Below are 95,217 nucleotides of genomic sequence, written 5' to 3'. Positions count from 1 at the left end.
AATGCACCATCAAACCCTGGGATCAAACATCTAGTGTGGACGATTGTGAGCCCGGCCCTGCGCGCGGCCGCGATCAGGCGGTTCACAGTGGGCAGGATCGCCCGCAGCGGCGAGGGGTCATACCCCTTCCGGGCGAAATAGCCCGTCGTCGACAGGAAATCCTGCTGCAGGTCGATGACGACGAGTGCTGTGTTTTGCGGCACCAGCCTGCCGTCATAGGGGTAGTCGAAGGGTGTTGCCTTGATCATCCGGGACTCCTTGCCGCCCGATCACTCTAGCGAGTTCGCATCGATGCGGCGACACCGGATGCCCGGCATCGTGCAGCTTGGGACAGATATCGCCGGGCCACCGCGCCGTAGCGTTTCAGGGTTTTACGGCACATTCCCAAGATTGTTGAGTGTTGCAGTCATCTTCAATGTTGACTAGAAAGATCATGTTTTTTAGCACACGGGGCACCTGCCTGCCGTAGCCAGGATTGGAAAGCGCCGGCCGCGCTGCAGAAATGCCATGACCAGGGCCGCTGTGAGAGCAAGGAAGAAGCTCGTGTCGAGACATGGTTTGTTGGCGGCGTTTGTCGCATCGGTGATGCTGGCGGCGGCCGGCGCGATGGCCCAGGAGCAACCGGCCAGCGCTACTCCAGCAGTCGGGGCACCTGCCGCGCCGGCTCAAACTGCCGGCGGCTGCCGCACCAGCGTCGCCGGCGCCCGCGCTGCCGGCCGGGGCGGCACCTGCGGGGACGATGGAGCTTAACCTGCCGCACGACCTTTCGCCTTGGGGCATGTTCATCGCCGCCGACATTATCGTGAAGGCAGTGATGATCGGATTGGCCTTCGCGTCGCTGGTCACCTGGACGATATGGCTGGCCAAATCACTGGAGATTTTCGGCGGCAAGCTGCGCGTCCGCCGTGCTGTCCGCGCGATCGGCGATGCCGCGACGTTGAAGCAGGCGAGCCATGCGCTCGACCGCAGTGGCGGCCCCGGCGCGCTCCTAGTCCGGGCCGCGGAGGAAGAGACCGCGCTTTCGGCCGGCGCGCTCGACCACGTCGGCGGGGACGGGCTGAAGGAACGGGTTACCTCGCGCCTGTCGCGCATCGAGGCGGCGGCGTCGCGGCGCATGTCGCGCGGCACCGGCCTGCTGGCGACGATCGGTTCCACCGCGCCTTTCGTCGGCCTGTTCGGCACCGTCTGGGGCATCATGAACGCCTTCATCGGCATTTCGCAGGCGCAGACCACCAATCTCGCCGTGGTCGCGCCAGGTATCGCCGAGGCGCTGCTGGCCACCGCGATGGGTCTGGTCGCGGCAATTCCGGCGGTGGTGGTCTATAACGTCTTTGCCCGCTCGATAGCCGGCTACCGGCAGATCCTGGCCGACGCCTCGGCGGGCGTCGAAAGGCTGGTCAGCCGCGACCTCGATTTCCGCGCCGTCGCGCCCGCGACAGCGCTGGCGGCCGAGTAGCGGAGCAAGACCATGGGTAGCAGAATCCGACAGACCATGGATGACGATCTCGAGGAGAGCCACGAGATCAACGTCACCCCCTTCATCGATGTCATCCTGGTGCTCCTGATCATCTTCATGGTCGCCGCGCCGCTGGCGACGGTGGATGTCGATGTCGACCTGCCGGGCTCGACGGCGACGCCGGCGCCGCGCCCCGAGACCCCGCTTTTCCTGACATTGAAGGATGATCTCACGCTCGCGATCGGCAATGACACCGTGCCGCGCCCGGCTTTTGCCGCCACGCTCGACAGCCGCACCAAGGGCGACAAGCAGATGCGGATCTTCCTGCGCGCCGACAAGGCGGTCGCCTATGGCGACCTGATGGAGGCGATGAACCTGCTGCGCGGCGCCGGCTACCTGAAGGTCGCCCTGGTCGGCCTGGAGGCCGCTCCCACCGGTGATGCCGCCGCACCGGTGCCAGGCGCAGCGGCCGCCCCATGACACGATCGGCCGCCTCGCCCACGGTGGCGCTGTCATGCTTCGGCTGGCGCGACCTTGTCCTGTGGGCATGTGCGGCCGTGCTGATGCTTGGTGCGCATGTCGCGGTCGCTTATGCCGTGCAGAATTTCAGTTCAGTCGAACCCTCGGATGGCGGACCGCCGCCGGCTCCGGTGATCGAAATGGCGCCTATGATGGTGACGCCGGCGGTGCCCGAACAGGCCGCGATGCTCGATGCGGCCATTTCCGACCAGACCGAGCCGGTGGAAGAGAGCGAGAAGACCGCCGAGGCCGAGCCCGACAAGGTGATCGAGCAAGCGGAACCTGCTGCCGAGCCGGAGACGGCGCCGCCGGACGGGCCCACGGAGATGATGAAGACCGAACCGGACGACCAGCCACCGCTGGAGGAGGTCGTCCCCGATATTGTCGAGGCCGTCGCGCCGGAGGTTGTCGTTCCGCTGCCGCAGGCAAGGCCGACGGAGCGGCGCAAGGAAAAGAAACCGACCGAAGCCATGGTCAAAAAACCTGTCGACAATCCCAAACCAAAGCCGAGGAAGGAAGAGGCGGTACCACTGAAGACGGTAAGTGCGGCGAGCGCCGAGGCCAGGCCCGCCGCCAAGGCAGCGGCGCCGAGATCCGTGGCGGGGTTTTCGGGTGTCAGCCCGGCCAAATGGGAATCGCGGCTGACGGCGTGGATCAACCGGCACAAGCGCTACCCGAGCGCCGCGAAATCGCGGCGCGCGCAGGGCAATGTGAACGTGACTTTCACCATGGACCCGTCCGGCCGGATCCTGTCGGCCCGGGTCGTCCGTTCGTCCGGCGACGCCGAACTAGACCGTGCCGCGCTCGCGGTGCTGCAGGGCGCCACCGTGCCGGCGCCGCCGCCGGAACTCGGCTCGCGCGTCAGCCGCACGGCGCCATTCGTGTTCAGTTTGCGGGACTACAGCATGTCGCGGCGAATAGGATTCGCCCGACCTGCTGTAAGCTTCTGATGTTATGCAGGTCGTTATCCCGGAACCGAGGACACTTCCGGGCGACATGCATTAGCAGCCGCCCATCGCGCTACGCTGTTCTTGGCTGAGCGTGGTTGTCTTTCGCGTGTGCCTTGGGGTGCATCGGGTTGCCGCTGAGCTGCGCATGTCTGGCGGGCCTTGCGCCGCGCAAGACATCGAAGGCCTCGGCATAGGCCATGCCGAGCAGATAGGAGATCATGGGAAAACGGCTTGCTTCCGCCATCTGCACCAGCTCGTTGGTCATCGTCGCGATATATTGCAGACTATCGAGCTCTGACTGACGTAGTGACTGATTTGACACGTGCTGCTCCTGTCATCGGATGGAACTCAGGAATGCGTATTGGCTACACTGACATGTCGAGTCGGCCAATTGGTCGGCCGAGCCGCTGAATGCGGGCCAAGTTCGGACCCGCGAGAACAAAGGTAAGGTCCGGAGAGTTAATTCTTTGTTAAAATTGTAGTAAATCAAATATGATCTAAAATATCTTTCTCGGCTGTAAAGTCTAAAAAATCGATTTTACTCAGATACGGAGTAGGCAATCGCCGGCATACGCTCTTTCGGGATATCCTTGTTCTTATTTAGCGTAAGCAGGCGGCTAATCCAGCCCGTCTCGGGCGAGGCTGACGACGAGCTGATCGATGCTGGGATCATCGAGCCTGACGACATGCGCCATGCGGATCGCATGCCTGGGCCGGATATTGGACATGTCCTGCCGCATGATGACCGACACGAATGCCGGCCCGGCTTCGGTCAGAAGCATGGCCTTGCCGGTCAGCACCGGTTCGGAGATAGGCGCCCACTGTACCGAGATCAGCGATGGCTCGCCCATCTGGCGGCGGTTGACGCCGCTGAAATAGATCCAGTTGAGGCGCGAGATCGCCACGCCATAGTGATTGCCGCGCGCCCGCCCCCAAGTCGAGCCGCGGCGCTCCGACCATCCTGTGACCCGGCGGAACGTCACCAATTCGGCCTCGCGACGCACGAAGGTCACCGACCGCATCAGGAGGTCGGAGCGGGTCGGGATCGAAAAATAGGTGAAATATGTGCCGCCCGCGATCGATGGGGCGGGCGGGCGGATCATCTGGGTGAACAGGCTTTCGGAAATCGGCGGCAGGCCGGGAGCCGTGGGTTCAGGCGTGCCGGGATCCCGGTACAGTTCGGCTTCGTCGATGCGGAAGTAGTCGCAGATCAGCTTGGCGGTGGCCTTGTTGGGAACGGTCTGCCCCTGCAGGTAACGCTCGAACTGCGTGCGGTTGATGCCCAACTCGCGGCATACCGCGCTGACGGAAGCATGGTCCTTGCAGAGCCGCCTGAGATTTGCAGCAAGATTCTCGCGAATGGACACGTCTTTGCTTTCGCAGGCGAATTCTTCATTTCGACTCGGAATCCATATAGCGCCTTCGGTCGCCCCCGCCGAAACGCCTTGTCACAACACACAGAAAAAACTGATTTGAGAACGCCAGTCTAATGGGACGGCTCGCAAAAAAAATAGCGTCGATCGGACAGCGGTCATCGCCATAAGTCCAATTGACAACCATTTCGCCTGGAAACGGCGAAATCGCATCTGGCCATTTTTGGGGGTATCGACGCCGTGTGACGCATCGCGCGTATCGGATGACGCTTGGGCGTTACCGCGCGGGAAAGGCTGACAATCGATTATTCCGCTGGTGGAGCTGAGGAGGATCGAACTCCTGACCTCGTCATTGCGAACGACGCGCTCTCCCAGCTGAGCTACAGCCCCGTCCAGCGGATGGCGCATTTATCGGGCGACGCGGTTTCCTGTCAAGGCGGCGCTTCACCGAAAACCCGACCGTCGGTCGCGTGGCGGAACCCTGCCCTTGCCGGTTTGGCGCGTAATGGCTACATGTCGGCAACAATCGGAGACCGGCATGCTCGCCCTCATTCAAACCATCGTCATGGCGCTCGACCTCTATTGGTGGGTCATCATCGCCTCGGCGATCTTTTCCTGGCTCTATGCCTTCAATGTCGTCAACTCGCGCAACCAGTTCGTGGGCAGCATCGGCAACATGCTCTACCGGCTGACCGAGCCGGCGCTGCGGCCGATCCGCCGCTTCATGCCCGACCTTGGCGGCATCGACATCTCGCCGATCATCCTGCTGCTGATCCTGTTCTTCCTCAGGCAGTTCATTCTCACCACGATCGCGCCGCTGCTGCTGGCCTGACGGTCGCATGAGCGCGCCGCATCGCATTCGCGAGAACGGCGTCGATCTGTTCGTGCGGCTGACGCCGAAGTCTTCCGTGGACCGGCTCGAAGGCGTCGAAACATCGGCGGACGGACGAAGTCATGTGAAGGCGCGGGTCCGCGCCGTGCCGGAAAACGGCGCCGCCAACCAAGCGCTGGAGAAGCTGGTCGCCAAGGCGCTGGGCGCGCCGGCATCGGCCGTTTCGGTCGTTGCCGGCGGCACGGCCCGGCTCAAGACATTGCGCATTGTGGGTGATCCGGAGGCGCTGGCAAGAAGTGTCGAAGCGCTCTGCGGTCAATCATCTACCTGAAGTTCAATCGCCCAGCGGCAAACGCGGATCGTCGACCTTCAATGTGTTCACGCTCTGCTTGATGCGGCGCAGGTTCTCCAGCACCTTCGGGCCGCGCGTCTCGGCGACCGATGTCACGATCATGTCGACGATCGCCAGCAGAGCGTAGCGCGACGATGTCGGCTTGTAGATATTGCCGTCCTCGAGCGGCTGCAGGTGGATGACCGTATCGGCCGCCTTGGCCAGTGCGGAGTCGGGCGCGGTGACGGCCACCGTGGCGGCGCCATATTGCTGGGCGACCTGCACCGCCTCGATGACCGACCGCGCATAGCCTGAGACCGAGAAGGCGACCACGGTGGTGTCTGGCGTGGCAACGGCGGCATACATCCGCTGCAGCTGCCCGTCGATCTGCGCCAGAACCGGCAGGCCGAGCCTGAACAGCCGGTTCTGCATTTCGGTCGCCATCATCGAGGAAATGCCACCCGAACCGATGCACAGCACATTGCCCGATGCCGCGAGGCGCGCGGCGACGTCGACCAGCGTCGTCATGTCGAGATTCTCGCTGGCACGCTGGATAGCTGTAACAGCCGCTTCGGTGATGGCCGACGCAATGCGCTGCTCGCGGGCGTCGCGGCTCAGCGGCTCCGGCGACAGGTACTGGCCACCGATGGCGATGGCCTGCGCCAGGTGGAACTTGAAGTCGCGCAGGCCCTCGCAGCCGAGATTGCGGCAGAAACGGGTGACCGTCGGCTCACTGACGCCGACGCGCGCGGCGATCTCGGAGATCGCGGCCTTGGAGGCGAAGTCGAGATCGGACAGGACGAGGCTTGCCAGCCGGCGATCCGACTTGGTGCCGTCCTGAGACATCAGCTGCAGCCGCGTAATGATGTCGGCCGGCGTCTTCATATCGGAGTTTCCGTCGTCATCTCAGCGGCAGACCCGTCGCCGTGTCGAACAGATGGATGTTGCCGGGGTCGACCGAGACCGGCAGCAGGTCGCCAGGCCGGACCGGCACCCGGTCGCGGAACACGGCGCGCACCGTATCGGCGCCGATGGCGCCGTAGACATGGGTTTCGGAACCGGTCGGCTCGACGACGTCAACCTTGAGCGCCATGGCGTCGGCGGCTTCACCGATGATGAAATGCTCGGGCCGGATGCCGGCCTCAACCGCGCTGCCTGCCGGCACCGGTTTGCCGGCGAGCGCAAGCCGTCCACCGCCGACCGACTCGAACCAGGTCTGATCGGGCGTCGTCTTGAGCGCCCCGGACACAAAGCTCATCGACGGCGAGCCGAGGAAGCCGGCGACGAACTTGTTGGCCGGCCTGTCATAGAGTTCCAACGGCGCCCCGACCTGCTGGATCCTGCCACGGTCCATCACCACGATGCGGTCGGCCATGGTCATGGCCTCGATCTGGTCGTGGGTGACGTAGACGATGGTCGACTTCAGCCGCTGGTGCAGCGCCTTGATTTCGGTGCGCATCTGCACGCGCAGCTGTGCATCGAGGTTGCTGAGCGGCTCGTCGAACAGGAACACCGAGGGTTCGCGCACGATGGCGCGACCCATGGCGACCCGCTGGCGCTGGCCGCCTGAGAGCTGGCGGGGATAACGGTCGAGATAGGAGAACAGGTTGAGGACGCCGGAGGCCTTCTTGACCTTCTGGTCGATGGCGGTGCGGTTCTCGCCCCGGATCTTCGGGCCGAAGCCGATATTGTCCGAAGCCTTCAGGTGCGGGAACAGCGCATAGGACTGGAACACCATGGCGATGTTGCGTTGCTGCGGCGGCAGGTCGTTGGCGCGCGTGCCGCCGATCAGGAGATCGCCGGAGCTGATGGTCTCCAGCCCCGCCAGCATACGCAGCAAGGTCGACTTGCCGCAGCCGGACGGGCCGACCAGCACCACGAACTCGCCGCTCTTGATGTCGAGGCTGATGTCCTCGAGAATCTTGTGCTGGCCGAAGGATTTCGACAGGTTGCGAAACTCGACGTCGGTCATGGTCACGCTCCCAATATGTCGTCGATGAACGGCAGGCAGCCGGCGGTCAATCCCGCATCCACGGGCATCACCACGCCTGTTACGCCCGACGCCCGGTCGGAAGCAAGGAAAGCCACCGCTTCGGCCACTTCCGAGGCGTTGACGATGCGGCCGAGCGGATAGAGCCGCCTGAGCTTGCCGATTATGTCAGGGTTCTTGGCGAGGCGATGGTCCCAGGCGGCGGTGCGGATCGATCCGGGGCAGACCACATTGGCGCGCACGCCGCTGCGGCCAAGCTCGACGGCGATCGATTTGGCATAGGCGTTGATGCCGGCCTTGGCGGCGGCATAGGCGGGGTTGCCGAAATGCGCGATGGCGTTGACGGAGGATATGAAGACGATGCTGCCCGAACCGCGCGCGGCCATCGCCTTGGCGATGGGATCGGCGAAAATCATCACACCGGTCAGGTTGAGGCCGAGCTCATGCTCGATCCTGTCCGCCGTCAACGCATCAAGCGTCTCGGCTCGCGTCCAGCCGGCATTGTTGATCAGGATGTCGGGGACGCCGTCCTTTTCGAGCACGGCGGCGATCGCGGCTTCGACCGAAGCCCGATCGAGAAGATCGAAGACATGGCGCGAGGCAAGGTGCGGGCTCGCCAGCGCCTCCTCGGACTGGTCGCAGCCGACCACCCGCGCGCCCCTGCCGGCCAGCAGTGCGACGATCGCCGAGCCAAGGCCGCCACCGGCGCCGGTGACAACGATGGTCCTGCCTTCGAATTCGGCTCTCGAAACCACGGCGCTTACTCCTCCCGCAGGTCAGGCAGATGCCGACAGGCTAAAGAATGGAATGTAATTAAGCAACATCATAATCCGCTTGCATGCGGCAAATTCATCGATAATGTAGGAAAGTCACATAAATCTTGTGTCAGCACCGGCACGGGGAGCGCGAATGCGCGAAACAAATGGGAGAGATCGGATGAACCTTGCGAAATGGACTGCCGGCCTGATGGCCGGAATGGGCATGCTGGCCTTCGCAGCGCAGGCAGAGGCCGGCGAAGTGCGGGTTACCGTTGCCGAATACAGCGCCAAGACCGGCCCCTACTTCGAGCAGGTCAAGAAAGAGTTCGAGGCGAAGAATCCTGGCATCACCGTCAAGTTCGAGGTTGTGCCGTGGGATGTGCTCTTGCAGAAACTGACCACCGACATCACCGCCGGTACCAATGCGGATCTCTCCATCATCGGTACGCGCTGGCTGATCGACTTTGTCCAGCAGGATGTGGCCGAGCCGCTCGACGGCTACATCACGCCCGAATTCAAGGGCCGCTTCATCGACACCTTCCTGTCGCCCTCGATCATGGGCGGCAAGACCTATGGCCTGCCGATCGCCGCTTCGGCACGCGCCATGTATTACAACAAGGAACTGTTCGAGAAGGCCGGCATCGCCAAGCCGCCGGCAACCTGGACCGAACTGCAGGAGGATGCGCGCAAGATCAAGGCGCAGGGTGCCTTCGGTTTCGGCCTGCAGGGCAAGGAGATCGAGACCGACGTCTATTACTACTACGCGATGTGGTCGCAGGGCACCGAGATCCTCAACAAGGACGGTACGTCGGGCCTGAGCACGCCGGGCGCGCTCGAAGCCGCCAAGCTCTACAAGTCGATGATCGACGAGGGGCTGACGGAGCCCGGCGTCACCTCCAACAACCGCGAGGACGTGCAGAACCTGTTCAAGCAGGGCAAGGTCGGCATGATGATCACGGCGCCCTTCCTCTCCAACCAGATCAAGGACGAGGCGCCGAGCCTGAAATACGGCGTGGCCGCCATTCCAGCCGGTCCGACCGGCGCGCGCGGCACGTATGGCGTCACCGACTCCATGATCATGTTCAAGAACTCCAAGAACAAGGACGAGGCCTGGAAGCTGATGGACTTCCTGTTCACCACGGAGCAGCGCGCCAAATTCACGCAAGGCGAAGGCTTCCTGCCGGTGAACAAGGAAGAGGCCAAGATGGATTATTACGTCAACAACGCCGATCTGGCCGCCTTTACCGCACTGCTGCCGGACGCCCGTTTCGCGCCGGTCATCCCGGGCTGGGAAGAAGTCGCCCAGATCACCTCGGATGCCATGCAGAAGATCTATCTCGGCGGCGACCCCGAGGCAGGCTTGAAGGACGCGGCGGCCAAGGCCAATGCGGTGCTGAAGAAATAGGGCGTATCTCCCTGCGCCCGTGGCGCGCCCCCGACTCAGGCGGGGCGCGCCACACTTTTGGAAGAAGTATGCAGCGGTGCCTGCGATAAATGGCGAAGACCGACAAGGCACATCGGGACAAGATCGTCGACGTCGCGCCGCCCCTCATTGCCCTGCCGGGCATTTCTCCCCGTATAGGGACGGGGAGAAAGAGGCTGGCCCCAACCTCGGCGCCCTTCTTGGACGCTGGTGATTGGCGAAGGCGGTGACGAAAGCGCCCCTCTCCCCGTCACTATACGGGGAGAGGATGCCGGCAGGCAGGTGAGGGGCAGCGCAGACCGCGTGTAAGGAATTCAAGGCCACCCAAGCCCACAGCAATTACGGTACAAACCAGCCGATGCAAAATCGCTTCTTGCCCTATCTCCTGACCTTGCCCAGCCTGTTCCTGGCAGCGGTGGTCATCTTCTGGCCGGTCTGGGACCTGCTCCAGATTTCGACGCATGACGTCAATCGCTTCGGCCAGCTGCGCGAGTTCAGCGGTCTCGCCAATTTCGCCGCGCTAACCGCCGATCCCGACTTCGTCGCCGCCCTTTGGCGCACGGGGCTGTGGACGGTGCTGGTGGTCGGCGGCGCGCTGCTGGTCTCGATTCCGGTGGCGATGATCCTCAACACCGACTTCTATGGCCGCGGCCTTGCCCGTGTCATCATCATGCTGCCCTGGGCGGTGTCGCTGACCATGACGGCGGTGGTCTGGCGATGGGCGCTGAGCGGCGAAAGCGGCATGCTGAATTCGGCGCTGATCGGGCTTGGCCTGATCGACCATAACATCCAGTGGCTGGCACAGGCCGGTACCGCATTTCCGATGCAGGTGCTGATCGGCATATTGGTGACGGTGCCGTTCACCACGACGATCTTCCTCGGCGGCCTGTCGTCGATCCCCGACGATCTCTACGAGGCGGCCGCACTGGAAGGGGCGACGCCGCTGCAGCAGTTCCGCGAGATCACCTTTCCGCTCCTGAAACCCTTCATCAACATCGCCATCGTGCTCAACACCATCTACGTCTTCAATTCGTTCCCGATCATTTGGGTGATGACGCAGGGCGGGCCCGCCAATTCGACCGACATCCTGGTCACCCACCTCTACAAGCTGGCCTTCCGCATCGGCAAACTCGGCGAGGCCTCGGCGGTGTCGCTGGTGATGTTCGCCATATTGCTGATCTTCACCATGATCTACGTGCGCCTCGCCATGCGGGAGCAGCGCGCATGACAAATGGATTTACGACCGGCAAGCTGAAGCGCACCGTCATCGCCTGGCTGCTGCTGGCGCCTTTGATCGTGGTGACGATCTTCCCCTTCGCGGTGATGTTCCTGACCGCGGTGAAGCCTCGGACCGAAGTGCTGACACCCACCTGGTGGCCGAGCGAGTTCCACTGGTCGAATTTTTCCGACATGTGGGTGGCGACTGGCTTCGGCCAGGCGCTGGTCAATTCGCTCTACGTCTCGGTGATCGCTACCGTCGGCGCCATCTTGATCTCGGTGCCGGCGGCTTACGCGATGTCGCGCTTCCGCTTTGCCGGCTACGGCGCCTTCCGCCAGTTCCTGCTGATCTCGCAGATGATCTCGCCGATCGTGCTGGTGCTCGGCCTGTTCCGGCTGATGGCCGCCTGGGGGTTGGTCGAATCGACCACCGCGCTCGGCTTCATCTACATGGCCTTCAACGTCGCTTTCACGGTCTGGATGCTGCAGAGCTATTTCGACACCATTCCGCGCGACCTCGAGGAGGCTGCCTGGATGGAAGGCGCCGGGCGCTGGCTGACCTTGCGAAAAGTGTTCCTGCCGCTCTGCCTGCCGGCGATCGCGGTGACGGCGATCTTCACCTTCATCAACGCCTGGAACGAGTTCGTCGTGGCGCTGACCATGCTGCGCAGCCAGGAAAGCTACACGCTGCCGATCCAGGTGTTCTCGCTGGTCGCCGGCCGTTACACGATCGAATGGCATCATGTCATGGCGGCGACGCTGCTGGCGACGCTGCCCGTGGCGATCCTGTTCATATGGCTGCAGCGCTATCTCGTCAGGGGGCTGGCGCTCGGGGCGGTCAAATAGCATCCCAGCAATTCCAGGAAAAGTGCGCAGCGGTTTTCCGCCCGGAATTGCGAAAAACAAGAAGTCCACGGAGCTTTCATGCGCATCTTCACCGCGTCGCTGGCGACGGAAACCAACACCTTCTCGCCGGTGCCGACAGACCGGGCCTCGTTCGAGATGGCGTTCTACGCCGCGCCGGGCAAGCATCCGGAGACACCGACCCTGTGCTCCTCGCCGATCGTGGCGCTGCGCCGGCGCGCGGCCACGGAAGGCCTGACCGTGATCGAGGGTACCGCGACCTGGGCCGAGCCGGGCGGCCTCGTGCAGCGGCAGACCTATGAGGCGCTGCGCGACGAAATCCTCGATCAACTGAAGGCCGCCGTGCCGGTCGACGCCGTCATGCTTGGCCTGCATGGCGCCATGGTGGCGCAGGGCTATGACGACTGCGAGGGCGATCTGCTGGAGCGCGTGCGCGGCATCGTCGGACCTGACGTCGTGATTGCCTGCGAGTTCGATCCGCACAGCCATCTGACGCCGAAGCGCGTGGCGGCATCCGACATCATGGCCTATTTCCTCGAATTCCCGCACACCGATTTCTATGAGCGCGGCGAGCACGTTGTCGAACTGGGGCTTGCCGCCGCGCGCGGCGAGATCAAACCCGTCATCTCGACGTTCGACTGCCGCATGATCCAGGTGCTGCCGACCAGTCGCGAGCCGATGCGTTCCTTCGTCGACCGCATCAAGGCGCTGCACGGCAAGGACGGCGTGTTGTCGGTTTCGGTCATCCACGGCTTCATGGCCGCCGACGTGCCGGAAATGGGCACGCGCATCCTGGTCGTCACCGACAATGACAAGGCCAAGGGCGATGCGCTGGCGGAGCGGCTGGGACGCGAGCTCTATGCCATGCGCGAAACGACGGCGATGACCATGCTGAGTGCGACCGACGGCATCGAGAGGGCGCTCGCGGTGCGTGCGCAGCGCAAGGACAAGCCGGTGGTCATCGCCGATATCTGGGACAATCCCGGTGGCGGGGTGCCGGGCGACGGCACCATCGTGCTGCGCGAACTCCTGGCGCGCGGCATCACAAGCGTTGGCGTGGCGACGATCTGGGATCCGATAGCGGTGACCTTCTGCCAAGCGGCCGGCGAGGGCGCGGTCATCGACCTGCGCTTCGGCGGCAAGGCGGGGCCGCAGGCGGGCGAGCCGATCGACGCGCGCGTCACCGTGCTGAAGGCTGTCGGCGAAGGATGGCAGAGTTTCGGGCCGAGCCGCGTGACATTGGGACCGTCAGCGGTGGTGCGCATCGAAGGCACCGAAGTCGACGTGATCCTGAACACCAATCGCACGCAGACCTTCGAACCGGATATCTTTTCCAACGTCGGCGTCGATCCGCTGTCGAAAGACATTTTGCTGATCAAGTCGACAAACCACTTCTACGCCGGCTTCGAACCGATCGCCGCCGAGATCATCTATGTCGCGGCGCCGAGTTCGTATCCCAGCAATCCGGCGGCGACGAATTACACGAAGCTGACGCGGCCGATGTGGCCACGGGTGGCTGATCCGTGGGCGGTGTAGAGTTCTCCCTTCTCCCAAGGGGAGGAGGGGCGCTACACCAACCCTCTTTTCACCATCATCGCTTCCGGCGACGGCATCTTGCCGCGAAACGCCGTGTAGAGCTCTTCGGGGTCCTTCGAGCCGCCTGCGGCGTAGATGTTCTTCCTCAGCCGTTCGGCCAGCGCCGGGTTGAAGGGATCGCCTGTCTCCTCGAAGGCGGCGAAGGCGTCGGCGTCGAGCACTTCCGACCACATATAGGAATAATAGCCGGCTGAATAACCGTCGCCGGAGAAGACATGACCGAAATGCGGGGTGCGGTGGCGCATGGCGATGGTGTCGGGCATGTCGAGCTTTTCCAGTGTCTCGGCCTCGTATCGAAGCGGCTCTTCCGGCGCGTCCGGCCGCGCATGGTAAGCCATGTCGATCAAGGCAGAGGCGGTGAATTCGACGGTGGCGAAGCCGGCGCCGAAGGTGCGCGCGGCCAGCATCTTGTCGAGCAGCGCCTTCGGCATCGGCTGGCCGGTCTTGACATGCAGCGCATGCTTTTCCAGCACCGCCGGCACCGTTAGCCAGTGCTCGTAAAGCTGCGAGGGCAATTCGACGAAGTCGCGGCTGACCGAGGTTCCGGCGACCGACGGCCAGGTGACGTCGGTCAGCATGCCGTGCAGCGCATGGCCGAATTCGTGGAACAGCGTCTTCGCCTCGTCGACCGACAGCAGCGCCGGCTCGCCGGCCGGCGGCTTGGCGAAGTTCATGATGTTGTAGATCACTGGCTGCGAGCCATGGCCGAGACGATAGCCGGACTTCAGCGCGCTCATCCAGGCGCCGGAGCGTTTTGAAGGCCGCGCGAAATAGTCGGCCAGGAACAGGCCGCGCTCGCTGCCGTCGGCGTTCTTCACCACGAAGACACGCGCGTCCGGGTGCCAGGCCGCAATGCCTTTCTTCTCTGCGAACGTGATGCCGAACAGGCGCGTTGCCACGTCGAAACAGGCATCGATGATGCGGTCGAGCTGCAGATAGGGTTTCAACTCCGCCTCATCGAAAGCAAATTTTTCGGTGCGCAGTTTCTCCTGGTAGAAGCGCCAGTCCCAGGCGGCGAATTTCTCGTTGCTGCCGGCCTCGGCGGCCAGGCGCTCCAACTCCCTCTGGTCGGCGGCCGCTTTTTCCAGCGCCTTTTCCCAGACCGGATCGAGCAGCGCATGCACCGCCTTCGGCGTCTTGGCCATGGTGTCGTCGAGCTTGAGCGCGGCGAAGGAGGCGTAGCCGAGCAGCTTCGCCTTTTCGGCGCGCAGCTTCAGCATGTCGCGCACCACGGTCGTGTTGTCGGACGCACCGCCATTCTGGCCGCGCATGGTGAAGGCGCGGAAGGCGATCTCGCGCAGGTCGCGGCGTTCGGAGAACGTCGTGAACGGCTCATAGATCGAGCGGGACAAGGTGACGGCGTAGCGGCCCTTCTGGCCGCGCATCTCGGCGGCCTCGGCCATCGAGCTTTTCACGAACTCCGGCAGGCCGACGAGGTCGGCCTCGTCGAGAAACAGCGACCAGTCGCGTTCGTCGGCCAGCACGTTCTGGCCGAAAGTCGTCCCGAGCGACGACAGCTCCTCGTTGATTTTGGCCAACCGCTTCTTGCCGTCGGCGTCGAGCTTGGCGCCGGAGCGGACGAAGCCCTTCCAGGTCTTCTCCAGGACGCGCAGCGTCTCGGGATCGAGCTTCAGTGCCTCGCGGCGCTGGTAGAGATCGTCGATGCGGGCAAACAGCTTCTCGTTCATCGAGATCGCCGAGAAGTGCCTCGACATCTTCGGTGAAATGTCGCGCTCCAGCGCCTGGATCGTCTCGTTGGTGTAGGCGCCGGCGCGGCACCAGAAGATCGAGGAGACGTGATCGAGCGCCTCGCCCCCCAGTTCCAGAGCGGCAAGCGTGTTCTCGATGGTCGGCGCATCCTTGTTGGTGGCGATCGCGTCGATTTCGGCTTCATGCGCCTCCAACGCGGCGTCGAAGACGGGTGAGAAATCACCGTCGCCAATATGGGCAAAATCGGGCAGGCCGAGCGGTCCTCGCCACGCGGTCAACGGATGGGCGGCGAGGTCGACGGCGTTCGTGGAGGGCATGGAGGGTCTTTCGCTGGCGTCGGGAAGGAGGGTGGTCACCGATGTAGGGCGCGATCGGCGGGCCCGCAATATGGCAGTTGGCCGGTCCGCCTCAGTAGCCCTCGCAGTTTTCGGCGATCGCGGCCTGCGAGCTGGCGGTGATGCGGTTGCCGTTCACCGCGAAGGTTTCCTGCATCAGCATGTCATTGTTGGGGAAATCGTAGCAGGCGATCACCGTGGTGACGCCGCCTTCGCTCTTCTCGATGCGATGCCGGATAGCAGCCCCGGCAACCGCACCTTTCCATTCGCCGAGCGAAGCGATGAATTCCTGCTTGCCCTGAACGACGCCGAGGTCATCGAGCTTGATGCGGGCGTCGTCGGCAAGCAGGTCCGCCAGCTCGGTGCGATCGGCGACCAGCAGCGCCGAATACCAGCGGCTGATGATGGCGCGATCATCGGCTCGGGCGGCAACAATCGCCATAAGCAGCGCGGCGGCCGTGAAAACGACCGACCGGGCGTTCGTCAGCTGGCGCGCCGCCCCGCTCATTCCAGCACCGGCCGCTCGAAATCGCCGGTTTCCTTGTTCATCACCCAGAGCTCGCCGGTCGAGATGTCGAACCATGCTCCATGCAGTGACAGCCGCCCCTTGCCCTCGAGGATCGAGACGCAGGGAAAGGTCCTGAGATTGGCGAGGGAGTAGCGGATCGAGATGCGCTCCAGTGCAGTCTGGCGCTCTGTCGCCGTCATGAAGGTGCTGGCCGATACCGTCTCGGCGGCGGGCGCGATCAGGCTCATCCACTTGCCGATGAAGTCGCCGGGAGACAGCGGCGCGGCGTTGGTGTCGAGCGCGGCGCGGATGCCGCCGCAGCGGCCGTGGCCCATGACGACGATGTTCTTGACCTTGAGGCTCTGCACGGCGAATTCGAGCGCGGCCGAGGTCGAATGGAACTCGCCGTCCGGCTCGTAAGGCGGCACCAGATTGCCGACATTGCGCAGCACGAAGAGCTCGCCGGGGCCGGCGTCGAAGATCGCCTCGGGCGCGGATCGCGAGTCGCAACAGGCGACGATCATGGTCTCCGGCGCCTGGCCTTCACGGGCGAGCTCGCGATAGCGGCCGCTCTCAGTGAGGTAGCGGCCGTTCATGAAATTGCGGTAGCCGGCGAGGAGGTGGTCGGGAAGATGAGGCATGGGCGGCTAAGGCCTTTCCGGGTTGGAGGCGGCAGCTCGTTGCGGTCGAGGAAGGCTCTAACGGTAAAAACCCGCTACAAGCAATGCAGAATTGCGGGGGCTGGCCACAAATGCCATGCGCCAAAGCGTGACGCCCGCCGACATTGTCACGCCCAGATGGCGACCGGTATGCCAAAACCGTCAGCGAGCGGCGGGTTGGGAAACGGTTTTGCTTCACCGCCGGCGATGCGGCCGGCGATCAGCGCCATTACGGCCGCATCGAGGAAATCGTCGGCGGCCGCGCCACGCGGCGGCGGCTGGTCGAGGAAGTCCATGTCATAGCCGTGCCGGCAAAGCAGCGCCTTGCGCTCAGCCATACCGGCCGGATTGACACTGCCCTTGATCTTCTTCGGGAACAGCATGGCCCGGTCGCCGTTCAGGCGGCAGAAGGCGACTTCCGGATGCGATTCGAAGACACGGCCGCGCAGCTCGGGCCGCGCGATCAGCAACTCGTCGATTTCACGGATCTTTGAAAAGATGCCGAAGGCCTGGATGGAAACGCCGCGCGGAGGGTCCGATGTGGTCTTGGCCACGTTGCTTGCCCTGAGATGTGCCGCGTACCAGGCTTCGATCGTGGTGAAGCCGCTGGTGTCGGCATAGAGCGCGGCGCGCGACGGGATCGAAAAGACGCTGGACTGGCGCGCACCGAGCAGCGGCCGCACCAGCGCTTCCGGCCCGCGCCCACCTTTGCTGGAAAATTCGGGCAGGCCGATCGGCATGTCGACGGCGACAACCGCATGGTCTGGGATCGCCGCCAGCAGGGCAGCGAAGGTGGGGAAGACATTGACCGAAGGTGCGGCGTCCGGGTTACGAGGTGTCGAACCGGGTTCGCGCAGCACGGCGATCCAGCCGGCCTTGCAGCCATCGGCGCCGACGAGCACGACTTTGGCCGGGGTCACGCCCTGCGGTCCCGCCCCGGATGCGTGAGGTGGCGAAGCTGGACCATGGCCATCGGGTGCGACAGGCTTTGCGCATCGGTTTCAAGCTGCAATTCGTCGCCGCCACGTTTTGCCGTGCGCGCCAGGATCTCGTAGACCGCCGCCGTCGTCGACTGCAGCGCCTTGATCGCTGGCTGGCCGGACAGGATGCGCGCCAGGTAGACGGCCGCCGTCAGGTCGCCCAAGCCGTTCGGCGGCCTGTCGATCAGGCGGTGCTCGGCGAGCAGCGCCTGGGTGCCGTCGAGCAGCAGATTGCCGGTGCCGCCGGTCATCATGGACGGTGCCGAGGTGACCAGCATGGTCGACGGTCCAGCATGGAGGGCGGCTGAGATCACCGATTTCAAATCGGGGAGCGGCGCACCGGCCATCCATTCCAGCTCATAGCGGTTGGGGGTAGCGATGTCGGCGATCGGCATGAGCCGGTCGCGCATGACTGCGGCTGTGGGCTCGGGCACATAAAGGCCACCGGAATCACCCATCACCGGATCGCAGATATAGACGGCGTCAGGCGTCCTGACCTTGACCGCGGCGACCAGCGAGGCGACCGCCTCGGCCTGGCCGGCCTCGCCGAGGTAGCCGGAGAGCACGGCGCCGACTTCACCGAGCCATGGCGCCCGCTCCAGATCGGCCATCAGCGCCTTGAACTGGTCGAGCGGCGGCACGATGCGGGTCGCCCGCCCATGACCGGGATGCCAGGGCAGGATGACGGTGGGCACGGCCCAGACCGGAAAGCCCAGTGTCTCCAGCGCAAAGACTGCGGCGCGGTTGCCGACGGAGCCACGGGCGACATGGCTGGAAATGACGATGACCGCGCGCGGCGCGTCGGTTTTTTCGGCGCTCATTGTTTCTTGATTCCTAGCTGCCCCGGGTGAGGAAAAGCACGAGCCAGACCATCAGGCCCAGCGCCAGAAGCAGGCCGAGTATCCTGCCAACGCGCGTGCCCCAGACCTCGATCGGGTCCGTGCGGTCGGCATCGGCCGCCGAGACATGGTCGCGGATGCCCTTTGTCGTCCGTGCCACGAAAGAGTTGCCGGCCGGATCGGTCTCCTGCGCGACGCGCTGGAGGATACGGCGCGATTCACTGTCACTGTCTTGGCGTTGCGCCATGATGATGTCCCGTTCTGATCGAACCTTATCGCGTTCGCGGGGCCAATCACAGGGCCTTGCGCGGCGCGATCCATGCCGAGCCTGCTGCAGAGGTCGAGGCCGTTTTCTTGCGCGCCGATTGTGGTAATGCTTCGCCTGCAACTTCTATCGGGGGACCCCTTATGCTTGCCCAGCGCCTTGCTCGACCATCGACATTCCGCACGCTGCCCGCCTTCCTGATGATGGCAATCTTGCTGCCGCTGCTTGCCGGCTGCGGGTACAACACCATCCCGACGGCGGAAGAGAACGCCAGGGCGGCATGGAGCGAGGTGCTGAACCAATACCAAAGGCGCGCCGACCTCATTCCCAATCTGGTCGAGACGGTCAAAGGCTATGCCTCGCATGAAAAGGATACGCTCGACGCTGTTGTCCAAGCGCGCGCCAAGGCGACGCAGATCACGGTCACGCCGGAAACGCTGAAGGACCCGGAAGCCCTCAAGAAGTTCCAGGATGCGCAGGCCGGGCTGACCAGCGCGCTGTCGCGGCTGATCGCGGTGTCGGAGGCCTATCCCGACCTCAAGGCCAACCAGAATTTCCTGGCGCTGCAGGCGCAGCTCGAAGGCACGGAGAACCGCATCGCAGTGGCGCGTCGCGACTACATCCAGGCCGTCAGGGACTACAATCTGACCCTGAAGACCTTCCCGTCGGTGCTGTGGGCGACCTTCTGGTTCCGCGGCAACGAGCCCTTCGCCAACTTCACCGTCGACGAAGACAAGATGCAGCCGCCGAAGGTCGATTTCGGCACGAAGCAGGGTGGGTGATAACCGGAGTCCGGCGTGGCAATCCTGCAGGCCGATGAGGGGCAAACTATCGTGCGTCGTGTAGCTGTACTGCTCTTTATCCTTGTGCTGCCGCTTGCGGCCCTCGCCGCCGATCTCCCCGTTCTAACCGGCCGGGTCGTCGACAATGCCGGCATCATCGACGCCGGAACCAAGGCCGCGCTGACACAGAAGCTGGCGGACTTTGAGACCAAAGGTTCCGACCAGATCGTCGTCGCCACCATACCCAGCCTCGACGGCGAGGAGATCGAGCCCTACGCCAACCGTCTGTTCCGCTTCTGGAAGCTTGGCCAGGCCAAGGAAAACAACGGTGTCCTGCTCCTCGTCGCGCCGAACGACCGCAAGATGCGCATCGAGGTTGGCTATGGCCTCGAAGGCACGCTGACCGACCTGCACACCAAGCTGATCATCGAGAACGACATGGTGCCGGCCTTCCGTGCCGGCGATTTCTCCGGCGGCATCAACAAGGCCGTCGACGACATGATCATGGTGCTGAACGGCAATCCGGAGGAACTGGAGGCGCGCGGCAAGCGCAACGAACAGGCGCCGTTCAATTCCGACGACCTGTTCTTTGCCATCTTCATCGGCATCTGGGCGGTCATTTTCTTCGGCAGCATCGCGGCCTCGGTCCTGCCGCCGATCTTCGGCCAGAAGCTCGGACCCGGACGCTATCGCTGGCTCGGCATGACCTTCGAGCCCGGACGACGGTCGTCCGGTGGGTGGTCGTCGGGTGGCGGCTGGTCGTCCGGCGGGGGTGGGTCTTCAGGCGGCGGAGGCTTCTCCGGCGGCGGCGGCTCGTCCGGCGGTGGCGGCTCTTCAGGAAGCTGGTGAGACAGGATCATGGCAACACGACCGATCAGCCCGCAGGATCATGAGCGCATCGCCGCTTCGATCCAGGCCGCCGAAGCGCAAACCGACGGCGAGATCTATTGCGTCGTGGCGCGTGCCAGCGACGGCTATTTCGCCCCCGCCGCCCTGATGGCGACGCTCGGCATGCTGATCGTCAGCCTTGCCGTCGCCTATGGGCTGGAGGCTTGGTGGCTTACTATCCGCCTGCCGCATTTCGTCATCGCTGAGTTGCTGGCGCTGGCCTGCGTGCTTGCCCTGCTGTGGACGCTGCCCGGCCTGCGTATCCATATGGTGCCACGCCGGCTGCGCTATCAGGCCGCACACGCCAATGCGATCAAGCAGTTCCTCGCCCGCAACGTTCACCGCACCAGGGCGCGCACCGGCGTGTTGATATTCGTCTCGATCGAAGAGCGCTATGCCGAGGTGGTCGCCGATTCGGGCATCGACGCCAAGGTCGGCCAGCATGTCTGGGATGGAGTGGTGCGCGATCTCACCGCGCATGCCGGCGACGACCGGCTCGCCGACGGCTTCGTCAAGGCGATCGAGCAGGTAGGGGCGGTTCTGGCCGAGCATTTCCCGCTCACGCAAGGCGACACCAACGAGCTGGACGACCATCTGGTCGAGATCTGAAAAGCTCGCCCGCAACCGCTGCTCAGCCGGACTCCTGACAGGCTTTGCCGGATGTCACCAGCGTCATGATCGTCTGTGCGAAAGCGGACCATCGGCTGCCCGGACTCTTGCAATCGGGCAATGCGGGTTTATGGTTAACCAATCATGAATACGCTCACGATCGACATTCGGAAGGCTGACCCGCGCGATGCCGGCGCCATTGCCGAGGTGCACCTGGAAGCCTGGCGCGGCGCCTATTCCGGCATCATTCCGCACCGCACGCTGACGTCGATGATCAACCGCCGTGGCGCCGACTGGTGGGCGAATGCGATTCGTCGCGCCGCCACCGTCCTGGTGGTCGAGATCGGCGGCACGATCGCCGGCTATGCGACGATCGGCAAGAACCGCGCCAAGGAACTCAAGCAGCAGGGCGAGATCTATGAATTGTACCTGCGCCCTGAATATCAAGGTATCGGGCTCGGCAGGCGGCTGTTTTCGGCGGCCAGGGCACGTCTCGCCGACCACGGGCTGAAAGGCATGGTGGTGTGGGCGCTGGAAGACAACCAGAACGCACTCGCCTTCTATGCCGGGGCCGGCGGCCGCGACATTGCCGAAGGCGTCGAGATCTTCGAGCAGAAGGCGCTGAAGAAGGTCGCCTTCGTCTGGGAGTGACCGCCGGGGGATGATCGCGGAAGGCGACGTCCCCACTCACGCAAAATCACGACGCTGAAACATGTTGTGCCGATGATTGAACGCATCGAACGCCATCGCGTCTCGCCGGATGCATGTAAGCACCATTCGCCGCATTGCACCATTTTGCGCCGCCCGCTATCTCCTGCCAATCGAGAGAGGGACAAAAGCCATGCGCATCGAAGCCATAGCCACCGGAAAGAATCCGCCTGAGGACGTCAACGTCATCATCGAGGTGCCGATCGGCGGTGAGCCGATCAAATACGAGATGGACAAGGAGGCCGGCACGCTGTTCGTCGACCGCTTCCTGCACACGTCGATGCGCTACCCCGGCAATTACGGCTTCGTGCCGCACACTCTGTCGGGCGATGGTGACCCGATCGACGTGCTGGTCTGCAACACGCGCGCTTTGGTGCCGGGCTGCGTCATCAATGTGCGGCCGATCGGCGTGCTGATCATGGAAGACAACGCCGGCCAGGACGAGAAGATCATCGCGGTGCCGTCACCGAAGCTGACGCTGCGCTACGAAAACGTCACCGAATACACGCAGCTGCCTGACATCACGCGCCAGCAGGTGCAGCACTTCTTCGAGCACTACAAGGATCTCGAACCCGGCAAATGGGTCAAGATCGAAGGCTGGCACGATTCCAAATACGCCAAGAAGATGATCATGGACGCGGTCGATCGGGCGAAGGCGAGCAAGTAGCTCGAACGGTCAGTTATCGACCCGGCCGAAAGCCGGCACGTTGCCGATCGTTACGCGCTTGTCCTTGCCGCAGGCGAAGCCTTTCGCCTTCTCATCGGCGATCTTGCGGGCCTGCTCGTTGGCTTGGGGATTACCTGTGGCCAGCACCAGGCCGACGGTGCAGCCGTCGCGGGCGTCCATCTGGGCGACCTTGGCGACGAGCAGCACCTCGGCCGACTTGTTCTCATCCTCGGCGTTGCTGATCGTGCGGCGGTGGATGACCGCGAAGGGCACGGCCTTGTCGCCGGTGGTTTCGATGCGCCATTCGACCTTGGCCGCGGACGAATTGAAGCCCGAGAAACTTTCCCAGGCGGACGTCATGTCGCCGCCGGGCGGAAAACCGTAGAACAGCGATTCGCGGGCGTCGTCATATCCGACCAGCACGGGATAGCCGCGATAGCCGGAGCAGGCGAGGTCGGCCCAATCGCCGTCTCCCTGCTCGGCGTGCGCGTAGGTCACGCAATCCTTCTTCCAGTCGAGGTCGGTGTAGGCGCTGGATATTTCGCCGGCTTGTGCCGCCTGGCAAAGGCCGGCGAAGGTGAGCGGGATCAACAGGCTGCGCACCGCGGAGATCTCCGTTGGAGGTCGTCCCAGCGTATCGCCAATCGCTATTTCTTCAAGCTCGCTTCGATCAGCAGGTCGGCGTTGCGGGCGACCGACTGCGCGGGTCCGCCGAGGCCGAAAAGCTGGCCGCTGATATAGGCGCCTTCGATGAGCAGCAGCAGCCCGTCGCCCAGCGTGTCGGCGTCTTGTGCGCCCATCGCAACCGCCATGGCGCGCAGGCGGCGGCGTAATTCCTGCTTGTTGGCCTCGCTGACGACGCGGGCCGGATGGCTGTGGTCGGGATATTCGACCGCCGCATTTGTCATGCCGCAGCCGCGATAGTCCGCCACTTGCGTTCGCTTGCCGATGCGGGTCAGGAAAGCCTTGACCTGCGCGCGCGGGTCGCCGGGATTGGCGGCAATGGCCTCATCGAAACGCTCCCAGTATTCAAGATCGTATTGCCTGAGGTAGGAGGCGGCCAGTTCGTCCTTGGAGGGAAAGCTGCGATAGAGGCTCGGCTTGGTGACGCCGGCGCGCTTGACGATCTCGTCGACGCCGATCGCCCTGATACCTCGCCGGTAGAACAGGTCGTAGGCTGCGTCGAGGATCTTCTTGGCGGCCTTGGGCGGTGCCGATGCATGGCCATCGTTGATAATCAGTTCAATATTTTTGTCGGTTGGCATCATGGGACTCGATTGACAATGTTACCGATCGGTACGTATACATGCTCCCACCTTGCAACGTACCGGTCAGTAACATGATAGCTCAATCCCGTCCATTTGGCCAGCGCTACGCTTTCGTCGTGGTTGGCGTCATCTTCCTCTGCCTGCTGATCGCGGCCGGCCTGCGCTCCGCGCCTTCCGTCATGATGCTGCCGCTGGAAAACAGTTTCGGCTGGCGGCGCGACACCATCTCGCTGGCCGCCGGCGTCGGCATCCTGCTCTATGGGCTGACCGGTCCGTTTGCAGCAGCGCTGATGGAGCGCATCGGGCTGCGCCGCACGCTGCTTGCATCGCTGGTGATCATGTCCGGCTCGACCGCGCTCAGCCTGCTGATGACCAAGCCTTGGCATCTGTTCATCACCTGGGGCGTTTTTTCCGGCATCGGATCCGGCGCCGTCGCCAGTGTGCTCGGCGCCACGATCGTCAATCGCTGGTTCAAGACCAATCGCGGCCTTGTCATGGGGCTGATGTCGGCCTCCAGCGCCACCGGTATGCTGGTGTTTCTGCCGCTGATCGCCTCGCTTGCCCAGGCTGGCGGCTGGCAGCCTGTTGTCATCGCCGTCGCGATCGCCACCGCGGCGTTGATCCCTCTGGTCTGGCTGCTGGTGCCGGAGCGTCCGGCCTCGATCGGCATGGTGCGCTATGGCGCCGAGGCGGATGACGTCCCGCCGGTGTCGCCGGCCTCGCAAGGCAATTTCCTGGCGCATACGCTCAACACGCTGCGCCGCGCCGCCGGCACGCGAGTGTTCTGGTACCTGTTCGCCACCTTCTTCGTCTGCGGCTTCACCACCAACGGGCTGGTCGGCACGCATTTGATCGCGTTCTGCGGCGACATGGGCATCGGCGAGGTGCAGGCGGCCGGCCTGTTGTCGATGATGGGCATTTTCGACCTGATCGGCACGACGCTGTCGGGATGGCTCACCGACCGTTTCGACCCGCGCAAGCTGCTCGGCGTCTATTACGCGGTACGCGGCCTGTCGCTGATCTACCTGCCCTATTCCGGGTTCTCGGCGACCAGCCTGATCATCTTCGCCGTGCTCTACGGCCTCGACTGGATCGCCACCGTGCCGCCGACGCTGCGGCTCGCCAACGAAGCCTTTGGCGACCGCAGCGGGCCGATTGTGTTCGGCTGGATCGTCGCCGGCCACCAGGTGGGCGCTGCCACCGCCGCAGCCTTCGGCGGCACCATGCGCGAATTGCAGGGCAATTATGAACTAGCGTTCCTGATTGCCGGCATGACGGCAATCGCCGCCGCCTGTATTTCGCTCCTGATCAACACCAGCCGTCCGGCCTTCGATCCCGAACCGCAACCAGCATAGGGCGGCGATCTCCCGCGAGTGGGGAGATCGGCAGCTTCGCGGACGGCGCGAACTGTCAGTCGGGATAGCAGACCATTGGAATGTGGGGCCAAACCGCCGTGTCGCAGTTGGCGCTGGCTTGCCTTTGCTTGAAGGCGGCGCTGACCGGTCCGGTCACCACCGGATCCACGCCGTCGGGCGCGTCGGCAAAGGCCTGCTGCGCGGAAGGCGCATTGTCGGGCAGGACGGGTCGCGCTTCCTTCAGCGTCGCGGCCGATTGCGCTGCGTTGGCCGCCAGCAGCATCGCAAAGGCGGCGGACGCAATAAACGGCCAAAATCGGTTGAGTTTGTCGGTCATGACGTTCGAACTACCCGGACCCTCAAAGGTTCCCGCCTTGGTTAACAAAATCATTTCACACGCAGATGCTTAAGATTTGATGAGTATTTGGTGTCGCGCGTCCCCTTTCGCAACTGCGAAAAACCCTGTATGAGCCGCGCAACCGAAAGAGGCAGCGCCTTTGGCCTGCTGCCTGCAACGCTTCCGAGACCAGAATCATGAACCTCCGTAATATCGCGATCATCGCGCACGTCGACCATGGAAAGACCACCCTGGTCGACCAGCTTTTGAAGCAATCCGGCTCCTTCCGTGACAACCAGCGCGTCGCCGAGCGCGCCATGGATTCCAACGATCTCGAAAAGGAACGCGGCATCACGATCCTGGCCAAGGCGACCTCGGTCGACTGGAAGGACACCCGCATCAACATCGTCGACACCCCCGGCCACGCCGATTTCGGTGGTGAGGTCGAGCGCATCCTGTCGATGGTGGATTCGGCCATCGTGCTGGTCGACGCCGCCGAAGGCCCGATGCCGCAGACCAAGTTCGTCGTCGGCAAGGCGCTCAAGGTCGGCCTGAAGCCGATCGTCGTCATCAACAAGATCGACCGTCCCGACGCGCGCCATGTCGAGGTGGTCAACGAGGTGTTCGACCTGTTCGCCGCGCTCGACGCCACCGACGAGCAGCTCGACTTCCCGATCCTCTATGGTTCGGGTCGCGACGGCTGGGTGTCGGAAAATCCGGAGGGCCCCAAGGACCAGCAGCTTGCACCGCTGTTCGACCTCGTCATCAAGCATGTGCCGGCGCCGACCGTCCACCCCGGCCCGTTCCGCATGATCGGCACCATCCTGGAAGCCAACCCGTTCCTCGGCCGCATCATCACCGGCCGCATCGAGAGCGGCACGCTGAAGTCCAACCAAGCGGTCAAGGTGTTGCACAATGACGGCACCCAGATCGAAACCGGCCGCATCTCCAAGATCCTCGCTTTCCGTGGCCTCGAGCGCCAGCCGATCGAAGAGGCGCAGGCGGGTGACATCGTCGCCATTGCCGGCCTGTCCAAGGGCACCGTCGCCGACACGTTCTGCGACCTTGCGGTGACCGAGCCGCTGCATGCGCAGCCGATCGACCCGCCGACCGTGACCATGTCCTTCCTCGTCAACGACAGCCCCCTTGCCGGCACCGAAGGCGACAAGGTGACCAGCCGCGTCATCCGCGACCGGTTGCTTCGGGAAGCCGAAGGCAATGTCGCGCTCAAGATCGAGGAATCGCCCGACAAGGATTCGTTCTTCGTCTCCGGGCGTGGCGAATTGCAGCTCGCCGTGCTGATCGAGACCATGCGCCGCGAAGGGTTCGAAATTGCCGTCTCGCGTCCGCGCGTCGTCATGCAGAAGGGCGAGAACGGCGAATTGCTGGAGCCGGTCGAGGAAGTCGTCATCGACGTCGACGAGGAGCATGCCGGCGTCGTCGTGCAGAAGATGTCGGAGCGCAAGGCCGAGATGGTCGAGCTGCGCCCGTCTGGCGGCAATCGCCAGCGCATCGTCTTCCATGCGCCGACGCGCGGCCTGATCGGCTACCAGTCGGAACTGTTGACCGACACGCGCGGCACCGCCGTGATGAACCGGCTGTTCCATGCCTATGAGCCCTACAAGGGCGAATTGCCCGGCCGCACCAACGGCGTGCTGATCTCCAACGAGCAGGGCGAGTCGGTCGCCTACGCCATGTGGAACCTGGAAGACCGCGGCCCGATGGTCATCGATCCGGGCGTCAAGGTCTATCAGGGCATGATCATCGGCATCCACAGCCGGGACAACGACCTCGAAGTGAACGTGCTGAAGGGCAAGAAGCTGACCAACATCCGTGCCGCCGGCAAGGATGAGGCGGTCAAGCTCACTCCGCCGATCCGCATGACGCTGGAGCGCGCGCTGGCCTGGATCCAGGACGACGAGCTGGTCGAGGTAACGCCGAAGACCATTCGCCTGCGCAAGCTCTATCTCGACCCCAACGAGCGCAAGCGTTTCGAAAAGTCGTCCAAGGCGGTCGGCGCGGCGTAAGGTTTTCTCTTCCAAGAGTTGAGAGGGCGGAGCACCTGTGCTCCGCCCTCTTTCGTTCACCCGCCGGCAGCCGAGATGACGGCATGCCTGTCGGCCTCACCGGCCAGATCAATGCGGATGGTCGTCCCGTCCCGGGCAGGCTTGCGCAGGCCTCTTGCCCCGTCCGGGTCGATGACCAGCAGTCGCCGCTCCTCCAGCGCCTGAAGCCGCGATCGCGAGATGCGGAGTTCGTTGGCGAGCAAGCGGTCGAGCCTGAGCGATGTCGGCATTTCGAGCCCAAGCCTGAGTTCCAGCGCCGTCGCGCCTTCCGTTCCGTCTCTGACCACCTGCTTTTGCACGACGACATCGGAGAACTCCTCGACACGACCAACCCGGCTGCGCAGCGCAACGACATCGAAGGCGTGGCGCCGCGCGAGTGCCGGATCGTTGCTCTCGAGGGCCCCAAGCAGCGCCGGCTCGATCTCCCTGCGGTTGCAGCGCTCGAAAATGCCGAAATTCCAGGAATTGTCGCAGTCGACGCAACGATAGATCAGCCACACGTCGATGCGTTTGCCGTTGGCGTTGACGCGGAATTTGCCGCTGCAGCGATAGGCTTTCACGAAGCCGCAGCGATTGCAGTTGATCAGGGGGCGTGATGCGATTTCAGGCGCGATCGTCCAGTGGATGCGCAGGGCCGAAGACATGCCGGTAAGTCCTTCCCGTCGGGAAGCTCATCCGGTCGGCGATGTCGAGATGCCCGTGCGGGCGCGGCGTGGCGGGTGGCTGCGGAGATTGTGAAGTCAGGTGTCGCTGGCGGAAAGCGCGCGACCACGGTTCAGCAGTGCCAAACCGGTCTCGAACCGCCGCCCAGAGGAACACATGAAAAAGGAGACAGGCACTGCTGATGCGGCGCCATGCAGGTGTGTCGGGGGAGTTGACGAGACCGGCGGTTACTGAGGCAAAGTGAAGCTCGAAATTGTTTCGCGGCGGCCCTTCTAGCGGCGCGGCGCCGGACCGGCAAGCGTCTTTTCGCCGGCGCCACCGAAGCTCGACCGCTTGCGCTAGTGTCAGGCTTCAAAGATTGTCAGACAGGATCCGCCATGCATCTCACCTCGCTCCTGATCTTCGCCGCTGCCTTGTTCGTGGCCGCCGGTTCGCCCGGCCCGTCGGTTGCGGCGCTCGTCGCGCGCGTCATCTCGAAGGGATTTCGCGATGTGTTTCCGTTCCTGCTTGCCATGTGGATCGGCGAAGGCATCTGGCTTTCGCTGGCGGTGTTTGGGCTAGCCATGGTGGCGCATACCTTCCATCTCGCTTTCGTCATCGTGAAATGGGTTGGCGTCGCCTATCTCGCCTATCTCGCCTGGAAAATGTGGACGGCGCCTGTCGACGCCAGGGAGGGTGAGATGCCGCGGGAAGATTCGGCCGGCAAGCTGTTCTTCGCCGGCATGGCCGTCACGCTCGGCAATCCCAAAATCATGATGTTCTACCTAGCACTGTTGCCGACCATCATCGACCTCGCTTCGGTCAGTTTCGTCGGCTGGGTCGAACTGACGGCGACCATGGCGGTGGTGCTGATCGCCATCGATCTCACCTGGGTGCTCGCCGCCTCGCAGGCGCGCAAGCTCCTCAGGAGCAAGCGCGCCATGAAGATAGCCAACCGGGTTAGTGCCACGACGATGGCCGGTGCCGCGGCAGCCATCGCGGCGCGGTCTTGAGGCGACCCGTCAGCCCATCATATTGATGATGGGTGCGATCTCGACGTTGCAGTTTGGCATGGCCAGCATCGGGCAGCCCTTGGCCTTCTCGGCTGCATCGTCGATATCCCTGGCTTCGATGATCGAGTAGCCGCCGGTTGGGTTGCTGCCGCCGTTGTTCTCTATCTTGCCACTGGGCATTACGGTCTTCGACATGCCGACCGGATTGCCCGGGTCGACAACAGCCGAACCGAGCTTTCCAAACCAGTCTGTCCAGGCGTCGGTCATCGCCTTTCGCTCGGCGTCGCTCGTCGGCATCTTGCCGGAGCCGTGATAGACGTAGAGAAACTTCGCCATGTTCTCCTCCCTTGATGAGCGGCATCGAACCGGCATGCGGTCATGCCGCATGCTGATCATCGGACCAAACCGGCAAACAAGCAACGAGAATGAGCGATATCTAATGTAGGGCTGGCCTCCTGCCGAGCCTCACCGTGCCATGGCGTGGTATTCGTCGTTCGGCCGCATGTCGATCGCGGCCGCGACACGGTTCGACATATTGAAGAAGGCAGCGGTCGAGGCGATGTCCCAGATGTCGCGGTCGTTGAAGCCGGCCTGGCGCAATGCGGCGCGGTCTGCCTCGACGATCCTTGCCGGCTCTTCGGTCAGCTTGACGGCAAATTCGAGCATTGCCGTTTGCTTCGGGGAAAGATCGGCAGCGCGGAAATTCATCACCATCATCTCGCCAAGCACGGGATCGCCCGAGAGCTGGCGCACCGCGGCACCATGCGCGGTCAGGCAGTAGTAGCAGTGGTTGATCGAGGAGACGGCGACCGCGATCATCTCGCGTTCCAGCTTCGAGAGGCCGGACTCGCCCAGCATCAAATCATTGTACATGTCGGTGAAGGCGCGCAGCTTCTTGTCGTCGAAGGCATAGGCCCTGAGCACGTTGGGGACGAGGCCGAGCTTTTCCTCGCATTTGGCGAAATAGGCTTTTGTCGGCTCGCTCAGCTCTCCGGAGGCCAGGTCAAGCGCGGTGATTTTGCCGGTCATCGATCATTTCTCCTCGTCAGGCGATGCCTTGCCCCGAATTCCGATAATTCTTGGCAAGCCGTCAAACCTTTGTCGCCAAACGGCGGTCATCTGCTACCATAGTCGCAAAAGCATACGACGGGAGGGAAGAAGCGTCATGGCCAGCGTGAAATCCGCAGCTAAGTCGAAGAAGAAGGCAACAGCGGCGAAGGCGGAGGACAGACCGGCCAGACTTGCCGACTACCTGCTCGCCCGCGCGCCGGCGGAGGATATCGCCGCCTATGACGTGGCCGACCTCGAACGCGCCGCCGATCTTGCCGGCCACGCGGTCGCCGGCCACAAAAAGGGTGAGTGCGTCGTCTCCGTCGAAGCCGATTCGGGCGTGGTTCGCGAAGGCCGCCCGGTGACCGTCATCACGGTCGTCAACGACAACATGCCGTTCCTGTTCGATTCCATCCTCGGCGAAGTCACCGAGACATCAGGCGAGCCGATGCTGGTCACCCATCCTGTCATCACCGTGCGCCATGGCAAAGGCGGGGTTGAAGAGATCCTCGGCGACGGCAATTTCGCCAAGGACGACGGCAGCCACGACCGGCTGAGCGTGATCCATGTCCATATCCCGCGGCTGACGCCAGAACAGGCAAATGCCTTGGCCGAGCGGCTGCGCAAGATGCTTGGCCAGGTCCATGCGGCGGTCAACGACTGGCGGCCGATGCTGGCCCGGCTCGACCAGGCCATCTCCGAATTCCGCTATTCGGCGGTTCCGCTCGACAAGAAGAGCGTCGCCGAGGCCATCGCCTTCCTGGAGTGGCTGCGTGACGACAATTTCACCTTCCTCGGCATGCGTGAATTCAAGTACACCGGCGGCGAGGAAAGCGGCAATCTGGAGCGGGCCGAGAAGCCGGGCCTCGGCATCCTATCCGACCCCGATGTGCTGGTGCTCAGGCGCGGCACCGAGGCGGTGACGACAACGCCTGAAATCCGCGCCTTCCTGCACGGACCGGAGCCGCTGATCGTCACCAAGGCCAATGCCAAGTCGCTGGTGCACCGGCGCATCTATCTCGACTATATCGGCGTCAAGACCTACACCAACAAGGGCACGTTGGCGGGCGAACTGCGCATCGTCGGCCTTTTCACTTCGACCGCCTACACGAGCTCGGTGATGAAGATCCCCTATCTCAGGTCCAAGGCCGAAACCATCATCGCCAAGTCTGGCTTCGACCGGCACGATCATTCCGGCAAGGCGCTAATCAATGTGCTGGAAAGCTATCCGCGCGACGAATTGTTCCAGGTGCCGGTACCGATCCTGCGCAAACATGCCGCGGCCATTCTCGGCCTGATCGAGCGGCCACGCGTGCGGGCGCTGGTGCGCGCCGACCAGTTCGACCGCTTCGTCTCGATCCTCGTCTTCGTGCCGCGCGACCGCTACGACAGCGTCGTGCGAGAGAAGATCGGCACCTATCTGAAAACCGTGTTCGAGGGCCGGCTGTCGGCCTACTACCCGGCCTTCCCCGAAGGCGGGCTGGCGCGCGTGCATTTCATCATCGGCCGCTCCGGCGGCAAGACGCCGAAGGTCGAGCAGGCGACGATCGAGGCGGCGATCCGCGATATCGTGCGCACCTGGGAAGATGCGCTTGCCGATGCGGCCGAAGCCAGCGGCAGCGACCCGGCGTTGAAAGCGATCGCCGCGCGGCTGCCGGAGAGCTACCGGGACACGTTCAGCGCGGCGGTGGCGCTGGCCGATGCCGGACGCATCGCCAAGATCAGCGCCGGCAATCCGATCGCCATCGACTACTACCGCCATGCCGAGCAGAAGCCGCAGCAGGCGGCGCTGAAGATCTATCACCACGGCAGCCCGGTGGCGTTGTCGCGGCGCGTTCCGGTGCTGGAGAACATCGGCTTCCGCGTCATCAGCGAGCGCACCTTCGAGGTCGGCGACGACCAGTCGGGCCTGGCCTTCATCCACGACATGGAACTGGAGAACAGCTACGGCAAGCCGATCGACCACGCCGATGGCGGGGCGCTGTTCGAGGACGCGTTCCTGTCGGTGTGGCGCGGCGACGTCGACAATGACGGTTATAACGGCCTCGCCCAGACGGCCGGCCTGTGGTCGGGCGAGATCACCATCCTGCGCGCCTATGGCCGCTATCTGCAGCAGGTCGGCATTCCGCAAAGCCAGGATTTCATCGCCGCGGCGCTCAACCGCTATCCCGAGATCGCGCGCGGCCTGCATGACCTGTTCATCGCCCGGCTCGGCCCGACGGCCGAAACCGAAGGCGTGGTGGCGGCCAAGCACCTCAAGGCCAAGATCAAGGATGCGCTGGAAGATGTGCCCAACATCGACGACGACACCATCATCCGCCGCTACCTCAATCTGATCGAAGCCTCGCTGCGCACCAATCATTTCGTTTCCGATACGAAAGAGAAAGGCCAGTCGCTGGCGATCAAGCTCGAATCGCAGGCAGTCGAAGGGCTGCCGGCGCCACGGCCATGGCGGGAAATCTTCGTCTACGGTTCGGAGGTCGAAGGCCTTCATCTGCGCTTCGGCCCGGTCGCGCGTGGCGGCCTGCGCTGGTCGGACCGCGCCCAGGATTACCGAACCGAAGTGCTCGGCCTGGTCAAGGCGCAGCAGGTCAAGAACGCCGTCATCGTGCCGGTCGGCGCCAAGGGCGGCTTCTATCCCAAGAAGCTGCCGATGAGCGCCGGACGCGACGCCATCTTCGAGGCCGGCACGTCTGCCTACAAGAACTTCGTCTCCAGCCTGCTGTCGATCACGGACAATATCGGGCTGGACGGCGTCATCCCGCCGGCGGGTGTCGTGCGCCGCGACCAGGACGATCCCTATTTCGTCGTCGCCGCCGATAAGGGCACGGCGACTTTCTCCGATACTGCCAACGCGATCTCGGAGAAGCACGGCTTCTGGCTCGACGATGCCTTCGCCAGCGGCGGTTCGGCCGGCTATGACCATAAGAAGATGGGCATCACCGCCAAGGGCGCCTGGGAAGCGGTCAAGCGGCATTTCCGTGAGATGAACCGCGATATCCAGACCTCGCCTTTCTCCGTCGTCGGCGTCGGCGACATGTCGGGCGACGTGTTCGGCAACGGCATGCTGTTATCGCCGAAAACGCGGTTGATCGCGGCCTTCGACCATCGCGATATCTTCATCGACCCGGATCCTGACATGGCGGCCTCCATGGCCGAGCGCGAACGCATGTTCGCGTTGCCGCGGTCAAGCTGGCAGGACTATGACAAGAGCAAGCTGTCGGAAGGCGGCGTCATCGTCTCGCGCAGCCAGAAGTCGATCACCTTAACGGCGGCCGCTGCGGCCGCGATCGGCCTTGCCAAGACGACCGCCACGCCGGTCGAGATCATGACCGCCATCCTCAAGGCGCCGGTCGATCTCCTGTGGTTCGGCGGCATCGGGACCTATCTCAGGGCATCGACCGAAACCAATGCCGAGGTCGGCGACCGCGCCAACGATGCCATCCGCATCACAGCGCTCGACGTGCGCGCCAAGGTGATCGGCGAGGGTGCCAATCTCGGCGTCACGCAGCGGGCGCGCATCGAGTTCGGCATGAATGGCGGCCGCTGCAATTCCGACGCCATCGACAATTCGGGCGGCGTCAACTGCTCCGACGTGGAGGTCAACATCAAGATCGCGCTGGCATCCGCGATGCGCAAGGGATCGTTGACGCGTCCGGCGCGCAACAAGCTGCTGGCCGAGATGACCGACGAGGTCGGCAGCCTGGTGCTGTCCAACAACTACCAGCAGACGCTGGCGCTTTCGATCGCCCGCAAGCGCGGCCTCGCCGACATCGCGCATCAAAGCCGCTTCATGACGGCGCTGGAGGCGCGTGGCCTGCTCGATCGCATGGTCGAGACACTGCCGTCGCCGGCAGCCCTTGCCGAACGCGAGGCGCGCGGCGAGCCGCTGACCCGGGCCGAACTCGGGGTGCTGCTCGCCTATGCCAAGATCGTGCTGTTTTCCGACATCGTCGCCAGCGACGTGCCGGACGATGCGCATTTCGACCGCGACCTGATGGGTTATTTCCCGGACCGGATGGCGAAGAAATACGCTTCGGAGATCCACAGTCATAGGCTGCGCCGCGAGATCATTGCTCGTGTCGTCGCCAACGATCTGGTCAATCGCGGCGGCCCGTCCTTCGTCAACCGGCTGCAGGAAGCAACGGGGCGCACCGCCGCCGACGTGGTGCGCACCTTCGCCGTGGTGCGCGACGGCTTTGCGCTGCCGGCGCTCTATCGCGAGATCGACGCGCTCGACAACCAGATCGACGGCCAGGTGCAACTCGATCTCTATCAGATGGTGAGCCGGCTCATCTATATGAGCAGCGGCTGGTATCTGAAGAACGATGCCGGCACGGCACCGCTCGGCCATCGCATCGCCGAACTGCAGGATGCGCGCAAGGCGCTGGAGCCCAAGCTGGTATCGCTGCTACCGGCCTTTTCGCGCGAGCGGATCGAGGAGAAGCGGCACGGTCTGTTCAAGGCGGGCGCCCCCGAAAAGCTGGCCGAGCAGCTGGCGATGAGCGAGGTGGCGGAGCTCATCCCCGACATCGCGCTGACGGCGCGCACGGCGGGCGCCGATATCGTTGCGACCGCCAAGGCGTTCTTCGCGGTCAGCGACGCCTTCCGCATTCCGCGCGTCGAGGATGCCGCGCGTTCGATCACGCCTTCCGACTACTATGATCAGCTCGCTCTGTCCCGCGCCACCGACACGATCGGCGCTGCGCGGCGCGGCATCGCGGTCGCTGCGCTCACCGGCCATGCCAAGGCGGCCGATCCGGTGGCGGCCTGGTTGGAAGCCGGCGGCGAGCGGGTGGCGCGCATCCGCGATCGGCTGCAGGCGCTGACCGAAGGCGGCGACATCACCGTGTCGCGGCTGTCGGTGGCATCAGGGCTGATGAGCGATCTGACGGGGATGTGAAGCGGGTCATCTCCAAGGTTTGGCGCTGCCCCTCATCCGCCTGCCGCCACCTTCTCCCCGTATAGTGACGGGGAGAAAGGAACTGAGCGCAAGGCAGGCGCCAATTCTGTTACGTCGACATTCGCGAAATCCTCCGCGACGCGTCTTTCTCCCGTCACTATACAGGGAGAAATGTCCGATAGGACAATGAGGCGCGGCGCGGCGCTTGTCATTTGCATGAGCATCGGAAACATGCAGACATGGCGCCCGAACGGGCGGAGCGGATGCCAAGGGAATCATCATGGCGGTAGAGACAATGCAGCGGGCGTCCGGGCGCGGCATCTGGGGGTGGATGTTCTTCGACTGGGCGGCGCAGCCGTTCTTCACGGTCGTCACCACCTTCATCTTCGGACCCTATTTCGTTTCGCGCATGGCGGGCGATCCGACCACCGGCCAGGCCGTCTGGGGCTATGGCATCGCCGCTGCCGGGCTGGTCATCGCCGTGCTGTCGCCAATTCTTGGCTCGATTGCCGATCAGACCGGACCGCGCAAACCCTGGATCGCCTTCTTCGCGGCGATCAAGATCACCAGTCTGACCCTGCTGTGGTTCGCCGCACCGGGCTCGAATCTGTTCCTGATCGTCGCGCTGTTTTCCATGGCGTCGGTAGCGGCGGAGTTCTCGACGGTGTTCAACGACTCCATGATGCCGCGGCTGGTGCCGAAGAGCGAGATCGGCCGCATCTCAAACATGGCATGGGGGCTCGGCTATCTCGGCGGCATGATCGCGCTGATCTTCGTCGTCACCTGCCTGGCCGGCTCGCCGGAGACCGGCAAGACGATCATCGGCATCACCCCGTTGTTCGGCCTTGATCCGCAGCTGGGCGAGGATGCCCGCGCCACCGGACCGCTGTCGGCCGGCTGGTATTTCCTCTTCATCCTGCCGATGTTCTTCTTCACGCCCGACGCCATCAAGGGCATCCCGATCGGGCCGGCGGTGCGCGAAGGCCTTTCGGAACTGAAATCGACGCTGGCCGAGGTGCGCAAGCGCGGCGGCATCTTCCGCTTCCTCGTCGCCCGCATGATCTACCAGGATGGCGTCAATGCGCTGCTGGCGCTGGGCGGCACGTTCGCGGCCGGCATGTTCCACTGGTCGATCACCGAGATCGGCATGTTCGGCATTATCCTCAACATCGTCGCCATTTTCGGCTGCTGGATCGCGGCGCGGCTCGACACCGCGCTCGGCTCCAAGGCGGTGGTGATGATTTCGCTGGTCATGCTGTCGATCGCCACCATCGGCGTCATCTCGACTGGGCCCGGCTTCACGCTGCTCGGCCTGATCCAGCTTTCCACCACCGATTCCGGCGGCCTGTTCGGCACGGCGGCTGAGAAGGCCTACATCATGTATGGCCTGCTGATCGGTCTGGCTTTCGGGCCGGTGCAGGCCTCGTCGCGCTCCTACATGGCGCGCAGCGTGACCGCAGCCGAATCCGGCCGCTATTTCGGCATCTATGCGCTGGCAGGGCGGGCAACCAGTTTCCTGGCGCCGTTCATGGTGGCGACGATTACCGCCACCAGCGGCTCGGCCCGGCTCGGCATGGCGGCGATTATTTTGTTCCTGGCCATCGGCATGGCGATTTTGGTGAGGACGCCCTATCCGGCGGACCGGCCGGTGGAGTAGCAGCGCCGCTTCCTTCTTCTACAAGAGGAGAAGGAAGTGGCGCTCAATGCCGGAAATGCCGCACGCCTGTGAACACCATGGCGATGCCATGTTCATCTGCGGCGGCGATGACGTCGTCGTCGCGCATCGAGCCGCCCGGCTGGATCACGGCGGTGGCACCGGCTTCGATGGCCGACAGCAGGCCGTCGGCGAAGGGGAAGAACGCGTCGGAAGCGACAACCGAGCCTTTGGTCAGCGGCTCGGCCAGTCCAGCCGCCTCCGCGGCGTCGAGCGCCTTGCGCGCTGCGATGCGTGAGGAATCGACCCGGCTCATCTGGCCGGCGCCGATGCCGACCGTGGCGCCGTCCTTGGCATAGACGATGGCGTTCGACTTGACGTGCTTGGCGACGCGGAAGGCAAATTTGAGGTCGGCCATTTCGGCCGGCGTCGGGGCGCGCTTCGTCACCACCTTCAGTTCGAGGTCGTCGACCACGGCATTGTCGCGGCCCTGGACGAGAAGGCCTCCGGCGACGGACTTGACCGCGGTACCGGCCGCGCGCGGATCGGGCAGGCCGCTGGTGACCAGCAGGCGCAAATTCTTCTTGGCGGCTATGATTGCCGCGGCCTCGTCGGTGACGTCCGGCGCGATGATCACCTCGGTGAAGGTTTTCACGATTTCCTCGGCCGCCTCGGCGTCGAGGGTGCGGTTCATGGCGACAATGCCGCCGAAGGCCGAGACCGGGTCGCAGGCGAGCGCCTTGGCGTAGGCCGCCTTCAGCGACGTGCCTTCGGCGACGCCGCACGGATTGGCATGCTTGATGATAGCGACTGCGGCAGAGCGGTTCGGATCGAACTCGCCGGCCAGTTCGAAGGCGGCATCGGTGTCGTTGATGTTGTTGTAGGATAGCTGCTTGCCTTGCAGCTGCCGCGCCGTGGCGACGCCGGGCCGCTTGTCGCCATTGACGTAGAAGCCGGCGCCCTGATGCGGGTTTTCGCCGTAGCGCATCACCTCGGCAAGCCTGCCGCCGAAGGCGCGCCAGGTCGGGTGCTCGATCTCCAGCGCCTCGGCGAACCAGCCCGAGATCGCCGCGTCGTAGGTGGCGGTACGGGCGAAGGCCTTGGCCGCCAGCTTCTTGCGGAAATCCAGCGACAGCGAGCCGATGTTCATCTCCAGCGCGTTGAGCACCGCGGCGTAGTCGCCGGGATCGGTGACGATGGCCACATAGGCATGGTTCTTGGCCGAGGCGCGGATCATCGCCGGGCCGCCAATGTCGATGTTCTCGACGACCGACGCGTAGTCGGCGCCGGAGCGGCGGACTTCCTCGAACGGATAGAGGTTGGAGACCACCAGATCGATAGGCTCGATGCCGTATTTGCGCATCGCCAATGCATGCTCGGGGTCGTCGCGCACGCCAAGCAGCGCGCCATGCACGGACGGGTGCAGCGTCTTGACGCGGCCATCCATGATCTCGGGAAAGCCGGTGAGTTCGGAGACATCGCGCACCGCCATGCCGGCTTTGGCGATTGCTTTTGCCGTGCCGCCGGTGGAGACCAGCTCGACGCCGGCCGCGGCCAATGCCCTGGCAAAGTCGATCAGTCCGGTCTTGTCGAAAACGGACAGCAGCGCGCGGCGGACCGGAACGAGGTCGGGGGCGAGAATGTTCTTGGCAGGAACGACCATGGGCTGGCGGCCTTTCAAGTCTGGAGGAGCAGGCCCGCGCCGTAGCACATGACATCAGGAAATCAAACCGCAAGGTCGGCGCTGGAAGACAGGGTCAGTTGTTTTCGGGATAACCGGCGATCGTTGTCCGCGTCAGCTGCCAGTGGACTTCGGCAATTTCGGACGCCTTGAAGGCGAGGACGATCTGGCGGCTGCGGCGCGGACCGCCCAGACCGGCGAAATAGATCGATTCCTCCACCTCGGGCATGACTTCGCCTGAGGTGAACACCCAGGTGTCGGCCTGATCGGCGGTCAGGACCAGACGCTCCTGTTCGTCCTGCAGCAGATTGATGTCCGGATGGACGTGAAAGCGCACGGTGATGAAATCGCGGCCGTTGTTGCGGATCGCGGCATTGCCGGGCCGCAGGAACCGGTCCCGGCCCGCCAGCACATTGCCGTCCGCGGAGAGCTTCAGCTCACGCTCGTGCAGGAAGCCGAAACGCTGCAGATAGCCGTCATGACGGGCGATGAAGCCGTGGACGCCTTTCTGGTCGATGCGTTTGCACTGCACTTGCTGCGGCCCACCGATCAACGGCGAACCCAACTGGTCGTTGACCCGCAGCGAGTGGGTGAAACGCGCCGAAGACGTGTCGTTGATGGTGGCCGTCGAATGCGCGGCGGTGGCGCGGGCCAGCGGCCGGAACTCGGCGGCGCCGTAGGTGTCGATGCCGGCATTGACGATGTAGTGCTGGCGGCCCGACGACAGTTCGAAGGCGAGGCAGCCGGCATGCGCTGCATTGGACACGTCGACCGGCGGCGGCAGGCCGGTATCGGCGATGACGGTGGTGCCGCCCATCGCCAGCCGCTCATAGCCCGAATGCGGCGCATGCAGCAGCGGCGAGCCCGCGGTGTCGTCATGGCGCAGGATGGTGGCTATGCGGTCGTGGATGGTGGCGCCCATGCCGTTGAAGCGGGCGAGGCTGCCATCCTGATGCCGGAAGAAGCGCAACGCCGGCAGCATGCGGTCGATGGCGCCGATCAGCGCCTGCGGCGGCGCTTCGGCCTGGTTGGCATAGGTCTGGCGCAGCGGCAGGAGGTCGGCGAGGATTTCCAGCACCGTCATTGGATTGCGCGAGACATGACCGCCGTCGGCAAGAATCTGGCGATTGAGTTCGTCTGCGAGGTTGCGCGTGGCGCCGCGCAACGCCGAGGCCGGCGCCGGCAGGGACAGTGCGGCGAAGGCCAGCGCGATGCGGGCGCGCAGCCGGTCCTTGCCGTCGGGCATTTCGCGCGCCATCGACCTGAGATAGCGGATCTGCATGGCCAGCGATTTCAGGAAGGCGCGATAGAAGGGGAACTCGGCACCCTGCAGCACGACGGAAGAATGCTGCAGCCAGGCGATGATGCGTTTGGCCGTCGTACCTGGCTCCCAGGCAATGCCCGAAATATGGTTGCCATGCATGGCGATCCAGTCGGAGACGAGCGCGCGGGCGTTTGCGGCGGCAAGCTCCGTGCCGGCGGCACGCATATGGCGCAGCCAGCGAAAGCCATGCAGCGTCTTCTGCCACCCGTGATTGGGGACATTGATCTGGAAGGGCGACTTGCCGCCGGTCTCGACCAGGTGCCCCGACAGGGGATAGCGGCCGTAATAGATCTCGAGTGCGATCTGCGGATCGGCGAGGCGCAGGTCCGGCGGCGCGATCAGGACACGTTCGGGCGTGCGTCCGGAATAGCGCCAACGATAGATCGGGCCGGCACGCAGGCGCCGGCGCGTCTTGCGCCAGAACTCCTTCGCGACCAGCGTCCACAGACGCGTCGTGTTGCTGGCAGCCAGTGCCAAAACCCCTCCTGATCGTCCTCTACCCCAAGCACAAGCTTATATGATTCAAGAACTTATGCGAAGGCGGATTCCATAGGACGGAGCAGGGTCCCCTGCTTTCGGACAGGGTCCTTCCCAAAAAATCTGCAAATCCGGGTGGTTAGGCCGAGGTTCGACGCATCCGCGCGGCGAAGAAGCCGTCCAGACCGGAGCGCTCCGGGGCGCCGAGGTCAAGATCGGCGGGTGTGGTGCGCAGCGTGCCTTGCGGCGTCAGGAACGAATCGATGCCGGCGATCTCGCCCTGCCGCAGCGGATCGTCAATGACCGCAGCCGTGTTCTCGAGAAAGGAACGATGCAGTTCTTCGCCCTCGATCGGATCGAGCGAACAATTGGAAAAGACGATCCGGCCGCCGGGCCTGACCAGCGTAACGGCGCGGGTAAGCAGCCTGCGTTGCAGGTCGGCAAGTTTTTCGACGTCCGCTGCCGTCTTGGTCCACGGCACGTCCGGATGCCGGCGCACCGTACCGGTCGAGGAGCACGGCGCATCGAGCAGCACGGCGTCGAACAATTCGCTGGGCTCGAATTTGAGCAAGTCGGCCTGCACGATTTCGGCGGAGAGGCCAAGGCGGTCGAGATTCTGCGCCAGCCGCACTAGGCGGTTCTTCGAGGTGTCTACCGCTGTAACCTTGGCGCCAGCGACAATGAGCTGCGCGGTCTTGCCGCCGGGCGCGGCGCAGAGATCGGCGACGCGCAATCCGCTGACATCGCCGAACAGCCGGGCGGGAAGGCTGGCGGCCGCATCCTGGACCCACCATGCGCCCTCCGCGAAGCCAGGCAATTCGGTGACGGCGCCGGCAAGCTCCTCCACCCGAACCGTTCCCGTGGGCAGGACAATGCCGCCGAGCTTTTCGGCCCAGAGTTCAGCATCGGCCTTGACCGAGAAATCGACCGGCGCCTCGTGGCGATGGGCGGCCAGGATCTGCCGGGCCTTCTCGGAGCCGTAGGCGGTCTTCAGCCGGTCGGAAAACCATTTCGGCGCTTCGTCGGTGGCGGCAAGCGCGGCCGGAAGTTCGGCTTCCTTGGCTCGCGCCAGCGTGCGCAGCACGCCGTTGACCAGGCCGGAAAAACGCTGCGTGCGGGGATCGGACTTGGCGTGCGTCACGGCGAGGTCGACGGCGGCGCTGTCGGGAATGTCGAGGAACAGGATCTGCGCTGCCGCCACATGCAGTATGTGCGACAAGACGGTCGCGTTGGGCGGCAGCGGCTTTTCCAGGCGCCGCGCCAGCAGTCCCGATATGGTCATGCGGTAGCGCAGCGCGGTGACCAGTATGGCGCGAACCAGGCCACGGTCGCGCAAATCGAGCGCCCTGTATTGCGGATGGCCGTTCTCGTGGTCGGTCAGGCCATCAAGAGGCGTGCGGGCGTCGATGACGGCAGCCAGCAAGCGCGCCGCCGCCTTGCGCGCCGCGAGGCCGGCAACGAATTCGCCGCCGGGATCGTGGTCCTGATCGCCTGAAACCGTACGTCGAGGTGCTCTGCCCGCCACGCTCACGACCACCGGCCCTTGGGCCCGGTCGGGTTGCGACCCCACGGATTGGGCTTCGGGCTGGCCGGTTCGGCCGCCTGTTCCGGTTCAGCCGGCTTGCCCCACGGTCCGGCCGATTGCGGCTCGTTCGCCTGCGCTGGCGTCGGTGCCTGGCGCTGCGCGGTTCGCGGAGCGCCATCGGCCATTTCGCGCGCCATCGCCTGCAGGGCGGCGATGCGGTTGTCGGTGCTCGGATGGGTGGAGAACAGACTGTCCATGCGCTCGCCATGCAGGGGGTTGATGATGAAGAGATGTGCCATCGCCGGGTTGCGCTCGGCATCGGGGTTGGGAATGCGTTCGGCCCCGCGGGCGATCTTGTCAAGCGCGGAGGCCAGCCATAGCGGGTGTCCACAGATTTCGGCGCCGCGCCGGTCGGCCTCATATTCGCGGGTGCGGCTGACCGCCATCTGCACGATCATGGCCGCGAAGGGCGCCACGATCATCGCCGCCAGCACGCCGACAAAGCCGAACGGGTTGTTGTCGCGATTGCCGCCGAGGAAAAACGCGAAATTGCCGAGCATCGAGATGGCGCCGGCAAAGGTGGCGACGATGGTCATGGTCAGCGTGTCGCGGTGCTGGACGTGGGCGAGCTCATGCGCCATCACGGCGGCGACCTCTTCATGGGTCAGTCGCTGCAACAGGCCGGTGGAGGCGGCGACCGCCGCGTTCTGCGGATTGCGGCCGGTGGCAAAGGCATTCGGCTGCGGATTGTCGATCAGATAGGTTTTCGGCATCGGCAGCCCGGCCTGCTTGGCCAGTGCCTGGACGATGGCGTAATATTCCGGCGCATTCTTCTCGTCGACCTCGACGGCGCGGTTCATCGACAGCACCATCTTGTCGGCGTTCCAGTAGCTGAACAAATTGGTGCCGGCGGCGACCACCAGCGCGATCATCATGCCGCCCGAGCCGCCGATCAGGAAACCGACGCCCATGAACAGCGCCGTCATGGTGGCGAGAAGCATGGCGGTGCGAATGGTGTTCATCGTCTGCTCCTGTCCGGATGGTAAAAAAGGGTCGATCCTCGCGACGTCATCGCTATATGATGGGAAATGCCTGTTCCTGTTTCAATCCGCTCGAGATACGCATGAACGACGAAACCAGTAAAACGCCGGCCGGTCCCGATGACGGCACGCCGCCAAAAGAACTGACGCCCGCCGCCCACCGCGCGCTGCAGGAAGCCGAGGCAAGGCGGCAGGACTACCGCGAGAAGGAAGCGGCGCTGCCCCGGGAGATCGGCGGCCGTGGCGGCAAGGAGCCCGGCCGCTATGGCGACTGGGAGGTCAAGGGCCTGACCAGCGACTTCTAGGGACTGTTCCCTAAGCAGCGTTGCGCTGCGGCTCGAGCGCAATCCAGCCGCGTTCGTCGACGGTGATGTCGATCGCATCATAACCGGCGATTGTGGCATGCTGCGTTGCCAAGGGATGCTGGTGCGTGGCGTTGATCACCATGACCGAAGCGCCAGCCGCCTCCGCCGCCGCGATGCCGGCCGGGGCATCCTCGAACACCAGACAATCGCGTGCGTCGAAGCCAAGCCGTCTTGCGCCTAGCTGGAAGCAATCGGGCGCCGGCTTGCCGCGGGAAACGTCCTCTGCCGCGACGAGGACCGCAGGGACAGGAATGCCGGCGACCTTCATGCGTGCAAGCGCCAAGGAGCGTGGCGCCGAGGTTACGATCGCCCAGCGTTCCGGCGGCAGCGCGTTGAGAAACGCCACGGCGCCGGCGATCTGGACGATGCCCTCGAGATCGTCAGCCTCTGCCTTCAGCAGCAGATCCGCTTCGTGTCTCGGGTCGACGCCCGTGAGCGCCAGCGCGGTGATGGTCTCGATCGCCCGCACGCCGTGGATCGTCGGCAGGAAGGCCGCGACGTCGAGGCCGTGGCGCCGCGCCCAATCGCCCCAGACCCGCTCCGCGGAGGCGATGGAATTGATGAGCGTGCCGTCCATGTCAAAAAGGAAGGCGGCGAATTTTCTGCCAGCAAACATGATGTTCCTTGAAGTCTGGGGGAGGGTGTCGAGGGAGGACGCAACCGTAACGCCAAGGCGCCGACATGGAAAGGCGCGAGAGCGCATTTGGGGCGCGATCGAGGGAACCACCGTCACCTTGCAACGTTTGAAACCGTACCATTCCCATCATGCGAACCAGGGGACCACGCCCATGCTGATACGCCTCGGCTACGAGATCGCCATTGAATGTGCCGAGGCAACTCCGGTGATTTCTCTGCTCGAGATTCACAAGGACAGGCAGGCCGACATCAAACGGCAGACACGTATGCTCACCTCGCCATCGGTGCCGACCACGCTCTATCACGACCTGCATGGCAATGCCTGTCGTCGTTTTACCGCGCCCGCCGGCGGCTTTCGCATCCTCTACGACGCGGTGATCGAGGACAGCGGCGAGATGGACGAGGTCAATACGCTGGCCAGCGAAATGCCGGTCGCCGAGTTGCCCGACGAGGTGCTCTGCTACCTCCTGGGCAGCCGATATTGCGAGACAGATCACCTGAGCGATCTCGCCTGGCAGCTGTTCGGCCATCTTCCGTCCGGCTGGGCGCGGGTACAGGCAATCGTCGACTATGTCCACAACCGCCTGTCCTTCGGCTACGGCTATGCGCGTTCGACCCGCACCGCCGCGCAGGCGCACGAGGAACGCGTCGGGGTGTGCCGCGACTTCGCCCACCTGGCGATCACGCTCTGCCGCTGCATGAACATTCCGGCACGTTACGTGAACGGCTATCTCGGCGACATCGGTGTGCCGGCCGATCCGGCGCCGATGGATTTCTCGGCCTGGATGGAAGCGTTCCTCGACGGCAAGTGGTATACGTTCGACCCGCGCCACAACCGGCCCAGGATCGGTCGTGTCGTCATCGCGCGCGGCCGCGATGCCACCGACGTTCCCTTGCTGCACAGCTTCGGCCCGCACCGGCTCAGCCTTTTCAAGGTGTGGACCTATGAGCAGGAAGGCAGGCTGTTCAACCCGCCCCATCGCGGCATCAACAGGACGGTCAGCGCACAGATGCTGGCCTAGCTATGATATTCAGGTGAGGCCGGCCTGATCTTCCTAACAGGCCCTACATCCAAACACATTTTGCCGCTGACCAGTTCGCGGGGCCTTCAATCCTGGGACAGTTGGTCCGCTTCGGCACAGAAAGGCTGTGCCGCAACAGGACGTCGCCACGCTTCGGCGATGGCCTCGCCTCCAGCATGGTAAGCGCTTGGTAAACGCGGCGACAACCGTGTTTTTTCGTTTACCAGTCGTTCACCTTTACGAAGGTCGAAAGTAAGCAAAAACAACAGGTTGATGTCTTGCCGAGGGTGTCCCGGCGTGAGGCGGCGTCATCCGGCTGGAATCCTGCATTGCCCTGTCCGCGGCGACGAGGCCGAGGCAAGCGGAGGCTGTTGGATGCGGAATTACGGGGGTCTTGTTCACGCGGTCGGCGAGTTCGCCAGAGATCGTGGTGGAAATTTCGCAGTCCTGTTCGGCTTTGCTGCCTCGGTCTTGGCGCTGGTCGCGGGCTTTTCGGTCAATGTCACTCAGCTCTACAATGCCAAATCGAGCCTGCAGGGCGTGGTCGATGCGGCCGTGACATCGACAGCACGTGACCTGACCACCGGCGCCATCAAGGAAGCCGACGCCAACAAATCCGTGCAGGCCTTTCTCGACGCCAACAGCACGGCGGGCATTCTGCACGCCGGCCAGATCGTGCTCGACAAGCTGATCGTCGACAAGACCGCAAAAACGGTCCAAGTGGACGCCCATGTCGATGTTGCCCTGTTCTTCCCGATTTTCGGCACGGACGATGCGAGGCGGGTCACTGCTTCGACGACATCGCTTTATTCGGACAGGACCATCGAAGTGGCGATGATGCTCGATGTAACCGGATCGATGGCCGGTCAGAAAATCAAGGACCTGAAAACCGCCGCCGCCAATGCGGTGGACAGCTTTCTAGGCAGTCAGGACCCGAACAAGCCGCGCGTTCGCCTCTCCATCGTGCCCTACGCCAATTCGGTCAATACCGGCCAACTTGCGGCCAGCAGCGTCTATGTGGAAGCCAATGCCAGCCAGCGCAAACAGGCGCCCGGCAATGCGAGCGCTCAGTCTGCTTCGGCGTCCCCACGCCCGGACAATTGCGCCACCGAACGCAAAGGGGCCGATCAATATTCGGACGCAGGTCCTGTCTCCAGCATGGTCAACCGCGACTATCTGTTGTCGAGCTTCGCTGCAAACACAAACACCGCAGCTTGTCCGGCCGCCGCGCTCGTCCCTTTGACGGCTGACGTCGCCACGCTCAAGAATGTCATCAAGAATCTTGTCGCCTCGGGAGGCACCGCCGGCCACATCGGCGTCCAATGGACCTGGTATATGCTGTCGGAAAGCTGGGGCAGTGTGCTCAATGCCTCTCAGCGGCCAGCCAAGCTCGATCCCAAGAAAGTTGGCAAGTACGCGATCCTCATGACGGACGGCGAATTCAACCTGTCCTATTTCGACGCGACCAGCGTTGGTGGGGTCTATAACGACGCCGGCAAGGAAACGACCCGCACGGCGGCGACAAAACTCTGCGCTGCCATGCGCGACAAAGGCATAGAGATCTTCACGATCGGCTTCAAACTCGACGAGACGAATGCCGCTTCGACGCTCCAGAATTGTGCCAGCCCCGATACCGGTTCGGTCAAGCATTTCTACCAGGCCGCCGATGGCGCCGAATTGGATTCGGCCTTTCAGACAATCGCCCGCAACATCGAAGCCCTTGCTTTGACGAAGTAGGACCCGGCCCAAAAGGAAAAGGCCGCCGCTTCTTTCGAAGCCGGCGGCCTTCCGTGTTTCCGTCCATGACGCGGCTCAATGGCGGTGACGCTCACGTCACCCGCCGCGCATCTCGCGCCTTAACGGGAAGACTGCTTCCCGAAAGTGCAATCCGCTGAGGCCACGTTCTGGAAAACGAAATCACTCGACATCGGATCACCTCCTTTCAGTTCGTTGAACACACACCCATGATGGGGTGCGTTGCAGCAAATGACAAGTACCATGCTGAAAAAGGCATTCCTTGCCGGAAGATGGCGCCGCATGCTTTGGCTTGCGATCCAGGTCTCAAACGGACAAGATTGGCCATCGACCGCGGGGAAGGGCATGGACGCCACCGAAAGAGCTGCGCGCATCGTTCGAACGGTAGTCGAGGCGGTGAAGCCCGGCTTCGCGGTCAGACTGTGGACCGGCGAGCGGATCGGCCCCGCCACGGGGCCCGTGCTCGTTATCAACGACCGCGACATTGTCTGGCGGATTGTTCGCCGACCGTCCTTGTCGACCCTAATCGAGATGTGGATTTCCAAGGCAGTCGACATCGAGGATGGATCGCTGTTCGATTTCTATGCCCTGCCTTCGACGGGCAAGCTGCGGTCGAAGCTGAAGGCATTGCCGAAACGGGCGCTTCTGCGTGACTTGCCGGCGGTGCTGTTTTCGAGAAAGCAGATGGCGTCGCGGGTTGATCTCGCCGGTCGCAACCCGTTCGTCAGCGGCTCCAGCAAGGAGGCGATCCAGCATCACTATGATATCTCGAATGCCTTCTACGGGCTCTTTCTAGACCAGCGCATGGTCTATAGCTGCGGGTATTTCCAGGATTTCGCAAACGGCATCGACGAGGCGCAGGTCGACAAGCTCGACCATATCTGCCGCAAGCTTCGGCTGAAACCCGGTGAAAGATTGCTCGACATCGGCTGCGGCTGGGGCGCGATGCTGATCCATGCCGCGAAAAACTACGGTGTCGTCGGGCACGGCGTCTCGCTGTCGCAAGCCCAGACCTCGCTTGCCCGCGAGCGCATTCGCGCCGAGGGTCTGGAGGACAAGATCACCATCGAGATAAAGTCCTACGCGGAGCTCACCGGCACCTTCGACAAGATATCGTCCATCGGTATGTTCGAGCATCTAGGCCTGGCAAACCATGCCGCCTACTTCTCCGCTGTCCACCGGCTGCTGAAACCAGGCGGCATCTATCTGCATCACGCCATCACAAGGCGCAGCAAGGGCGACATCAAGAAGACGCTGCGCAAGGGGCCGGAATACAAGGCGCTGATCAAATACATCTTCCCGGGTGGCGAACTCGACACGATCGGCATGACAGTAGGCAATCTCGAAGCACACGGCTTCCTCGTCTACGATGTCGAGAATTTGCGCGAGCACTATGCCTGCACCTGCAGGCTGTGGGCCGAGCGTCTGCAGGCGCGGTTCGGCGAGGCGATCGCCGAGGTCGGCGAAGCCAAGGCGCGGCTGTGGCTGCTTTACCTGAGCGGCTGCTCCATCACCTTCGAACGCGCCTCGGCGCAGATATTCCAGACCGTCGCCACCAAACGGGCGCGAGGCCCGAGCGGCTTGCCACCGACACGGGCGGATTTGTACCGGTAAGGCGGAACGCTCTCATTTGCCACATCTCACTCGGCGATGCCGAGCGAGGCGATATAGGCCGCCGAAGCGGGGATCTTGGACTTGTCCTTGATTTCGATGATGAGGCGCGGATTGCTTTCGAGCCTAGCGAGCGCGGCAAAGACCGAACGCCATTGGATGGTGCCTTCGCCGAGGCTCCAATGACGATCGGCGTAGCCGTCGGCATCCTGCAGATGGACATGCTGCAGGCGGTTGCCGGCGGCGTGCACATAGTAGTCCACCGGCGGAGCACCGGTCGAGCCATGGGCATAGTAGGCGTGGCCCGTGTCGATGGAGACCGCGACCGCGGGCGACTTGAAGCTGTCCGCCAACGCCACCCGGATTTGCGGATCCTTGTCCTCGATGTTCTCCAGCACCATGGTGCAGCCGATGTCTTCGGCCCGCTTGACGGCGTCGCGCAGCGTCAGCTGAGAGTATTCGATGATTTTTTCGCGTTCGCCGGGATTGTTGTCGAGGTTGTTGTAGGACCAGGTCGTATAGGGGCTGTGAACGACCATATGCGTCGCACGGATGGCGGCACAGACATCGAGACCTTGCAGCAGGCGTTTGCCGACGACGTCGCGAATGTCGGGGTCCTGCGAGGCGATGGTGAAGCCCCAGAATGGCCCGTGTATCCCGAGCCGTCCCTGATAGCCGCCGAGAAGCTTTTTGGCGCGGGCGGCGAGCGGTGCCCAGTCGCCGTTGAGAACACTGGCCTCGGCAAAGCTCTGCAATTCGAGGTCACGCTGCTTTTCGAAAAGCCAGTCGCGGTGGATTTCGAGGTCGTCCAGGGTCATGGCGGCGCCAAGGATGGGCAGGGAAGTCATCGGCACTCCGATTGGTGGATCTGAAATGGATGCCGACGGAAGCGGCAAGGCGGGTCGCGCGCCAGCTGTATGGCGCGGTTTTCTGTCACGCGTATTACAAGCCGTGTGAAGAGGGCCGCCACATCTCTATCGCACCAGGGCGGCGAGCTACGAGGGCTATGCCGTCACGAACCGCATCGGCGCGCCGATCTCGACCCGGCCGGGCTGGTCGACGGTGCAATAGACACCGAGATTATGCGCGTTGTGGCGGACCAGATTGCGCAGGATGGCCGGATCATTGTCGAAGCCGTCCTGGGCGATGATGGTGAAGCCGCAGCGGCGGCACGGCTCGGAGATCGTCAAGACGAGGTCGCCGATGGCGAGCTTGCGGCCGATCCATTCGGTTTCGGGAAACGAGCCGTCGACCGAAGCCATGTCGACGACGATGTTGGGCCGGAAGCGTCGCGGGTCGGCGGCTCCGTCCGGATGCAGTGCCTTCAGCCGCGCCAGGGATGCCGTGGTCAGAAGGTGGATCGGCGCCTTGCGGTAGCGCTCCGCGGTCAGCGGCCCGGCATAGCCGGCCGGGTTTTCCCTGCGATACGGCCGGATCGAGGCGCCGAAGCCGAGATAGGCCGACACCGCGCGGTCGCATTCAGCGCTGGGTGCGGCTAGCCAGTCGCCATCGGGGATGGCGATTTCCAATTCGCCGCTACGGCTCAACCGGGTCCGGATGCGCGGCACCTTGTGCCATTTGACGTCGCGATCGGGCCGGGCAATTTCATTGTCCGCGATATCGACGAGGCCGAACATACGGTCGCCCTCGATGCTGTCGGTGCCGACCAGGATGGCGTCCTGGCGCTCGCCGGCGAGCGAACTCGCCGGATAGCGCCACAGCTGGGTGACGGTGCCCAATGCCGCGTCTTCCCGCATCAGCCCTTCTTGTTCTGCCGGTTGGCTATGAGGTCGTCGACCACGGCCGGATCGGCGAGCGTCGAGGTGTCGCCGAGTGCGGAAAAATCGTCCTCGGCGATCTTGCGCAGGATGCGGCGCATGATCTTGCCCGAACGCGTCTTGGGCAGGCCAGGCGCGAACTGGATCTTGTCGGGCGTGGCGATGGCGCCGATCTCCTTGCGGACGTGGGCGACGAGCTCCTTTCGCAGCTCTTCGGTCGCCTCCATGCCCCTCATCAAGGTGACGTAGCTGTAGATGCCCTGGCCCTTGATGTCATGGGGATAGCCGACGACGGCGGCTTCCGAGACCTTCTCATGGCTGACCAGCGCCGATTCGACCTCGGCTGTACCCATGCGATGGCCGGAAACGTTGATGACGTCGTCGACGCGGCCGGTGATCCAGTAATAGCCATCGGCGTCGCGGCGGCAGCCGTCGCCGGTGAAGTATTTGCCCTTGTAGGTCGAAAAATAGGTCTGCACGAAGCGATCGTGATCGCCGTAGACGGTGCGCATCTGGCCCGGCCAGGAATCGGTGATGCAGAGATTGCCGTCGGCGGCCCCTTCGAGCACCTTGCCTTCGCCGTCGACCAGCTGCGGCTTGACGCCGAAGAAGGGCCGAGTCGCCGAGCCTGCCTTGAGGTCGGTGGCGCCCGGCAGCGGCGTGATCAGGATGCCGCCGGTCTCGGTCTGCCACCAGGTGTCGACGATCGGCACTTTGCCGTTGCCGACGACGTTGAAATACCACTCCCAGGCTTCCGGATTGATCGGCTCGCCGACCGAGCCCAGCACGCGCAGCGATTTGCGCGAGGTCTTCTTCACCGGGTCGTCGCCGGCGCCCATCAGCGCGCGAAGCGCCGTCGGCGCGGTGTAGAAGATATTGACCTTGTGCTTGTCGATGACTTCCCAGAAGCGCGACTGCGAGGGATAGTTCGGCACGCCCTCGAACATCAGCGTGGTGGCGCCGTTGGCGAGCGGCCCGTAGACGATGTAGCTGTGGCCGGTGACCCAGCCGACATCGGCCGTGCACCAGTAGATGTCGCCGTCATGGTAGTCGAAGACATATTGATGCGTCATCGAGGCATAGACGAGATAGCCGGCGGTGGTGTGCAGCACGCCCTTCGGCTGGCCGGTCGAGCCCGACGTGTAGAGAATGAACAGCGGATCCTCCGCCTTCATCTTCTCCGGCTTGCACTCAGGCCTGACCGTCGCGAGTTCGTCGTGATACCAGACATCCCGCCCCGGTGCCCAGCCGATCTTGCCGCCCGTGCGGCGCACGACCACGACGGTCTTGACTTCAACATGGTGCTTGGCGGCAATGTCGATCGCCTTGTCGGTGTTCTCCTTGAGAGGAATGGGTTTTCCTCCACGCAGACCCTCATCTGATGTGATGACGAAGGTCGATTCGCAGTCGACGATGCGCCCGGCCAAGGCATCCGGGGAAAAGCCGCCGAAGACGACCGAATGGATGGCGCCGATACGCGTGCAGGCCAGCATCGCATAAGCCGCCTCCGGGATCATCGGCATGTAGATGGTGACGCGGTCGCCCTTCTTGACGCCGTGCTTCTTCATCACATTGGCGAGCCGGCAGACATGCTCGTAGAGTTCGTGATAGGTGATTTTCTTGTCGTCGTAGGGGTTGTCGCCTTCCCAGATGATGGCGGTCTGGTCGCCGCGCTTCTTCAGGTGGCGGTCGATGCAATTGTACGAGACATTGGTCTGGCCATCCTCGAACCACTTGATCGAGACCTTGCCGTCGAAGGAGGTGTTCTTGACCTTGGAGAAGGGCTTGAACCAGTCGATGCGCTTGCCGTGCTTCCCCCAGAACCTGTCCGGGTTCTTCACGCTGTCGGCATACCATTTGAGGTAGGTGTCATTGTCGATCAGGGCGTTCTTCTTCCACGCCGGCTGGACGCGATGGACATGAGCCTCGGACATTTCTTCGCTTTCCTCCCGAACCAATCCGCCGGCTTGAAACACCCGCGGGATCGCGGCGACGCAGCCGCGAATTCGGCGGCATTATTACCAGTTCCGCCGCGACGGCAACATTAGACGTTGGATTCGCGTGGCGGGATGCCGCAGGCGGCTTCTCCGGGGCTGTCAGCACTCGAATGGGTTCGCTGCTAACTGCATGTTTTTGCGGGAAAAGTTCGTTTTGCGATCAAGAAAAATCAATAGACAGTTAAGTAACGGCGCGCACAATTGGTGCCTGGGAGGAAAGGAGAATCAACCTTGGGGACCGCAATGCGCGACCATCTTGAAATGGACCTGATGCTCAAAGGCTACGGCCTGACGACGGCCAAGATTCTTTATCATTTCCCCGACCACCCGCATCTCCTGCAGAGCTTCGTCTGGCAGGACTACGACCTCGCTCCGAAGTTCCCGGTGCTGATCCGGTTCATCGAATTCTGGAAAGCCAAGCTGGATGGGCCGCTGCATTCGGTGGTCTATACGCACCAGAAGCTGATCGCGCCGAATGAATGGCGCAAGGTGGATGGAGAGTTCGTGCTGCATTAGTCGAGATCGAAGACCTTACCCCGTTCTTCGCCATCCAATTCTTTGGACCGATGCCACCCCAACCATATCGGCTCTGATACGCTGCCTAGTTCTACAAGGGCGCCTAGAAGCGTGCGTGCAAGCCAGCTTGGCTCTGGTGCAAGGCGATGATCGTCAACGTAACAGTCGACCCTAGAATGGTCAAAATACCCCTCCGGATGGATCTCTGGTCGCCATGTATAAAAGCGCCCCACAGGGGTGCTGATAGACCCACCAGCTTTGTTGCGCGTGATATGGAAAATCACGCCATGTTGAAACCGTCCATCTGCATCGGACGTGGCGTAGTAGTCAGTACTTAAATTCAGTCTATCCACCACAACACGATATGCAGATTGGTCGGCACTGTCGAGCCGCTACGCCGCGCTTTGCGCGCCCCAGTGAAAGACAATTGTCCCCGTAGCGGTTCCGAGCTGGTCACACCGCCGGTGGATTGAGCCGGGCAAAACCCTCCTGGCGCCGATAGGGGAAGTACGGGTAGGGCGCGGTGACCTCGCTTGCCGCGTCGAGCTTTTTCATCTGCTCCGGCGTCAGGGCCCAGCCGACGGCGGCAAGGTTCTGGCGCAGTTGCTCCTCGTTGCGAGCGCCGATGATCACCGATGAAACGGTCGGGCGCTGCAGCAGCCAGTTGATGGCGATTTGCGGAACCGTCTTGCCGGTTTCCTGCGCCACCGCATCGAGGGCATCCATGACCCGGTAGAGATGCTCGTCCTCGACCGGCGGGCCGAAGCTCGCGGTGTCGTGCAGCCGGCTCTTTTCCGGCAAGGGCTGGCCGCGGCGGATCTTGCCGGTCAGGCGACCCCAGCCGAGCGGGCTCCACACCAGCGCGCCGACATCCTGGTCGAGGCCAAGCGGCATCAGCTCCCACTCATAGTCGCGGCCGACGAGAGAATAGTAGACCTGGTGCGCGACATAGCGGGGATAGCCGTTCTTCTCCGCCAGGCCGAGCGACTTCATCACCTGCCAGCCGGAGAAGTTGGAGACGCCGACATAACGCAGCTTGCCGGCGCACACGAGGTTGTCGAGCGTCGACAGCACTTCCTCGATCGGCGTGCCGGCATCGAAGGCATGCAGCTGCAACAGGTCGATATAGTCGGTGCCGAGGCGCTTCAGCGCGGCATCCACGGACTTGATCAGCCGCGAGCGCGAGGAGCCGTAATCGGCGGGCCCGTCGCCCATCGGCAGCGCGGTCTTGGTCGAGATCAGCACGGCATCGCGGCGGCCCTTGATCGCCTCGCCGAGCACCTCCTCCGAGGCGCCGTTCGAATAGACGTCGGCGGTGTCGAACAAATTGACGCCGGCCTCGAGGCAGATGTCGATAAGACGCCGCGCCTCTTGCGCGTCGCTGTTGCCCCAGGCGCCGAACAGCGGGCCGGAGCCGCCGAAGGTGCCGGCGCCGAATGAAAGCGCCGGGACCTTCAGGCCCGATGCGCCGAGACGTCGATAGTCCATGATTTAGCTCCTTGTGATGTCGGTTGTGGATTTGGTTCGGTCAGCACTGGGCCGTGGCCGGCACGGCGACCGCAGGGCCGCGCTCCAGGCGCAGCGCCAGAAACACCACAGCGAGTGCTGCGAGTGGCACGATGCCGGCGATCAAGGGAACGAAGCCGAGGCCGGGGCCGTGATCGATGACGAAACCGCCGAGCCAGGCGCCGATCGCATTGCCGAGATTGAAGGCGGCAATGTTGAAGGAGGAGGCCAGACCCTGGCCGGCGCCCTTGGCCTTCTCAAGCACCCATATCTGTAGTGGGGCTACCGTGGCGAAGGCCGCCGCGCCCAGCAGACCGATGGCAATGATCGCCGCGACCGGCTGGTGCACGGCCGCGGTCATGACGAAGAGCACGGCTGAAAGCGCGACCAGCGTGCCGATGACCGTCGGCATGAGATGTCGGTCGGCGAGGCGGCCGCCGAGCAGATTGCCGGCGACCAGCCCGCCGCCGAAGACGAGCAGGATCGGCGACACGGCGGCTTCTGAAAAGCCGCTGATGCGGGTGAGGATCGGCGCCAGATAGGTGAAGGCGGCAAAGACGCCGACCCAGCTCAGCACGGTGGTCAAAAGGCCGAGCAGCACCGGCCGGCGGCCAAGCACGGCAAGTGTGCCCCCGGAACTTTCCTCTTCATCCTCCACGGCCGGTGCGTCGCGCGGCACCAGCAGCGCAATCACGGCAAAGGCGACAACGCCGACCAGCGTGACGGTAAGGAAAGTCGAGCGCCAGCCATAGGCCTGGCCGAGCCAGGTACCGAACGGCACGCCCAGAATGTTGGCGACGGTCAGGCCCGTGAACATCAGAGCGATGGCCGAAGCCTTCTTGTTGGGTGCGACGAGGCCGGTGGCAACAACCGAGCCGACGCCGAAGAAGGAGGCATGAGCGAAGGCGGTGAGCACGCGCGCGGCCATCAGCGTCCAGTAGTCGGGCGCCAGCGCGCAGGCGAGGTTGCCGACGGTGAAAACCACCATCAGGGCAAGCAGCAAGGTCTTGCGCGGCAGGCGGCCGGCTACCGCGCCGAGCAGCGGCGCACCGACAACCACGCCTAGCGCATAGCCGGAAATGAGCAGGCCCGCCGCCGAGATCGAGACACCGAGATCGGCGCTGACGTCGAGCAGCAGTCCCATGATGACGAATTCAGTTACGCCGATGCCGAAGGCGCCGGCGGTGAGGGCGTAAAGAGCAAGAGGCATGGCGGTGGGTCCATCTGTCAGCAAGGGACGCTCCGCGCCCCGGCCCGGAAGATCGTGATCCGCCATGCTGTGAACCAGACTTGCCCAAGGCATATTTCCTGTGAAATAGATTCACAGATGGCCAGGCCCGATATCAACCGCTCCGGCGAGATCGAAGTCTTCGCGCGCGTCGTCGAGGCGGGCAGTTTTTCGGCTGCGGCGCGGCGGCTGCGCATGACGCCATCGGCGGTCAGCAAGCTGATCGCGCGGCTGGAGGCGCGGCTCGGCGCGCGCCTGGTCAGCCGCTCGACGCGCAAGCTGCAACTGACACCGGAAGGGACCGTGTTCTACGAGAGCGGCGTGCGCATCCTGGCCGACATGGATAAGGCCGAGCGTGAAGCGGCGGCAGGAGCCGCGCCGCGCGGCAGGCTTAGGGTCAACAGCTACGTTCCGTTCGGCCAACACCGGCTAATGGCACTGCTGCCGCGTTTTCTGGAACTATATCCGGAGATTTCCGTCGAGGCTGTGCTGACCGACAACGTGATCGACTTGTTGGAAGAGCGCGCCGATGTGGCCATACGCGCCGGGCCGCTGAGCGAATCACGGCTGGTGGCGCGCAAGCTCGGTCAAAGCCGGATGGTATTGGTCGCGGCGCCTTCCTATCTCGAAGCACACGGCATGCCGCGTACGCTGTCCGCTCTCCAGCGTCACAACATGCTCGCCTTCGGCTTCGCGCGGCATATCGACGGCTGGCCTTTTGTCGATGCGGCAGGCGCGCCGATCATCATCCCCATTGTCGGAAACCTGACTTTGACCGATGGCGAGGCGATGCGCCAAACGACCGTCGCCGGGGCGGGCATTGCCCGACTGGCGCGCTGGCATGTCGAGCCCGACATTGCCGCCGGCAGGCTTGTGCCGCTGCTGGAAGACTTCAATCCCGGCGACGAAGAGCCGACGCATGCCGTCTATGTCGGCCAGGGCAAGCATCTGCCTGCGCGGGTGCGCGTCTTTCTCGACTTTCTGGCCGAGACGGTTCGGCTGTGACGAAAGCCGCGCGTCCATGGGGCACGCGGCTTTCGAGAAGGCTGGCTGGCTCGCGGTTCGAACTATGCCTTAGGCACGAAAGGGGCCGGACGACGGCCCGCACCCTGGCGTTCGACCATCCAGCCGGGATATTCGGCGGGTAATGCACTCGCTTCGTCCAGCCTGGCGAGATCGTCCGCATCGAGCTCGAGGTTGGTGGCGGCGAGGTTCTGCTCGAGCTGGTCCATGCGGCTGGCGCCGATGATGACGCTCATCACGAAAGGCTTGGCCAGGACATAGCCGAGCGCCACCGTGGCGACGCTGACATCATGCTTTTTCGCGATCTCGCGCATGACGGCGACCGCCGCCCAGGCGCGGTCCTCGTTGACCGGCGGGAAGTTGAAGGACGCGCGCCGGCCCTCGCCATTGCCCGGCGCGCCGGGACCGTATTTGCCCGACAGCAGGCCGCCGGCCATCGGCGACCACACCATCAGGCCGAGCTTCTCCTCGTTGATCAGCGGCACGATCTCGCGTTCGAGGTCGCGGCCGGCGATCGAATAATAGGACTGGATGGTCTCGAAGCGGGCAAAGCCCTTGCGGTCGGCGATGCCGAGCGCCTTGGCGATGCGCCAGGCCTGCCAGTTGGACACGCCGACATAGCGGACCTTGCCGCTGGAGACGAGATCGTCGAGTGCCCGCAGCGTCTCGTCGATCGGCGTAACCGCGTCGGTGCCGTGCAGCTGATAGAGATCGATATGGTCGAGCTGCAGCCGTTCGAGGCTGGCATCGACCGAATCCATGATGTGGCCGCGCGAGGAGCCGCGCTGGTTCGGGCCTTCGCCCATGGCGCCATGGACCTTGGTCGCGATGACCACATTCGACCGGGCAATACCGAGGTCCCGGAGCGACTGGCCGAGCAGGCGCTCGGACTCGCCGAACGAATAGACGTCCGCCGTGTCGAAGAAGTTGACGCCGGCCGCGATCGAGCGGCCGACGATCTCGTTGACACCCTTTTGGTCGAGGCTGGCGATCAGGCCCCATTGGGCGTTCTGGCCGGCGGCGCCGAAGGTCATGGTGCCGAGGCAAAGTTCGGAGACGAATAGCCCGGTATTTCCAAGCTGATTGTAACGCATGGCGAAGCTCCAGGAGAATGTGTAGGTGACACAAGACAAATAGGAACGGTACGTTTCGTTTCAAGCATTGGCATAATGGCGCTTTTGGACCAGGCCCAACGATGTGGCATAGGCGAAAATGGTGCGCTGCGGGGTAGAAAGGAGCGCTTAGATGTCCCAGGGATTGAGCACCGTCACGCCAGTATCTTCAAAGTCGATGACGTTGCGAGTTACCAGAACGAGGTCATGGACAAGTGCGGTTGCGGCGATGAGCGTGTCAGCGCTGCCTCGTGTTCGGGCGGCGGTGATGCGGCCCCAAGTCAATGCCACATCTTCCGTGACAGCAAGAATACGGTCGACGTTGTCACGCCGAAGCTCCCGTAGCCATAAATCGAGGCGTGTCGCCTTTTCGGAATCGACCTTGCCCAGCTTGACGATCCCACGCTCGATCTCACCAAGGGTAATGACGCTGAGATTCACCGATGTTGGATCTACCGAAGCCAACCATTCAGTCGGCCTGGGTAGCCGCCTCTGCACGTCGGAAACGATGTTCGTATCGAGCAGATACATCAGAGATCGACGTTCCGGATCATCGTTTCCGGGCGACGGTTGACCTCCTCGGCGAAATCATCATCCCAAACCGGGCCTGTCAAAAGATACTCAGCCAACGACTTTTTCTTTCCAGCCAGACGATCGTAATCCTCGGCGGAGAGAACCACCGCGGCCCGCTCGCCGCGCAACGTCACCGTCTGCGGTCCCTCGCTGCGCGCGCGTTGGACCAGCTTGGAGAAATTGTTTTTTGCGTCCTGAAGATGCCAGTTCATAGAATGCTTCCTAGCTAGCTTGGCTAGATATAGCATCCGACTCATGCCTCAGCAAGCTGGGAGGTTCGGCCGGACTACCGGCTGCCGAAGATCGCCGAACCAACCCTGACGCTGGTGGCGCCGAAGGCGATCGCTGTCTCGTAATCCCCAGACATGCCCATCGACAGTTTGGCGACGCCGGCCTCCCGCGCCAGTTTTTCCAGCAGCGCGAAATGTGGGCCGGGGTTTTCGTCGGCCGGCGGGATGCACATCAGGCCTTCGATGGCGAGGCCGTGGACTTCCCGGCAGCGTTTGACGAATGCGACGGCGTCGCGCGGTTCGATGCCGGCTTTCTGCGGTTCGGAACCGGTATTCACCTGGGCATAGAGCTTTGGCGCACGGCCTTGCCGGACAATTTCCTTGGCGAGTTCGGCGGCGATCTTGTCGCGATCGACCGTCTCGATGACATCGAACAGCGCCACCGCCTCCTTCGCCTTGTTCGACTGCAGCGGACCGATCAGGTGCAGTTCAATGTCTGGGAAAGCCGCTTTCAGCGCTGGCCATTTGCCTTGTGCTTCCTGGACGCGGTTCTCGCCGAAGACGCGTTGGCCGGCCTCGATCACCGGTTGGATATCGGCGGCGTCGAAGGTCTTGGAGACCGCAACCAGCGTCACCGCGCCGACTTCACGGCCGGCCTCCAGCTCGGCCGCGGCGATCTTCGCCTTGACCGCGAAAAACTGCTGAACGGTGTCGCCCATATGCAAATCCCGCTGTTTTGACCCGCGTTTTTGTCAGCCGCGATGCCCATATGGTTGACGGGTTTGCCAAACCATGGTGAACACCCGGACCACATTTCGTGAACTGCCGGGCCCTTGCCCGCATTCGCATGCTTTTAAGTGAAAAACGTCCCATGGCAACCGAACGATACAATCCGCGCGCGTCAGAACCCAAATGGCAGAAGGCCTGGGCCGAGAAGAAGCTTTTCGAAGCGCACAATGACGATCCGCGCCCGAAATATTACGTGCTGGAGATGTTCCCCTATCCGTCGGGGCGCATCCATATCGGCCATACCCGCAATTACACGATGGGCGACGTGGTGGCGCGCTACAAGCGGGCCAAGGGTTTCAACGTGCTGCATCCGATGGGCTGGGACGCCTTCGGCATGCCGGCGGAGAACGCCGCGATGCAGAACAAGGTCCATCCCAAGGAATGGACCTACCAAAACATCGCCACCATGCGCGAGCAGCTCAAGGTCATGGGCCTGTCGCTGGACTGGGCGCGCGAGTTCGCCACCTGCGACGTCGACTATTACCACCGCCAGCAGATGCTGTTCCTGGACTTTGTCCAGAAGGGGCTGGTGACGCGCAAATCCTCCAAGGTCAACTGGGACCCGGAGGACATGACTGTGCTCGCCAACGAACAGGTCATCGACGGGCGCGGCTGGCGTTCCGGCGCGCTGGTCGAACAGCGCGAGCTGACGCAATGGTTCTTCAAGATCACCGACTTCGCGCAGGACCTGCTGGATTCGCTCGACGGTCTCGACGAATGGCCCGAAAAAGTAAAGCTGATGCAGCAGAACTGGATCGGCCGTTCGGAAGGCCTGCTGATCCGCTGGCCGCTGGCCTCGGACATTGCCGGCGAGCATGAGCTGGAGGTCTATACGACGCGGCCCGACACCATTTTCGGCGCCTCGTTCATGGCGATCGCCGCCGATCATCCGCTGGCCAAGAAGGCCGCCGAGACCAATCCGGCGCTGGCGAAGTTCATCGAGGAAGTCCGCCATATGGGCACTTCGGTGGCGGCTCTCGAGACGGCCGAGAAGAAAGGCTTCGACACCGGTATCCGCGTCGTCCATCCATTCGACGACAGCTGGACGCTGCCCGTCTATGTCGCCAATTTCGTGCTGATGGAATACGGCACCGGCGCTATCTTTGGCTGCCCGGCGCATGACCAGCGCGACCTCGACTTCGCCAACAAATACGGCCTGCCTGTGGTGCCGGTAGTGATGCCGGAAGGCGAGAACCCGTCGACTTTCCATGTGGTCGACGTGGCCTATGCCGACGACGGCGCGATGATCAACTCGCGCTTCCTCGACGGCATGAAACCGGATCTGGCCTTCGACGAGGTCGCCAGACTGCTGGAACAAAAGACCATCGGCAACCGTCCGATGGCCGAGCGCAAGGTGAATTTCCGCCTGCGCGACTGGGGCATTTCGCGCCAGCGCTACTGGGGCTGCCCGATCCCGATGATCCATTGCGAGGATTGCGGCGTGGTGCCGGTGCCGAAGGCCGATCTGCCGGTCAAGCTGCCGGACGATGTCGATTTCGACCGGCCAGGAAACCCGCTCGACCGTCACCCAACCTGGCGGCATGTGAAATGCCCGCAATGCGGCAGAGATGCGCGGCGTGAAACCGACACGATGGACACGTTCGTCGATTCGTCCTGGTATTTCGCCCGCTTCACCGCGCCCTGGGCGCATGAGCCGACCGATCCCAAGGCAGCGAACGAGTGGCTGGCGGTCGACCAGTATATTGGCGGCATCGAGCATGCGATCCTGCACCTGCTCTATTCGCGCTTCTTCACCCGCGCCATGCGCGAGACCGGCCATGTCAACCTGGCCGAGCCGTTCAAGGGACTGTTCACGCAAGGCATGGTGGTGCACGAAACCTACCGTGTCGGCACTGCATCGAATGGCCGCTGGCTGGCGCCGACCGAGGTGCGGCTGGAGGATGTCGACGGCAAGCGCCGCGCCATCGACATCGCCACCGGAGAAGCGGTCGCCATCGGCCCGCTCGAGAAGATGTCGAAGTCGAAGAAGAACACGGTGAGCCCGGAAGACATCACCGACGGCTACGGCGCCGACACGGCGCGCTGGTTCATGCTGTCGGATTCGCCGCCCGAACGCGATGTCGAGTGGACCGACGACGGTGCCGCCGGCGCGCATCGCTTCATGCAGCGCATCTGGCGGCTGGTGTCGACAGCGGCCGAGACGTTGGCAGGCATCGCACCCAAGGCGGCCGATGCCGGCGAGGCCGGGGCGGTGTCCAAGGCCGCGCACAAGATCCTGAAGGCGGTCGGCGAAGACATCGAGAAGCTCGCCTTCAACCGTGCCATCGCCCGCATCTATGAACTGGCCAACGCGCTGACCACCCCACTCAACGAGGTGGCGGAAGGCAAGGCCGATACGGCGCTGAAAAGCGCCTGCCGCGAAGCCGTGGAGATCATGGTGCATCTGATCGCGCCAGTGATGCCGCACCTTGCGGAAGAGTGTTGGGAGACGCTGGGCGGCACCGATCTGGTTGCCGAAAGGCCGTGGCCGGTCTTCGATCCAGCACTGGTCGTCGACAACGAAGTCACCTATCCGGTGCAGGTCAACGGCAAGAAGCGGGGGGATTTGACAATTGCCCGCGACGCGGACCAAGGTGCGGTCGAAAAAGCGGTCTTGGCTCTCGACTTCGTGCAGAAAGCACTTGAAGGTAAGGCTCCGCGCAAGGTGATCATCGTGCCGCAGAGGATCGTCAATGTCGTTGCCTGATCGGGAAAAGACAGAGTTGAGCCGTTTGCTGCGCCGCATCGCGCTTGCCGGCCTCGTTGGCTCGCTGGCGCTCATTTCGGCCTGCCAGGTGCGGCCGCTCTATTCCAGCGCGCCGTTGTCGACGGGCTCGACCGCCAATGCCGAGATGGCATCGATCGCCATCAAGCCGGTTCGGACGCGTTATGCCCAGCAGGTGCGCAACAATCTGATCTTCGGATTCGGGCGCGGCGCCGGCGAACCGGCCTCACCCCTCTATTCACTCGATCTCAGTGTGACCGAAGCTGTTGAATCCTCGGCACTCGTCCAGGTCGGAACCGATCAGGACGAGCCGACCGCCGGTTCGGTGACGCTGACCGCCAGCTATACGCTGACCGATGCGAGAAGCGGCGCGGTCATCACCGTCGGCAAGCGGGCGATCACCTCGTCCTTCGACAAGCCGCGTCAGGAGTTTGCTTCCTACCGGGCGCAGATCGACGCCGAGAATCGTGCCGCGCGCGAACTGGCCGAAGCCCTGCAACTCTCCATCGCCCAGGATCTGGCCCGGCACGGCAAGACGGCCAGCTAGCGCCGCTCTTCGCTCACGAAAGACGTCCTCTCGATCCTGGTGCCCGGGCCGTTTCCCGATGGCCAAGGGCCGGCGCTGCTCATGCTCGGCCCCCGTACACGTGGATGATCGTCGAATACGATCCAGTGCTCGAATCCGTGTCGTTCGGCATCGCCGCGAAAGATATTTTTCGGTCGCTCCGACGGCACTGACGGAAGCAACTGTTAACCACTCGCTCCCTATTGCTCAGCAGACGTTCCACAGTGAGTCTTGAGCATGGAAGCCAGGCGTTTTTCTCGGGTCAATTCGTTGCACACAGCTTCGCCCGATGACCCCAAGGGGGAGCGTCCCGGCGGCCCGGGCGGCAAGGCGGATGTTCGCCAGTCCAGTGCTTCTCATGCAGGCCATTCCAGGCGGGTTGCCGATCCCGGCGGCGACAGGAGGCCCGCCGCGGGGCCGAATGGCAAGCCAGCAGCGGACAATGCTTTCCCGCAGGGCGGCGACACCGAAAGCCCTGCCTGGCAGGAGTATTTTTTCCTTGCGCCCAATGTGCGTTTTACACGCACGCCGGACTATGAACCCAAGCATCGCCAGCCGCAGGACGAGGATGCCGCGCAGGGTGGCCCGCAGGCGCTCCCGACGCAGCAAGCTGGCGCCGTCATGCATCGCGGACCGTCACCGGCCGCGTCCGCTCAGCCAGCACGCGGCGGGACGTCGCAAGGCGTTGCGCCGGCGGCTTTGAAGGTGCCCGCACGAGCGGCCACGCGCCCGACTCCCGTTGTTGGGAATGGGGCGACGGTTAAAACAGCCGACCCTGAAAAAGCCAAGCGGCCTTATCTTTCGGATCACGCCTTCTTCGAGGGCTTGGCGCCTATTCTGGTCGACGTCACGTCGCCGGGCCGGCAGGTCAGCCCGGTGGCGCGTGCGCCGGTCCCGGCTCAGCCGGGTGCCACGGCGCGGCCCGATATCTCCCCGCTCGCCGCGGCCGATGTCACGACCCTGTTCCGTGTCATCGAATGCCTTCCTGGCCAGGCCTCCGCGGCCCCCCCGGACGTCTTTCCGGCCAACTCCAACAAGGCCGTGGCCGAGCCAGCTGTGAGCAGCACGCCGCGGCGATCCCGGGCGGGCAACACCGTACCGGCACAGGCTGCGCACGGCTTAGGGGAAATCGTTCAGACTCCCGCCGTGCGATCGCCTTCGCTGCCGATGGCTGGCAAGGTTGCGCAGCCGATTACGGGCGAAGCCTACGAGCTCCCCTCGGAGGAATTGCTGCAGCAGCCCCCGGAAGGCCAGGGCTTCTATATGTCGCAGGAGCGGCTGGAGCAGAATGCCGATCTCCTGGAAAGCGTGCTGGAGGATTTCGGCGTGCGCGGCGAGATCATCCATGTTCGCCCCGGCCCGGTCGTCACCCTCTACGAGTTCGAGCCGGCGCCGGGCGTCAAATCCTCCCGCGTCATCGGTCTCGCCGACGACATCGCCCGCTCCATGTCGGCGGTCTCGGCGCGCGTCGCCGTGGTGCCGGGCCGCAACGTCATCGGCATAGAGTTGCCGAACGAGACGCGCGAAACCGTCTATTTCCGCGAACTGATCGAATCCCAGGGCTTCCGCAAGACCAGCTGCAAGCTGGCGCTTTGCCTCGGAAAGACGATCGGCGGCGAACCTGTCATCGCCGAGCTGGCGAAGATGCCGCATCTGCTCGTCGCCGGCACCACCGGCTCCGGCAAGTCGGTCGCCATCAACACCATGATCCTGTCGCTACTCTACCGGCTGAAGCCGGAAGAATGCCGGCTGATCATGGTCGACCCGAAAATGCTCGAACTCTCCGTCTATGACGGTATCCCGCACCTTCTGACCCCCGTCGTCACTGACCCCAAGAAGGCCGTTACCGCGCTCAAATGGGCTGTACGCGAGATGGAGGACCGCTACCGCAAGATGGCGCGGCTCGGCGTGCGCAACATCGACGGCTACAATGAGCGCGCCGCCCAAGCCCGCGACAAGGGTGAGACGGTGGTCATGACCGTGCAGGCCGGCTTTGAGAAGGGCACTGGCGAGCCGCTGTTCGAACAGCAGGAAATCGACCTCGCGCCGATGCCCTACATCGTCGTCATCGTCGACGAGATGGCCGACCTGATGATGGTCGCCGGCAAGGAGATCGAAGGCGCCATCCAGCGCCTGGCACAGATGGCGCGCGCCGCCGGTATCCACCTGATCATGGCGACGCAGCGCCCCTCGGTCGACGTCATCACCGGCACGATCAAAGCCAATTTCCCCACCCGCATCTCCTTCCAGGTCACCTCCAAGATCGACAGCCGCACCATCCTGGGCGAACAGGGCGCCGAGCAGCTGCTCGGCCAGGGCGACATGCTGCACATGATGGGCGGCGGGCGCATTGCCCGGGTGCACGGCCCGTTTGTTTCCGACGCCGAGGTCGAGCATGTCGTGGCGCATCTGAAGGCGCAGGGCCGGCCCGAATATCTGGAGACCGTGACGGCCGACGAGGATGAAGAGCAAGAGGAAAGCGACCAGGGAGCGGTCTTCGACAAGGGAGCCGTTGCCGCCGAGGATGGCGATTCCAGCTATGACGAGGCGGTCAAGGTGGTGTTGCGCGACAAGAAATGTTCGACATCCTACATCCAGCGCCGCCTCGGCATCGGGTACAACCGCGCCGCTTCACTGGTCGAACGCATGGAAAAGGAAGGTCTGGTCGGCGCACCCAACCATGTAGGCAAGCGCGAGATCATCATGGGGCGGCGCCCATCGCCCACCGTGCCGCCCGATGACGGCGCGGAGTGACCAGGCGGGCTGCTCTTGATCCGTAGCGCATAAAAAAGGCCGGTCGCCCGGCCTTTTTTCGTATCTGGTATCGGACCGCTCAGCCGATCTTCTGGCCGGTCTTGGCCCAGTCGGCGAGGAAAGCGGCAAGGCCCTTGTCGGTCAGCGGATGGCTGACCAGCGCCTTCAGCGTCGCCGGCGGCGCGGTGATGACGTCGGCGCCGATGAGAGCCGCCTGCTTGACGTGGTTCACCGTGCGCACGGAAGCGGTCAGGATCTCGGTCTGGTAATCGTAATTGTCGTAGATCTGACGGATTTCCTGGATCAGCTCCATGCCGTCTGAGCCGGTGTCGTCGATGCGACCGACGAAGGGCGAGATGAAGGAAGCGCCGGCCTTGGCGGCGAGCAGCGCCTGGTTGGCCGAAAAGCACAGCGTGACGTTGACCATGCGGTTCATCTGGGTGCGGATGGTCTTGCAGGCCTTCAGTCCGTCCAGCGTCAACGGCACCTTGATGCAGACATTGGGCGCGATCTTGGCAAGCACCTCGGCTTCGGCCATCATCTGCTTGTATTCGGTCGCCACGACTTCCGCCGAGACAGGTCCTTCGACGATGTCGCAGATCTGCTTGGTGACCTCGGCGATCTTGCCGCCCGATTTCAGGATCAGCGAGGGGTTGGTGGTGACGCCATCGAGCAGCCCCAGATCGTTCAGTTCCTTGATCTCTTTGATGTCGGCGGTGTCGGCAAAAAATTTCATGGCGGGTCTCCTGACGATTTCGTCGTGCTTGGGAAGGCACGTTCAGCGTTGCTCTTTGATCTAGACCAAAGTCGGGGCAAGGTCACGCCTCATGATTGAAGATTCGCCCTTTGTAGCGGCCGCACCGGTGCTGGTGCCGATGCCGGCGGAACGCCCCTACACCTATGCGGTGCCCCCCGGCATGCGTGTCGTGCCGGGGTCGATCGTGCGCGTGCCGCTCGGGCCGCGCCAGGTCGCAGGCATTGTCTGGGATGGCACGGTCGAGAATATCGACGCCAAAAAGCTGCGCCCGATCGAACAGGTTTTCGACTGCCCGCCGATCGACCGCGCCATGCGCCGCTTCGTCGACTGGGTTGCGCAATACACGCTGTCGGCGCCGGGCATGGTGGCGCGCATGCTGCTCAGGGCGCCCGAGGCCTTTGATCCGGAACCCTGGATCGAAGGGCTGCAGCGCACCCTGCTTGTACCCGACCGGATGACCGATGCCAGGGCGCGCGTGCTGGAGACCGCCGAAGGCGGCCTCGCCTGGACGCGATCCGGGCTCGCGCATGCCGCGGGCGTGTCGTCGACGGTGATCGAGGGGCTGAAAGCGCAAGGCGTATTCGAGACGGTGATGATCCCGCCGCGCCCGGTGGTGGCCGCGCCCGATCCCAGCTACGCGGTACCGGAGCTGATGCCGGATCAGGAAGAGGCCGCGTCGATGCTGCGCGCCAATGTCGCGGCCGGCGCTTTCAATGTCGCGCTGCTCGACGGCGTTACCGGTTCGGGCAAGACGGAGGTTTATTTCGAGGCGGTGGCGGCCGCGCTCGACCGGGGCAGCCAAGTGCTCATCCTGCTGCCGGAAATCGCGCTGACGCATGCTTTCCTCGAACGCTTCCAGCAGCGTTTTGGCGCCAAGCCGGCCGAGTGGCATTCCGATCTGCCGCCGCGAATGCGTGAAAAAGTCTGGCGGCAAGTGGCGGAAGGCAGCGTGCGTGTCGTTGCCGGCGCGCGCTCGGCGCTGTTCCTGCCGTTCAAGGAGCTTGGCCTGATCGTCGTCGACGAGGAGCACGACCCGGCCTACAAGCAGGAAGACCGCGTCTTCTACAATGCGCGCGACATGGCTGTCGTGCGCGGCCATATAGGCGGCTTCCCCGTAGTCCTGGCGTCGGCGACGCCGTCGGTCGAGAGCCGGGTCAATGCCAGCCAGGGCCGCTATGCCAGGGCAGTGCTTTCCGCCCGCTTTGCCGAAGCGGCGCTTCCCGATCTCAAGTCGATCGACATGCGGCGCGCGCCACCGACGCGTGGCGGCTTCCTGTCGCCGGTGCTGATCGACCATATGCGCCGGACGCTGGAGAAGAAGGAGCAGTCGCTGCTGTTCCTCAACCGGCGCGGCTATGCGCCACTGACGCTGTGCCGGGTCTGCGGCCACCGTTTCGGCTGCCCGGTGTGCTCGGCCTGGCTGGTCGAACATCGCTTTCGCGGCCAGTTGGTGTGTCATCACTGCGGTCACAATGAACGCCGTCCCGAGGCCTGTCCGGAATGCGGTACGCTCGACCATCTGGTCGCTTGCGGGCCGGGAGTCGAACGCATCGCCGAGGAGGTCGTCACGCATTTCCCGGACGCGCGCACCATCGTGCTGTCGTCGGACATCATGGGGGGTGTACGACGGTTGCGGCTGGAGCTGGAGGCGATCGCCAATGGCGAGGCCGATATCGTCATCGGCACCCAACTGGTCGCCAAGGGCCATAATTTCCCGAACATGACGCTGGTCGGCGTCGTCGATGCCGATCTCGGCCTTGCCAATGGCGATCCACGCGCCGCCGAGCGCACCTTCCAGTTGCTCAGCCAGGTGACTGGCCGTGCCGGCCGCACCGGCAAGAAGAGCCTCGGGCTGCTGCAGACCTTCCAGCCCGACCATCCGGTGATGCGGGCGATCGTCTCCGGGGACGCCGAGTCTTTCTATCAGCGCGAGATTTCGGAGCGCGAACGCGCTGCCTTGCCACCCTTCGGCCGGCTGGCCGGCGTCATCGTCAGCGCGGTGACGCGGGCGGAAGCGGAAGGCCACGCACGCGGCCTGCGCCGCGCGGCGCCCGAGGCGTCGGACCTGTTCGTGCTCGGGCCGGCGGAAGCGCCGCTGTCCCTGCTCGGCGGCCGCCACCGCTTCCGTCTGCTGATCCAGGGCGAACGGCGCGCCGACATGCAAGGTTTTATCAGAGCCATGCTTGCCGACGGACCGAAGCAGCGTGGTTCGGTCCGGGTGCAGATCGACATCGACCCGCAGAGCTTTTTGTAGGCACGCAATTTCAGCTACAGCTCTCTTGGCGAGAGAAACGGAAAGATCACATGAAATTCAGCTACAGCTCTCTTGGCGAGAGAAACGGAAAGATCACATGAAAACCCTTGGCCTGCTCGGCGGCATGAGTTGGGAATCGACTGCAATCTACTACCGCCTGCTCAATGAGATCGTGCGCGAGCGCCTTGGCGGCCTGCATTCGGCGAAGCTGCTGCTCTGGTCGTTCGATTTCGCCGAGATCGCCGAGCGGCAGCATCATGGTGATTGGGACGGCGCCGGCGCGCTGCTGATCGGTGCCGCGCGCAAGCTCGAGTCCGGTGGCGCGGAAGGCTTGCTTCTGTGCACCAACACCATGCACAAACTGGCCGACCAGGTGCAGGCGGCTGTGTCGATTCCGCTGATCCATATCGCCGATGCCACCGCGATGGCGATAAGAAAAGCCGGCATGCAGCGTCCGGCATTGCTGGCAACGCGGTTCACCATGGAGCAGGACTTCTACAAGGGCCGGCTTGCCAACAAATATGGCCTCTCGCCAGTGGTGCCCGATGACGCCGGGCGCGACATGGTCCATCGCGTCATCTACGAGGAACTCTGCCAGGGCATCGTCACCGAAGCCTCGAAGGCCGCCTACATCGCCGAGGCCGAACGTCTCCACAGCGAAGAAGCCGCCGACAGCCTGATCATGGGCTGTACCGAGATTACTATGCTCATCGGCCAGGGTGATTTCGACATTCCGGTTTTCGACACGACGCGCATCCATGCCGAGGCGGCGGCGGAATTCGCGCTCGGTTGATGTGCCTCTCCTAGGCTAAAGTGCCCGGAGCCATCTGGCGCGGCATTTTTCCTCGGCTAGAATGCCCGTAATTTCAAACAGGCATCTTGAGGGGACACGATGGATTTTGCGCTTCCATGGCCGACGAGCCAGGGCGAATGGCTGGCCTGGTCGAGCGCGGTCTTCACCGTGCTGCTCGGCCTGCTGTTCTTCCTGGCGCCGGCCCTGGCGTTCCGCATCCTGCGCCTGCAGGCGAAACCCGAGAAGGCCGCGGCGATCGCCGAAGGGCGGGGCCGCATGTCGGGCTTCTATCTCGGTGTCGGCTTGTGCTGCATCCTGCTCGCGCAGCCGCTGGTCTACATGGCTCTCGGCTTCTCCTGGCTGTTCACCGCCTTCGGCCGGCTGCTGTCGATGATGTCGGATGGCGCCAATACACCTTTCAATTGGGTTTCCATTGTGGTGGAATTGGCGCTCGCGGCCTTGCCGCTCGCCTTTGCCTTCGGCTTTGTGCCTTGAATCCAACGGTATTCCAGCGCGCAGGACGCTGATCTTTCGCCGGATGCGACAATAGTGCCTGAAAACCATGCGGAACGACGCATTGCGGTCTTAAAATGCCTGTGCTAGACGGCAATCGACTTTCGGCCGGGGATAGCGGAAGCCGCGCCTCCGTGCTTGAAAAAATGCAGTAAGGTCAAAGATTTAGCCAGAGTTTTTGCTCGCGCCAACAATCTGCGGCCTGTCAGACAAGAGAAAAGACGGTCCGTGGCTCAATCGTCATCGCCAATCTCAGGTGTCGCAGAACGCTATGCCGGTTCGCTGTTCGAACTGGCATCGCAAGCAAATTCCGTCGCCAAGGTCGAGGCCGACCTCAACGGTTTCGAGGCACTGCTCGCGGGCAGCGCGGACCTGACCCGGCTGATCAACAGCCCGGTGTTTTCCAGCGAGGACCAGGCCAAGGCCATCGCGGCGATCGCCGACAAGGCCGGCATCACAGGCCTGACCGGCAATTTCCTGCGCGTCGTCGCCAAGAACCGCCGCCTGTTCGCAGTGCCCGGCATGATCAAGGCATTCCGTCAGATCGCGGCCGAAGCCCGTGGCGAGGCCGCCGCCGAAGTGACGTCGGCGCATGAACTCACCTCGGCCCAGGAAGCTGAACTCAAGGCGGCGCTGAAAAGCGTTGCCGGCAAGGACGTGGCCATTTCCGTCACCGTCGACCCGTCGCTGCTCGGCGGGCTGGTGGTCAAGATGGGCTCGCGCCAGATCGATACGTCGCTCAAAACCAAACTCAATTCGCTCAAGCTTGCACTGAAAGAGGTCGGCTGATGGACATCCGCGCCGCGGAAATTTCCGCAATTCTGAAAGACCAGATCAAGAATTTCGGCAAGGAGGCCGAGGTCTCCGAAGTCGGACAGGTGCTGTCCGTCGGTGACGGTATCGCCCGCGTCTACGGTCTCGACAATGTCCAGGCCGGCGAAATGGTCGAATTCCCCGGCGGCATCCGCGGCATGGCGCTCAACCTCGAAGCCGACAATGTCGGCGTCGTCATCTTCGGCGCCGACCGCGACATCAAGGAAGGCGACACCGTCAAGCGCACCGGCGCCATCGTCGACGCGCCTGTCGGCCCCGGCCTGCTCGGCCGCGTCGTCGACGCGCTCGGCAACCCGATCGACGGCAAGGGTCCGATCAAGGCGACGGAACGCAAGCGCGTCGATGTCAAGGCACCCGGCATCATCCCGCGCAAGTCGGTGAACGAGCCGATGTCGACTGGCCTCAAGGCCATCGACGCGCTGATCCCGGTCGGCCGCGGCCAGCGCGAGCTGGTCATCGGCGATCGCCAGACCGGCAAGACCGCCATCATCCTCGACACGATGCTCAACCAGAAGTCGGTGCACGACAACGGCCCCGAGAAGGAAAAGCTCTACTGCGTCTACGTCGCCGTCGGCCAGAAGCGCTCGACTGTCGCGCAGTTCGTCAAGGTGCTGGAAGAGCGCGGCGCGCTCGAATATTCGATCATCGTCGCCGCCACCGCTTCCGATCCGGCGCCGATGCAGTTCCTGGCGCCGTTCACGGCCTGCACCATGGGCGAATATTTCCGCGACAACGGCATGCATGCGCTGATCAGCTATGACGATCTGTCGAAGCAGGCCGTCGCCTATCGCCAGATGTCGCTGTTGCTGCGCCGCCCGCCGGGCCGCGAAGCCTATCCGGGCGACGTCTTCTACCTGCACTCGCGCCTGCTTGAGCGCGCCGCCAAGCTCAACGACGATCTGGGTGGTGGCTCGCTGACCGCGCTGCCGGTCATCGAGACGCAGGCCAACGACGTGTCGGCCTACATCCCGACCAACGTGATCTCGATCACCGACGGCCAGATCTTCCTTGAAACCAACCTGTTCTTCCAGGGCATCCGTCCGGCCGTCAACGTCGGCCTGTCGGTGTCGCGCGTCGGTTCCTCGGCGCAGATCAAGGCAATGAAGCAGGTTGCCGGCTCGATCAAGGGCGAGCTGGCGCAGTACCGCGAAATGGCTGCTTTCGCGCAGTTCGGCTCGGATCTCGATGCCGCCACGCAGCGCCTGCTCAACCGCGGCTCGCGCCTGACCGAGCTTCTGAAGCAGCCGCAGTTCTCGCCGCTGAAGACGGAAGAGCAGGTCGCGGTGATCTTCGCCGGCGTCAACGGCTATCTCGACAAGCTGCCGGTCAACCAGGTCGGCAAGTTCGAGCACGGCCTGCTCAGCCACATGCGTTCGGCCGGTAAGGACGTCCTCGACGCCATCCGCAAGGAAAAGGCGCTGTCGGACGATCTGCGCGCCAAGCTGAAGGCCGAGATCGACGCTTTCGCCAAGACCTTCGCCTGAGCGAAGCGCCAGTCCGGATGAGAGAAGACGGGATCAGGTTTGAAGCATGCCTTCATTAAAAGACCTTCGTAACCGTATCGCCTCGGTCAAGGCGACGCAGAAGATCACCAAGGCGATGCAGATGGTCGCCGCGGCGAAGCTGCGCCGTGCGCAAGAGGCGGCGGAAGCGGCGCGTCCCTATTCGGAGCGCATGGGTTCCGTCCTGGCCAACATCACCCAGGCAGTCGGCGGCGGTGGCGATGCCCCGGCGCTGATGACCGGAACCGGCCGGGACGACGTGCATCTGCTCGTCGTCTGCACCGCCGAACGCGGCCTGTGCGGCGGCTTCAATTCGCAGATAGCCCGTCATGCCCGCGACCATATCCGCAGGCTTCTGGCCGACGGCAAGCAGGTCAAGATCATCTGCGTCGGCAAGAAGGGTTTCGACATCCTGCGCCGCGACTATGCCTCGATGATCATCGAACGCGTCGATCTGCGTGAGGTCAAGACGCTCGGCTTCGTCAATGCCGATGCGATCGCCCGCAAGGTCATCCACCTGTTCAACGAGGGCGCCTTCGACGTCTGCACGCTGTTCTACTCGCAGTTCAAGTCGGTGATCAGCCAGATTCCGACCGCACAGCAGATCATTCCGGCAGCGTCCGCCTCTTCGGCTCAGCCCGAGTCGGCGGATGGCGCCAGCGCCGTCTACGAATATGAGCCGGAGCCGGGCGAAATCCTGTCCGACCTCATCCCGCGCAACATCGCGGTGCAGATATTCCGTGCGCTGCTCGAAAACGCGGCGGGCGAAATGGGCGCCAAGATGAGCGCCATGGACAATGCGACGCGCAACGCCGGCGAGATGATCAACAAGTTGTCGATCACCTACAACCGCCAGCGGCAGGCGCAGATCACCAAGGAACTGATCGAAATCATTTCGGGCGCCGAGGCGCTCTAGGCGCGGTCCGAGGGTCATTGGCCCGCGAACCGGACCGCGTGAGAAACAAAGGACGAAAAGGGTAAAGACGATGGCGAAAGCAGCGACCCCGAAGACGGCGGCCCCCAAGGCAGCAGCCCCCACGAAGGCGGCCAAGGCTCCGGCAGCGGCAGCAAAGGCGGCTCCGGCCAAGGCAGCAGCAGCGCCGACCAAGGCCGCGGCTGCCAAGACCCAGGCCGTGGCCAGCAAGGCCACCGGTGTTGTCGGCAAGGTCCGGCAGGTCATCGGCGCCGTCGTCGACGTGCAGTTCGGCGAGCATCTGCCGCCGATCCTGAACGCGCTCGAGACCAGCAATGTCGGCAACCGCCTGGTGCTCGAGGTTGCCCAGCATCTGGGTGAAAACACCGTGCGCTGCATTGCCATGGACTCCACTGAAGGTCTGGTGCGTGGCCAGGAAGTGCGCGACACCGGCGGCCCGATCGCGGTGCCGGTCGGTCCGGGCATGCTCGGCCGCATCATCAACGTCATCGGCGAGCCGGTCGACGAAGCAGGTCCAGTCGACGCGGTCGAATTGCGCTCGATCCATCAGCCGGCTCCGGCCTATATCGAACAGTCGACGGAAGCGCAGATCCTGATCACCGGCATCAAGGTGCTCGACCTCCTCGCTCCCTACGCCAAGGGCGGCAAGATCGGCCTGTTCGGCGGCGCCGGCGTCGGCAAGACCGTGCTGATCCAGGAATTGATCAACAACATCGCCAAGGCGCATGGTGGTTACTCGGTGTTCGCGGGCGTCGGCGAGCGCACCCGCGAAGGCAACGACCTTTACCACGAGTTCATCGAATCCGGCGTCAACAAGAAGGGCGGCGGCGAAGGCTCGAAGGCGGCGCTGGTGTACGGCCAGATGAACGAACCGCCGGGCGCGCGCGCCCGCGTCGGCCTGACCGGCCTGACGGTCGCCGAATATTTCCGCGACCAGGGCCAGGACGTGCTGTTCTTCGTCGACAATATTTTCCGCTTCACGCAGGCTGGCTCGGAAGTGTCGGCGCTGCTCGGCCGTATCCCGTCGGCCGTGGGCTATCAGCCGACGCTCGCCACCGACATGGGCGCGCTGCAGGAACGTATCACCACCACCACCAAGGGCTCGATCACCTCGGTGCAGGCGATCTACGTGCCGGCCGACGACTTGACCGACCCGGCGCCGGCGACTTCGTTCGCTCACCTTGACGCGACGACGACGCTGAACCGCTCGATCGCCGAAAAGGGCATCTATCCGGCCGTCGATCCGCTGGACTCGACCTCGCGCATGCTCGACCCGCTGGTCGTTGGCGAGGAGCACTATGGCGTCGCCCGCCAGGTGCAGTCGATCCTCCAGCGCTACAAGTCGTTGCAGGACATCATCGCCATCCTCGGCATGGACGAGCTCTCGGAAGAGGACAAGCAGACGGTGGCCCGCGCCCGCAAGATCGAGCGCTTCCTGTCGCAGCCGTTCTTCGTTGCCGAAGTGTTCACCGGCGCGCCGGGCAAACTGGTTGACCTCGCCGACACCATCAAGGGCTTCAAGGGCCTCTGCAACGGCGACTACGACCACCTGCCGGAAGCCGCCTTCTACATGGTCGGCGGCATCGACGAGGCGGTCGAAAAGGCACAGCGCCTCGCGGCTGAAGCGGCGTAATTCAAGCGAATAGGGAGTAGTAAGTAGTGAGTAGTGAATAGCAGATGTGACCAGGGGCCATTGCACCCCTTCACTACTGACTACTTACTACTCCCTACCTGCTAAGTTGGTATGGCTGAAGCTTTCAAGTTCGAACTGGTTTCTCCGGAGCGCCTGCTGGTTTCCGCCGAGGTCGAATCCGTCGTCATTCCGGGCGCCGAGGGCGAGATGACCGTGATGGCGCATCACGCGCCGGTCATGACCACGATCAAGCCGGGTGTCGTCACGGTGAAGAGCGCCTCGGGCAGCGAGGAGCGCTATGTGGTGTTCGGCGGCTTTGCCGACATCGTCCCGGCCGGCTGCACGCTACTGGCGGAATCGGCTGTCGCGGTGAAGGATGTCGACCGCGCCGATCTCGCCCGCCGCATCCAGGAAGCCAAGGAAGACGCCAACGACGCCAAGGACGACCAGGCGCGCAGCAAGGCGGAACAGTTCCTTGGCCAGCTCACCACGCTGGAAGGCGCCATCCTGCCGGCCTGAAGTTCTTCTCGAGTAAGTGACTGAAAGCGGGGCCTTGCCTCGCTTTTGCTTTGTTCGAGCGGCGAGAATTCAGCTACAGCGGCGGTGCCGTAGCGCGGGTATTAAAGTCCTCTATGGCCTGCAGATCAGTGTCAGTTCCGCCTTACGGCCCTTCGCTTTCGATGCCGAGCGCCGCGAAAGCCAAAGTCGTGCCGTCCCGTCGCAAGTGGACGAGATGGATGGCGACGAGTTCGATCAGCGTCTGGCGTTCGGCGTGATCCCTGGCGAAGCCGGTCAGATCGAACACTGCCGTCACGGTTTCGTTCGCCGGCAGTTGCTGGCTCAAAAGCGCCGTCAGCGCCGCATCGAGCGGATCGGTGAAATGGCCCTCCGGCAAGGTTTTTCCCCGCGCCGCGCAGGCGGCGATCCAGGCAGCAACCACCAGCGTGAGATGGACCAGCTCGGTGCCGGCTTCGAGGCACTCGATAGCCGAGGCGATGATGCGCTGCGGCAGTTTCTGGCTGCCGTCATTGGCGATCTGCGCCGTGCGGTGGGCAAGGGCCGTGTTCGAAAAACGCTCGGCAAGCTCGGCCGTATAGGCTGACGTGTCGAGGCCGGCATCGTCCGGCAATGTCGATTTGGCCTCCTCCCACAACGCGTCAACGAACCGCCTTATCGCCGGATCGGCGAAGGCGCTGTCGACCGTGGCGTGGCCGCTGAGCAGGCCGAGATAGGCGATGCCCGAATGGGCGCCGTTGAGCAGCCTCAGCTTCATGTCCTCGAAGGGGGCGACATCGCCGACCATGGTGACGCCGAATCTCTCCCAGGCCGGCCGGCCCGTCGGGAAATCGTCTTCGATCACCCATTGGCGGAAGGGTTCGGTCATCACGGGCCAAGCGTCCTCGATGCCAAGTTCGCCCGATATCCGCGCTCGGTCGGCGTCGGTCGTGGCCGGCACGATGCGGTCGACCATGCTCGAGGGAAATGCGACATGATCGGCGATGTGGCCGGCGATTCCAGAATCGCCCGCCGAACCAAGACCGGCATCGCGCAGTGTGGCGAATTCGATCAGCAGCTTGTGCAAGGTGGCGCCGTTGGCCGGCAGGTTGTCGCAACAAAGCACGGTAAAAGGCGGCGTGCCGGCGGCCAGCCTGCGGGCGAGCGCTTCGGTCAGAAAACCATGCGCCGTCTTCGGCTTTTGCGGATTGGCAAGGTCGTGGGCGATGTCGCGATGCGCCGCGTCCAGTCCGCCGCCGGCCGCCCGCAGATAGGCTTTCTCGGTGATCGTCAGCGTCACGATACGGGTGCGTGGATCGGTCAGCACCGCCAGCACCGCGGCCGGGTCCTCCGGCGCCACCAGCAGCGATCCGATGGAGCCGATCACATGCAGCGTCTCGCCGCCGCTGCCGCGGACCGCCAGGGTGTAAAGCCCATCTTGCGGCGACAGCGCGTCACGCGTGTCGGCGCTGCGCAATGACACGCCTGTTATGCCCCAGCCCGTCTCGCCGGCGGCCAGGCATTCATCGATGTAGGCGGCCTGATGGGCGCGGTGAAAGGCGCCGACGCCGAGATGCACGATGCCCGGTGCAACCGCGCCGCGATCATATCGAGGCGAAGCTACCTTGGTGGGCAATGCGTGCGCCGTGCGGTTGGAAAGGCGACGGTCTGTCATCGGCACTCATCTCATGGAACGGCTGGTGATCCGCGGGCGGATCGCAAGCGGCGTAACACCGGCGGCGTTTGCCCACAATGCTCAGCTTGGCCCAAAAGTCATCATACAACAATCCAATTTTTGTATGTTGACATTATTTCTGGTCAACCCTACCGATGGGAACCGGGAGGATGGCCGTGGCACTGATGAATGCGGATTTGCTGTTTCCAGCCGAGGCGCGTCCGCTTTCGATCGCCCGCGATCTCTATGCCGGCATCAAGGACCTGCCCATCATCAGTCCGCACGGGCACACCGACCCGCGCTGGTATGCGCTGAACGAGCCGTTCCCCGATCCCGCGCAACTGCTCATCGTGCCTGACCACTACATTTTTCGCATGCTGTTCAGCCAAGGCGTGCGGCTGGAGGCTCTCGGCGTGCCGACCCTTGATGGCGCGCCCGTCGAGACCGACGGCAGGGCGATCTGGCGGCTGTTCGCCGAACACTATTACCTCTTCCGTGGTACGCCGACCCGGCTGTGGTTCGACCATGTGCTTGCGCATCTGTTCAGCATCGAAGAGCCGTTGAGCGCAGCAACCGCCGATCGCCATTACGACACGATCGCGACGGTGCTGCTGTGGGAGAACTTTCGCCCCCGCGCGCTGTTCGAGCGCTTCAACATCGAGGTCATCGCGACGACCGAAGGCGCGCTCGACGATCTCAAATGGCACCAGATGATCCGCGACAGCGGCTGGCAGGGCCGTGTCGTCACCGCCTATCGGCCGGACGCCGTCGTCGATCCCGATTTCGAAGGCTTTTCGGTCAATCTGGATCGGCTCGGCGAGATCACCGGCTGCGACACCGGGAGCTGGGCCGGCTATCTCGACGCGCACCGCCAGCGGCGTGCCTTCTTCAAGAGCTTCGGCGCGACTTCGTCGGATCACGGCCATCCCACGGCGGAGACCGCCAATCTTTCCGACGCGGCGGCGCAGGAGCTGTTCAACCGGATCCGCGCCGGCTCGCAGGACGAGCGCGAACGAAAGCTGTTTCGCGCGCAGATGCTGACCGAGATGGCCAAGATGAGCCGGGATGACGGGCTGGTGCTGCAGATCCATCCCGGTTCCTGGCGCAATCATTCGCCTTCCATTTTCCAGAAATTCGGCAGGGACAAGGGCTTCGATATCCCGACTCGCACCGACTATGTGACGGCGCTGAAACCGCTGCTCGATTGCGTCGGGCTGGAGCGCGATCTCACCGTCATCCTGTTCACGCTGGATGAGACCAGCTATGCGCGCGAATTGGCGCCGCTGGCGGGCGTCTATCCGGCGCTGAAGCTCGGGCCGGCCTGGTGGTTCCATGACAGCCCTGAAGGCATGCGCCGTTTCCGCGAGATGACCACCGAGACCGCCGGCTTCTACAACACGGTCGGTTTCACCGACGACACCCGCGCCTTTCCGTCGATCCCGGCCCGTCACGACGTGGCGCGGCGGGTCGACTGCGCGTTCCTGGCGCGCCTGGTCGCCGAGCATCGGCTGCGCGAGGACGAGGCGCATGAACTGGCGAAGGAGCTTGCCTACACGCTTGCCAAGAATGCGTACCGGCTCTGAGCCGGACGTTCAGATTTTCAAAAGGGAGGAAGTCATGTTGCATTTTTCGAAGTTGACGGCGGCCACGTTCGCCTTCGGCCCGCTGCTGATCGGCATTGCCAACGCCGAAACCGTGCTGCGATCCTCGGATACCCATCCGGATGGTTATCCGACCGTCGAGGCGGTCAAGTATATGGGCGACCTGATCAAGCAGCGCACCGCCGGCCGCTATTCGATCGAGGTCTATCACTCGGCGCAACTCGGCGAGGAAAAGGATACGATCGAGCAGACCCAGGCCGGCGTCATCGACCTCGATCGTGTCTCGATGGGACCGTTCAACGGCATCGTGCCGGAGACCGCCGTGCCGTCGCTGCCCTACATGTTCCGCTCGGTCGAGCATATGCGCCATGTCATGGACGGGCCGATCGGCGACCAGATCCTGAAGGCGTTCGAAGCGCATGATCTCGTCGGCCTCGCCTTCTACGATTCCGGCGCGCGGTCCTTCTACAACACCAAGAAGGACATCACCTCGATGGCGGACATGAAAGGCATGAAGTTCCGCGTCATCCAGTCCGACGTGTTCGTCGACATGGTCAACGCGCTTGGCGCCAATGCGACGCCGATGGCCTATGGCGAGGTCTATTCGGCGCTGCAGACCGGCGTCATCGACGGCGCCGAAAACAACTGGCCGAGCTTCGAATCCGCCAAGCACTACGAAGTCGCCAAGCACTATACGATGGACGAGCACCAGATCGTGCCGGAGGTGCTGGTCATGTCGAAGGCAAGCTGGGACAGACTGTCGCCGGAAGACCAGGCGATCGTGCGGCAGGCGGCCAAGGACAGCGTCGTCAAGATGCGCGAACTCTGGGACGCGCAGGAGAAGAAGTCGCGCGGCATCGTCGAGGCCGCGGGCGTCAAGGTCAGCGAGATCGACAAGCAGCCGCTGATCGACGCCATGAAGCCGGTCTACGACAAGTACCTGTCGACGCCCGAGCTGAAGGATCTGGCTGCCCGGATACAGGCCGAGAAATGACCGGCACGGGCAACAGGCCGAGCAGCGCGGAGGCCCCCGCGCTGGCTTCGGGCGCGCCGGCCATGCGAGGGTTCTGGCTGGGTGCGGAGCGCGTGCTCTCCGGGCTCGCCCGGCTGGCACTTTGGATCAGCGGCGCCGGCCTGACGCTGATGACGATCATCATCTTCTGGCAGGTGTTCTCGCGCTACGTGCTGAACCGTTCACCGAGCTGGACCGAGTCCTTCTCGGTGCTGCTGATGGGCTGGTTCATTTTTCTCGGCGCCGCCGTCGGCGTGCGCGAGCGCACGCATCTGGGCTTCGACGTGCTGCTCTATGTCCTGCCCGTTTCGGCCAAGGCGGTGCTGCGCAGCATCTCCGATCTTGTCGTGCTGGCCTTCGGGGCCGGCATGATCGTCTATGGCGTACAACTGGCCATGCTGACCTGGAACACGGTGATGCCTTCGCTCGCCCTGCCGGGGGGCGTCAGCTTCCTGCCGGTCATCCTGGGTGGCGCACTGGTCTGCCTGTTTTCGCTGGAGCGGCTGGCCGGACGTTTTGCCGGCTTGCCCGTCGATGCCGACATCCATGCGACCGGCGAGGAGCTTTGAACCATGGCACTCACCGTTCTCTTCGGCACCTTCGTCTTCCTGCTGGTCATCGGCACGCCGATCGCGTTCTGTCTGGGCGTCGCCAGCTTCGCGACGATCCTCACGCTTGGCCTGCCGCCGGTCGTGGTGTTCCAGCGGCTCAATTCCGGCGTCAGCGTCTTTTCGCTGATGGCCATCCCTTTCTTCATCTTCGCCGGCGACCTGATGGTGCGCGGCGGCATCGCCGCGCGGCTGGTCGCGCTGGCTGGCTCCCTGGTCGGCCATTTGCGCGGCGGTCTGGGGCAGGTCAACATCGCGGCGTCGACCCTGTTCGGTGGCATTTCCGGCTCAGCGGTGGCGGATGCGTCGGCGGTCGGCGGGCTGATGATCCCGCAGATGAAGGCGCGCGGCTACGGCGTCGACTACGCCGTCAACATCACCTCGGTCGGCGCCATCATCGCCCTCCTCATTCCGCCGTCCCACAACATGATCATCTATTCGATCTCCGCCGGCGGCCGCATCTCGATCGCCGACCTGTTCACGGCTGGCGTGCTGCCGGGGCTGCTGCTGGCGCTGTCGCTGATGATAACGGCCTATTGGGTCGCGAGCCGCCGCGGTTATCCGACGGAGCCCTTCGCCGGCTTCGGTCGGGCCTTGCAGCTGCTTGTCGCCGCCATTCCCGGCCTCATCCTGATCGCCATCATCTTCGGCGGCGTCAGGTCCGGCATCTTCACCGCGACCGAGAGTTCCTGCATCGCCATCGTCTACGCCTTCCTGGTGACGCTGATCATCTACCGCTCGATGGACTGGGGCGACTTCGTCGCGGCGACGACGGCCGCGGTGCGCACCACCGCCATGGTGCTGATGATCATCGGCTGCGCGGCCGCCTTCGGCTGGCTGCTCGCCTATCTCAGGGTACCGGCGGCGCTGGTCGCCTTTCTGCAGTCGGTATCCGACAACAAGCTGGTCATCCTGCTGTTGATCAACATCGTGCTGCTCATTCTCGGCACCTTCATGGACATGTCGCCGCTGATCATCATCACGACGCCGATCTTCCTGCCGGTGGTCATGGCCTATGGCGTCGATCCGGTGCATTTCGGCGTGATCCTCATCCTCAACCTCGGCATCGGGCTTTGCACGCCGCCGGTCGGCGCGGTCCTGTTCGTCAGCTGCGCCATCGGCCGCATTCCGATCTGGACCGCGATGCGCTCTATCTGGCCATTCTATGGCGCCGCCTTCGTCGTGCTGATGCTCGTCACCTACGTGCCGGAAATCTCATTGTGGCTGCCGAGCCTGTTCCACTAGAGCGGTTCAGCGATTGGTAGAATCGCTGAACCGCTCTAACTCTTTGTTTTTACGTAATTCCACAGGGAAGACTGCTACGCGCTTTTCCTGGAATTGCTCTAGGAGGTCACCACGTGTCCGACACCGCGAACGACCTCAGGGTCGAGAGAAAACCCAAGCTGTCGGAAACCGTCGTGGCGGCGATCCGCAGGCAGCTGCAGGCGGGCGAGATCCTGCCGGGCCACAAGCTGCCGACCGAGGGCCAGTTGACCGAGACCTTCGGCGTCAGCCGCACCGTCATCCGCGAGGCGCTGGCCAAGCTTGCCGCCGACGGCCTTGTCGAGCCGCGGCAGGGCGCGGGGGTCTTCGTCACCGAACACATCTCGACCATGTTCGGGGCGTTGGCCGCCGACATGGGCAGCAAGGATTCCATCGCGCTCAACGTGCTCGAGGTGCGGTTGGCGATCGAGATCGAATCAGCCGGACTCGCCGCCCTCCGCCGCAACGCCGCGCAGGAGGCGGCAATCCAGGAAGCCTTCTTCGAGTTCGAGCGGCTGCTGCTCGACGGCCAGCCGACCGGTCCGGCGGATCTCGCTTTCCACAGGGCGATCGCCAGCGCCACCAACAATCCGTTTTATGTCGAGATGCTCGACGTGCTCGGCCGCCGCGCCATTCCGTGCGACGTGACCTCGCCCTGGTCGACCGAACTGGTGCAGTCCGGCAGCTATCAGCGCGGGCTGCAGCGCGAGCATCTGGTGATCCTGAACGCGATCACGGCGGGCGATGCCGAAGCCGCGCGCGAGGCGATGCGCACCCATCTCGGCGCCAGCCAGCAGCGCTACCGCGAGCGGCTGCAGGCGCGGCAGACCTATTACGCCAGTTCGGTCAAGGCGGCCGGCGAATGATCCACCAGAAGTCAGGACAGAGATGAGCCAGAACCACACCGACTACACATCGCGCTTCGCCATCGACCCGGCCGCCGCCGCCGCCATGGGAACGGACGAACTGCGCCATAATTTCCACATCGAGGATATTTTCCAGCCCGGTCGCAGCAGCCTGACCTATACCCACTACGATCGCATGATCGTCGGCGGCGCCGTGCCGGTGGCGACGGCATTGCCGTTGGAAGCGATCAAGCCGACCGGCACCAAGGGTTTTCTCGACCGGCGCGAATTGATCGCCGTCAATATCGGCGGCGGCGGCACGATCGAAGCCGGCGGCCAGTCCTTCGACCTGCGGGCGCGCGACATGCTCTATCTCGGCATGGGCACCAGCGATGTGTCGTTCGCTTCGGCGGACAAGGCCGCGCCGGCCAAGTTCTATCTGCTCAGCGCGCCGGCGCATCAGGCTCATCCCAGCCGGCTGATCCGCCTCGATGACGCCAAGCGCCTCGATCTCGGCAGCAAGGAGGCCTGCAACGAGCGCTCGATCTTCCAGTTCATCCATGCCGGGGGAACAAAAACCTGCCAGCTCGTCGTCGGCATGACGCAACTGGCGCCGGGCTCGATCTGGAACACCATGCCGTGCCATGTGCATGACCGGCGCATGGAGGCCTATCTCTATTTCGACCTGCCCGAGGCGGCGCGCGTCTTCCATCTCATGGGCGAGCCCGACGAGACACGCCACATCGTCATGCGCAACGAGGAGGCGGTGCTGTCGCCGGGCTGGTCGATCCATTCGGGCGCCGGCACCTCCAACTACGCCTTCATCTGGGCGATGGCCGGCGACAATGTCGACTATACCGATGTCGACCCGGTTGACATGGGCGACTTGCGGTGAGCGACCTCACACCCTTCAGCCTGGCCGGCAGGCGCACCCTGGTCACCGGCGCCAACACCGGCATCGGCCAAGGCATCGCGGTCTCGATCGCGCGCGCAGGCGGCGCGGTGATCGGCGTCGGCCGCTCCTCGATGGCCGAGACGGCCGAAAAGGTTTCCGAGGTGGGCGGGCGGTTCGAAGCCGTGGCCGCCGATCTCGCGGACACGGCGGCCGCGGGGCCGATGCTGGACCGAGTCTGGCAAGACAGCGGGCCGCTCGACGGGCTGGTCAACAATGCCGGCATCATCCGGCGCGCCGATGCCGTCGATCTCGGCGAGGCCGATTGGGACGACGTGATCGACGTCAATCTGAAGACGGTCTTCCTGCTCTGCCAGGCCTTTGCCCGGCGGGTCCTTGCCGGCGGTCGCCGGGGCAAGATCGTCAACATCGCCTCCGTGCTGAGTTTCCAGGGCGGCATCCGCGTCGCGTCTTATACTGCCTCAAAGCATGGCGTGCTCGGCATCACTAGGCTGCTCGCCTGCGAATGGGCGGCGAAAGGCATCAACGTCAACGGCATAGCGCCGGGTTATATCGAGACCAACAACACGCAGGCGCTGCGCGCCGATCCCGACCGCCGCGCGGCCATTCTCGGGCGTATTCCCGCCGGGCGCTGGGGCGAGCCGGGAGACATTGGCGATGCCGCCGTCTTCCTGCTGGCGCCTGCCTCGAACTACATGCATGGCGCGGTGGTGCCGGTGGACGGCGGCTGGCTGGCGCGGTGAGGAGATGACAATGACCGAGGCCAAGATTTTCGCGCAAGCCGGCGAGGGCGCCTGGACACCGACCCCGGACGGCAATCGCCGGCGCGTGCTCCTCTCCACAGACGAACTGATGATGGTCGAGTTCGGCTTCGACAAGGGCGGCGTCGGCGCGCTGCATTCGCACCCGCATGTCCAGGCCAGCTATGTCGCCGAAGGCCGTTTCGAGGTGACCATCGACGGCCGGACCGAAATCCTGGAGACAGGCGGCAGCTTCATCGTGCCGTCCGGCCTGGTGCACGGCGTCAAGGCGCTGGAGGCGGGACGGCTGGTCGATAGTTTTACGCCGCACCGCGCCGACTTCCTCGCCTAATCGGGGCCGCCGACGATTTCTCGGCCAATGAAAGACCCGCGCCTCGAGCCAAGCGCGGGTTTGTTGCCTGGGCGCCAATGGCACCGCGGTACCCAAAACATCACCGCGGGATCGGACACCTGCCGCATCATGGTGAAGATAGACTTAATGCGCGTCAGGTGATGTGCTTGAGCAGGCCGAAAAGCCGTTCGAACGTCTTGCCATAGGGCGGTCGCAGCAGGGCTCCCGCGCTCAAGCGCGACTGCAGGAAGACCGGCTTCTCCTTGCTGAAGGTCCGGAACCCCCATTCGCCGTGATAGGCACCCATGCCGCTGGCGCCGACGCCGCCGAAGGGCTGGTTCTCCTGAACCAGATGCAGCATGCAGTCGTTGATGGTGACGCCGCCGGCGACGGTCTCGCGCAGGATGCGTTGGCGATTGCCGCTGTCGTTGCCGAACCAGTAGAGCGCCAACGGCCGGTCGGCCCGGTTCACATAGTCGATGGCGTCGTCGACCGTGGTGTATTCGACGATCGGCAGCACCGGGCCGAAAATCTCCTCGCGCATCAGCCGCAGGTCCGGGCCGGCGTTGCTGACCAGGGTCGGCAAAAGCTTCCGGCCCGTGGTGCCGAGGTCTTCGCCGGCCGGGTTGATCTCGGTGACATCGGCGCCGGCGTCGCGGGCTTCCGCGATCATGGCGCGCAGGCGCTGGTAATGCCGGTCGCTGATGATGGCGGTATAGTCGGGGTTGTCGCGCAGCGAGGGGTAGAGCCGCGCCACCGCGGTTGCGAGCTTCGCGGCGACGTTGCCTGCCTGTCCCTTCGGCACCAGCAGGTAGTCCGGCGCGATGCAGGTCTGCCCGGCATTCAACAGCTTGCCATAGGCGACGCTGGCTGTTGCCTTGTCGAAATCGCAGGAGGGGTCGAGGATCGCCGGCGACTTGCCGCCGAGTTCGAGCGTGACCGGGGTCAGGTTGGCCGCGGCGGCGATCGCGACTTGGCGGCCGACCGCGGTCGAACCGGTGAACAGCAGATGATCGAACGGCATCGACACGAAGGCCTTGCCCATCTCGGCATCGCCGGTAATGACGCTGAGCTCATCCGGGGCGAAGTGCTCGCCGGTCAGTTTGGCCAGCAGCTCGGAGAACGCGGGCGTCAATTCGGAGGGTTTTACCAGGACGCGGTTGCCGGCGGCGAGCGCTGCCGTGACCGGCGCGACGGCGAGCTGAAACGGGTAGTTCCATGGCGACACGATGCCGATCACCCCAAGCGGCTGCGGCAGAAGGCGGTTTTTGCCCGGCAGGAAGGGCAAGGTGGTGGCGACACGACGCTCCCGCATCCAGCCGCCGACATGCGCAAGGGCATGGCGAATGCCGGCACGCACGACAAACAGTTCCGCAAGCCGCGTTTCGTGCGCCGAACGACCGCCGAAGTCGGCGTCGATCGTCGCGCAGATTTCAGTCTCGTGCTGCTCGGTCAGCGCCAGCAGGCGCCTGAGACGGTCCTTTCTCAGGCCAAGGTCGGCAAAGGGCTGTGTCTCGAAGGCGGCGCGCTGTAACCGGAACCGTTCGCCGAGGACATCCTGTCTCACTTGCAGCATCGCGCCCTCCCTGGCGTATCTGTTCAAGCTTACATCGCGGCGCGGAGGAATCCAGCAGAGTGCATGTGCCGCTGGGGAAGGCGTGGCTTCGCCACACACGGGGGCGAAGGACGCGAAACCAGGGAGGGGCCGAGAAGGACCCGGCACTGTTGCGGCCCGGTGACGGCTGCGCTACTCCAAGGCATCACGCGGAGAGTCTCTTGACCGGTTTCCACATCCTCTCCAATCCCCGAAAAATCGCTCCCAGTCAGGCGGCCGCCTGATGCAGGCACAGGCGGCGAACATTCGGGCCGAGGATCCCAAGCGGCGCGTCCTGAAGGACGTGTTCGGCTTCGACGATTTCCGCCCCGGCCAGGCCGACGTCATGGACGCACTGCTCGGCGGGCGCCATGTGCTGGCAGTCATGCCGACAGGCGCCGGAAAATCGCTCTGCTACCAGGTTCCGGCGCTGGTCCTGGGCGGGCTCACCCTCGTCGTTTCGCCGCTGGTGGCGCTGATGCAGGATCAGGTCGCGGCGCTGCGGCTTGCCGGTGTCGCCGCCGATACGATCAATTCCGCGCTCGACCGCGAGGCCAATGTCGCTGCCTGGCGCCGTGTCGCCTCGGGCCAGACGCGGCTGCTCTATCTGGCGCCGGAGCGGCTGATGACCGAGCGCATGCTCGAGGCGCTCTCCAGGCTCGACGTCAGCCTGATCGCCATCGACGAGGCGCATTGCATCTCGCAATGGGGCCCGGCATTCCGGCCCGAATATGAAGGCCTGTCTCGGCTGCGCGGCATCTTTGCCAACGTGCCGATCATCGCGGTGACGGCGACGGCCGACGAGAGCACGCGTACCGACATCGCCGCCCGGCTGTTCGCCGAGCGGGTCGAAACCGTGGTGCTGGGTTTCGACCGGCCAAACATCAAACTGGCGATCGAGTCCAAGCAGGACAGCAAGCGGCAATTGCTGCGTTTCATAGAGCGCCATGCGGGCAAGAGCGGCATCATCTATTGCCTGTCGCGTAAGAAGACCGAGGAGATGGCGGCCTTTCTGGAGCGCAAGGGCGTCACCGCGCTCGCCTATCACGCCGGCATGAGCAAGGAAGCGCGTGAGGCCAATCAAAATGCATTCATGACCTTGTCCGGCGTCGTCATGGTGGCGACCATCGCCTTCGGCATGGGCATCGACAAACCCGACGTCGCCTATGTCTTCCACACCGATATGCCGGGCAGCCTGGAAGCCTATTATCAGGAAATCGGTCGTGCCGGCCGCGACGGCCGCGAGGCCGAGGCGCATATGCTTTACGGCCTTAGCGACATCCGCATGCGGCGGCTGTTCATCGACGACGAGGACGCCTCACCCGAGCACAAGAGACGGTCGCATCGCCGGCTCGACACGCTGATCGGCTATTGCGAGACGGCGCAATGCCGCCGCCAGGTGCTGCTCGGCTATTTCGGCGAAGAGGCTCAAGCCTGCGGCAATTGCGACAATTGTCTCGACCAGGCGCCGCGCGCCGATGGCAGTGCCGAGGCGCGGAAGATTCTCGCGGCGGTCGCGCAGAGCGGGGAGCGCTTCGGCGCGGCCCATGTCATCGACATCCTGCTTGGCCACGAGACCGAGAAGGTGCTGGCCAGAGGTCATCAGACGCTAAGTAGTTTTGGCACCGGCGCCGCGCACAGGAAGCCGGTGTGGCTGTCGCTGGTCCGGCAACTGGTCGCCGGCGGATTCCTGATGCCGGATCCCGAGGGCCATGGCGGTCTCGCCATCTCCGAAAGCGGCCGCGCGCTCGGCCGCGGCGAGGTTGAATTCCGGTATCGCGTCGAGACGCGGGACCCTCTCGCGCGCGGCAGGAAGCGTTCAGGGCAAAGCCCCGCCGCCGGCGCCGAGGGCGTGGATGCCTCGCTGCTGGCGGCGCTCAAGGCGCTGCGGCTGCGGCTCGCCAAGGAGCGCCAAGTGCCGGCCTATGTGGTGTTTTCGGACCGCACGCTGATCGACATGGCCGATCGCCGCCCGCGCGACCTCGACGCGTTTGCTGAAGTGAATGGTGTGGGAGGGGCGAAGCTTAGGGAGTTCGGTGAGATTTTTCTGGCGGCGATTGCGGCGCATCAATCCGACGGGTCGGCCTGATCGCGGGAGATGATGCGACTCGAGGTGGTAGGGCTGATCCGGTTGCTCCAGAAGCGCACCGGCCCTAAGCAAGTCACCCCAGAATAGCGCGAGTCTTTTGGAACCTGAGGCACGCCAGTAGCTCAGTCCTCTGAGCAGCGGGCGGATCTTCCGAGCCAACCCAATCTGCTTCGGACCTGCCAGAAACGCCACGAAACCGGCAGCGTCAGTCGCCCTGCTGCTTGCGACTGCGCAGGTTCCCGCGAGGCACGTCGGCGAGGCTGCTGCGCAGCACAGCTATCGGTCGGGAGATCGTCAGGCCAGGTCGCCGGTGTCGGATGGTTCGTCGCGAATGCCGGAAGCGTCAGAGGCTGCAATGGGAGCCTTGCGGTCGCGAGCCTTTCTCGGAGCGCCCCTGCGCTGCGACGTCGTCATGCAGGCAGCCCGGCGCGTACTGCGCCAATACCCTTTCCAGACGCGCCAGAAGAGCTTTGCTCGACTTTATCTCGTACCCCAAACGCAACGCGCCAACTATGGTTTTGCGGTTGGCGGCCAACTCCTGCTGGAGGACGCTAATGTTGACGCGTACCTCATCGGCCTGCGCTCGAAGTGCTGCTTTGATTGACCCTCGACCTTGCATGGTGAATTCGATCTCCATGGAAACCGATATCGAACTTGAGGAACACGCTTTGGTTCCTCAGCATCGCCGTCTTATTTTCCGATGCGCGCGAAAGACTGGTCGCGTCCCGTCGCGCGCATATCCTCGGACGAGCCCGCGACCTGGTGCAAGCCAATGACGTCAGCACTTTCTATTTGGGGGAATGGCGGAGAGGGAGGGATTCGAACCCCCGATGGGCTTGCACCCATGCCGCATTTCGAGTGCGGTGCATTCGACCACTCTGCCACCTCTCCGCGGTCATGGTCCGCCGTTGCCGGCGCGGCGCACTAGATAACGGCTGATCGGACAGGTTACAAGGCCAAATCCGCCGGAAATTCAGCTTGCCGTCCCGGACCTTGCCTGGAGCGGTGCCGCCCGTCCTCGACAGGCAATGTCGGCCGGTCCGCCAAGGCAAGGAATCGGGCTGTTTGCCTTGACTCCTCCGCAACCTTCGGTTAGGGACAGCGCGCAATCGGCGTGGAGGGTTCTTCCGCGCCGCTTGTTTTTTGAACCCGCAGACTGACAAAAAGACGGCCGAACCGCCAGAGGCGGTTCATCAAGGCCGACCGAACAGCGAAAGGCAAAAAATGTTCGCAGTCATTAAAACGGGCGGTAAGCAGTATCGCGTTGCCGCCAACGATCTCCTGAAGATCGAAAAAGTCGAAGCCAATGTCGGCGACATCGTCGAGATCGGCCACGTGCTCGCGCATGGCGAGGGCGAGAATGTCACGTTCGGCGCGCCGTTCGTCGATGGCGCTCTGGTCACCGCCGAAGTCGTCGAGCAGGGCAAGAACCGCACGGTCATCGCTTTCAAGAAGCGCCGCCGCCAGAATTCGCGCCGCAAGATCGGCCATCGTCAGCTTTTGACCACCGTGCGGATCTCCGAGATCCTGCTGGGTGGCGCCAAGCCGGCCAAGAAGGCCGCCGTGAAGGCGGAGGCCAAGGCTGAGGTTGCTCCCGAGGCCGCGCCGAAGGAAGCCAAGGCCAAGAAGGACGCCCCCAAGGAAGAAGCGAAGGCCGAGGCCGTCGCCGCGCCGTTGTTCAAGGCGCCGAAGGGCGAGCCGGACGACCTGACCGTGATCAAGGGCATCGGCCCGGTCGCCGCCAAGGACCTCGCCGAGCAGGGCATCATCACCTTCGCGCAGCTCGCCAAGCTCAGCGACAAGGATGTCGCCAAGATCGACGAGCACATGCCGTTCAGCGCCGACCAGATCAAGGACTGGCGCGAACAGGCCAAGGAACTGGCGACGAAGTAATTTTTCCGGCGAAACATCAGCCGGATCGGACTTGAAACGGAACGCGAACGCGTTCATAAGGCCTTTTAGGCGCCTTGCGGCGCAACGGAGTTAGTTAGATGGCACACAAGAAAGCTGGCGGCTCGTCGCGCAACGGTCGCGACTCGCATTCCAAGCGTCTGGGCGTGAAGAAGTTCGGCGGCGAAGCCGTCATCCCGGGCAACATCATCATTCGTCAACGCGGCACCACCTGGCATCCCGGCGTCAATGTCGGCATGGGTACGGACCATACCCTTTTCGCGCTCGAAACCGGCGCCGTGACGTTCAACAAAAAAGCCAACGGCCGAACCTACGTATCGGTCAACCCGATTACCAAAGCCGCGGAGTAGCCGGTTCCGCACTAGAACACCGGCGCCCATCTCGGGAACCGGTGTCTGGCAAAGCCAGGAAAAGGATCAGGGGAGATGGGTTTCCATCTCCCCTTTTCTTTTGCCTGGAGGACTTTGAAATGGTTGCCGAAGCGGAAGACTCAGAAGACGAAAGTTACGCCATAGATTGCCCGGTGCTGGTCACCGAGCGGCTGGTGATGCGCGCTCCCGATGAGCGGGATATCGCGCAACTGGTCGAGCTTGCCGACAACCGTCACGTCGCCGAGATGCTGGCGCGCATGCCTCACCCTTATGGCGAGGCCGAAGCTCGAGCTTTCCTCGCCATGACCAAGTCGCGCCGCGCCGGCATCGCCTATGCGCTGACGCTGGCCGGCACCGACACCTTCGTCGGCTGCGCCGGGCTAAACACCACCGATCGCGGGCTGGAGCTCGGCTACTGGATCGGCGAGCCCCACTGGAAGCGCGGCTATGCGACCGAAGCTGCCCACGCGCTGGTCGATCTCGCCTTCCAGAAGACGTCGATCCAGGTGCTGCATGCCTCGACCCGGGTCATCAACCCGGCCTCGCGCCGGGTGATCCACAAGTGCGGCTTCCAGTATGCCGGCCAGGGCATGCTGAACTCGATCGTCGCCGGCCAAGTGCCGGTCGAGCGTTACCGGCTCGACAGGAAGACGTGGACTAGCCTGCGCAACTGGGTCCACTTCTAGGTGCGTCGATATTCAGGTGAGGCTGGCCTGCGAACGGCGGCTTCCTGCGCTTACTACAGCGCCGCGCGTCCTCTCGGACGCGCAAAGGACGCTGTAGCACTTTTGTTTGACGCATGATCCTTCCGAAAAACGATTCTATTTTCGTGGTCATGCATTTGCTCGCGTACTTCAGTACGCTCCGCTCCGGTTCTCGGAAGCCACCATTCTCGGCTCGGCCTCACCTGAATCTCGGCACACCTCGGCGCGTGGTGGGTACAGGACAAAGTCGCTGCGGACAAAGTTTGGGTCAGCCCAGTTCGGCCCAGACCGGGCGGTGGTCGGAACCGATCGCCTGCCGGTCGACCCACAGGCGCTTCAGCGAACGGGCAAGCGACGCGCTGGTGAAGACGTAGTCGATGCGCTTGTGGCGGCTGGTGTTGGTGGGGTCCTTGGGATCGACCCAGGAGACGAGATCCTCGCCGGCGACATCGAGGCGCACGGCGGCATCGACGGCGAAGTCGGCGGTCAGCGGCATGCCGAATTCGTGATCCGGCCGGCCGGCAAGTTCGACATATTCGGGCGAGCCGGCCAGCATGTTGAAATCTCCCATGCCGACAAAGGCTTCCGGATGCGGCAGTTCCGGCAGGCCGATCTCGGCGACGCCGGACAATGCGCCGCCTTCGAGCGCGTAGTTCAACAGGCGCTGGCGCAGGAACTGGATCTGGCTGGCGCGCTCGACCGGGCTGCGGTGATCGAGATGGATGGAATAGAAACGGATGAAACCAAGCGGCGTCTCGATCAGCGCTTCCAGAGCGCCGCGCTGGAAGTTCATCATCTCGAAGCTGCGGCTGCGTGGCAAAAGCAGGTTGCGCGACAGATGAATTGGCGTTTTCGACAAGACCATGTTGCCGAGCTGGAAGGTGGTGGTGATGGCACGGCCGTTCTCGATGCGCGAGCCGATATTGGCCTCGAAATTGCTGCCATAGACGGCGAAATAATCGGGCAGCGCCTCGCCGATCTCGGCGACCATGTCGCGGCTACCGTTCCTGGGGTTGTTGCGTGTGACCTCCTGCAAGGCGATTACGTCGGCGCTGCGCACGGCATCGGCAATACGCCCGACATCGTAGCGCCCGTCGAGACCAATGCCGTATTGGATGTTGTAGGTTACAAGCTTCATTCCGCACTCTCCGGCCAACCCCATACGGCCATCGTCATAAAACGGCCTCGCCCTTCGCCGCGCCTTGGTTTAGAGCAAGGCCCAAGGTTTAGAGCAATGCCGCAAAGCCAATAAAAGAAACTGCAATCCCATGAAATTTCTCGATCAAGCCAAGGTCTATGTCCGCTCCGGGGACGGAGGTGCCGGTGCGGTGTCGTTCCGGCGCGAGAAGTTCATCGAGTTCGGCGGACCGGATGGCGGCGATGGCGGCCGTGGCGGCGATGTGTGGCTGGAAGCGGTCAACGGGCTGAACACGCTGATCGACTATCGCTACCAGCAGCATTTCAAGGCCAAGACCGGCGTCCACGGCATGGGCCGCAACATGACCGGCGCCAAGGGCGCCGACGTAACGCTGAAAGTGCCGGCCGGAACGCAGGTCTTCGAGGAAGACAATGAAACGATGATCTGCGACATGACCGTCGTCGGGCAGCGCTTCCTGCTCGCCAAGGGCGGCAATGGCGGCTTCGGCAACCAGCATTTCAAGACCTCGACCAACCAGGCCCCGCGGCGCGCCAATCCCGGCCTGCCGGGCGAGGAGTTCAACATCTGGCTGCGGCTGAAACTGATCGCCGATGCCGGACTGGTCGGGCTGCCCAATGCCGGCAAGTCGACATTCCTGGCCGCCGTCACCGCCGCCAAGCCGAAGATCGCCGACTATCCGTTCACGACGCTGCATCCGGGCCTTGGCGTCGCCCGCATCGATGCGCGCGAATTCGTCATCGCCGATATTCCGGGCCTGATTGAAGGCGCGCATGAAGGCGTCGGCATCGGCGACCGCTTCCTCGGCCATGTCGAGCGCACGCGCGTGCTGCTGCATCTGGTCTCGGCGCAGGAGGAAAACCCGGGCAAAGCCTACAAGACCGTGCGCGCCGAACTCGAGGCCTATGGCCACGGCCTGACCGACAAGGTCGAGATCCTGGCGCTGAGCCAGGTCGACACGCTCGACGCCGACGCACGCAAGAAAAAGGTCGCTTCACTCAAGCGGGCCGCCGGGCGTGCGCCGATGCTGCTGTCCGCCGTCACCGGTGAGGGCGTCGAGGCAGTGCAGCGCGCGCTGATGACGGTGATCGCCGAAGCCCGAGCGCAAATTGCCGCCCCGGTCGAGACACGCTGGGAAAAGTAAAGCCATGCAGTCGCTCAGGAAATACCGGCGCATCACAGTCAAGATCGGCTCGGCGTTGCTCGTCGACCGCGCCAGCGGCCTGAAGCGCGATTGGCTGGCCTCGCTCGCCGACGATATCGCCGTGCTTGCCAATGGCGGCGCCGAGATCCTCGTCGTGTCGTCGGGCGCCATCGCGCTTGGCCGTACCATTCTTGGCCTTGGCAAGCGCGCGCTGAAGCTCGAGGAAAGCCAGGCCGCCGCCGCCGTCGGCCAGATCGCGCTCGCCGGCGCCTGGTCGGACGCGCTCGGCAAGGGTGCTCTGAAATCGGGCCAGATTCTTTTGACGCTCGGCGACACCGAGGAGCGTCGCCGCTACCTCAATGCACGCGCGACGATCTCGACGCTGCTCAAGATGAAGGCGGTGCCGGTCATCAACGAGAACGACACGGTGGCGACCTCCGAAATCCGCTATGGCGACAATGACCGGCTGGCCGCGCGCGTGGCGACGATGATGGGCGCGGACCTGTTGGTGCTGCTGTCCGACATCGATGGGCTCTACACCGCGCCGCCGGCACGCGATCCGCAAGCCAAATTCATTCCGTTGGTCGACCGTATCACGCCTGACATCGAGGCGATGGCGGGAGCCGCAGCCTCCGAGCTGTCGCGCGGCGGCATGCGCACAAAGCTCGATGCCGGCAAGATCGCCACCGCCGCCGGCACGGCGATGATCATCACCTCCGGCACCAGGCTGTCGCCACTGATGGCGATCGAACGCGGCGAGCGCGCGACATTCTTCAAGCCCAGCGCCAATCCGGTGAAGGGCTACAAGACCTGGATCGCCGGCCAGCTCGAACCGGCCGGGCGGCTGACGGTCGATGCCGGCGCCATCGGTGCGCTCATTTCGGGAAAGTCGCTGCTGCCGGCCGGCGTCAAGCTGGTCAGCGGCAATTTCTCGCGCGGCGACACGGTGGCGATCCTATCGCCCGAGGGTCGCGAGATTGCGCGCGGGCTGGTTGCCTACGATGCCGCCGATGCCGTAAGGATCGCAGGCCTGAAGACGACCGAGATCGAAACCGTGCTCGGCTATGAGGCGCGTTCGGCGATGATCCACCGCGACGATCTTGTGGTGAGTCACTCTAGTGACCAAGTACGGGCCAGTGACCAAGTACGGGCTGAAGGCGACATAAGCGGAGGATGAGCCATGCTGAAGCTGCATGAAAAATCCGGGGACGACACCGTGGCGCTGATGGCCGATATCGGCCGCCGCGCCCGCGCTGCCGCCCGACCGCTGGCCATTGCCACCACCGCCGCCAAGAACACTGCGCTTCTCGCCATGGCCGAGGCAATCGTCGCCCGTGAGCGGGACATTCTCGACGCCAACGCCATCGACGTCTCCAACGGCCACGAATCCGGGCTTTCCGGCTCCTTCATGGACCGGCTGAAGCTCAATCCGGCGCGCATCCGAGCCATGGCGGACGGCATCCGTGAAATTGCCGGGCTCAAGGATCCGGTGGGTGACGTCATCGCCGCGTGGGAGCGGCCGAACGGGCTGCACATAGAGCGCGTGCGTACGCCGCTCGGTGTCGTCGGCGTCATCTATGAAAGCCGGCCGAACGTGACGGCGGATGCCGGTGCGCTTTGCCTCAAGGCCGGCAATCCGGTGATTTTGCGCGGCGGCTCGGATTCGCTCAATTCTTCCTCGGCGATCCACGCCTGCCTGGTCGAGGGACTAAAGGCGGCGGGTCTGCGTGAGGATGCCATCCAGCTGGTGCCGACCACCGATCGCGCCGCGGTCGGCGAAATGCTCAAGGGGCTCGGCCGCAATCTCGACGTCATCATCCCGCGCGGCGGCAAAAGCCTGGTCGGGCGAGTGCAGAGCGAGGCGCGAGTGCCGGTCTTTGCCCATCTCGAAGGCATCTGCCATCTCTACATCGACCGCTCCGCCGAGCTCGACATGGCGGTGCGGATCGCAGTCAACGCCAAGATGCGGCGTACCGGCGTCTGCGGTGCCGCCGAAACGCTGCTGGTCGACCGCGCGGTTGCCACCACCCATCTGGTGCCGATCCTTGACGCGCTACGCGCCGCCGGCTGCGAAATCCATGCCGATGCCGAGGTGATGAAAGTGTTCTTCGACGCGAAGCCGGCGACCGATGCCGACTGGGTGACGGAATATCTCGACGCCATCATCGCGGTGAAGCTGGTCGACGGCATCAGTGGTGCGATCGACCACATCGAGACCTTTTCCTCGCATCACACCGAGGCGATTGTCGCCGAGGACGCGAAGACTGTCGAACGGTTCTTCAACGAGATCGATTCGGCGATCCTGCTGCACAATGCCTCGACGCAGTTCGCCGATGGCGGCGAGTTCGGCATGGGCGCCGAGATCGGCATCGCCACCGGCAAGATGCATGCACGCGGACCGGTCGGCGTCGAGCAGCTGACCTCGTTCAAATACCGCGTGCGCGGGTCGGGGCAGGTGAGGCCTTGAAGCTTTTCGTTCCTAGAGCCTGAGGCGTTGCGCGCGCGGACCCCCCTCTGCCCTGCCGGACTCGGCCCTTCGCTGTCGCTCCGGGCGTTCGTTATTCGGAAAGCCAAGCAATTGGCTTTCCGTCCGCTTCGCAGACCACTCCTCACCCCCCTCAAGGGGGGAGATCGGCTGACATTTTCGGTTTCGCAGATTGTGGACGTTGCAAGATCCGCGCCTGCGGTCAAACAGCCAATCTCCCCCCTTGAGGGCAGGGCTATCGCATATGAGTGATGGCATT

87 protein-coding genes, 2 tRNA genes and 1 pseudogene are annotated in these 95,217 nt (G+C 63.9%); 51 read left to right on the top strand and 39 right to left on the bottom strand.

The features are described 5' to 3' along the window. Positions 1–248: isochorismatase family protein (locus tag C7I87_RS21580; protein ID WP_149906106.1), on the bottom strand; the 248-nt coding region annotated here is incomplete at its 3' end. A 295-nt stretch (positions 249–543) separates the two neighbouring features. On the opposite strand from C7I87_RS21580, the pseudogene exbB reads away from it, so the two are divergent. From exbB to C7I87_RS21565, 3 genes and pseudogenes are all read left to right on the top strand, one after another. Next, positions 544–1,456 (top strand): annotated as a pseudogene (exbB, locus tag C7I87_RS21575) (tonB-system energizer ExbB). 12 nt (positions 1,457–1,468) lie between these two features. Continuing rightward, positions 1,469–1,936 carry a TonB system transport protein ExbD gene (gene exbD / locus C7I87_RS21570; protein WP_149906105.1) on the top strand — a complete coding sequence of 156 codons (468 nt, stop codon included), beginning with the start codon at positions 1,469–1,471 and terminating at the stop codon, positions 1,934–1,936. Continuing rightward, positions 1,933–2,925: a TonB family protein gene (locus C7I87_RS21565; RefSeq protein WP_149906104.1), complete on the top strand. Its 993-nt coding sequence runs from the start codon at positions 1,933–1,935 to the stop codon at positions 2,923–2,925. Before exbD ends, C7I87_RS21565 begins: the two co-directional genes overlap by 4 nt. A 70-nt stretch (positions 2,926–2,995) precedes the next feature. On the opposite strand, the gene C7I87_RS21560 is transcribed toward C7I87_RS21565, so the two are convergent. The 3 genes from C7I87_RS21560 to C7I87_RS21550 form a co-directional block, all read right to left on the bottom strand. After that, entirely contained in the window at positions 2,996–3,247 is a 252-nt protein-coding gene (locus C7I87_RS21560) for a hypothetical protein (protein ID WP_127277088.1), read from the bottom strand. Positions 3,248–3,542: 295 nt separating this feature from the next. After that, entirely contained in the window at positions 3,543–4,292 is a 750-nt protein-coding gene (locus C7I87_RS21555; protein ID WP_149906103.1) for a helix-turn-helix domain-containing protein, read from the bottom strand. A gap of 320 nt (positions 4,293–4,612) precedes the next feature. Next, positions 4,613–4,688: transfer RNA gene (locus C7I87_RS21550), tRNA-Ala, on the bottom strand. Between the two features lie 148 nt (positions 4,689–4,836). Here C7I87_RS21550 and C7I87_RS21545 point away from each other — a divergent pair. Both C7I87_RS21545 and C7I87_RS21540 read left to right on the top strand, forming a co-directional pair. Next, on the top strand, positions 4,837–5,130 hold the full coding sequence (locus C7I87_RS21545; RefSeq protein WP_023771816.1) for a YggT family protein: 294 nt from the start codon (positions 4,837–4,839) through the stop codon (positions 5,128–5,130). 7 nt (positions 5,131–5,137) lie between these two features. Next, entirely contained in the window at positions 5,138–5,461 is a 324-nt protein-coding gene (locus tag C7I87_RS21540) for a DUF167 domain-containing protein (RefSeq protein WP_149906102.1), read from the top strand. A 3-nt stretch (positions 5,462–5,464) separates the two neighbouring features. Here the strand turns inward: C7I87_RS21540 and C7I87_RS21535 are convergent, their stop codons facing one another. From C7I87_RS21535 to C7I87_RS21525, 3 genes are read right to left on the bottom strand one after another with little or no spacing between them, the layout of a single operon-like run. Continuing rightward, positions 5,465–6,346 carry a MurR/RpiR family transcriptional regulator gene (locus C7I87_RS21535; RefSeq protein WP_027144548.1) on the bottom strand — a complete coding sequence of 294 codons (882 nt, stop codon included), beginning with the start codon at positions 6,344–6,346 and terminating at the stop codon, positions 5,465–5,467. 16 nt (positions 6,347–6,362) lie between these two features. After that, positions 6,363–7,433, bottom strand: coding sequence for an ABC transporter ATP-binding protein (locus C7I87_RS21530; RefSeq protein WP_149906101.1), 1,071 nt, complete (start codon positions 7,431–7,433; stop codon positions 6,363–6,365). Positions 7,434–7,435: 2 nt separating this feature from the next. Then, positions 7,436–8,206 carry an SDR family NAD(P)-dependent oxidoreductase gene (locus C7I87_RS21525; RefSeq protein WP_149906100.1) on the bottom strand — a complete coding sequence of 257 codons (771 nt, stop codon included), beginning with the start codon at positions 8,204–8,206 and terminating at the stop codon, positions 7,436–7,438. 181 nt (positions 8,207–8,387) lie between these two features. Between C7I87_RS21525 and C7I87_RS21520 the strand changes: the two genes are divergently transcribed. The 4 genes from C7I87_RS21520 to C7I87_RS21500 all read left to right on the top strand — a co-directional run bounded on the left by C7I87_RS21520 (position 8,388) and on the right by C7I87_RS21500 (position 13,250). Continuing rightward, the gene (locus C7I87_RS21520) at positions 8,388–9,614 is read left to right on the top strand and encodes an ABC transporter substrate-binding protein (RefSeq protein ID WP_149906099.1); all 1,227 of its coding nucleotides are present in this window, start codon (positions 8,388–8,390) and stop codon (positions 9,612–9,614) included. Positions 9,615–9,990: 376 nt separating this feature from the next. Next, positions 9,991–10,860, top strand: coding sequence for a carbohydrate ABC transporter permease (locus C7I87_RS21510; protein WP_149906098.1), 870 nt, complete (start codon positions 9,991–9,993; stop codon positions 10,858–10,860). After that, complete coding sequence (locus C7I87_RS21505) at positions 10,857–11,696, top strand: carbohydrate ABC transporter permease (protein ID WP_149906097.1); 840 nt, start codon at positions 10,857–10,859, stop codon at positions 11,694–11,696. Before C7I87_RS21510 ends, C7I87_RS21505 begins: the two co-directional genes overlap by 4 nt. A gap of 78 nt (positions 11,697–11,774) precedes the next feature. After that, positions 11,775–13,250, top strand: coding sequence for a M81 family metallopeptidase (locus C7I87_RS21500; protein ID WP_149906096.1), 1,476 nt, complete (start codon positions 11,775–11,777; stop codon positions 13,248–13,250). A 32-nt stretch (positions 13,251–13,282) separates the two neighbouring features. Here C7I87_RS21500 and C7I87_RS21495 read toward each other — a convergent pair whose 3' ends face one another. The 6 genes from C7I87_RS21495 to C7I87_RS21470 all read right to left on the bottom strand — a co-directional run bounded on the left by C7I87_RS21495 (position 13,283) and on the right by C7I87_RS21470 (position 18,588). After that, the gene (locus tag C7I87_RS21495; RefSeq protein WP_149906095.1) at positions 13,283–15,337 is read right to left on the bottom strand and encodes a M3 family metallopeptidase; all 2,055 of its coding nucleotides are present in this window, start codon (positions 15,335–15,337) and stop codon (positions 13,283–13,285) included. A 91-nt stretch (positions 15,338–15,428) separates the two neighbouring features. Beyond that, complete coding sequence (locus tag C7I87_RS21490) at positions 15,429–15,863, bottom strand: nuclear transport factor 2 family protein (RefSeq protein ID WP_149906094.1); 435 nt, start codon at positions 15,861–15,863, stop codon at positions 15,429–15,431. After that, on the bottom strand, positions 15,860–16,504 hold the full coding sequence (locus C7I87_RS21485; RefSeq protein ID WP_149906093.1) for a carbonic anhydrase: 645 nt from the start codon (positions 16,502–16,504) through the stop codon (positions 15,860–15,862). Before C7I87_RS21485 ends, C7I87_RS21490 begins: the two co-directional genes overlap by 4 nt. Positions 16,505–16,650: 146 nt before the next feature. Further along, positions 16,651–17,442 (bottom strand): DUF429 domain-containing protein, encoded by a 792-nt coding sequence (locus C7I87_RS21480; protein WP_149906092.1) that lies wholly within the window; start codon positions 17,440–17,442, stop codon positions 16,651–16,653. Next, positions 17,439–18,323, bottom strand: coding sequence for a pyridoxal kinase PdxY (pdxY, locus tag C7I87_RS21475; protein ID WP_149906091.1), 885 nt, complete (start codon positions 18,321–18,323; stop codon positions 17,439–17,441). Before pdxY ends, C7I87_RS21480 begins: the two co-directional genes overlap by 4 nt. Positions 18,324–18,336: 13 nt before the next feature. Then, positions 18,337–18,588: a hypothetical protein gene (locus tag C7I87_RS21470; RefSeq protein WP_149906090.1), complete on the bottom strand. Its 252-nt coding sequence runs from the start codon at positions 18,586–18,588 to the stop codon at positions 18,337–18,339. A 161-nt stretch (positions 18,589–18,749) separates the two neighbouring features. Between C7I87_RS21470 and C7I87_RS21465 the strand changes: the two genes are divergently transcribed. The 5 genes from C7I87_RS21465 (at position 18,750) to ppa (ending at position 22,260) form a co-directional block, all read left to right on the top strand. Then, positions 18,750–19,388, top strand: a complete 639-nt coding sequence (locus tag C7I87_RS21465) for a LemA family protein (protein ID WP_149906089.1) — start codon at positions 18,750–18,752, stop codon at positions 19,386–19,388. 21 nt (positions 19,389–19,409) lie between these two features. After that, positions 19,410–20,237 carry a TPM domain-containing protein gene (locus C7I87_RS21460; RefSeq protein ID WP_373424750.1) on the top strand — a complete coding sequence of 276 codons (828 nt, stop codon included), beginning with the start codon at positions 19,410–19,412 and terminating at the stop codon, positions 20,235–20,237. 9 nt (positions 20,238–20,246) lie between these two features. Beyond that, entirely contained in the window at positions 20,247–20,885 is a 639-nt protein-coding gene (locus tag C7I87_RS21455) for a TPM domain-containing protein (RefSeq protein ID WP_149906088.1), read from the top strand. Positions 20,886–21,029: 144 nt separating this feature from the next. Next, positions 21,030–21,536, top strand: coding sequence for a GNAT family N-acetyltransferase (locus C7I87_RS21450; RefSeq protein ID WP_140761651.1), 507 nt, complete (start codon positions 21,030–21,032; stop codon positions 21,534–21,536). Positions 21,537–21,726: 190 nt separating this feature from the next. Then, complete coding sequence (ppa, locus tag C7I87_RS21445; protein WP_149906087.1) at positions 21,727–22,260, top strand: inorganic diphosphatase; 534 nt, start codon at positions 21,727–21,729, stop codon at positions 22,258–22,260. Between the two features lie 9 nt (positions 22,261–22,269). Here the strand turns inward: ppa and C7I87_RS21440 are convergent, their stop codons facing one another. Both C7I87_RS21440 and C7I87_RS21435 read right to left on the bottom strand, forming a co-directional pair. After that, the gene (locus tag C7I87_RS21440) at positions 22,270–22,863 is read right to left on the bottom strand and encodes a hypothetical protein (protein ID WP_149906086.1); all 594 of its coding nucleotides are present in this window, start codon (positions 22,861–22,863) and stop codon (positions 22,270–22,272) included. Between the two features lie 44 nt (positions 22,864–22,907). Beyond that, complete coding sequence (locus C7I87_RS21435; protein ID WP_149906085.1) at positions 22,908–23,525, bottom strand: TetR/AcrR family transcriptional regulator; 618 nt, start codon at positions 23,523–23,525, stop codon at positions 22,908–22,910. Between the two features lie 74 nt (positions 23,526–23,599). On the opposite strand from C7I87_RS21435, the gene C7I87_RS21430 reads away from it, so the two are divergent. After that, on the top strand, positions 23,600–24,883 hold the full coding sequence (locus C7I87_RS21430) for an MFS transporter (protein WP_188393926.1): 1,284 nt from the start codon (positions 23,600–23,602) through the stop codon (positions 24,881–24,883). Between the two features lie 55 nt (positions 24,884–24,938). Here the strand turns inward: C7I87_RS21430 and C7I87_RS21425 are convergent, their stop codons facing one another. Next, complete coding sequence (locus C7I87_RS21425; RefSeq protein ID WP_246696338.1) at positions 24,939–25,220, bottom strand: hypothetical protein; 282 nt, start codon at positions 25,218–25,220, stop codon at positions 24,939–24,941. 197 nt (positions 25,221–25,417) lie between these two features. Between C7I87_RS21425 and typA the strand changes: the two genes are divergently transcribed. After that, on the top strand, positions 25,418–27,247 hold the full coding sequence (gene typA, locus C7I87_RS21420) for a translational GTPase TypA (protein WP_149906082.1): 1,830 nt from the start codon (positions 25,418–25,420) through the stop codon (positions 27,245–27,247). A 56-nt stretch (positions 27,248–27,303) separates the two neighbouring features. Here the strand turns inward: typA and C7I87_RS21415 are convergent, their stop codons facing one another. Continuing rightward, positions 27,304–27,930, bottom strand: coding sequence for a DUF1062 domain-containing protein (locus tag C7I87_RS21415; protein WP_149906081.1), 627 nt, complete (start codon positions 27,928–27,930; stop codon positions 27,304–27,306). 396 nt (positions 27,931–28,326) lie between these two features. Here C7I87_RS21415 and C7I87_RS21410 point away from each other — a divergent pair, with 396 nt between their 5' ends. Further along, the gene (locus tag C7I87_RS21410; RefSeq protein WP_149906080.1) at positions 28,327–28,941 is read left to right on the top strand and encodes a LysE family translocator; all 615 of its coding nucleotides are present in this window, start codon (positions 28,327–28,329) and stop codon (positions 28,939–28,941) included. Positions 28,942–28,950: 9 nt separating this feature from the next. Here C7I87_RS21410 and C7I87_RS21405 read toward each other — a convergent pair whose 3' ends face one another. Together C7I87_RS21405 and C7I87_RS21400 are read right to left on the bottom strand one after the other, a co-directional pair. Beyond that, positions 28,951–29,277, bottom strand: a complete 327-nt coding sequence (locus C7I87_RS21405) for a YciI family protein (protein WP_149906079.1) — start codon at positions 29,275–29,277, stop codon at positions 28,951–28,953. A 129-nt stretch (positions 29,278–29,406) separates the two neighbouring features. Then, positions 29,407–29,970 (bottom strand): peroxidase-related enzyme, encoded by a 564-nt coding sequence (locus tag C7I87_RS21400; RefSeq protein WP_149906078.1) that lies wholly within the window; start codon positions 29,968–29,970, stop codon positions 29,407–29,409. A 136-nt stretch (positions 29,971–30,106) separates the two neighbouring features. Between C7I87_RS21400 and C7I87_RS21395 the strand changes: the two genes are divergently transcribed. Then, entirely contained in the window at positions 30,107–34,894 is a 4,788-nt protein-coding gene (locus C7I87_RS21395; RefSeq protein WP_149906077.1) for an NAD-glutamate dehydrogenase, read from the top strand. A 280-nt stretch (positions 34,895–35,174) separates the two neighbouring features. Then, positions 35,175–36,551 (top strand): MFS transporter, encoded by a 1,377-nt coding sequence (locus C7I87_RS21385; protein ID WP_149906076.1) that lies wholly within the window; start codon positions 35,175–35,177, stop codon positions 36,549–36,551. Positions 36,552–36,594: 43 nt separating this feature from the next. Here C7I87_RS21385 and purH read toward each other — a convergent pair whose 3' ends face one another. The 4 genes from purH to htpX all read right to left on the bottom strand — a co-directional run bounded on the left by purH (position 36,595) and on the right by htpX (position 42,577). Beyond that, entirely contained in the window at positions 36,595–38,211 is a 1,617-nt protein-coding gene (gene purH / locus C7I87_RS21380) for a bifunctional phosphoribosylaminoimidazolecarboxamide formyltransferase/IMP cyclohydrolase (protein ID WP_149906075.1), read from the bottom strand. Positions 38,212–38,305: 94 nt separating this feature from the next. After that, positions 38,306–40,030, bottom strand: a complete 1,725-nt coding sequence (locus C7I87_RS21375) for a heparinase II/III family protein (RefSeq protein WP_149906074.1) — start codon at positions 40,028–40,030, stop codon at positions 38,306–38,308. A 139-nt stretch (positions 40,031–40,169) separates the two neighbouring features. Continuing rightward, complete coding sequence (locus C7I87_RS21370; RefSeq protein ID WP_188393925.1) at positions 40,170–41,561, bottom strand: RsmB/NOP family class I SAM-dependent RNA methyltransferase; 1,392 nt, start codon at positions 41,559–41,561, stop codon at positions 40,170–40,172. Beyond that, on the bottom strand, positions 41,558–42,577 hold the full coding sequence (gene htpX, locus C7I87_RS21365; protein ID WP_149906072.1) for a zinc metalloprotease HtpX: 1,020 nt from the start codon (positions 42,575–42,577) through the stop codon (positions 41,558–41,560). Before htpX ends, C7I87_RS21370 begins: the two co-directional genes overlap by 4 nt. Before the next feature lie 101 nt (positions 42,578–42,678). On the opposite strand from htpX, the gene C7I87_RS21360 reads away from it, so the two are divergent. Then, entirely contained in the window at positions 42,679–42,900 is a 222-nt protein-coding gene (locus C7I87_RS21360; protein WP_149906071.1) for a DUF1674 domain-containing protein, read from the top strand. Between the two features lie 10 nt (positions 42,901–42,910). On the opposite strand, the gene C7I87_RS21355 is transcribed toward C7I87_RS21360, so the two are convergent. After that, positions 42,911–43,576 (bottom strand): HAD-IA family hydrolase, encoded by a 666-nt coding sequence (locus tag C7I87_RS21355; protein ID WP_149906070.1) that lies wholly within the window; start codon positions 43,574–43,576, stop codon positions 42,911–42,913. A 172-nt stretch (positions 43,577–43,748) separates the two neighbouring features. Between C7I87_RS21355 and C7I87_RS21350 the strand changes: the two genes are divergently transcribed. The 3 genes from C7I87_RS21350 (at position 43,749) to C7I87_RS21340 (ending at position 47,987) form a co-directional block, all read left to right on the top strand. After that, positions 43,749–44,618 (top strand): transglutaminase-like domain-containing protein, encoded by an 870-nt coding sequence (locus tag C7I87_RS21350; protein ID WP_149906069.1) that lies wholly within the window; start codon positions 43,749–43,751, stop codon positions 44,616–44,618. 375 nt (positions 44,619–44,993) lie between these two features. Beyond that, a complete protein-coding gene (locus C7I87_RS21345) occupies positions 44,994–46,355 on the top strand; it encodes a pilus assembly protein (RefSeq protein WP_149906068.1) in 1,362 nt (453 codons plus the stop codon). A gap of 363 nt (positions 46,356–46,718) precedes the next feature. After that, positions 46,719–47,987: an SAM-dependent methyltransferase gene (locus C7I87_RS21340; RefSeq protein ID WP_149906067.1), complete on the top strand. Its 1,269-nt coding sequence runs from the start codon at positions 46,719–46,721 to the stop codon at positions 47,985–47,987. A gap of 26 nt (positions 47,988–48,013) precedes the next feature. Here C7I87_RS21340 and C7I87_RS21335 read toward each other — a convergent pair whose 3' ends face one another. The 3 genes from C7I87_RS21335 to acs all read right to left on the bottom strand — a co-directional run bounded on the left by C7I87_RS21335 (position 48,014) and on the right by acs (position 51,696). After that, positions 48,014–48,832: a sugar phosphate isomerase/epimerase family protein gene (locus C7I87_RS21335; protein WP_149906066.1), complete on the bottom strand. Its 819-nt coding sequence runs from the start codon at positions 48,830–48,832 to the stop codon at positions 48,014–48,016. A gap of 156 nt (positions 48,833–48,988) precedes the next feature. Then, positions 48,989–49,741: an MOSC domain-containing protein gene (locus C7I87_RS21330; protein WP_149906065.1), complete on the bottom strand. Its 753-nt coding sequence runs from the start codon at positions 49,739–49,741 to the stop codon at positions 48,989–48,991. Beyond that, on the bottom strand, positions 49,741–51,696 hold the full coding sequence (gene acs, locus C7I87_RS21325; RefSeq protein ID WP_149906064.1) for an acetate--CoA ligase: 1,956 nt from the start codon (positions 51,694–51,696) through the stop codon (positions 49,741–49,743). Before acs ends, C7I87_RS21330 begins: the two co-directional genes overlap by 1 nt. 306 nt (positions 51,697–52,002) lie before the next feature. On the opposite strand from acs, the gene C7I87_RS21320 reads away from it, so the two are divergent. Next, positions 52,003–52,275, top strand: a complete 273-nt coding sequence (locus tag C7I87_RS21320) for an usg protein (protein ID WP_149906063.1) — start codon at positions 52,003–52,005, stop codon at positions 52,273–52,275. Between the two features lie 453 nt (positions 52,276–52,728). On the opposite strand, the gene C7I87_RS21310 is transcribed toward C7I87_RS21320, so the two are convergent. Both C7I87_RS21310 and C7I87_RS21305 read right to left on the bottom strand, forming a co-directional pair. Further along, positions 52,729–53,763 (bottom strand): aldo/keto reductase, encoded by a 1,035-nt coding sequence (locus C7I87_RS21310; protein WP_149906061.1) that lies wholly within the window; start codon positions 53,761–53,763, stop codon positions 52,729–52,731. A gap of 40 nt (positions 53,764–53,803) precedes the next feature. Continuing rightward, complete coding sequence (locus C7I87_RS21305) at positions 53,804–54,991, bottom strand: MFS transporter (protein WP_149906060.1); 1,188 nt, start codon at positions 54,989–54,991, stop codon at positions 53,804–53,806. A gap of 117 nt (positions 54,992–55,108) precedes the next feature. Here C7I87_RS21305 and C7I87_RS21300 point away from each other — a divergent pair, with 117 nt between their 5' ends. Then, entirely contained in the window at positions 55,109–56,014 is a 906-nt protein-coding gene (locus C7I87_RS21300; protein ID WP_149906059.1) for a LysR family transcriptional regulator, read from the top strand. Between the two features lie 62 nt (positions 56,015–56,076). On the opposite strand, the gene C7I87_RS21295 is transcribed toward C7I87_RS21300, so the two are convergent. The 4 genes from C7I87_RS21295 to C7I87_RS21280 all read right to left on the bottom strand — a co-directional run bounded on the left by C7I87_RS21295 (position 56,077) and on the right by C7I87_RS21280 (position 58,666). Then, positions 56,077–57,126 (bottom strand): aldo/keto reductase, encoded by a 1,050-nt coding sequence (locus tag C7I87_RS21295; protein ID WP_149906058.1) that lies wholly within the window; start codon positions 57,124–57,126, stop codon positions 56,077–56,079. 147 nt (positions 57,127–57,273) lie between these two features. Beyond that, positions 57,274–57,675, bottom strand: a complete 402-nt coding sequence (locus tag C7I87_RS21290; RefSeq protein WP_149906057.1) for a type II toxin-antitoxin system VapC family toxin — start codon at positions 57,673–57,675, stop codon at positions 57,274–57,276. After that, on the bottom strand, positions 57,675–57,929 hold the full coding sequence (locus tag C7I87_RS21285; protein WP_023771771.1) for a type II toxin-antitoxin system Phd/YefM family antitoxin: 255 nt from the start codon (positions 57,927–57,929) through the stop codon (positions 57,675–57,677). The genes C7I87_RS21290 and C7I87_RS21285 overlap by 1 nt, the downstream gene beginning before the upstream one ends. 74 nt (positions 57,930–58,003) lie before the next feature. Further along, a complete protein-coding gene (locus C7I87_RS21280; protein ID WP_149906056.1) occupies positions 58,004–58,666 on the bottom strand; it encodes a YggS family pyridoxal phosphate-dependent enzyme in 663 nt (220 codons plus the stop codon). Positions 58,667–58,818: 152 nt separating this feature from the next. On the opposite strand from C7I87_RS21280, the gene leuS reads away from it, so the two are divergent. From leuS to C7I87_RS21265, 3 genes are all read left to right on the top strand, one after another. After that, positions 58,819–61,443 carry a leucine--tRNA ligase gene (leuS, locus tag C7I87_RS21275; RefSeq protein ID WP_149906055.1) on the top strand — a complete coding sequence of 875 codons (2,625 nt, stop codon included), beginning with the start codon at positions 58,819–58,821 and terminating at the stop codon, positions 61,441–61,443. Further along, a complete protein-coding gene (lptE, locus tag C7I87_RS21270) occupies positions 61,430–62,008 on the top strand; it encodes an LPS assembly lipoprotein LptE (RefSeq protein ID WP_149906054.1) in 579 nt (192 codons plus the stop codon). Before leuS ends, lptE begins: the two co-directional genes overlap by 14 nt. Positions 62,009–62,263: 255 nt before the next feature. After that, positions 62,264–64,780, top strand: coding sequence for a DNA translocase FtsK (locus C7I87_RS21265; RefSeq protein WP_149906053.1), 2,517 nt, complete (start codon positions 62,264–62,266; stop codon positions 64,778–64,780). Positions 64,781–64,859: 79 nt separating this feature from the next. Here C7I87_RS21265 and fsa read toward each other — a convergent pair whose 3' ends face one another. Beyond that, positions 64,860–65,516 (bottom strand): fructose-6-phosphate aldolase, encoded by a 657-nt coding sequence (fsa, locus tag C7I87_RS21260; protein ID WP_149906052.1) that lies wholly within the window; start codon positions 65,514–65,516, stop codon positions 64,860–64,862. Between the two features lie 91 nt (positions 65,517–65,607). On the opposite strand from fsa, the gene C7I87_RS21255 reads away from it, so the two are divergent. The 8 genes from C7I87_RS21255 (at position 65,608) to C7I87_RS21220 (ending at position 74,519) form a co-directional block, all read left to right on the top strand. Next, positions 65,608–67,791, top strand: coding sequence for a primosomal protein N' (locus C7I87_RS21255; RefSeq protein ID WP_149906051.1), 2,184 nt, complete (start codon positions 65,608–65,610; stop codon positions 67,789–67,791). A 97-nt stretch (positions 67,792–67,888) separates the two neighbouring features. Then, a complete protein-coding gene (locus C7I87_RS21250) occupies positions 67,889–68,584 on the top strand; it encodes an aspartate/glutamate racemase family protein (protein ID WP_149906050.1) in 696 nt (231 codons plus the stop codon). Positions 68,585–68,683: 99 nt separating this feature from the next. Further along, positions 68,684–69,079, top strand: a complete 396-nt coding sequence (locus C7I87_RS21245) for an AGROH133_08824 family phage infection protein (protein WP_137933072.1) — start codon at positions 68,684–68,686, stop codon at positions 69,077–69,079. Between the two features lie 246 nt (positions 69,080–69,325). Next, positions 69,326–69,886 carry a F0F1 ATP synthase subunit delta gene (locus C7I87_RS21240; protein WP_149906049.1) on the top strand — a complete coding sequence of 187 codons (561 nt, stop codon included), beginning with the start codon at positions 69,326–69,328 and terminating at the stop codon, positions 69,884–69,886. After that, positions 69,886–71,415 (top strand): F0F1 ATP synthase subunit alpha, encoded by a 1,530-nt coding sequence (gene atpA, locus C7I87_RS21235; RefSeq protein ID WP_140810653.1) that lies wholly within the window; start codon positions 69,886–69,888, stop codon positions 71,413–71,415. The genes C7I87_RS21240 and atpA overlap by 1 nt, the downstream gene beginning before the upstream one ends. A gap of 46 nt (positions 71,416–71,461) precedes the next feature. Next, positions 71,462–72,349, top strand: coding sequence for a F0F1 ATP synthase subunit gamma (locus C7I87_RS21230; RefSeq protein ID WP_149906048.1), 888 nt, complete (start codon positions 71,462–71,464; stop codon positions 72,347–72,349). A gap of 70 nt (positions 72,350–72,419) precedes the next feature. After that, positions 72,420–74,000 (top strand): F0F1 ATP synthase subunit beta, encoded by a 1,581-nt coding sequence (gene atpD, locus C7I87_RS21225; RefSeq protein WP_188393924.1) that lies wholly within the window; start codon positions 72,420–72,422, stop codon positions 73,998–74,000. Positions 74,001–74,111: 111 nt separating this feature from the next. Beyond that, complete coding sequence (locus tag C7I87_RS21220; RefSeq protein ID WP_149906047.1) at positions 74,112–74,519, top strand: F0F1 ATP synthase subunit epsilon; 408 nt, start codon at positions 74,112–74,114, stop codon at positions 74,517–74,519. Positions 74,520–74,661: 142 nt separating this feature from the next. On the opposite strand, the gene C7I87_RS21215 is transcribed toward C7I87_RS21220, so the two are convergent. Next, the gene (locus tag C7I87_RS21215) at positions 74,662–76,170 is read right to left on the bottom strand and encodes a mannitol dehydrogenase family protein (protein ID WP_149906046.1); all 1,509 of its coding nucleotides are present in this window, start codon (positions 76,168–76,170) and stop codon (positions 74,662–74,664) included. Between the two features lie 170 nt (positions 76,171–76,340). On the opposite strand from C7I87_RS21215, the gene uxaC reads away from it, so the two are divergent. From uxaC to C7I87_RS21175, 8 genes are all read left to right on the top strand, one after another. Continuing rightward, the gene (uxaC, locus tag C7I87_RS21210; RefSeq protein WP_188393923.1) at positions 76,341–77,753 is read left to right on the top strand and encodes a glucuronate isomerase; all 1,413 of its coding nucleotides are present in this window, start codon (positions 76,341–76,343) and stop codon (positions 77,751–77,753) included. 34 nt (positions 77,754–77,787) lie between these two features. Next, positions 77,788–78,765 (top strand): TRAP transporter substrate-binding protein, encoded by a 978-nt coding sequence (locus C7I87_RS21205; RefSeq protein ID WP_149906044.1) that lies wholly within the window; start codon positions 77,788–77,790, stop codon positions 78,763–78,765. Between the two features lie 62 nt (positions 78,766–78,827). Beyond that, positions 78,828–79,352, top strand: a complete 525-nt coding sequence (locus tag C7I87_RS21200) for a TRAP transporter small permease (protein ID WP_149906107.1) — start codon at positions 78,828–78,830, stop codon at positions 79,350–79,352. A gap of 3 nt (positions 79,353–79,355) precedes the next feature. Beyond that, positions 79,356–80,636: a TRAP transporter large permease gene (locus C7I87_RS21195; protein WP_149906043.1), complete on the top strand. Its 1,281-nt coding sequence runs from the start codon at positions 79,356–79,358 to the stop codon at positions 80,634–80,636. 113 nt (positions 80,637–80,749) lie between these two features. Continuing rightward, complete coding sequence (locus tag C7I87_RS21190) at positions 80,750–81,520, top strand: FadR/GntR family transcriptional regulator (protein ID WP_149906042.1); 771 nt, start codon at positions 80,750–80,752, stop codon at positions 81,518–81,520. Positions 81,521–81,542: 22 nt separating this feature from the next. Further along, positions 81,543–82,394 (top strand): 5-dehydro-4-deoxy-D-glucuronate isomerase, encoded by an 852-nt coding sequence (gene kduI, locus C7I87_RS21185; RefSeq protein ID WP_149906041.1) that lies wholly within the window; start codon positions 81,543–81,545, stop codon positions 82,392–82,394. Next, the gene (gene kduD / locus C7I87_RS21180; protein ID WP_149906040.1) at positions 82,391–83,155 is read left to right on the top strand and encodes a 2-dehydro-3-deoxy-D-gluconate 5-dehydrogenase KduD; all 765 of its coding nucleotides are present in this window, start codon (positions 82,391–82,393) and stop codon (positions 83,153–83,155) included. Before kduI ends, kduD begins: the two co-directional genes overlap by 4 nt. A 10-nt stretch (positions 83,156–83,165) precedes the next feature. Continuing rightward, entirely contained in the window at positions 83,166–83,504 is a 339-nt protein-coding gene (locus tag C7I87_RS21175; RefSeq protein WP_149906039.1) for a cupin domain-containing protein, read from the top strand. Between the two features lie 154 nt (positions 83,505–83,658). Here the strand turns inward: C7I87_RS21175 and C7I87_RS21170 are convergent, their stop codons facing one another. Then, the gene (locus C7I87_RS21170) at positions 83,659–85,080 is read right to left on the bottom strand and encodes a coniferyl aldehyde dehydrogenase (protein WP_149906038.1); all 1,422 of its coding nucleotides are present in this window, start codon (positions 85,078–85,080) and stop codon (positions 83,659–83,661) included. A gap of 262 nt (positions 85,081–85,342) precedes the next feature. Here C7I87_RS21170 and recQ point away from each other — a divergent pair, with 262 nt between their 5' ends. Continuing rightward, positions 85,343–87,187, top strand: a complete 1,845-nt coding sequence (recQ, locus tag C7I87_RS21165) for a DNA helicase RecQ (RefSeq protein WP_149906037.1) — start codon at positions 85,343–85,345, stop codon at positions 87,185–87,187. A 343-nt stretch (positions 87,188–87,530) separates the two neighbouring features. On the opposite strand, the gene C7I87_RS21160 is transcribed toward recQ, so the two are convergent. Beyond that, positions 87,531–87,824, bottom strand: coding sequence for a hypothetical protein (locus C7I87_RS21160; RefSeq protein ID WP_149906036.1), 294 nt, complete (start codon positions 87,822–87,824; stop codon positions 87,531–87,533). A 164-nt stretch (positions 87,825–87,988) separates the two neighbouring features. Next, a tRNA-Ser gene (locus tag C7I87_RS21155) sits at positions 87,989–88,078 on the bottom strand. A gap of 333 nt (positions 88,079–88,411) precedes the next feature. On the opposite strand from C7I87_RS21155, the gene C7I87_RS21150 reads away from it, so the two are divergent. The 3 genes from C7I87_RS21150 to C7I87_RS21140 all read left to right on the top strand — a co-directional run bounded on the left by C7I87_RS21150 (position 88,412) and on the right by C7I87_RS21140 (position 90,155). Then, positions 88,412–89,080, top strand: a complete 669-nt coding sequence (locus tag C7I87_RS21150; protein WP_149906035.1) for a 50S ribosomal protein L21 — start codon at positions 88,412–88,414, stop codon at positions 89,078–89,080. 98 nt (positions 89,081–89,178) lie between these two features. Then, positions 89,179–89,448 (top strand): 50S ribosomal protein L27, encoded by a 270-nt coding sequence (rpmA, locus tag C7I87_RS21145; protein ID WP_015315190.1) that lies wholly within the window; start codon positions 89,179–89,181, stop codon positions 89,446–89,448. A gap of 119 nt (positions 89,449–89,567) precedes the next feature. Further along, a complete protein-coding gene (locus C7I87_RS21140; RefSeq protein ID WP_149906034.1) occupies positions 89,568–90,155 on the top strand; it encodes a GNAT family N-acetyltransferase in 588 nt (195 codons plus the stop codon). Positions 90,156–90,441: 286 nt separating this feature from the next. On the opposite strand, the gene C7I87_RS21130 is transcribed toward C7I87_RS21140, so the two are convergent. Next, positions 90,442–91,311, bottom strand: a complete 870-nt coding sequence (locus C7I87_RS21130; RefSeq protein WP_149906032.1) for an endonuclease/exonuclease/phosphatase family protein — start codon at positions 91,309–91,311, stop codon at positions 90,442–90,444. A 130-nt stretch (positions 91,312–91,441) separates the two neighbouring features. Between C7I87_RS21130 and obgE the strand changes: the two genes are divergently transcribed. The 3 genes from obgE to C7I87_RS21115 are packed head-to-tail and all read left to right on the top strand — an operon-like array spanning position 91,442 to position 94,940. Next, positions 91,442–92,473, top strand: coding sequence for a GTPase ObgE (obgE, locus tag C7I87_RS21125; RefSeq protein ID WP_149906031.1), 1,032 nt, complete (start codon positions 91,442–91,444; stop codon positions 92,471–92,473). Between the two features lie 4 nt (positions 92,474–92,477). Beyond that, a complete protein-coding gene (proB, locus tag C7I87_RS21120) occupies positions 92,478–93,650 on the top strand; it encodes a glutamate 5-kinase (RefSeq protein WP_149906030.1) in 1,173 nt (390 codons plus the stop codon). A 3-nt stretch (positions 93,651–93,653) separates the two neighbouring features. Beyond that, complete coding sequence (locus C7I87_RS21115; RefSeq protein WP_149906029.1) at positions 93,654–94,940, top strand: glutamate-5-semialdehyde dehydrogenase; 1,287 nt, start codon at positions 93,654–93,656, stop codon at positions 94,938–94,940. Positions 94,941–95,217: the final 277 nt, after the last annotated feature.

It is taken from the genome of Mesorhizobium sp. SARCC-RB16n, from assembly GCF_008520305.1.
Classification (GTDB): Bacteria; Pseudomonadota; Alphaproteobacteria; order Rhizobiales; family Rhizobiaceae; genus Mesorhizobium.
This window is presented reverse-complemented; position numbering and strand designations above follow the sequence as displayed.

Excerpts from the sequence above, each read along its gene's own strand:
- exbD (WP_149906105.1), top strand. The coding sequence starts at position 1,469 with ATGGGTAGCAGAATCCGACAGACCATGGATGACGATCTCGAGGAGAGC.
- C7I87_RS21565 (WP_149906104.1), top strand. The coding sequence starts at position 1,933 with ATGACACGATCGGCCGCCTCGCCCACGGTGGCGCTGTCATGCTTCGGC.
- C7I87_RS21545 (WP_023771816.1), top strand. The coding sequence starts at position 4,837 with ATGCTCGCCCTCATTCAAACCATCGTCATGGCGCTCGACCTCTATTGG.
- C7I87_RS21540 (WP_149906102.1), top strand. The coding sequence starts at position 5,138 with ATGAGCGCGCCGCATCGCATTCGCGAGAACGGCGTCGATCTGTTCGTG.
- C7I87_RS21535 (WP_027144548.1), bottom strand. The coding sequence starts at position 6,346 with ATGAAGACGCCGGCCGACATCATTACGCGGCTGCAGCTGATGTCTCAG.
- C7I87_RS21530 (WP_149906101.1), bottom strand. The coding sequence starts at position 7,433 with ATGACCGACGTCGAGTTTCGCAACCTGTCGAAATCCTTCGGCCAGCAC.
- C7I87_RS21520 (WP_149906099.1), top strand. The coding sequence starts at position 8,388 with ATGAACCTTGCGAAATGGACTGCCGGCCTGATGGCCGGAATGGGCATG.
- C7I87_RS21510 (WP_149906098.1), top strand. The coding sequence starts at position 9,991 with ATGCAAAATCGCTTCTTGCCCTATCTCCTGACCTTGCCCAGCCTGTTC.
- C7I87_RS21505 (WP_149906097.1), top strand. The coding sequence starts at position 10,857 with ATGACAAATGGATTTACGACCGGCAAGCTGAAGCGCACCGTCATCGCC.
- C7I87_RS21500 (WP_149906096.1), top strand. The coding sequence starts at position 11,775 with ATGCGCATCTTCACCGCGTCGCTGGCGACGGAAACCAACACCTTCTCG.
- C7I87_RS21495 (WP_149906095.1), bottom strand. The coding sequence starts at position 15,337 with ATGCCCTCCACGAACGCCGTCGACCTCGCCGCCCATCCGTTGACCGCG.
- C7I87_RS21490 (WP_149906094.1), bottom strand. The coding sequence starts at position 15,863 with ATGAGCGGGGCGGCGCGCCAGCTGACGAACGCCCGGTCGGTCGTTTTC.
- C7I87_RS21485 (WP_149906093.1), bottom strand. The coding sequence starts at position 16,504 with ATGCCTCATCTTCCCGACCACCTCCTCGCCGGCTACCGCAATTTCATG.
- pdxY (WP_149906091.1), bottom strand. The coding sequence starts at position 18,323 with ATGAGCGCCGAAAAAACCGACGCGCCGCGCGCGGTCATCGTCATTTCC.
- C7I87_RS21470 (WP_149906090.1), bottom strand. The coding sequence starts at position 18,588 with ATGGCGCAACGCCAAGACAGTGACAGTGAATCGCGCCGTATCCTCCAG.
- C7I87_RS21465 (WP_149906089.1), top strand. The coding sequence starts at position 18,750 with ATGCTTGCCCAGCGCCTTGCTCGACCATCGACATTCCGCACGCTGCCC.
- C7I87_RS21455 (WP_149906088.1), top strand. The coding sequence starts at position 20,247 with ATGGCAACACGACCGATCAGCCCGCAGGATCATGAGCGCATCGCCGCT.
- C7I87_RS21450 (WP_140761651.1), top strand. The coding sequence starts at position 21,030 with ATGAATACGCTCACGATCGACATTCGGAAGGCTGACCCGCGCGATGCC.
- ppa (WP_149906087.1), top strand. The coding sequence starts at position 21,727 with ATGCGCATCGAAGCCATAGCCACCGGAAAGAATCCGCCTGAGGACGTC.
- C7I87_RS21435 (WP_149906085.1), bottom strand. The coding sequence starts at position 23,525 with ATGCCAACCGACAAAAATATTGAACTGATTATCAACGATGGCCATGCA.
- C7I87_RS21430 (WP_188393926.1), top strand. The coding sequence starts at position 23,600 with ATGATAGCTCAATCCCGTCCATTTGGCCAGCGCTACGCTTTCGTCGTG.
- C7I87_RS21425 (WP_246696338.1), bottom strand. The coding sequence starts at position 25,220 with ATGACCGACAAACTCAACCGATTTTGGCCGTTTATTGCGTCCGCCGCC.
- typA (WP_149906082.1), top strand. The coding sequence starts at position 25,418 with ATGAACCTCCGTAATATCGCGATCATCGCGCACGTCGACCATGGAAAG.
- C7I87_RS21415 (WP_149906081.1), bottom strand. The coding sequence starts at position 27,930 with ATGTCTTCGGCCCTGCGCATCCACTGGACGATCGCGCCTGAAATCGCA.
- C7I87_RS21410 (WP_149906080.1), top strand. The coding sequence starts at position 28,327 with ATGCATCTCACCTCGCTCCTGATCTTCGCCGCTGCCTTGTTCGTGGCC.
- C7I87_RS21405 (WP_149906079.1), bottom strand. The coding sequence starts at position 29,277 with ATGGCGAAGTTTCTCTACGTCTATCACGGCTCCGGCAAGATGCCGACG.
- C7I87_RS21400 (WP_149906078.1), bottom strand. The coding sequence starts at position 29,970 with ATGACCGGCAAAATCACCGCGCTTGACCTGGCCTCCGGAGAGCTGAGC.
- C7I87_RS21395 (WP_149906077.1), top strand. The coding sequence starts at position 30,107 with ATGGCCAGCGTGAAATCCGCAGCTAAGTCGAAGAAGAAGGCAACAGCG.
- C7I87_RS21385 (WP_149906076.1), top strand. The coding sequence starts at position 35,175 with ATGGCGGTAGAGACAATGCAGCGGGCGTCCGGGCGCGGCATCTGGGGG.
- purH (WP_149906075.1), bottom strand. The coding sequence starts at position 38,211 with ATGGTCGTTCCTGCCAAGAACATTCTCGCCCCCGACCTCGTTCCGGTC.
- htpX (WP_149906072.1), bottom strand. The coding sequence starts at position 42,577 with ATGAACACCATTCGCACCGCCATGCTTCTCGCCACCATGACGGCGCTG.
- C7I87_RS21360 (WP_149906071.1), top strand. The coding sequence starts at position 42,679 with ATGAACGACGAAACCAGTAAAACGCCGGCCGGTCCCGATGACGGCACG.
- C7I87_RS21355 (WP_149906070.1), bottom strand. The coding sequence starts at position 43,576 with ATGTTTGCTGGCAGAAAATTCGCCGCCTTCCTTTTTGACATGGACGGC.
- C7I87_RS21350 (WP_149906069.1), top strand. The coding sequence starts at position 43,749 with ATGCTGATACGCCTCGGCTACGAGATCGCCATTGAATGTGCCGAGGCA.
- C7I87_RS21345 (WP_149906068.1), top strand. The coding sequence starts at position 44,994 with ATGCGGAATTACGGGGGTCTTGTTCACGCGGTCGGCGAGTTCGCCAGA.
- C7I87_RS21340 (WP_149906067.1), top strand. The coding sequence starts at position 46,719 with ATGGACGCCACCGAAAGAGCTGCGCGCATCGTTCGAACGGTAGTCGAG.
- C7I87_RS21335 (WP_149906066.1), bottom strand. The coding sequence starts at position 48,832 with ATGACTTCCCTGCCCATCCTTGGCGCCGCCATGACCCTGGACGACCTC.
- C7I87_RS21330 (WP_149906065.1), bottom strand. The coding sequence starts at position 49,741 with ATGCGGGAAGACGCGGCATTGGGCACCGTCACCCAGCTGTGGCGCTAT.
- acs (WP_149906064.1), bottom strand. The coding sequence starts at position 51,696 with ATGTCCGAGGCTCATGTCCATCGCGTCCAGCCGGCGTGGAAGAAGAAC.
- C7I87_RS21320 (WP_149906063.1), top strand. The coding sequence starts at position 52,003 with ATGCGCGACCATCTTGAAATGGACCTGATGCTCAAAGGCTACGGCCTG.
- C7I87_RS21310 (WP_149906061.1), bottom strand. The coding sequence starts at position 53,763 with ATGGACTATCGACGTCTCGGCGCATCGGGCCTGAAGGTCCCGGCGCTT.
- C7I87_RS21305 (WP_149906060.1), bottom strand. The coding sequence starts at position 54,991 with ATGCCTCTTGCTCTTTACGCCCTCACCGCCGGCGCCTTCGGCATCGGC.
- C7I87_RS21300 (WP_149906059.1), top strand. The coding sequence starts at position 55,109 with ATGGCCAGGCCCGATATCAACCGCTCCGGCGAGATCGAAGTCTTCGCG.
- C7I87_RS21295 (WP_149906058.1), bottom strand. The coding sequence starts at position 57,126 with ATGCGTTACAATCAGCTTGGAAATACCGGGCTATTCGTCTCCGAACTT.
- C7I87_RS21290 (WP_149906057.1), bottom strand. The coding sequence starts at position 57,675 with ATGTATCTGCTCGATACGAACATCGTTTCCGACGTGCAGAGGCGGCTA.
- C7I87_RS21285 (WP_023771771.1), bottom strand. The coding sequence starts at position 57,929 with ATGAACTGGCATCTTCAGGACGCAAAAAACAATTTCTCCAAGCTGGTC.
- C7I87_RS21280 (WP_149906056.1), bottom strand. The coding sequence starts at position 58,666 with ATGGGCGACACCGTTCAGCAGTTTTTCGCGGTCAAGGCGAAGATCGCC.
- leuS (WP_149906055.1), top strand. The coding sequence starts at position 58,819 with ATGGCAACCGAACGATACAATCCGCGCGCGTCAGAACCCAAATGGCAG.
- lptE (WP_149906054.1), top strand. The coding sequence starts at position 61,430 with ATGTCGTTGCCTGATCGGGAAAAGACAGAGTTGAGCCGTTTGCTGCGC.
- C7I87_RS21265 (WP_149906053.1), top strand. The coding sequence starts at position 62,264 with ATGGAAGCCAGGCGTTTTTCTCGGGTCAATTCGTTGCACACAGCTTCG.
- fsa (WP_149906052.1), bottom strand. The coding sequence starts at position 65,516 with ATGAAATTTTTTGCCGACACCGCCGACATCAAAGAGATCAAGGAACTG.
- C7I87_RS21255 (WP_149906051.1), top strand. The coding sequence starts at position 65,608 with ATGATTGAAGATTCGCCCTTTGTAGCGGCCGCACCGGTGCTGGTGCCG.
- C7I87_RS21250 (WP_149906050.1), top strand. The coding sequence starts at position 67,889 with ATGAAAACCCTTGGCCTGCTCGGCGGCATGAGTTGGGAATCGACTGCA.
- C7I87_RS21245 (WP_137933072.1), top strand. The coding sequence starts at position 68,684 with ATGGATTTTGCGCTTCCATGGCCGACGAGCCAGGGCGAATGGCTGGCC.
- atpA (WP_140810653.1), top strand. The coding sequence starts at position 69,886 with ATGGACATCCGCGCCGCGGAAATTTCCGCAATTCTGAAAGACCAGATC.
- C7I87_RS21230 (WP_149906048.1), top strand. The coding sequence starts at position 71,462 with ATGCCTTCATTAAAAGACCTTCGTAACCGTATCGCCTCGGTCAAGGCG.
- atpD (WP_188393924.1), top strand. The coding sequence starts at position 72,420 with ATGGCGAAAGCAGCGACCCCGAAGACGGCGGCCCCCAAGGCAGCAGCC.
- C7I87_RS21220 (WP_149906047.1), top strand. The coding sequence starts at position 74,112 with ATGGCTGAAGCTTTCAAGTTCGAACTGGTTTCTCCGGAGCGCCTGCTG.
- C7I87_RS21215 (WP_149906046.1), bottom strand. The coding sequence starts at position 76,170 with ATGACAGACCGTCGCCTTTCCAACCGCACGGCGCACGCATTGCCCACC.
- uxaC (WP_188393923.1), top strand. The coding sequence starts at position 76,341 with ATGGCCGTGGCACTGATGAATGCGGATTTGCTGTTTCCAGCCGAGGCG.
- C7I87_RS21205 (WP_149906044.1), top strand. The coding sequence starts at position 77,788 with ATGTTGCATTTTTCGAAGTTGACGGCGGCCACGTTCGCCTTCGGCCCG.
- C7I87_RS21200 (WP_149906107.1), top strand. The coding sequence starts at position 78,828 with ATGCGAGGGTTCTGGCTGGGTGCGGAGCGCGTGCTCTCCGGGCTCGCC.
- C7I87_RS21195 (WP_149906043.1), top strand. The coding sequence starts at position 79,356 with ATGGCACTCACCGTTCTCTTCGGCACCTTCGTCTTCCTGCTGGTCATC.
- kduI (WP_149906041.1), top strand. The coding sequence starts at position 81,543 with ATGAGCCAGAACCACACCGACTACACATCGCGCTTCGCCATCGACCCG.
- C7I87_RS21175 (WP_149906039.1), top strand. The coding sequence starts at position 83,166 with ATGACCGAGGCCAAGATTTTCGCGCAAGCCGGCGAGGGCGCCTGGACA.
- C7I87_RS21170 (WP_149906038.1), bottom strand. The coding sequence starts at position 85,080 with ATGCTGCAAGTGAGACAGGATGTCCTCGGCGAACGGTTCCGGTTACAG.
- recQ (WP_149906037.1), top strand. The coding sequence starts at position 85,343 with ATGCAGGCACAGGCGGCGAACATTCGGGCCGAGGATCCCAAGCGGCGC.
- C7I87_RS21160 (WP_149906036.1), bottom strand. The coding sequence starts at position 87,824 with ATGGAGATCGAATTCACCATGCAAGGTCGAGGGTCAATCAAAGCAGCA.
- C7I87_RS21150 (WP_149906035.1), top strand. The coding sequence starts at position 88,412 with ATGTTCGCAGTCATTAAAACGGGCGGTAAGCAGTATCGCGTTGCCGCC.
- rpmA (WP_015315190.1), top strand. The coding sequence starts at position 89,179 with ATGGCACACAAGAAAGCTGGCGGCTCGTCGCGCAACGGTCGCGACTCG.
- C7I87_RS21140 (WP_149906034.1), top strand. The coding sequence starts at position 89,568 with ATGGTTGCCGAAGCGGAAGACTCAGAAGACGAAAGTTACGCCATAGAT.
- C7I87_RS21130 (WP_149906032.1), bottom strand. The coding sequence starts at position 91,311 with ATGAAGCTTGTAACCTACAACATCCAATACGGCATTGGTCTCGACGGG.
- obgE (WP_149906031.1), top strand. The coding sequence starts at position 91,442 with ATGAAATTTCTCGATCAAGCCAAGGTCTATGTCCGCTCCGGGGACGGA.
- proB (WP_149906030.1), top strand. The coding sequence starts at position 92,478 with ATGCAGTCGCTCAGGAAATACCGGCGCATCACAGTCAAGATCGGCTCG.
- C7I87_RS21115 (WP_149906029.1), top strand. The coding sequence starts at position 93,654 with ATGCTGAAGCTGCATGAAAAATCCGGGGACGACACCGTGGCGCTGATG.